The sequence below is a fragment of the Mesorhizobium sp. P2_E7 genome, from assembly GCF_056403855.1.
The window spans coordinates 54790-166824 of the sequence record NZ_JBFUER010000006.1 but is presented as its reverse complement, the minus strand read 5'-3'; the positions used below and the strand labels follow the sequence as shown (position 1 = coordinate 166824).

Here is a 112035-nt window from a genome sequence, read left to right as displayed (position 1 = left end):
CGCGAAGCGGTCGATATCGAGACCGGCGGCGACGCCGGCGCGGGCATATTCGATGCCGTCGGCGATGGTGTAGGCGAGCTCCAGGTCCGCCGTCGCGCCGGCCTCCTGCATGTGATAGCCGGAGATCGAAATCGAATTGAACTTCGGCATGTTCTTCGACGTGTAGGAGAAGATGTCCGACACGATCCGCATCGAGGGCTTCGGCGGATAGATGTAGGTGTTGCGGACCATGAACTCCTTCAGAATGTCGTTCTGGATGGTGCCGGCGAGATCCTTCTGCGCAACGCCCTGTTCTTCCGCCGCCACGATGTAGAGCGCCATGATCGGCAGCACGGCGCCGTTCATGGTCATCGACACCGTCATTTCGTCGAGCGGGATGCCGTCGAAGAGCTGCCGCATGTCGAGGATGGAATCGATGGCCACGCCCGCCATGCCGACATCGCCGGCAACGCGCGGATGGTCGCTGTCATAGCCGCGATGGGTGGGCAGATCGAACGCCACCGACAGGCCCTTCTGGCCGGCAGCGAGGTTGCGCCGGTAGAAAGCGTTGGACTCTTCCGCCGTCGAGAAGCCGGCATATTGCCGGATCGTCCAGGGCTGCTGGACATACATGGTCGGGTAGGGGCCGCGCACGAAGGGCGGCATGCCCGGATAGGTGTCGAGATCGGCAAGCCCCTTGAGGTCGCCCTGGCCGTAGAGATGCTTGACGGCAATGCCTTCCGGCGTCAGTCGCGAGCCCTTGACCTCGACGGGCGCGCGCCGCGGCACCGACCAGCCGATCTGGCTGAAGTCGGGGATCACGGTGCGGCTCCGATCGACTGGTCGATGCGGACCGGAAACAGCGCCTCGCAAACCGCCACGCCCTCGGTGAAAGGAGGCCGCCGCTCAGCCGCCAGCGTCTCGACCGGGGCCTCGCTTTTCAGCGGGTAAAGCGTGGTGCCGATGATTGCCCGTTCGCCCGACCGGTAGGCCGCGGCGCGGCGCTCGGACGCTGCCTTGACGCGGGACTGGATATGGCCTTGCTGCAGGCTCGCCAGAACGCCGCCTTCCGCTTCGATCCTCTGGAATTCTTCCCACGCCGCTTCGCATAGGCCGAGCGTCAGCGCCTCGACCGCACCCGAGCCATAGGTAGGGTCCGCGACATGGTCGATATGGCTCTCATTGGCCATGATCAGCTGCGCGTTGCGGGCGACACGGCGGGCAAAAGGCGCCGGCAGGCCGTGAGCGATCGTATGCGGCAGGATGGAGATCGAATCGGCGCCGCCGGCGGCTGCGGCAAAACCGGCGATCGCAGTGCGTAGAATATTGGTCTCGGGGTCTGCCGCCGTCATCATGCGGAACGAGGTCTCGGCATGGATGTTGGCGGTCGAGGCCGGGATCGAGCACGTCTCCTGGATTCGCGCCCACAGCCTGCGCAACGCCCTGAGCTTGGCCGTCGACAGGAACTGGTCCTGGTCGACGCTGAGCGCGAAGCCGATATGCGGCGCGGCATAGACGAGCGGCTGGCGCGCATCCTCGAACATCCTGAGATAGGAGACGGCGGACGCCAGCATGGTGCCGAGCTCCTGCGCCTCGGTGGCGCCGGCATTGTGGAACACCCGCCCGTCGGCCTCGAGCAGCACGCCCGGCACGCCCAGCGAGAAGAAATGCGCCAGAGATTGCGGCATCGATGCTTGTAGCGCCTCGATCGACATGCGCAGCCTGCCGGTTCCGGCAAAGATCGCCGCCGGATCGATGCCGAAGGAGAGGTTAAGCTTTGCCGGATCGGAGCGGCGCTTGCTCAGGAACGCAACCAGCCAGTCGGCGACGGCGCGGCTCCACGGATGCGCGTCGATGCGGATCTGCACGCGGTTGAGCGGCACGCCGTCGAGCACGCTCTCCAGCGCCTGCGCCGTCCTCGGCAGGCCATAGCCGAATGCATTCGGGGCGCCTTCGAAGACCAACGACAATCCCGTCGCGCCTTGCGCGACATCGTCGAGCGCCTGAGCCTTGGCACGGCCGATATCGGGATCGTCGATGCGCTGGCTGACGATCCAGAGCGATTTGGGGTTGGCGCGCACAAGCGGTTCCGCCCCGCCGGCGCGCTCATAGAGCGGTTCGATGCGAATGGCGTCGTCGGTGTGCGACACCAGCCTGTCCTCGAAGGATGCGCCGGCCAACGCCTTTTCCGCCAAGGCCAGCCATCGCTGGCGCTCGACGTTTGTGGGTTCGACTTCCTGCAAGGCTCCGGCGCCCATCCATTTTCCTCGTTCTTATGCGGCCGCACCAGCCTGGGCAGTCCAGTCTACGGTTCCCCGTCCGATATCGCAATGCAATGCGACTCCAGGGTCCGAACTCGATCTCCCTGATATAGGCCAGTCCGCGAGGACGAACCATGAACGATTGCCAAACAGCGGCAAAATCCGCAAGCTCCAAAAACCGATTTGGAGGATTGGTCCAGTTTAGACAATTGGCCCATCTGACGATTGGCATTGTCGCTGTGCAATGGCCTGACTATAGGTGCGGCAAGGCCATTGGCCTTAACACTTCAGTTTGCGGAGACATAGACATATGGCTGACGAGACCAGCATTTTCCTCGGCGCCAGCCGCAAGCCCGACGACAGCTACCAGCGCGCCGAGCAGCTTTTGCTGCAGTATGGCAATCGCCATGGCCTGATCACCGGCGCCACCGGTACCGGCAAGACGGTCAGCCTGCAGATCCTGGCCGAAGGCTTTTCCAATGCCGGCGTGCCGGTGTTCTGCGCCGACATCAAGGGCGACCTGTCCGGCATCGCCATGATGGGTAAGGCGCAGGATTTCCTGGTCAAGCGGGCCGAACAGGTCAAGCTCGACCCTTATGATTTCCAGGAATTCCCGGTCATCTTCTGGGATCTGTTCGGCGAGCAGGGCCATCCGATCCGCGCCACCGTCTCGGAAATGGGGCCGCTGCTTTTGTCACGGCTGATGAACCTCTCCGAAGCGCAGGAAGGCATCATGAACATCGCCTTCCGCATCGCCGACGAGGACGGCCTGCTGCTGCTCGACATGAAGGATCTGCAGGCGCTGCTGGCCAACATCGCCGAGCGCGCCGACGAGATCAGCGCGCGCTACGGCAATGTCACCAAGCCCTCCGTCGGCGCCATCCAGCGCACCCTGCTGGTGCTGGAACAGCAAGGTGCGGCGCATTTCTTCGGCGAGCCGGCTTTGCGCATCGCCGACATCATGCGCACCACCCGCGACGGCCGCGGCGCCATCAGCGTGCTCGCCGCCGACAGGCTGATGATGAACCCCAGGCTCTACGCCACTTTCCTGCTTTGGCTGATGTCGGAGCTGTTCGAGGAGTTGCCCGAGGTCGGCGACCCGGACAAGCCGAAGCTGGTCTTCTTCTTCGACGAGGCGCACCTGCTTTTCGACGAAGCGCCGAAGGTGCTGATCGACCGCGTCGAGCAGGTGGTTCGCTTGATCCGCTCCAAGGGGGTCGGCGTCTATTTCGTCACCCAGAACCCTTTGGATATCCCCGAGAAGGTTCTCGCCCAGCTCGGTAACCGCGTGCAGCACGCGCTGCGCGCCTACACGCCGCGTGAGCAGCAGGCGGTGAGGACGGCCGCCGAGACGTTCCGGCCAAATCCCGACTTCGACTGCGCCACCGCCATCACCCAACTCGCCACCGGCGAGGCGCTGGTCTCGACGCTGGAAGCCAAGGGCGTGCCGTCGATGGTGCAGCGGACATTGATCCGGCCGCCATCCTCCCGCCTTGGCCCGATCACGGCCGACGAGCGCCGCAAGCTGATCGACCAGAGTCCGGTCGCCGGACAGTACGACCAGACCATCGACCGCGAATCGGCCTTCGAGATGCTGCAGAAGAAGGCCAAGGGCGCGCAGGATGCCGAAGAACAGGCGCAACAGGCCGACAGCGGCCGCTCGCGCTGGACCATCCCCGGCTTCGGCAATGACGATTCACCGCCGCCGTCCCGGCGCGCGCCGGCGCCGCGCCCGTCCAACCGCCAGACCGTGGCCGAGGCGGCGATCAAGGCGGTGGTGCGCTCCGTCGGCTCGTCGGTCGGCCGTGCGATCGTGCGCGGGATACTGGGCAGCCTGTCCAGGGGACGGTAGCAAGCATCAGCCCGCCCGACCGATTTGAGGCGACGGTGGCCAACGCCAGCGGCCTCTCCCCGGCTGCATCGCGGAGAACCTAACCGAAGCGGTTGCTCGATTGGCCGCGCACCCCCGGACGGAGCGCAAAGAGGCCGCCCTCATGCGGGTGCGCGTCAAGGTGCTCGGCGGTCATGGTAAAGCGCGCCGAGGTGACGAACAGAGTGTCGAGATCGGCGCCGCCAAAGGCGCAGCTCGTCGGCCACGAGCAGGGCAGTTCGACGATCCGGTCCAGTCGGCCGTCCGGCGCGATGCGGGCGAGACAGCTGCCGCCCACGACCCGACAATTCCAGATGTAACCTTCGGCATCCATGCAGGAGCCGTCGGGCAGGCCCCGCTCAAAGCTGCCGAAAAAAGGCCGCCGGTCGGCAAGCCGTGAAGAGCCGCCGTCCCAGGCATAGCTGTAGATTGCGTTTTTCATCGTGTCGGCGGTCACGAAGCGACCGTCCGGCGTCCACACCATGGTGTTGGTGATGCCAAAACGGTCGTCGGACAGGCGCGTCACGCCGCCGTCGGGGGCGACCCGAAACAGCTGCCCGGCGTCCTGCGTGATGGCGATCGGCGCGTCTTCCGGTCCGATGTTGTTGGCCATCGTGCCGACCCAGAACGACCCATCTGGCGCGACGACGCCTTCATTCAGCCGTATGTCGGGCCTGTCCGGCTCGATCATCGCGATCGTTCGAAACGGCCCGCCGAAGTCCCACAAGGCAATCTCGTTCCTGAGGCCGACAATGGCGCCGCCGTCGGCGCGCAGGCCGATCGACGTGACAAGATCGGGCGTCTCCCAGGATTCGTGAGCCAAGGTCAGCGGATCCAGCCGGTGGATCCTGCGGCCGATAATGTCAATCCAGACCAGCCGGTCGCAGCGATCGTCCCAGATCAGGCTCTCCCCGACGACGTCACGCGCATCGAAGAGCAGGCCAGCGTTCGTCTCGTTCATGCGGTTCCCCAGGCTAGAAACACTCTTGACATATATCTCTTGGATAAATTATCAACAATTAGATAGCAACCTGTCATACAGGTTTTGAGGGAGCGACATGCAGGATCCGACGGAGACAGCGGCTGAGCCGAATCCCGGCCTTGTGAGCACGGCGATCCAGGCGATCACCCAGCACATCCGCTCGGAGGGCCTTGCGGCGGGCGACCCGCTGCCAAGCGAAGCGGCCATGACGCGCCAGCTCAATGTCTCGCGCACCGTCGTGCGCGAAGCGTTCCGGTCGCTTTCGGCAATGCGCCTGATCGACATGAGCGCCGGGCGCCGCGCCACCGTCGCCAAGCTCGACACCGGCGCCATGTCGATGGTGATCGAGCACGGCATCACCACGCAGCAGATCAGCGTCCATCAGGTCTATGACGTCAGGCGTACGATCGAGATGCGCACTGTGGCGCTCGCGGCGCTCCGCCGCACCGAGGCGGAAGCCGCCGCGATTGCGCAATCGGCCAGGCTGATGCGTGAGAATTTCCGGAACCCCGAGATCGTCATGGAGCACGACATCGCCTTTCACGAGGCGATCGCCGCAGCCTCGCACAACCCGGTCTTCTCGCTGATCGTCACCGCCTTCAGCGGGGTCACGCGCCGCACCTGGGTGATCGGCTGGCGGACACGCTCCTCCAGCGAAGACCAGCTCAAAATGATCAAGGGACACGAGGACATAGCCGAGGCGATCCTCAAGGGCGATCCGCGGCTCGCCGTCGAGCACATGGCGCAGCATTTCGACAAGAGCGTCAAGGCGCTGCTCGATGCGGGAATCGCCTGACATGAAGATCACCGCGATCGAGACCATTCGCATCGAGGAGCGGCCCAACCTTCTCTGGGTCGAGGTCCATACCGACGAGGGCATCACCGGGCTTGGCGAGACCTTCTTCCTGTCGCGCACCGTCGAGGCGTATCTGCACGAATATGTCGCGCCACGGGTGATCGGCCGCGATCCGCTCGAGATCGATCTGCTGTCGGCCGACCTGGTCGGCTATCTCGGCTTCCGCTCCAGCGGTGCCGAGGTGCGCGGCAATTCGGCCTTCGACATCGCGCTGTGGGACATCTTCGGCAAGGTCACTGGCCAGCCGATCGCGCAGCTTCTTGGCGGCTTCAGCCGTCGCTCCATCCGCACCTACAACACTTGCGCCGGCACCGAATACATCAAGGACGCCAAGGGCCAGACGACGGCCAATTACGGCATCGGCGCCGGGCGCGACTATGACGATCTGAACGGCTTCCTCACCCGCGCCGGCGAACTGGCCGAAGAACTGCTCGAGGACGGCATCACCGCCATGAAGATCTGGCCGTTCGATCACGCCGCCGAAAAGACGCGTGGCAACGACATCTCGGCGGCCGATCTGAAATCGGCGCTCGAGCCATTCGAGAAGATCCGCCGCGCCGTCGGCGACAAGATCGATATCATGGTCGAGTTCCATTCGATGTGGCAGTTGCTGCCGGCCATGAAGATTGCCGGCGCGCTGAAACCTTATGCCACCTATTGGCACGAGGACCCGATCCGCATGGACAGCCTCGGCGACCTGAAACGCTACGAGGCGGTCAGCTCCGCGCCGATCTCGGCCTCCGAGACACTGGGAAGCCGCTGGGCGTTTCGCGACCTGCTCGAAACCGGGGCTGCGGGCATCGTCATGCTCGACATCTCGTGGTGCGGCGGCCTGTCGGAGGCGCGCAAGATCGCCGCGATGGCGGAGGCATGGCGGCTGCCGGTCGCGCCGCATGACTGCACCGGTCCGGTCGTGCTCGCCGCCTCGACGCATCTGTCGCTCAATGCGCCCAACGCGCTGGTTCAGGAAAGCGTGCGCGCCTTCTACCGCACCTGGTACCGGGACCTGGTGACGGCGCTGCCTGAAGTGAAGAACGGCATGATCACCGTGCCGCCGGGACCGGGCCTGGGGCTGGCGCTCAACCCCGACCTTGGCAAGGCCTACACCGTCCAGCGCCGCGTCTCCGACAAGACCGACATCTAGAAAATCCAAAGGGAGGAATTGAAATGAGAAAACTGACTGCAACACTTCTGCTTGGCGTCGCTCTATTCGGCGTCCAGACCGCTGCGCGCGCCGACGGGCTGAACATCGTCTTCACGCACCATTCGTCGGCCTCGAACACCTTCTGGCAAGCGGTGAAGAAGGGCTTCGACGACGGCTGCGCCAAGGTCGAGGCAAGCTGCAACATGGTCTTCACCCAGACCGAGGGCTCGGTCGAGCAGCAGATCGCCAACATGCGCGCTGCCCTTGCCGCCAAGCCCGACGCGCTGCTGACCTCGATTGTCGACGACCACGCCTTCGATGACGTCATCAAGGAGGCGCGCGATGCCGGCGTGCTGGTGATTGCCGTCAATGTCGACGACACCGAAGGCGCCAAGGGCAATGCGCGCCAGGCCTTCGTCGGACAGGGCTTCAAGCCGGCGGGCTATTCGCTTGCCAAGGCGATTTCCGAGAGCTTCCCGAAGGACGGCCCGATCAAGGTGCTGGTCGGCATCTCGGCGCCGGGCCAGAACTGGTCCGAGAGCCGCGGCGCCGGCGTGATGCAGTTCCTTGAAGAATACAAGGCCGGGCATGCCGACCGCGACGTGTCGTGGGAGCGCATCGACAGCGGCACCGACCTTGCCATCACCTCAGACCGCGTCGGCGCTTATCTCAACGCCCATCCCGACACCACCGCCTATTTCGACACCGGGTTCTGGTGCGCCGGTGTCGCCCGCGTGCTGGCCGATCGCGGCGTAGCACCGGGCAAGGTCCTGCTTGGCGGCTTCGACCTGGTGCCCGAAGTGCTGCAGCAAATGCAGAAGGGCTACGTGCAGGCGCTGGTCGACCAGCAGCCCTACATGCAAGGCTTCATGCCGGTGATGGAGGCCTATCTCAACAAGAAGATCGGCCTGGCGCCTTCCGACATCGACACCGGCCAGGGCATCGTGCGGCCGAACCAGGCCGATGCGATCATGGCGCTCTCTGCCCAGGGGATGCGCTGACAGCGCAACGCCAATGAGTGGCTTTGCATCGGCGGCGCCGCGCGCCGCCGATGCATCAACAGAAGTTCGAATTCCTGGAGCCTGACGTGAAGCGTCTGTTCAAGACCTATCTCGAAAAGCCGGAGCTGGCCGGTCTGATCCTGCTCTTGCTGCTGATCGTCGTATTCCAGATCCGCTCGCATGGCGTGTTCCTCAATCAGGACAATCTGCGCGGCATTCTCGGCATCCTGCCGGAGGCCGGCCTCGTTGCCATCGGCGTCACCATCCTGATGATCAGCGGCGAGTTCGACCTCTCGGTCGGCTCGGTGTTCGCGCTGATGCCGATGACGATGGCGGTGCTGATGGTGCATGGCGCCGCGTTCCCGCTGGCGCTACTCGCCGGACTGATTGTGTCAGCGGCGATTGGCTTCATCAACGGCTACATCACCATCCGCTTCGCCATACCGAGCTTCATCACCACGCTTGGCATGCTGTTCATGGCGCGCTCGCTCACCGTCGTCGTCTCGGGCGGCTTCCCGCCGCTGCTCCCCGCCGACCTGCCGAACTGGCTGTTCACCTCCTTCGTTGGCCCCGGCAACATGTTCCGCATGTCCTTCCTGTGGTTCGCCGGCATTGCGGTGCTGACCTCGCTGATGCTTTCGCGCACCAATTTCGGCAATTGGATCAAGGCCACAGGCGGCTTCCCGCCGGCCGCCGCCGCGATGGGCATCCCGACCGCCAGGGTCAAGATCATCTGCTTCATGCTTTGTTCGATGCTCTCCGGTTTCGCCGGCATGCTGCAGGTGCTGCGGCTCGGCTCGCCCTTGCCTTCGATCGGCGAGGGCATGGAATTGCAGGCGGTGGCCTCCGCCGTCATCGGCGGCGCGTCGCTCGCCGGCGGTATCGGCACCGTCATGGGCGGCATCATCGGCACGACGCTTATCCGCGTCATCGACAACGGCCTCGTGCTCAGCCATGTCGACGCCAACTGGTTCAAATTCGCCATCGGCTTCCTGACCATATTCGCCGTCGTCGCCAATGCCTGGATGCGCAAGCGCGCCAAGGCCATCAAGATGGAGGACTGAAGCGATGGCCGACGCGATCATCTCCGTGCACAACCTCCACAAATGGTACTCCGGCGTTCATGCGCTGAAGGGGGTGACGCTCGACTTCACCCGCGGCGAGGCGCTTGGACTGGTCGGCGACAATGGCGCCGGCAAATCGACCCTCATCAACATCCTCTCCGGCGTCCACACGGCGGACCAGGGCGAGATCAAGGTTGAGGGCCAGACAGTCCGCATAGCCAAGCCGCGCGACGCGATGGATCTCGGCATCGAGACGATCTACCAGTACAATTCCATGGTGCCGACCATGTCGATCGCCAGGAACCTGTTCATCGGCCGCGAGCCGACCCGGTTTTCGGTCTTCGGCGTCGGCTTGCTCGACCAGAAGAAAATGGCCAGCGAAAGCATCCGTGCAATTGCCAATGTCGACCTGCACCTGCGCTCGCCGGATGCCCTTGTTGGCGAGCTTTCCGGCGGCCAGCGGCAGGGCGTCGCCATCGCCCGGGCCATGCACTTCAAGTCGAAGGTGATGATCCTCGACGAGCCGACCAACCATCTCTCCGTCAAGGAGACGAGGAAGGTGATCGGCTTCGTGCGCGGCCTGAAAGAGCAAGGCATCACCGGCGTCTTCATCAGCCACAACATGCACCACGTCTTCGAATGCTGCGACCGCGTGGTGGCGATGGCGCGCGGCGAAATCGTGCTGGACAAGCGGATCGCGGAGACCTCGATCGATGAAGTCCACAGCGTTCTCTAAGAGGTGGCGGCGATGAAGGTCCTTGCCGATCGTGTCGTGCTCCTGACCGGCGGCCTTGGCTCGCTTGGCCGGGCCCAGGCGGTGACGCTGGCGCGGGCCGGCGCGCGTGTTCTGCTGCTCGACCGGCCCGACATCGCGGACGCCCCGAAGATCGTCGAAGCGCTGGCCGCTGAGGCGGGCGGCGATGTCACCTTCGTCGGTTGCGACCTCAACCGGCTTGCGGAGGCGGAAGCCGCGGTGGTCGCGCTGGCGGCGAGGGAGGGCGGGATCGACGTCCTGATCAACAACGCTGCTTTGATCATCAACCGGCCGTTCGAAGAATTCTCGCTGACCGAGTATGAGGATCAGATCCGCGTCAATTCCTCGGCTGCCTTCGCGTTGGCACGGGCCTGCGCGCCGGGGATGAAGGCGAAGGCCTATGGCAAGATCGTCAATTTCTGCTCGATCACGCTCAATGGCCGCTGGGACGGTTACGTGCCCTATGTCGCGTCGAAGGGCGCGATGCTAGGCCTGACCAAATCGCTGGCGCGGGAGCTTGGACCGCACGGCGTCCGGGTCAACGCCGTATCCCCTGGCGCCGTTGTTTCGGAGGCCGAGGCGCGTGTGTTCGGCGACCGGCTGGCGCAATACAACGCCTGGATCCTGGAGAACCAGGGTCTCAAAATGCGCATCGAACCGCACCACGTCGCCGATCTCGTGCTGTTCCTGGCATCGCCCGCCTCGGACATGATCAGCGGCCAGAACATCGCCATCGACGGCGGCTGGTGAGGGATGGTCGGCCTGCTGGAGCTGCGCGACAGCCGCGCCCTCGTCGTCCTGGCGCCGCAGAAGGGTGCGGCGATCGCGCGCTTCGATGCACTGGTCGGCAATGTAGCGGTGCCGCTGCTGCGGCCCGGCGATGGCACCGGCGCCTCCGGCTGCCAGCTTCTGGTTCCCTGGTCGAACCGCATTTCAGGCGGCGGCTTCGCGTTCGACGGCCGCTTCCACTCCGTCGAGCCGAATGTGCCGGGAGAGGCCTTTCCGATCCATGGCGACGGCTTCCAGAGGGAGTGGCGGATTGCCGGCCACAGCGCCACCGAAGCGGAACTGGTCCTCGACGCCGGCGGGATCGGCCCCTACCGATACGCGGCACGGGTCGTCTATGCGCTGCATGACGGGGCCCTCGATGCCACGCTCACCGTGGAGAATCGTGCCGGCATTCGACTGCCTTACGGCCTCGGCTTTCATCCATGGTTCCGGCGCAGCGCCGCAACGATGCTTGAGGCGAAGGCGGCGCGGGTCTGGCTGGAGGACAAGCGTCATTTGCCGGTCGGCGTGGCGCCCCTGGCCGACTACCCCGCGTGGAATTTCTCGAGCGCCTCCCTGCTGCCGCGAAGCTGGGTGAACAATGCCTTCGACGGCTGGGACCGCCGCGCCAGGATAACCCGGCCCGAGGACAGGATCGCCATCTCGCTCACGGCCTCACCGGCGCTCGACGTCTTCATCCTCTACTCGCCGTCGCACGACGCCGATTTCTTCTGCTTCGAGCCGGTGTCGCATACCGTGGATGCGCATCACGGCGAAGGGCTGACGGCGCTTGAGCACGGCGCCACGTTGAGCGCAAACATGCGGCTTGATTGGAATTCCACCGCTTCGCGTTGACGCGAACAGTCCGCACAGCCGAATACCGACAGCAGGCTGGTGCCGGGCAGCTAGGCTTCACCGTCCAGGCGAAGCGGCGAGCGGCTGGTGAAGGGCTCCTGAGCCGCAGCAGGAGCCTTACGTACACACCCATTCGCGGATCTTGCATTTCTGTCCCGTCCGCTCGCAGGCCTGCAGCGTCAGGTCTTCGGCCTCGCGGCGTGTCTGCGCCGTCTCCGATCCCCAGCTGGTCAGCCGTCCCTCCGCCTTCTCGCCGACCGCAAGCGCGCCGCAATGATTGTAGGGAAAGCCGGTGTTGTCGTCGTCGTCCCAGTGACGATGATTGCGAAACACGCTGACCACGGTACAGCCGTCGCCGCCAGCGTTCTGGCAATGCTTGAGGGCGATGTCCATCGCCTCCTGACGCTTGTCGGCGCCCCAGAAAAAGCCGTGCTTGCCGTCAGGGCTCGAATAGGCGATCGCCGCCCATATGCCTTTCTCTTCCTGGGCCGGCGGTTCGGGCACGTCCGACGCCGGGGCGAGGTCCGCCGCGCCGAGCCGCCCGGCGCAAAGCAACAGCATGCCGATCGCCGCAATGGCGGAATTCACCCTCATTGTACGCCTCCTTGTTTTCCTGCTGCCGAGGCCACGGAAATGACGACGCAGCTGTTGCCGGTGGGCAAGAGCATCGCGTTGCCTCCGCCATTGGCCAGTTCGTAGACGCTGATTTGTCCAAGATTATTGGCAAGCTTGCTGCCCTTCGGAAGCAGTGCCGGAACGTCGGCGCAACTGGCCGCAAATGGCGCCACCCTGACCATCGTGCCTTCGCAAACAGATGCGGTGGGTGCTGCGAACACCAGGCCCGCGGCCGGGCCGCTGTAGCCCTGCGTGGCGTAATTCATGCCGACCAGGGCTTCCACCACGTGTTTGTCGGGGGCCTCGTTGTTCCAGATCGACTGGACGCTGTACGTCGTGCCGGTCGTCAGCATCTGCCCAAGGGCCGGGAAAATGTTGGAGCAAGACTGCAAGCCTGCCTGTTTGGCGTGTTGCAGAAATGGCGTGTCGGCCAAGGCCGGATCGGGCTCGTTGGTCTCCGCAACCGCCGGCAGCGGCAGGACAGCGCGGACCAGGTCGTATCGCATGGCGGCGAAGCCGGCAGCGCCGATGACGGCAATTCCAAACAGCGCAAGCATCGCCGTTTTGGTCCAGTTCCGTTTCGGTCTGTTCACATTGCTTGCGTCGACCCGAACGGCATCGACGTTCTGGTTGCGGGACATGATCCGGTCATGGATCGATTGCTGGTTCATTTGGGACGCCTCGGTCATTTTATCGCCTCAACCGCCTTGGAAAGGCCCTTGAGGGTCGCGGTCACGTTGATTGTCCTGCCATCCGTCGTCGGATAGGAGATGGTGGACGCCGCGTCCTTCGAAATCTGTTCGCGCATGATCGGTCCGACCGGCAGCATGCCGATGCAAACGGCCTGATTGCATCCCTCGAGTTGAATTTTTATAGGCTCCTTGCGCCCTTCGAAGCTCAGCAGGACAGGAGCGTCGCTCCTGGCAACCGGGGGAGTGCGCAGGATCATGTAGGGATTGCCTGCCTTGGTGGCCGCCAGCGACCAGCTGAACGCGACCTGTCCCGCCTGGTCCTCGATGATCTGAGTGACGTTGCAGACCCGTTGGCGGGCCTTCAGGTTCTCGTCGCAGATCAGCGTCCAGTTCTCGAACGGACGGGTGGTCCGCTGATACTCGCCAAGCTTGGCATCCGCTGGCACCGCGACGTCGGAAGGCTTTACCCTGTAGCCGGAAGAGATCGCCTCCTGTCCAGCCGCGAACGGACCGGACAGGAGCAGGCAAGTCATGGATAGTGCGACAGCAAGGACTGCCTGCCTGATCATATGGCCGGCCTCTAGTTCAAGGTAAGGCTGACACCCGCGCCGACACCCCAGTGCCCGCCAGCCGTCGTGCCGGACAGGTTGGCCCGAACCCGTCCCTCCTCGCTGGTGTAGCCCGCACCGAAGGCGACGGCGCCTTCGCCGCGCCAATAACCGCCGCCGGCCGCCACGCTCAGCTTGCCGGGACGGTCGTCATAGCGCAGCGAGGCGGCCGCCAGGCCAATCGCGGCGGCCTGGCGCGCTTCGCCGCGAACCTCGCCCATGTCCATGTTGAGCTGGCTGAGTTTGGAGTCCGCATACGCATTGGCCTGCTGCAGCGTCGTGGCCGCCACCTGGTTGGTGTAGGTCTTCGAATCCGCCAGCGTGGTCGACAGCCCGGTGTTGAACTGCTGCACATTGACCGCATCGGTGTTGGCAACGCCCGGTCCGACATTGTGGATGACCACCGGCGTGTTCGGGTCGCCGCCGGCAAGGGTAATCGAGTTGGATTTGCTGCCGTCGCCGTTCTTGTCGTACTGGACTGCGAACTCGTTGAGATCGCCGACGCTCCCCTGCATGGCTTCGACAGCCTGGTTGGTCGCGTAGAGCTGGCTGCCGTTGATGGCGTCGGTGGAGGTGCCGCTGATCCGGCCCGCAGCGACATTGGTGACCGTGCGCTCGTTGCCGACGGTGCCGACGCTCACCGTGCTCGTCGGGGCTGTCCCGGCGAACGTATAGTTGACGCCGTTGATCGTGGTGCCGGTGGTGGCGACCGCCGCCGCGGTCGTCGAGCCGGCGCCGAGCGCGACGCTGCCCGGCTCGTTGGCCTTTGCGCCGGCGCCGAGCGCCACTGCCTGGGCTCCATTGGTGGTCGAGTTGGTGCCGAGCGCGATGCTGTCGGCCTGGTTGACGGTCGAATTCTGGCCGATCGCGATACCCCCCGGCGCCGTCTGCTGCACGATGGCGCCGTTGCCGATGCCGATGCCGTTGTCGCCATTGACGGTCGTGCGCGGACCGACCGCAACCGAATCGACGCCGACCGCAAGCGAGTCAGGAGCCGTCGAATTGGCATGGAAGTACAGGCTTCCCGTCACCGCGAAGGAGCTCAGCGCACCCTTCAGCTGGCGAAGCGTGACCGCGTCCTGGTCCTGGGTGCCGTCGGCCACGTTGATGATCTGGCGATAGGAGGTGGAGGTGCCGACCGAGACTGCGCCGAGCAAGGTCGCGTCGGTGGTGTTGTAGGGAACCAGGCCGGTGCCGGCGAGGATCGATCCAGATGCCGGCGCCACCGCTCGGTCCGAGACCGATCCCGAGCCCAGCGCTACTCCGTCGGCGACTGTGGCCTGGGTGCCGCGGCCGAGCGCCAGCGAATTGGCGGCGGACGCGGTTGCCTGGTAACCGAGGGCCGACGAGCCGACCCCTTGCGCGAAGGCGTCGGTGACAGGCAGCGACGTGTCGTTGGTGCGCACATAGCGGATGCCGTCGCCATTGGCGTCGGTGTAGGCCGTCGAGGTGTCGCCGGCGATGTTGCTGATGGCATTGCCGAGATTGGTGATGTCGGTGGTGTTGGCCGCGATATCGGCGGTGTTGGCGGCAATATCGGTGGTGTTCTGTGTCACCTGCTGGTTGGTCGCGAACAACTGCGAGCCGTTGACCGCATCCGTCGAGGAGCCGGTCAACTGGCCGGCTGCGACGTTCTGGATCTGGCGTTCGGCGCCCACCGAGCCGACCGAGAACGCGCCGGCTGGCGTCGCGCCCGCGAAGGTGTAGTTCACGCCGCCGATCGTCGTGCCGCCAACCGCCGTCGTGGTGCCGGAAACGGAATTCAATCCGATCGCCACGTCGCCGGCATTGTTGGCCACGGCATTCGGGCCGACCGCAACGGAATCCGTCCCCAGAGCCTGCGAATCCGCGAGCGTCGAATTGGCGTGGAAATACTTGATGCCGCCGCCGGTGCTGATGCTGTTGATCGTGTTGCCGAGAGTGGTGATGTCGGCGGTGTTGGCGGCGATATCGGTGGTGTTCTGCGTCACCTGCTGGTTGGTCGCGAACAGCTGCGAGCCATTGACCGCATCGGTCGATGAGTTGCTGAGCCGGCCCGCCGCGACGTTCTGGATCTGGCGCTCCGCGCCGACCGAGCCGACCGAGAACGCACCCGCCGGCGTGGTTCCGGCGAAGGTGTAGTTCACGCCGCCAATCGTCGTGCCGCCGACTGCCGTCGTGGTGCCGGAAACGGAATTCAGGCCGATCGCCACGTCGCCGGCATTGTTGGCCACCGCATTCGGACCGACCGCGACGGAATCCGTCCCCAGAGCCTGGGAGTCGGCAAGCGTCGAATTGGCGTGGAAATACTTGATGCCTGCGCCGGTGTTGATGTTGGTGATCGTGTTGCCGAGATTGGTGATGTCGGCGGTGTTGGCGGCGATGGCAGTCGTGTTCTGCGTCACCTGCTGGTTGGTCGCGAACAGCTGCGAGCCGTTGATGGCGTCGGTCGAGGCGTTGCTGAGCCGGCCTGCCGCGACATTGGTGATGGTCCGCTCCGCGCCAAGCGCGCCGACGCTGACGGTGCTCGTCGGCGTCGTGCCCGCGAAACTGTAGGCCGTGCCGCCGATCGTCGCGCCGCTGGTGCCGACCGCCGTCGCGGTCACCGAGCCTGAGCCCAGCGCCACATCGCCGGAACTCGCCGCCGCCGTCGCGCCATTGCCCAGCGCGACATTGCCGGCAAGGCCGGAGGCACCGGCGGTCGAGCCGTTGCCCAGCGCCACCGAGCCTTGCCCGATGGCCTTGTTGTTGTTGCCGATGGCGACGGCGCCGGCAGCCTGGTTGGCGGCTGTGGCGGTCGCCGTGCCGTCGCTGTTGGCGATGTTGTTGGCGCCGCCGGTGAACGCGCCGGTGCCGCTGGCATAGCTGGGGTCGCCGATGGCGACCGCGCCGTCACCATAGGCTTCGTTGCCGAAGCCGATGGCGACGGCCTTGCCTCCATCGGCAGTCGCGCCCGTGCCGATCGCCACGGAATCGGCGGAGAGCGCGCCGGCGGCGGTGCCGACGGCGATCGCGTTGACGTCTTGTGCCACCGCGCCCGCTCCAACTGCTGTCGAGCTCGCCGCTGTGGCGACGGACGTCGTGCCGATGGCGATGGAATCGTCGCCGCTGGCAGTGGATGAACGGCCACCGGCGAACGCACGGGCACCAGTGGCCTTGGAGGTGGAACCAAGGGAAGTGGCGTAAGTTCCGCTAGCCGTGGCTCCCAATCCCAGCGCGCTGGCATTTGCGGCGGTCGCTGCTGCGTTGTTGCCGATTGCGGTGGTAGAGACGTCCGTGGCCTGGGCTCCCGAGCCCGCCGCGACCGAGCCGACCCCGCTCGACACAGCCGAATTGCCCAGGGCCAGCGCGAACTGGCCCGATGCCGTGGCGACATTGCCAAACGCAACCGAATTTATGGCCGACGCATTGGCCTGGGGACCAAAGGCGATGGCATTGGTCGCCGTGGCTTTGCTCAGCGTGCCGAACGCCGTGCTGGTGGCGCCGGTCGCCTGGCTTTGGCGCCCCATTGCCATGGAGTCGGTCTGAGACGCTGTCACATCAGTACCGATGCCGATGGCGCCCTGTGCAAGGGCGCCCGACCCCGCGACAGTCCGCGAGCCGAGATAGACGGAGTTTATCGACGTTGCGGTCGACTGGAAGCCTATCGCTACGGCATTCTGGGCGCCTGCATTCGCGTTGGTACCTTGGGCAATCGAATCAATCGCGGATGCTGTTGCCCCATGCCCGAGCGCCGTGGCGCGCAGCCCGGTCGCCCGGGTAACATAGCCGATCGCCGTCGACTCCAACCCGTCGGCACGCGCATTCAGACCAAAGGCGGCAGCGCCTGCGGCTGCGACCGAGTTGACGCCGATGGAGCTTGCTCCGTCCGCAGTGGCTTTGGCATTCCCGCCGATAGCGAGTGCGTTGACACCAGTCGCGCCCGCGAAGACGCCTATGCCTATGGAGTTGAGGCCATTGACGCTCATCGAATAGCCAATAGCGATCGAAGCATCGCCCGTTGCACTGTTGGAGGTGCCCAACGCCACGCTGTTATTACCATTCGACGTGGCACCGTTACCGATGGCGACGGCGTTGCCGCCGGTCGCGGAGCCTCCGCCAGCGACATACTGTGCCAGCGCCGGCGTGGCGATGCCACCCAATGCGATCGCACCCAGCGCCGCTGCCGCAATCCTGCCGCTGCCCAGCGCACCAAGCCCCAGGCCTTTGCGGCGCATCCCGAGCACGCGGCACGCGTTGCGTAGCACCGCCATCAGGCGGCGACGAACCGAGCGGCTGTCGGTCGCGCCCGCGATCCAGCTTCCGACAAAGCTTGAAGAAAGTTCGATCCTTTCCTGCCCCCTGACGTATCCGGTCATGCTACTTTTCCCTCGCAATTGCCGAGGCGCCCTGATGTGCCGCATCATTCGCCTCGACGGCCAAAAAATCCTTGAAATTACCCGTCGTCTCTCGCAGCGAGAGACCTATCTTCGCACCTTGTTTTTCAATCAGCTGGCAGGCGCTCGCGACCCATGGCTGTGTCGGCTCGGGAACCGTATGCAAGGCGGCTTCGGTCCGCTCCGGCGACAGGTTTATCGCCACCAGCGCGCGGCAGAGGTCGAAATGAAATCCCGGGTCGCCTTCGCCACAAGCCGGAGACGTCAGTCCAAGCACGAAACAGGCCAGGAGGTGGTCGAGTTCCGCAGCGCTGATCCGGCTGGCGTATTGGCGCTGCAGCGCGGCCCAGGCCGCTTCGGCCTTTGGTGCGAAGACTTCGATTTCCGCGAATTGAATGTCCATGGGACAATCCGACATGCTGCTTCATCTGGTTGCCCCCGCCCCAAATGACTTCCCATCGCGACCATGGGTACGTTCGCGGCGTATGTATTTTGGAAAAGTCCGGAACCTTTGTAGGAAAATCCGGTCTTTGAGCGCTGAGCGACAGGTGTGGCCGCTCTGCAACACAACTTTTGGCTGCCGGGATCTCGCGATCGATCGCTAGGGGGAACCGAGAGGCGCGCCCGCGACAAATGTCACCCCTGCAGCTTCACCTGTTTGGGGGTTCTGCCGCGATATTTCGACATGGTGACAGTAAGGTGGCTCTGGTCTGAAAAACCACTCAGGTGAGCGACTTCCGCAATCGACAGATCGCTCTCGACGAGGAGCTTTTCGGCGAAATCGAGACGCAGCCGCAGCAGGTATTTGTGCGGCGGCTCACCGAAGGTCTTGGTGAAGGCCAGGATGAAGTGGCTAGGTGAAAGGCCGGAAACCGCAGCCAGTTCGGCCACGGTGATCTTGCTGGAAAAATTCACGTCCAGGAATTCCTGCACCCTCCGGGCGCTGCGGTTCGACAGACCGCCCTTTGGGCCTTGTGGCAACTTTCCTGCTCCTGCGTAGTTCCGGAGTATGTGGACGCCGAACATGGTGACCAGCGAATCGACATAGAATTCGTTTGGAGTCTCCCGCTCCGTCAATTCCACCTTCAGCAATTGCGCCAGCTGGAGTGCCTGGAGGTCGACGGTCCCGAGAGGCGGCGGCTGGAGCTCGGTTCGGCCGGTGCCGAATTCGCGCACCGCCAGGTCAAGGAGGCTATCGGCGGTGAGCGCCACGATCATGCACTCCATGGCGGATGACCACGTCACGCTGGCTTCGATGTTCGCCGGGATGACCACGATCATGCCGGTGTCGCCGTCATGATCGTGGACTTCGTCGTTGCCGAGCGAGACCCTCATCCCGGGCGAGGGCGCCAGCATGACCGCACCGAAATGCTCCGCCGCCTTGAATGTGTGCGATCCCGGCGCGCGAACGGCATGAGCCGCGCCGCCCCGAAAGGTGACCATGCGCGCGCCCGCATCTTCCGAAATTCCATCGAAGATGCTCTGGTCCGCGCGTCGCCGGCCTGTCCCGGTGCGTTCCAGAACGTCGCCTCTGTGTTGCATTTCCGTCGTGCCTCAGCCCTGACCCGGTCGATTGAACCTGTGCTGCATCGAGGCGCCCAGAAATCACGTCGATTCCTGGACGTTCCTTCGAACCTTAGCGGCGTTGCTTTATATTGAAAAGAAGATTTTCGGGCTGAATAAAAACTTTAAAGGGTTTCGTCAATAAATCTACAGTTTTATTCTTTAGATTGCACTAATGTTACGATTTTCCGATCCTATCTTACCCTTGAGCTTATGCATCGCGCCAGCCGCGCAATCCAGCGTTGCGTGCCGAATATAGATCGCGCGGTTGTTGCTGGACCTGCCGGCCTATACCGCCATAGCCACGGACGATCCCGCAGCAATTATCGCCCGAACCGCTCCCTCGCATGGTGGCTCTTCGCAGGCTGGCGCTTTCGGGATTGTCTCCAGAGTGCCGAGCGGCCGATCGACGTCCCACGCGTTCCTGAGCTTTGCCCGTATTGTTCATTCAACCTGCCTCGGCCGCCTTGCCAGCCATCGTAGTCCCGTGCCTGCGATGAAACGCACGGAACCCAGACGCCAGCGCGAATCCCCTTTAGCCCAACGCTGCCCCCAGAGTCAGCGTAACGCCCATGCCTCGGAAAAAAACCATGTGTGTGTGAAGAAAAAAATAAACACGAGGAAAAATATGACCGACGGAGAGTCACCACAATCTTCGCTTTATTCATGATCGGCTAATATAACGACGCGTAGCGCAAAGATCGGCGGCCGTTCAGCGACGCGATACAGAATTATCGGGTCCATCCAGGATTGTTACAGATCGCCTCGGCGCTTCTCATACATATCCCAAGACAGCTCAACCATGGCCAGAAGAACATCCTCCTGGCTCCACCCGGCTGCAACCGCCGCGTCCACAATTGCGCGCACAAGCGGCAGCAATTGGCGCTCGCATTCGGCCAACAAATTGACGTCGCCGTTCCCCGCCGGCGGACTTTCGAAATCAATTCTCATCGTTGGCGCTCCCCGCCATTAATGATCTACTGAAACGTATGTCTCTGCAATTCTAATCCTGCCTAATATACATGCATCTTGGGATGAAACATAGCAGCGTCGGAATTGACGCCACGGCAAGTCATCGACTGCCAGACAGTCTGGCCGGGCAGCGGAATCCGCCGCTCCTCTTGCTCAATCGGACCAGAACACCGGTTGGTGATCAGTTCACCGGGCCGAGCAGGACCGAGTCCGGCACGCCGCCGTCGATCGGAATGGCCGTGCGGTTCGCGCTCGCCACCATCGGTTGGCCGATGTCGGACGTCACCATAACCGGGCTCTTCGACGGAACGCGGTCATAAAGGTCGATGATGTCCTGGTTGATCAGCCGAACGCAGCCCGACGAGACGGACTTGCCGATCGAGTTCCATTCCGGCGAGCCGTGCAGGCGGTAGAGCGTGTCGACATTGTCATGGAAAAGGTAGAGTGCGCGCGCGCCGAGTGGGTTCTTCAGGCCGCCGGGCATGCCGCCATTCTTGGCGCTGTACTGTTCCAGTTCAGGCTGGCGGGCGACCATCTCATCCGGTGGCGTCCATTTCGGCCATTTCTGCTTCCACTGGACGACGGCGTCTCCCGACCATTCGAAGCCGGCACGGCCGAGGCCGACGCCGTAACGGATAGCCTGGCCGCCCTCGCGCACCAGATAGAGGAAATGGTTGGTCGTATCGACGATGATGGTGCCCGGCCGCTGGCCGGTCGGATCAGGAACGATCTGGCGCAGGAACTGCGGGTCCATCTTCTTGATCGGGATGGCCGGGAGCTCGAAGCCGCTGTCCGACATCGGGCCGTACATCGTCGCGTAGTCGCCGAGCGGCGGGTCGACATAGGTCGGTGGCGGTTCGACCGGCGCCGGCGCCGGTTCGGTGGTGGCGCAGGCGGAGACCGCAATCGAGGCGGCGCCAAGGGCTGCGGCGTTCAGAAAGCCGCGACGGCTCAGGCGATAGGGGTCGATTTCGGTCTTCAACATGGTTGCCTTTTTTAAGTCTCAAGTCGCAAGAAAGCGTGAATGCCTTCAGGCGGCGCAGTGTCGTCCTCCCCCAATGCCTGGCGCGATAGGCGGTTCCGATTCTGGCCTGAGGGTGGACAAACAAAGGCGAAGCTGTGACCATCCTGCCACTGTTGCCTCAGGGCAACAGAACAGCTCCGCATCTTTGTTTCTACGCAATTCCCAAGGGAAGGCGCTTCGCGCTTTTCCCGGGAAAACCGCTTCACACTTTTCCTGGAATTGCCTTAGCCGCCTGTCAGCAATCCTTCCAGCGACGGCAGGATCAGCGCCGGCGGGAAGTCCCGGTATTCCTCGGGCTGGTTGGCGCGGTTGATCCATACGGTGCGAAAGCCGAATTTGGTGGCGCCGGCGATGTCCCAGCGGTTGGACGACTGGAACGAGACCGCCCCCGGATAGAGACGCCAGCCCGTCGCCACCATGTCGTAGGTCGACGGATCGGTCTTGAAGCGCTTGACGGCGTCGACCGAAAAGATGTCGTCCAGTACCTGGTCGAGCGCCGCCGACTTGACCGCTGCTTCAAGCATCTCGGGCGAACCGTTGGACAGGATTGCCAGTTTCGCGCCGGACGCTTTGAGCGCCTTGAGCACGGCCGGCACTTCCGGATAGCAGTCGAGCCGCCAATAGGCCTCGAGCAGCTTTGCCTTCAGCCCCTTGTCTGCCGAAGGGACCTTGCGCAAGGCAAAGTCGAGCGCCTGTTCGGTGAGCTGCCAGAAATCGGCATAGCCGCCCATCAGCGTGCGCACCCAGGAATATTCCAGCTGCTTGGCGCGCCAGATTTCCGACAGCAGCTGGCCGTCCGGCCCGATCTCGCCGTCGTGACGGCGCACGGCGGCGTGCACGTCGAACAACGTGCCATAGGCGTCGAAAACGTAAGCCGCGTAATGCATGGCGACAGTTTTGAGGGCAGGCGGGGCAAGGTGCAAGCGTCGATTGCATCGCTGGGGCTACTGGCCTCAACAAAATCCGCTCTATGCCGGTTGACGGCACCGGTCAAAGCATCTTCCAATGCTCAGCAACAGGCAGCTTTGAAGCGGAACCGAACAATGACACTGGCGACTGCGGCGCTCTCGACGACATGGACCTTCGTCGACGGCGACTGGTACGAGGGCAACGTCGCCATTCTTGGGCCGCGCAGCCATGCCATGTGGCTTGCCACCAGCGTCTTCGACGGCGCCCGCTGGTTCGAGGGCGTCGCCCCGGACCTGGAACTGCATGCCGCCAGGGTGAACGCCTCGGCGATCGCGCTTGGCCTCGCGCCGTCGATGAGCGCCGACGAGATCGTCGGCCTGACCTGGGACGGGCTGAAGAAGTTCGACGGCAAGACGGCGGTCTATATCCGGCCGATGTACTGGGCCGAGCATGGCGGCTATATGGGCGTGCCGGCCGACCCTGCATCGACCCGCTTCTGCCTTTGCCTCTATGAATCGCCGATGATCCCGCCTTCCGGCTTTTCGATCACCGTGTCGCCGTTCCGGCGGCCGACCATCGAGACCATGCCGACCAACGCCAAGGCCGGTTGCCTCTACCCCAACAATGGCCGCGCCATTCTCGAAGCAAAGGGGCGCGGCTTCGACAACGCGCTGGTGCTCGACATGCTGGGCAATGTCGCCGAAACCGGCACCTCCAACATCTTCCTGGTCAAGGACAGCCATGTGCTGACGCCGGCGCCGAACGGCACCTTCCTGTCCGGCATCACCCGCTCGCGCACCATGACGCTGCTTGGCGACTATGGCTTCAAGACCACGGAGAAGATGCTGTCGGTGCGCGACTTTCTCGAAGCCGACGAGATCTTTTCGACCGGAAACCATTCCAAGGTCGTGCCGATCACCCGCATCGAGGACCGCGATCTGCAGCCCGGGCCGGTGGCCAAGAAGGCGCGCGAACTCTATTGGGACTGGGCGCATTCGACGCCCGTGGGCTGAGCGGCCGGCGCTCCGTTTGTCAGGCATTCTTTTTTGACGCAGCATCCTGTCCGCAAAACCGTGTGACACTTTTCCGGAACCTGCTTAGAAAGGAACCGGCGCTTCATTCCGGAGTTGTTCCAGAACAATCCAGCCCTATCTTAATCCGGTATCCACACCGGGTTTTTCCATGAGGAGTATGACCGATGGCTTTTGAATTGCCCGCCTTGCCCTACGACTACGAGGCCCTGCAGCCCTACATGTCGAAAGAGACGCTGGAGTATCACCACGACAAGCACCACAAGGCCTATGTCGACAACGGCAACAAGCTGGCCGCTGAAGCCGGTCTTGGCGATCTGTCGGTCGAAGAGGTGGTCAAGCAGTCGTTCGGCAAGAATGCCGGCCTCTTCAACAACGCCGCCCAGCACTACAACCACATTCATTTCTGGAAGTGGATGAAGAAGGGCGGCGGCGGCAATAAGCTTCCCGGCGCCCTGCAGAAGGCGGTCGATGCCGACCTCGGCGGCTACGACAAGTTCAAGGCCGACTTCATCGCCGCCGGCACCACCCAGTTCGGTTCGGGCTGGGCCTGGGTCTCCGTCAAGGACGGCAAGCTGGCGATCTCCAAGACGCCGAATGGCGAGAACCCGCTGGTCCATGGCGCCTCGCCGATCCTCGGCGTCGATGTCTGGGAGCATTCCTATTACATCGACTACCGCAACGCGCGGCCGAAATATCTCGAGGCCTTTGTCGACAGCCTGATCAACTGGGACCATGTCCTCGAAATGTACGAAAAGGCGAAAGCCTGATCGATCCAGAAAGCCCCGGCATCCCCGGGGCTTTTCTTTTTTCAGATCGAAACGGAGGCACACGGCAAAGCGGCAGTTTCCGTGCGGCGAGCACGGAATAATCTCAGCCCGCCATCCGTTAACGTCAGGTCGCGACCCCTCATCATCCTGGAGCCAATTGAATGAGAAAGCTTGTCATCGCCATCTCTATGCTCAGCCTGGCCGCCTCGGCCGCTTTTGCCGACCCGATCCTCGACCGACAGGGACTGATGAAGGAGCGCGGAAAACTCGTCGGCGGCCTGTCGAAAATCGCCAAGGGGGAAGCAGACTTCGATGCCGCCGCCGTGTTGACGGCGCTGCAGGCGCTGCAGGTCAATGCCGAGAAGGTCGATGTCGATGCGCTGTTCCCGGCCGGCAGCGACAGCGGTGACACCACCGCTTCGCCGAAAATCTGGCAAGACATGGCGGGCTTCAAGACCACGAACGAGAAATATGTCGCCGACGTCAAGGCCGCTGTCGCCGCCGCACCTGCCGATGTCGATGCGCTCAAGGCGCAGATCGGCACCCTCGGCAACGATTGCGGCACCTGCCACCAGACCTATCGGGTGAAGAAGGGCTGATCCCGGGCAATGGCCCTGTTGAAAAAACTCGTCGGCGCCGCCCTTGTCCTGGGCGTCGCCGGCGCGGGCGCCGGCTGGTTGTTGTCGGCGCCAGTGAAACTCGACACTGATACCCTGGCGCAACTCGGCCCCGGCGACGCCGTCAGGGGCAAGCGCATTTTCAATGCCGGCGGCTGCACCTCCTGTCACGCCAAACCGGGGTCCAAGGGCGAAGCCCGTTTGCAACTCATCGGCGGCCTTCAGCTCAAGACGCCGTTCGGCACCTTCGTGCCGCCCAACATCTCGCAGGATCCCAAGGACGGCATCGGCGCCTGGACGGTCGAAGACCTCGCCAACGCCATGCTGAAAGGCGTGTCGCCGTCCGGCGAGCATTTTTATCCGGCCTTTCCCTATGCGTCCTACGCCCGCATGAAGCCGGCTGACATCGCCGACCTCTATGCCTTCCTGAAGACGCTGCCGGCGGTCGCCGGCAAGGCGCCGGACAACGCGCTCAGTTTCCCCTTCAACATCCGCCGCGGCCTCGGCCTGTGGAAGCAGCTCTACCTCAGCAAGGAGCCGGTGACCGCCTTGGCCGACGGCACGCCAGATCCGGTGCTGGCCGGCCGCTATCTGGTAGAAGGACCGGGCCATTGCGGCGAATGCCACACGCCACGCGACTTCACAGGCGGCACCAGGAAAGGCCAGTGGCTCGCGGGTGCGGCGGCCGCCGAAGGCAGCGGCATCGTACCGAACATCACATCGGGCGAGGGCGGCATCGGCGATTGGTCGCAAGCCGACATCGCCAACTATCTCGAAACCGGTTTTACACCCGATTTCGATTCCGTCGGCGGCGCCATGGTCGACGTTCAGCGCAACATGGCGCAATTAACACCGGAAGATCGTGCAGCCATCGCCGCCTATCTCAAGGCGGTGCCGCCGCATCCCAACGGCTATCCGGTGCGCGCCAAGCCGGCTAAGTGATCTCGGCTACAGGTGGCGATCGCCGAGGAAATCGAAGCCTGTTTCGAAGAAATGACTGTAGTTGCAAGTCAGTTCCTCGCCGGGAGCGATGTCGCGCAAGGCATAGGTCTCTTCAGGGGAGGAGACATCGCAATTCGGTTCGTCGTCATGGTTCATGTATCGGGCGTCGTCGGCTTCGAAGACGATATAGGCCGGATCTCGCCGGTCGGGATAGGAATAGCGGTCGAGATAGCTCTTCACCGGCCCGCTCTCGCCCTCATAGGTCTCGACGTCGATGATCCGGTCGAATCTTGGGTCGAGCTTCCAGACCAGCGTGCCCTTGGCAATGTGTTCCTTGGCAAACACACCGATGCCCTGGATCGGCGATTTCTCGAGATAGGTGTCGACGAGCAGCATAGTGGACCCTTTTGCGTATGTCGTGATCTGGAAGGCGCCGCGCATTGGGTAACGCGCAGCCATTGCAATTGCGAGTGAAAATGAGCAGCGCGGAATTCAAAAAGTGATGATCGGCACGCCTGGATGGGCGCCTTCGCTCCGACGTCAGCGCTGCTGCAAGGCCAGGCGAACGCCCAACGCGCAGTAGATACCGCCGACCACCTTGCCTTGCCATTTCACCACCGATGGATTGCGGCGCAGGAACGTGCCGAGCCGGCCCGCGCTTACGGCAAAGACGACTGTGCTGAAAAGGCCGAGCAGAACAAAGATCATGCCCAGCGTCATCAGCTGGAGCATCACCGATCCGTTTTCAGGCCGCACGAATTGGGGCAGGAAGGCGAGGAAGAAAAGCGCGGTCTTTGGATTGAGCACCTCGGTCAGGACAGCCTGTCGAAACGCCTTGCCGGCGGAGATCGCAAGCGCTCCGGCACCAGGGCTGGCCGGTGTTCTCTCGATGATCGCGCGAATGCCGAGGTAAACCAGATACGCCGCGCCAATGTATTTTACGATGCTGAACAGCGTTGCCGACGTGGCGATGATCGCCGAAATGCCGACCATCGCCATGACGGTATGGAACACATCGCCAGCTGCGACGCCGGCGCCCGTCGCGATGCCAACCCGGGTTCCGGAACTCGTCGCTCGCGCCACGGTCAAAAGTGTGGCCGGGCCTGGAATAAACACAAAGCCAAGCACAACCGCCACGTATGCCATCAAGGTGGATAGATCGATCATGACGCCTCCTTTGCAATCTCGGCCTTTCCGGTCACCTTGAGCGCAAAGGAATAGGTGTAGGCAATCTCCTCCAGCCTCGAAAAGCGGCCGGACGCGCCGGCATGGCCGGAATCCATGTTGATCTTGAACAGCACCGGATTGTCGCCGCTCTTGCGCTCGCGCAGCCGCGCCACCCATTTGGCCGGTTCCCAATAGGTGACGCGCGGATCGGTCAGGCCGGCCAGCGCCAGGATCGGCGGGTAGTCGTGATCAGCGACATTGTCATAGGGCGAGTAGGCGGCGATCGTCCGATAGTCCTCCGCTGATGCGATCGGATTGCCCCATTCCGGCCATTCCGGCGGTGTCAGCGGCAAGCTTGCATCGAGCATGGTGGTCATCACGTCGACAAAGGGGACCTCGGCAACGATGGCGCCGAAATTTTGCGGCGCCATGTTGGCGATCGCCCCCATAAGCATGCCGCCGGCCGAGCCGCCTTGCGCGACGATGCGGTCGTGTTGTGTGTAACGCTCGGCGACGAGATGCTGCGCGACGGCGATGAAATCGGTGAACGTGTTCATCTTGTGCGCCCGCTTGCCGTCGTCATACCAGCCATAGCCCTTGTCCTTGCCGCCGCGGACATGGGCGATGGCAAAGACAAAGCCGCGATCCACCAGTGAGAACCAGTTGGTATTGAAGGCTGCCGGGATGGCGATACCGTAGGAGCCGTAGCCGTAGAGCAGGCACGGTGCGGAGCCGTCGAGCGGCGTGTCGCGGCGATGCAGGAGCGACACCGGCACAAGTTCGCCATCGGCGGCGGGCGCCATCAGCCGGCGCGTGACATAGTGCTCCGGATCATGGCCGGACGGCACTTCCTGGGTCTTCAGGAGCACGCGCTCGCGGCTGCGCATATTGTAGTCGAAGACCTGCGCCGGGGTCGTCATCGACGAATAGGTGAAGCGCATGACCTCGGTGTCGTATTCATAGGATCCCGAAAGGCCGAGCGAGAAGGCCTCTTCGTCGAACGAGATCAGGTGCTCCTCGCCGCTGTGGCGGTCGCGCACGACGATGCGCGGCAGGCCTTCCTTGCGCTCAAGCCTGACCATGTGGTCCTTGAAGCCGACCACGGAAAGGATCAGCCGGCCCGGCTCGTGCGCAACCAGCTCTTCCCAGTTGGCGCGAACCGGGTCATCAGCCGGCGCCGTCATGATCTTGAAGTCCTTAGCGCCGTCGGCATTGGTGAGGATGAAGAAGACGTCGCCGCCTTCTTCCAGATCATATTGCAGGCCGATCTCGCGCGCCGCCACCAGCTTTGGCTCGGCGAACGGCTCATCGGCGCGCATCAGCCGGTATTCCGAGGTTTCGTGATCGTTGATGCCGATCATGATCCATTCGTTGGAGCGCGTGCCGCCGACATCCATGAAGAAACCGGGATCGGTCTCCTCATAGATCAGCCGGTCATTTTCAGGGCTGTCGCCGAGCGCGTGGAACAGCACCTTGGACGGGCGGTGATTGTCGTCGAGCCTGGTGTAGAAGAAGCCGTCATCGGCGGCATTCCAGGTGCCGCCACCGCTGGTGGCGTCTACCTGGTCGGGCAATTCCTTGCCGCTGGTGAGGTCGCGCACGCGCAGCGTGAAGAATTCGGAGCCCTTGTCGTCGAACGCCCACAAGAGCTTGCGGTGATCGGCCGAATGGTCGACGCCGCCGAGGCGGAAATAGGCCTTGCCCTCGGCTTCCGCGTCGCCGTCGAGCAGGATCTGCTCATCGCCGCCATCACGCGGCATGCGGAAATAGCGTGGCTGTTCGCCGCCAAGCTTGAACGATGAGCCATAGGCATAGGGGCCATCCTTCATCGGCACCGTCGAATCGTCCTCCTTGATGCGCCCCTTCATCTCGCCGAACAGCTGCTTCTGAAGCTCCAGCGTGTCAGCCATCAGCACTGTCTGATAGGCGTTCTCGGCTTCGAGATGGGCGCGGATGCGGCCATCGAGCAGGGAAGGGTCCCTGAACATCGCCTGCCAGTTATCCGCCCTCAGCCAGGCATAGTCGTCGATGCGGGTAATGCCGTGATGCGTGTCGAAGACCGGGTGTTTCTCAGGGTTCGGCGGGCTGGCGGTCGGAAAAGCTGGGGTCTTGGTCATTGCGTCTCGCTGAAGAAGTTACTTGAATGGCAAATGAACACGCCGATCAGCGCGGGTTCAAGGGCAGGCAGGCATTGGTGCGGCGGGCTCGGGACAATGAGCCGAAAGGAGAGGATGATGAATTTCTATACCAGCACCGCCGCGGCTCTCGCCGTCGCTTCGACCGTTCTGGCCGTTACCGGCCAGTCTCATGCAACCGCGTTCGCCGCTTGGCAAGTGGCTGGCGTGCCGTTCGGCGACACGCTCAACGTTCGCAAATATCCGTCCAACGCATCCCAGAAGCAGGCCGCTTATCCCAACGGGACGATCCTGCAGATGACCGGCAAGTGCACGGGAGGGCTCAACCTTCTGGAAATCGCCGGTCGGCCGCACTGGAAGCAGAAACAGGCAATTCGCTACCAATGGTGTCAAGTTTGGCACGACCCGGCGCAAAATGGCGGTTTTGTGGCTGGCTGGGTCTACGGAAAATATCTCGTTCCCTATTGAATCCGGTCTAAAGCAGGTCTTCCTTCGGCGGCGTCGTAAACACCTTGCAACTTCTGATTTTGTACGAATCCAGCAATTCAGCTATTCGAGCCTACAAAGCATAGGCCAAGCATCGCAATCCACTTTATGAGTCCTTGCTGATTTAGTGATGCATGACCCTACGTCATGCCAGTCCTGGTCCGACCAGAAAATATCGCGAAGTTACAGAGTGCACGAAAGATTGAAGCTGAAGAGCGACTATTCGATGAATATCGTTGAATATAGCGCAAGATGCGAATTGACTTACTTGGTCCGTAGGCTCATTAAGATGCCCGGACGCGAATCCATGAAGCTCTTCCCGCATGAAATTCGCGCCATGCCCGATCTCTCAAAAAGGGCGCAAACAGAAACATCTTTCGTTGGGGCCTGAACACCATGGATATCGTCGAAACACCTTCCCGAAATAGCGATGCGCTGATCGAGCTGACCGCCGATGTGGTCGCCGCTTACGTCAGCAACAATCCCGTGCCAGTTGGCGAACTGCCAAATCTTATCGCCGACGTCCATGCTGCTCTCGGGCGTGTGGGCGGAGCAAGCGAACAGCCTCCTGCCGACAAGCAGAAGCCTGCTGTAAACCCGAAGCGTTCTGTCCATGACGACTACATCGTCTGCCTTGAAGACGGCAAGAAGTTCAAGTCGCTGAAGCGCCACTTGATGACCCACTACGGTCTGACGCCCGATGAATACCGCGAGAAGTGGAATCTCGACGCCAGCTATCCGATGGTTGCCCCCAACTATGCCGCTGCCCGTTCGCAGCTGGCCAAGAAGATGGGCCTCGGCCGCAAGCGCAAGGGGCGGTAACACCGGCTACAGTTCGACAAGATCAACGGCGCCTTCGAGGCGCCGTTTTTTGTTTCCGGAATTAAGCGGTCTGCTTGAGTGCCATCTCGGCATCGCGCTTGATGCGCTTGACCATCGAGCGCAGACCATTGGCGCGCTGCGGCGACAGATGTTCGTCGAGGCCGAGCGACTTCAGCGTTGCCTCGGCGTCGGTTTCCAGGATCTGGCTGGCGGACCGTCCCGAAAACAACGCGAGCATGATGGCGACCAGGCCGCGCACGATATGGGCGTCCGAATCGCCGGTGAAGGTGATGGCGGGATCGGCGCCCGGCGCTCGGCTCGTGGTTAGCCAGACCTGGCTGACGCAGCCGGGCACCTTGTTCACGGCATTGCGTTCGGCGTCGGGAAATGGCGGCAGCGCTTCGCCGAGCTCGATCACATAGCGATAGCGGTCTTCCCACTCGTCGAGCAGGGAAAAGTCGTCGCGGATCGTCTGGATCGTCGTGGCCATTGCTTGGGATATAGTCATCCGCGGCTGCGGCGTCACGGAAAAAGAAGAAAAACACCGCAGGCGCCGAGAGGTCCGACCGGCCTGCGGTGTCGCTGTAGAGACAGCGGAAACGGTGTTAGTTCTTCGCCACCAGCTTGGCAGGGATGTTGACTGTCGCCGGCAGCACAACGTCCTCGGCGACGCTGCCGGTGGCCAATGAGGTGTCGGGCGACGTCGCGGGTTCGGTGCCCTTGTCGTCCAGCATGGCGGCGGCGATCTTGGCGGTTTCCCTGGCCCGGGCGGTGATCGTATGCATCGCCGACTTGCCGGTCTCGCAGACATCTGGCTTGCGCTCGCAAATGCCGGCGATGTCGCCGACCGCCTCGCGCGCTGCAAACAGTGCCTGGATCGGCCCAACGCTCTCGTGGCCGTTCTCGTCGGTGCCGACGCCCAGCGGCAGCGCTAGCAGCACCAGCGAAAACCAGAACGCCATTCTTATAAGAAAGCCCATCGAATTGCCCTCTCGTCCATGACCGGATCATGCCTCCATGCGCCATGACCTCTTTTATCTCAGCGACAATGACACATGAGGCGCAAAGGACGGCTTGCTCGCCCAGTGAAAATTTTCCTCAAATTTTAGGCAAATTCGAAACGAAGCATTTTGCAATCCATTGGCTTCAAATGCCGGCGATTCCCTTAATCATGCACTAACCATCTAAGCGATTGTTATGCATGGATATATCCGGGAGTGCTGGCATGCCGGCTCAGGATTTTGCCGCCGCGGGCACGCCTTTTGCCCATAACGCTCCGTTTACTATGGCCGCAAATGACGGTGCATTCCGGCGCCGGCGCCGCAATTTTTGCCGCAGGGCGGGCGTTGTTCCGGTCAGCCTTATTCATTCCTTAAACGCTGGATGCGAGTTTCAAACAAACAAAAACGACCTGCAAAGCAGGGGCTGTCACGACCGGGTGCGAGTGCGTTGAGTTGAGTTTGATAAAGGCCAGATATCTTGAACTGCCTGGCGCGCTGGCGGCTAGTTGCGAGCGCATGGTCCATCCGGCCATCGTCGGCCGCGAAGATCGCCTACGCCAGCGCCGCTTTATCGGCACCATGCTCGCTGCTCCATTCTTTGCCGCAGGGGCCGCGGTAACGCTGGTCACCTCGGGCATGGGCGCCGCAGTCACCGTCGCAACAATCTTCGCCGCCTTCGGTCTTTGCTGGTTCGCCGCCCTGCTGGTGGCGGCGTCGGGCAAGGTGGCGCTGGCCGCCCAGGTCGCGCTTGCCGCCGGCAGTCTTGCCCTTGCCGGCGTCATCGCGGCAGCGGGCGGCCTGGCGTCGCCGGTTGCGCTCCTGGCTCTGGCGCTTCCATTCGAAGCCTGGTGGATCGGCGGTTCAAGGCGCGCGGCTTTTTGGGGTGGCATCGCCGCCCTTGCCACAGTGCTGCTGCAGCCCTTCGTCGGCTCTGTCGTCCCGCTCGGCGCGGTGCAAGTCGCGGCGTGGCACTGGCTGCTGCCGCTGGCCTGGGGGCTGACGCTGACTCCTCGTCTTGCCGCCCTTGGCGATGCCGCTCGCGCGCAGCCCGCGCTCCTTCCAGGCGACCGCCTCGAAGACATGATCGACGCCGTTGTCCTGCATATCGCCCGGCATGGCGAAGTCCTGGATGCATCGGCCAAGGCGCGCACCATCCTCAAACTGCCGCCGGAACTGCTTTTCGGCGCCGGGCTGTTCGATCGCATCCATCTGTCCGATCGCGTTGCCTATCTGAGCGCGCTCGCCGACCTGCGCGATGGCGCCTTGTCGCGGCGGCTCGATCTTCGGGTAAGGCTGCCCCAGGACGGCAATGCTCCGATGGCCGACAATTACCGGCCATTCCAGCTCGAACTGGTTCGGGCCGAAGAGCAGCAGGAGACCTTCACCCTGCTGCTGCGCGAGAACGACGAAATCGCTGAACTGCGCGACGAGCTTGCCGCCGCCAATGAGGCGGCAGCGTCGGCCGAGGTGGCGAAAGGCCGCTTCCTGGCCGTGGTCAGCCACGAGCTTCGCACGCCGCTCAACGCCATCATCGGTTTTTCCGACATGCTGCTGCATGAGATGTTCGGCGGCTTCAAGGACCCGCGCCAGAAGGAATATGTCGGCCTGGTCAGGGATTCGGGCCAGCATCTGCTTGCCGTCGTCACCTCGATCCTGGACGTGTCGAGGATCGAGGCGGGCGCCTACGCGACCGAGCCCGAGCCGTTCCGCTTCATCGAAGCGGTCGAGATGTGCCAGTCGATGATGCAGCTGCAGGCCAATGCCAAGAACATCGACCTCCAGGCGCAGATTGCGCCTGACGCCGGCGAGATCAATGCCGACCGCCGCGCCGTGCAGCAGATCCTGATCAACCTCGTCTCCAATGCGATCAAGTTCACGCCGGACGGCGGCGATGTCGTCGTCGGCGCCAAGCGGATCGGCTCGCGGCTGCATTTCTGGGTCAGGGACACCGGCATCGGCATTGCCGAGGAGGACTTCGCCAATCTCGGCAAGCCGTTCATGCAGATCCAGAACGACTATACGCGCCGCTTCGAGGGCACCGGGCTCGGCCTGTCGCTGGTCAAGGGCCTGGTGGCCCTGCACGACGGCACGATGTCGATCGAGAGCATGCCGGGCGAGGGGACCACGGTCACGATCAGCCTGCCGGTGAACGGGCCGAAGGCGCGCGCGACGGACAGGAACGGCGTGCTGCCGATGCCCGTGACCAGGACGAAGGGCGACGCGAAAGGGGACAGGAATGGCTCGCTCCGCAAAACAGCCTAAGGCGGTCAAGCGCCGCAGCGGCGCTTTCGAGGCCGGCGTGATTGCGCTCGGCGGCGCGATCTCGCGCAATCCGGTCCTGGTCGGCGGCTCGACCGCCTTTCTGGTGACGCTGTTCTACGTTTCCGCCAACGCGCTTTGGTATCAGCCGTTTCCGCATGCCGGCGCCTTCTTCGCCACCCGCAGCATCGAGGGTTTTCCGCACCCCGGCACAGACGAACCTGAAACCACCATCAACATCCTGCGGCCTGCGCCCGTTAAGAGCGACCCGACGGTCGAGCAGGTGCAAGGCATCCTGAAGGACCTCGATTTCTACACAGGTACCGTCGACGGCATTTCGGGGCCGAACACCCACAAGGCAATCCAGGCCTACCAGCAGAAGGTCGGTTTGCCGGCATCCGGCGAAATCGACGCCGTCCTGCTCGACCAGCTCGGCGCCAAGCAGACGACGGCGGGGATCCCGCATCCGGCACCACGGCCCGTGGATATGGCCGCTGCTCCCGCTGCCGCGCCCGTGGCCACCCCCGCGCCCATTCCAGTCTCAGCACCGGCATCCGCCCAGGCGCCCGATCCCCGCATCGTCAAGATCCAGGCCGGGTTGAAGGCATTCGGCAATGACGACATGCAGCTCGACGGCGTCGTCGGCGCCCGCACCAAGGCCGCGATCAAGGAATTCCAGTCGCTGTTCGGTCTGCCTGAGACCGGCGAGCCCGACGAGGTCGTCTACGTCAAGATGCGCGAGATCGGCCTGACCAACTGACGAGGCGACCGCTCGCGGATCGGCGAAAATCCGGTTAAGACGCTGCGCATGTCGTCCGGAACCTTGCCATGCGCGTAACCACCGATCTTTGGGTGTCGGCCCTGCTGCGCCGTGTGTTCAGCGCTGGCGGCTTTGCGGCCATTGTCAAGCGTGGTGCGACCGAGGCCGGCACGGTCTTCGTGCTGTCGCGTGGCCGGCTCGGGGAAGTTTCCTTGTTCGGCCCGGCGCCGCAGACCAGCTACGATTCGGCCAAACCGGATGACCGGTTTTTTACGCTGCTCGGCGCAGGCGACGATGCCGCCGTGCAGGATGCCAGGCTGGAGCGCGAGAAAAAATTCGATCCCGATATCTGGGTGGTCGAGATCGAGGCCGGCTCGGTCCCCGTCGAGGAGCTTCTCTCCGTCAAGACGCCTTGAGGCTGGCCCCTAAACTGGCCTTGTCGCTGTCCGGCGCCTGGTCGGCGTTCGCGGCGGCGGGTGCATTGCCGCGCACCGATCGCGACAATGCTTCGGCCTTCCAACCGCGGAGCTTTTCGAGAGCGGCCTCGTGGTGCAGCAGCCGGTAGCGGTCGAGGAAGATGCGGATCGCCTGCGGGTGAGGGAATTCCTTGGGGTAGACGGCGACCGTGATCAGGAATGCCCTGTCCTCGCTGAGGTCGAGCGCCCGCAAGGCGGCTAGCAGCGAGACGTAGCTCGACTGCTCGGTCAGCGCCCGTGCCGTCGAAAAGTCGATGTCGAGCGCATCGGCGAGCGCGGTCTGGAAGAAGGCGGCGTTGCCGGTCAGCGCCGTCTCGCGCAGCTTGCCGTAGGTTGCTGAGCCGACGAAGGGATTGGCAGATGTCGCTTCGCCCTCGGCGAGCATCATCGAGCGTAGCCGGCGCCTGGCGCTTTCGGCAGCACTGCCCGGCAGTTTTGGCGGGCTGGGAGCGGCGGGAGCGGATTCGGCGCTGTCGCCCGCCACTTGGGCGACCGGCTCGGGCTGTCGCACCCGAACCAGCGTCGGCTTTTCCAGCGCCTTGATCAGTTGCGCGATGGTCGGGTTCAAATCCCTCCGGCGGGCAATGGCGCGCGCATGCGGCAGCCCATGGCGCCCGATCAGCGCAATCAGGTCGATATCGCTCAAGGCGCGGGAACGGACAATCAAGGGCGCGCAGACATCGACCGGCTCCTCGCAAAGCCGCCGCACCAGGGCAGTCGGCGCATATTCGCATTCGGAAAGGGCGGCGGCGACATAGCGGCGCGATTCGATCGACACGCTGTCAAACAGCGGCAGCGTCAGATCCTCGAGCTGAGCGATCTCGCGACGCGACGGGCGGGTCAGCGAGCAGAACGCCGAAACCGCGGCGCGAAACAGCCTTTCGGCTTTTCCCGACTCCGTTCGTATAGCGATTTGCCTGAAATCCGAAGCTGACACGGAAGATACGCCCGATACTCGACACGACCCGCCATGCTCAACCGCAACAGTGTCGGTTTCGCGTGAGGCCTGGAACAAACATCAAATTAGCGGCGATCCGTTAGCGCTCCGTTAACCCTCTGCCTGCCTTAATCACATTTGGAGGCGTTGCGTTGTGCTCCGGGGCAACCGAGAGGAATACGCGAACCATGGGCATGGTACTGTCTTTTGTGCCGCGACGGGCACCAGTCAATCGAGCAGTTCAGGACACCGGTACGCCGGCGGCGGTGATCATTTTCCCCGGCGTCCGCTACGAGCATCCGCCGGTGGCGGGCGGGGCGCGGCCAGCCGGTTCGGACAAGCCAGGCACACCAAACATGCCTGTTCCGCACCACTGAGCCGCCTCCTGATCAGGGGCTGAAATCAGTAGTCCTGCAGCTCGCAGGAACTCTGGTCCAGGAACTGCGACACAACCGGCTTCCAGCTGTCGTCAGGCACGAAGGCGCGGATGACGAAGATGCCTTCCTCGATCGGCGCTTCGACGAATATCGCCCCTTGCAGATCCTCCGGCAACTCCCGGCGCACGTCGATCATCTGCGCCGGCGTCAGCACCACGGTGTCGAGCTTGTTGCCGGTTGCTGTGTGGTCGTTGAAGGAATAGAAATTGTGGCCGTTGCGGTCGTAGACCGAGACCGACCAGAACGGCACGCTGCCCGGCGCCTTGATCCGCACAATGCCTTCGGCAAGGTCGAAACGGCAGGCGGCGGCGTAAAACAACGGATCGACCGACTTCACCACCGGTGCGCCGCCGGCCTCGGCGTCGAGCCTGGTCATCTTGTAGAGGTCGGACGCCATCGCCAGCCGTGACCAGGCGTCGCGCTCGGTAAACTCCGGCACCAGCAAAAGCACCACGATGTGGACGATGCCGGCGCCGAGCAGGCCGAGCAGGATGGCGTGCAGCAGCCTACGCATTGCAGCCAGCCTTGACGATGCGCGGCAGCGCCACGTCGGAAAGGCCTGTGCTTGAGGCGATCGGCGTGTCGTAGAAGGTGAGCACGAAATACATCCGGCCAAAGCCTTCGGTCAGAAGCCAGTTGCCGGGCGCCGGGCGGTTGCCGACAGAAATGATCACCGAATTGTCGGGCTGGCGCAGCACCTGGTAGGATTGCAGCGCCGCCAGGCGCGGCTTGCCGGTGTCGACCACGCCGAGCGACTGATCGGCGGCATAAAGCGTCCAGAACCGGGCGGTGGGGAAACTGCCTTCGATCCTGTAGTCGCATTGCCGCTGAAGCTCATCGCCGGCCGCGTCGCGTTCGGCGATGAAGGACAAGCCTTCCGCCTTGCCGAGCGCCAGCACGCCCTCGCGCGCCACGCGCGCCTTCGAATAGGGGTCGGCATTTTGCGTGCCGATCTCGGGGAAGGCGGTCCATTGGCCGATGCTGATCGCGCCGACGCCGCTCTGCGCCTGCAGCGCATACCAGACGCTGCCGCCGCCGCCGCCGATGGCAATGGCAAGCGAAAGCAGCGTGAAGAAGGCGGTCTTGAGCATGAAGAACCGGGACGAGAGAACTGTCGTTCGGGGATATAGCGGGGCAGGCCGTAGAGCAAGCGGGGCTGTGGAATGGCGGATCAGAGCGCCGAGAGGGTCTCCGGCGCCGATGGTGCGCTGAGCACCGGTGCTGTCTGGAACACCTTGGTCATCTCGCGCAGCGTCTGCGTCGTGCGGCTGGACAGCACCGGCGGGCGCTCGGCAGCGGCATCGGCGGCCGCCTGGTCGGCATTCTTCTTCTCTGCCTCTTCAGCCTTGGCGGCGATCTCTTCGTCGACGAAGGGCTTGTCGAGACCGGGTATCGGCTTCAGGTCGATGTTCTGGTGCGCGTAGACCATCAGCCGCTGCCACACCATTGCCGGCAGCGTACCGCCGGTCATGTTGCGGGTTGGGGTGAAGTCGTCATTGCCGAGCCACACGGCGGCCGTGTAGTTGCCGGTGAAGCCAACGAACCAGGCGTCGCGGTAGGACTGCGTCGTGCCCGTCTTGCCGGCAACGACGATGTTGGGCAGCTGCGCGCGCCGCGCCGTGCCGATGGCCGGCACCGCCGCCAGCATGGTGTTCATGTATTTCAGCGCCTGTTCGGACAAGACGCGATGCGGCGCCGCCGCATCCTTGGCCCAGTCGTAGACCACCTCGCCGGTGCGGGTGACGAGCTGGGTGATGCCGTGGCGGGACCCGGCGAAGCCGTCCTGCGCGAACACGCTGTAGCCCGTCGCCTGGTCCATCACCGTCATGCCCGACGTGCCGAGCACCATGGTCTTGTGCGATTCCAGCGGCGATTCCACACCGAATGATTCCGCCATCGCCTTGATCGGGCCGATGCCGAGATAATCCTTGGCCAGCCGCACCGGCACGGTGTTGATCGATTTGGCGATCGCCGTGATCAGCGTCACATTGCCGGCCGAGCCGCCATTGTAATTGTGCGGCGACCAGCCGCCCCAGCTGATCGGCCCGCCCGAGACGACGGAGTCGGGTGTGAAGCCATGCTCCATCGCAGTGGCGTAGACGTAAGGTTTGAAGGACGAACCGGTCTGACGCAGCGCCTTGGTGGCGCGGTTGAACTGGCTGGCGCCATAGTCGCGGCCGCCGACGATGGCGCGCACCGCGCCATTGGTCTCGATCACCACCACAGCGCCTTCGGTGACGTTGTATTCCTTGCCGAACTGGCGGAGGTGGAATTCGACGGACTCTTCCGCCGCCTTCTGGATGTTGGCGTCGAAGGTGGTGTGGGCGACCAGCGAATGCTGGCCGGGCTTGGCGATCTTCTTGACCTCGTCGAAGGCCCAGTCGAGGAAATAGTCCGGGCTCTTCTGCTCGCCGCGGTCGACGATCTCGGCTGGATGCAGCCTTGCCTGCAACACCTGGCCTTCGGTCATGAAACCGGAATCGACGAGGTTCGACAGCACCACATTGGCGCGGGCACGGGCAGCCGGCAGATTGATGTGCGGGGCGTATTTGGTCGGCGCCTTGAACAGGCCGGCCAGCATCGCCGCCTCGGCGAGGTTCAGATCCTTGACGCTCTTGCCAAAATAGAAATCCGCCGCCGCCTCGATGCCGAACGTGCCGCCGCCCATATAGGCGCGGTCGAGATAGAGCTGCAGGATCTCCTTCTTCGACAGATTGGCCTCCAACCACAGCGACAGGAAGGCTTCCTTGATCTTGCGCTGCAAGGTCCGCTCATTCGACAGGAACAGGTTCTTGGCCAGCTGTTGGGTGATGCTGGAGCCGCCCTGGACGACGGAATTGGCCCGCACATTCTCGAAGATGGCGCGCGACAGGCCGAGCACGTCGATGCCGTAATGCTCGAAGAAACGCCGGTCCTCGGTCGCCAGCACCGCCTTGATGACATGGTCCGGCATCTCGTCGACCGGAACGGAATCGCGCTGGATGATGCCGCGCTGGCCGATCTCGTTGCCGTAGCGGTCGAGGAAGGTGACGGCGAAATCGCCCTGGCTGCGCCAGTCGCCCGTGGTGATCTGGAAGGCCGGAATGGCCAGCGCCAGAAGCACGACGAAGCCGCCGGCGCCCATGGTGAAACCTTCGCTCAGCACTTCGATGATGCCGCGCCGCCAGCCGGTGACGCGAAAGCGTCGCGAAAAAATGGTTGCCGATTCCCAGAACTGGCCGGCCTTGAAGCCGATCTCGTAGAGCGAGGAATCGATCCACGCATCCACCGCCAGCAGTGCGGCGGCGATCGGACCTCTCCTTCTTGGACGTCGTTCTAAAGGACTGGCCATTCCCGAAACTCACCCCACCACGACCTGAAGACCGCAAGCGGGCAATTTCAGGGCGGGCACACCCGGCGAAGACTATTCATCCATTTCACCCGGCTCACAAGGGCAGCCGGGCCACACCGCACGGATTGTTGAGCATGGGCATGCTGGCCGATATCAGCGCGCGGCGATGAAGTGCATGAAATGAGCGACATCCGCGTCGCTCGGCTCCTGTCCGGTGAAGGCGCGCAGATAGGCGGCGAGATGGCTGACGCGCGCCTCGACCGGCTCCTTGAGGTCGAGCACGTAGTATCCGATCTGCATGTAGTAGAGCACACGCGCCCGGATGAAGGCGTCTTCTTCGTCATAGCCGTGGCCGCGATACATCTCGCGGATGGCGCCAAGACGGTCGTTGTCGGCCTGGTCGATGGCGGCGCGAACATCGTCTGAGCGCCGTGCCCATTCGCGGACGGCAAAATCGAGCCTGGGATCGAACAGGCGCTCGTCGGCCCAGCATTCGAACACGTTCATAACGCCCATAATGATGGTTGCGGCCGGCCGCCCGGCGCGCTCGACGATCGCCTTGGTGTTGGTGTCATGCCAATGGGCGAGCAACTGGTCGAGCAGGTCCTGGCGGCTCTGGAAATACCAGTAGAAGCTCGAGCGCGAGACGCCGAGCTTCTGGCCGAGCGTCAGCACCCGCACGCTTTCGATGCCATCCGCGATGAGGGTCTGCAGCGCCAGATCGATCCAGTCCTGGCGCGTCACCTTGATGTTGCCGGGTGCCGGCTCGGCCTGCGGAGCAATCATGATCATGGACCCACAAGTGCCATGGCGCTGAATTCTGCGCAAGCTCTGGACATAAGTGTCTAGACACATGTGTCCAGTATATGTATCGTGTGGGCATCCAACGAGAGGGAGAGGCTCGTGAAGTCACATTATCGGGCGGTCGTCATTGGAGGAGGCGTGGTCGGCGCCTCGGTGCTATATCATCTGGCGCGCTTCGGCTGGAGCGAGGTGGCGCTGATCGAACGTGCCGAGCTGACCGCCGGTTCGACCTGGCACGCCGCCGCAGGCTTCCATGCGCTCAACGCCGATCCAAATGTCGCAGCACTTCAGGACTACACGATAAAACTCTATCGCGAGATCGAGGCCGAGTCCGGCCAGAATGCCGGCCTGCATATGACCGGCGGCGTCAACATGGCGAGCGATCCTCAGCGCTGGGAGTGGCTGAAATCGGCCTGGGCTGTGTTTCAGTCGGTCGGCATCGAGACCGCGCGGCTGGTGACGCCGGAAGAGATCAAGGCGATGTGCCCGATCGTCGATGTCAACGGCGTGTTGGGCGGCCTCTATGATTCCAACGAAGGCCATCTCGATCCCTATGGCACCACGCATGCCTATGCAGGGGCCGCGAAAAAACGTGGCGCCGATGTCATCCTGCGCAACCGGGTGCTCGATCTGAAGGCGCGCGCCGATGGCGGCTGGGATGTGCTGACCGAACAGGGCCCGATCATTGCCGAGCATGTCGTCAATGCTGCAGGTCTGTGGGCCAAGCAGGTCGGCCGCATGGCCGGCGTCGAGCTGCCGGTGACGCCGATGGAGCATCACTACTTCGTCACCGAGGACATTCCGGAGGTGGCCGCGCTCGACAAGGAGCTCGGCCTCGCAGTCGATCTCGACGGCTTCTCTTATCTGCGCCAGGAGCGCAAAGGCGTCCTGCTCGGCGTCTACGAGCAGAACCCGAAGCACTGGAACATGGACGGCGCGCCGTGGGATTACGGCATCGAACTGATCCCGGAAGACATCGACCGCATCAGCCCCGAACTCACCAAAGCCTATGAGCGCTTTCCGTGCCTCGCGCACGCCGGCATTCGCAAATGGGTCAACGGCGCCTTCACCTTCACGCCCGACGGCAACCCGCTCGTCGGCCCGGTGCGCGGCCTCAAGAACTACTGGGTCGCGTGCGGCGTCATGGCCGGCTTCAGCCAGGGCGGCGGCGTCGGCAAGTCGCTGGCCGAGTGGATGATCCATGGCGAGCCGCAAGCCGACATCTTCGGCATGGACATCGCCCGTTACGGCGCCTTTGCCGCCAACCGCGACTATCTCAAGCAGACAACGCGCCAGTTCTATGCCCGCCGCTTCGTCATGACCTTCCCCAATGAGCGCCTGCCCGCCGGCCGGCCGTTGAAGCGCCCGGGCGCTTATGACGGCATGAGCGCTGCCGGCTGCGAATGGACGGCTTCCTGGGGGCTCGAAATCCCCGCCTATTTCGCGCCGATCGGCTTTCGCGAGGAGACGACGCTGAAGCGCTCTAACGCTTTCGACATCGTCGGCGACGAGGCGTTGCAGGTGCGCCGCGCCGCGGGCCTCGTCGATACCTCGGCCTTCTCGCGCTATGCCGTATCGGGGCCGGGTGCGGAAGCCTGGCTCGACCGGCTGCTGGCGTCGAAACTGCCGAAGCCGGGGCAGGCGAGGCTGGCGCCGATGCTTGGTCCGGACGGCAGGCTGAAGGGCGATCTCACCGTGCTCAATTGGGGCGGTGGCGAATACTGGCTCATGGGCTCCTACTATCTCCGGGAATTCCACATGCGCTGGTTCGAGGCGTATGCGGCGCAAGGCGTCTCCGTCGCCGACATCTCCGACACCGTCAGCGGCTTCCTCGTCACCGGCCCGAACGCGCGGGACATCGTGGCGCGAACCACGCACCAGGATGTCTCGGCAGGCGCCTTGCCCTTCATGGCCTGCGGCCGGTTCGACATCGGCATGGTGAGCGCTCGCGTGGCGCGGCTGTCGATCGCCGGCGAGCTCGGCTTCGAGATCAATTGCCCGGCCGTCATGCATGCCGCCTTGCGCGAAACCCTGCTCGCCGCCGGCGCAGATCTCGGCCTGGCGGAAGTCGGTTTCTATGCGCTCAATGCGCTCAGGCTGGAAAAGAGTTTTGGCATCTGGTCGCGCGAATTTACGCAGGCCTACACACCGGCGCAAACCGGCCTCGATCGTTTCATCGCCTTCTCCAAGGGAGATTTCATCGGCCGCGAGGCTGCGTTGAAGGAACGCGATACCGGTGTCCGGCGACGGATCGTGACGCTGGAGGTCGATGCCGTCGATGCCGACGCCAGCGGCTTCGAGCCGGTCTGGCATAAGGGCCGGCGCGCCGGTTTCGTCACCTCCGGCGGCTATGGCTACACCATTGGCAAAAGCGTCGCGCTGGCGTTGATGAACGACGGTTTCGCCGGCGATGGGACCGAGCTTTCGGTGCACATTGTCGGCGTCGAGCGTCCGGCGCGTGTCATCGCGGCTTCACCCTACGACCCCGACGGCAAGGCAATGCGGCAATGAGGAGAGGTGGCCATGGTCGATGATGTCATAAGGGAGACCAGGCGCGAGCGCCGGCGCGGGCACACCGGCGAGGCCGGCAGCGGGTCGAGCCGCCACCCGAATTATCGTTCGCTCAAAAACCCGTTCCTGCCGCAGCCGGTGTTTTCGGACGATCGCGTCGCCGCCATCCACGACACGGCGCTGCGGGTGCTGGAAGAGCTCGGCATCAAGGTGCTGCTACCCGAGGCGCGCGCGATTTACGCGAAAGCCGGTGCGCTGGTCGATGAGGACAGCCAGATGGTGCGCATCGGCCGAGACATCGTCACGGCCGCACTGGCCTCGGCGCCAAAGTCGATCCCGGCGCTGGCCGGCGACCGCAGCCGAGACCTCACGCTCGAACTCGGCTCGATGACATTCCTGGCCGGCGCTGGCGCGCCCAACGTCACCGATCTCGAACGCGGCCGCCGGCCGGGAACGCTCAGCGCCTTCGAGGAATTGACCAAGCTCATCCAGCATTTCGACGTACTGCACATGCTTTGCCCCTGCATCGAGCCGCAGGATGTCGACAACCGTTTACGCCACTATGCCGTCAATCGCGCGCAGTTGACGCTGTCCGACAAGTTCCCCTTTGTCTTCGCTCGTGGAACGCCGCAGGTCGAGGATGGGTTTGAGATGATCCGGCTGGCGCGCGGGCTGTCAGAGGATGAATTCCGCGCTGGCGCCCATTGCTACACCATCATCAACACCAATTCACCGCGCCAGCTCGACATTCCGATGGCGCAAGGCATCATCGACTTCGCCCGCGCCGGGCAGGTCCTGGTCGTCACGCCGTTTTGCCTGGCCGGGGCCATGGCGCCGATCACGGTTGCCGGCGCGCTGACGCTGCAGCATGCCGAGGCGCTGGCCGGTCTGGCACTGGCGCAGGTCGTACGCCCGGGCGCACCCGTGCTTTACGGTTCCTTCTCCTCCAATGTTGACATGAAGTCGGGCGCTCCGGCATTCGGCACGCCCGAACACGTCAAGGCGACACTTGGGGCCGGCCAATTGGCGCGCTTCATCGGCCTTCCCTGGCGCTCGGGTGCCGGCAGTGCCGCCAACATTTCCGACGCGCAGGCAGCTCATGAGTCGCAGTTCGCCCTTTGGGGTTCGGTGCTTGCCGGCGCCACCGTCTGCATCCACGCCGCGGGCTGGCTGGAGGGTGGCCTGAGTGTCTCTTTCGAGAAGCTGATCACCGACATCGAGGCAGTGCAGTCGATTGCCGAGCTTTGCGCGGCAACTCCCGGTGACGACGACGCGATCGGTTTCGAGGCCATCGCCGAAGTCCAGCCGGGTGGGCATTTCTTCTCGGCCGGCCACACCATGGCGCGCTACCGCACCGCCTTCTACGAGCCGCTGGTCGCCGACTGGTCGAATTTCGGCAACTGGACGCAGTCCGGTTCGAAGTCGGCCACCGAACGCGCCACCGGCATCTGGAAGCGGGTGCTTGCCGACTTCCAGCCACCGGCTTCGGCGGCTGCTACATCAGGTATTCTCGATGAATTCATAGCGCGGCGCACCGAACAGGGCGGGGCAGCACCGGTCTCGTGAAACGAACGCAACCGGCAATGATAATCTACTGGGCCGCCGGGATATTGACCGGGCGGTCCTGTTTTTCACGCTATATGCACGCGGCCCGGATCACGGGCCGGCGTATCGCTCTCAGCGATCAGCGGAGCCCGCCGCTCACGCGCCGGGCCCCTCCTTTGTCGTCACCGATCACGCATGCGCGTGCGGGTGATGAACGTCCCAGACTGCCCAGGCCGATGCGAGAACCACCAGCACGCCAAGAACCATATGGGTTCCCATTGCGTTTGCGTTCGCCACAAAACCAAGCAGCCAGGGCGAGACGATCAGCCAGAGCCCGAGAACAAGATTCACCCACTCTTCCCACTCGGCGAATACGGAAAGCGTCGCGAAAGCCAGCGCACCGAGCACAACGCCAACAATCCAGGCGTTGTAAGCGGCAGTGGTTTCAGCGGCGAAGCCGACTATCCAGGGTGAGACGAACAGGCAAACGGCAAGGATCAGATTGATCAGATCCTGGCCACGTTTTCCTTCCATGAGTTTATTGGCCATGACAACCTCCATAGAGAAGCTTGACCAAAGCACTATGTGTCGCGTGCACCGCACGCTTAGTGATTGATATAATTACGCTTCAAATGGCCTTCAAGGAGCTGCCCAAGGCGGCCGATGGCTGCGAATTCATGGCGTAGCGCACCGAACAGGGTTGGGGCAGCCCGGTCTCGTGACGAAACGCGGCGCGCGCCTCACATCGGCCGCTTGTCGCCGGTCTTCGGCGGTTCGCGGCGGATAGTGCCGGCGTCGGTCAGCTTATGCTTGTCGGCGGCAATCCGGCGGATGCGATCGAAGCGGCTTTCCTCTGCCGGCTTCGCCGGCACGCCATTCGGCTTTGGTGCGAACGTGATCATCTGTCGGTCTCCCTGTCGTTGCTGACTGCTGACTGACGGAAATCCTTGGGCACGCCGGGAAAATCTCCCCGGCGGCCGTTGTTCTGTCTATTGCCCGGCTCCCCGGGCGGGCATTTCAGGCGGGTGGTCAGTAACCGCCCATGCCGCCGCCGTTGCCCGCAGGTGCTGCATCCTTGGCCGGGATGTCAGTGATCATCGCTTCGGCGGTGATCAGAAGCGCTGCGATCGAGCCGGCATCCTGCAGTGCGGTGCGCACCACTTTCGCCGGATCGACGATGCCCGCCTTGATCATGTCGACATAGACCTCGTTCTGGGCGTCAAAGCCCTGATTGTGGTCCTTGCTGTCGGAGAGCTTGCCGACGACGATCGAGCCTTCGACGCCGGAATTCTCGGCGATCTGGCGGATCGGCGCTTCGAGCGCGCGAAGCACAATCGAAATGCCCGCCGTCACATCGTCATTGGCGCCGGTGAGGCCGGTAAGCGCCGATCTGGCACGCAGCAGGGCCACGCCGCCGCCGGGCACGATGCCTTCTTCGACCGCCGCGCGCGTTGCGTTCAGCGCGTCGTCGATGCGGTCCTTCTTTTCCTTCACTTCCGACTCGGTGACGCCGCCGACGCGGATGACGGCAACGCCGCCGGCAAGCTTGGCCAGCCGCTCCTGCAGCTTCTCCTTGTCATAGTCGGACGTCGTCTCCTCGATCTGGCCCTTTATCTGGGCGATGCGCGCCTGGATGGTGGCCTTGGTGCCGGCGCCGTCGATGATGGTCGTGGTGTCCTTCTCGATCAGCACGCGCTTGGCGCGGCCGAGCATCTCGATGGTGACGTTTTCGAGCTTGATGCCGAGATCCTCGGAAATCATCTGGCCCGATGTCAGCACGGCGATGTCTTCCAGCATCGCCTTGCGGCGGTCGCCGAAGCCGGGCGCCTTGACGGCCGCGACCTTGAGGCCGCCGCGCAATTTGTTGACGACCAGCGTCGCCAAAGCTTCGCCTTCGACGTCCTCCGAAATGATCAGCAGCGGCCTGCCGCTCTGCACCACCGCTTCGAGGATCGGCAGCATTGCCTGCAGATTGCCGAGCTTCTTCTCGTGGATGAGGACGTAGGGCTCTTCCAGCTCGACACGCATCTTGTCGGCATTGGTGACGAAATAGGGTGAGAGATAGCCACGGTCGAACTGCATGCCTTCGACGACGTCGAGCTCGGTGTCGGCGGTCTTGGCCTCCTCGACGGTGATGACGCCGTCATTGCCGACCTTGTCCATCGCCTTGGCGATCATGGCGCCGACGGTGGCGTCGCCATTGGCGGCGATGGTGCCGACCTGCGCGATCTCGGCCGAGGACTTGACCTTCTTGGCTTTCGCCTTGATGTCCTTGACCACGGCGGCGACAGCCTGGTCGATGCCGCGCTTGAGATCCATCGGGTTCATGCCGGCGGCAACCAGCTTGGCGCCTTCGCGCAGGATCGAGGCGGCCAGCACCGTGGCGGTGGTGGTGCCGTCACCGGCGAGGTCATTGGTCTTCGAAGCCACTTCGCGCACCATCTGCGCGCCCATGTTCTCGAACTTGTCGGCAAGCTCGATTTCCTTGGCGACGGTGACGCCGTCCTTGGTGATGCGCGGCGCGCCATAGGCCTTGTCGATGATGACGTTGCGGCCCTTGGGGCCGAGCGTGACCTTCACCGCATTGTTGAGGATCTCGACGCCGCGCAGCATGCGGTCGCGCGCGTCGGTGGAGAATTTGATTTCCTTGGCAGACATTTTTTCATCCAGTTCGTATTTGGAGTGGACCTTTCGCCGCGCGGACCGCGCAGCGCGCCAATCAGGCAGCCTTCTTGGCTTCGACGCTCTTCTCGATCACGCCCATGATGTCGGCTTCCTTCATGATCAGAAGGTCCTCGCCGTCGATCTTGACCTCTGTGCCGGACCATTTGCCGAACAGGATCAGGTCGCCTGCCTTGACGTCGAGCGGAACAAGCGCGCCGTTTTCGTCACGAGCGCCGGGGCCGACGGCGATGACTTCGCCTTCCTGCGGCTTTTCCTTGGCATTGTCGGGAATGATGATGCCGCCCTTGGATTTGGTATCGCCTTCGGCGCGCCGGATGACGACGCGGTCGTGGAGTGGCCGAAACTTCATGAGAACTTCTTTCTGGGGCCTGCACAGGCGGCCACACCGCTCTTATAGGCGCGTTGGCACTCGATAGATAGGAGTGCCAAAAATTATTCGCGGGCAATCCAAAATATTAAAAAGTATTATGTGGCCTGCGGATTTCCAGATATCGCGCTCCGTCTAAATAATTCAAAAAATTGAATTTCCGCGCCAAAGCGACTATTTATCTGGAAAGTTTCGTTTCAACGGTTTCAGGCACCAGGGAGATTTAAGCGATGGCCGACGGCAATCAGAGTATCATGGAAAAAGCTGAGGCCCGCTTCATGGACAAGCAGAAGAAGACGGCCGAGCGCAACAAGGCGACCTCCGATTACGTATCCGAGGCCAGAGCCAGGGAGATCAAGACCGCAAGGCTCAGGGGATTGCGCCTGGCCAAGGAAGAGGCCGACCGCATTGAGGAAGCCCTGAACCCGACACCGAAGAAGAAGCGGGCGACAGTCAAGAAGGCTGCCGCCGCACCGAAGGGAGCCAAGTCATGAGCCTGACATTCCCCAATCCAAGCCGCAGCTATGACGAGGCCGGCAAGCGCATCCGCTTTGTCGGCCATGACGGCATGTTCCAGATTTCCTTCTCTGTCGCCGCCGATGCCATCTCGAAGGCGCCGTCGGGGACGGCGACCGCGGAAGCCACCTATCTGGCGGCTTTCGATACGGCGTCAAGGTCCATCCATGACATTGCCAGCAAGGCTTATGCCCGCACCCGCAAGAGCATCTATGTGCTCACCGCCGCGGACTTCAGCTAGCTCCCGGCGGCGATCAACCTGGATCAGGATTTGCGGTCGGCTTTTGCTCGCCGCTTGGCGTCCCGGCTGTTCAGGCGGTCGGCCATCGCTTCCGCATCGCGCACAGTCATGCCGACCATGACCTGATGCTTGAGCTCGACAGGCTGGCCGGTGAAGATGTCGAAGATGGTCCAGCTGTCAGGCTCGTCCATGCGCAAGGCGTAGCGGTTTGCCATCTCGGCGTCAGGCCTTTGACATAAAAAATGCCGCCGCCAGGATCAGGATTGTCCAGGCCAGCACCGACAGCTTCAAGACCAGGCCGCCATGCACGGAAAGAACCTCCCGCATCCGCAAAGCCATGGCATTCATGCCCTTCGACGGGGTGGGCGCTGCCGCAATCGCGACCGGGGGCTTGACGCCAAGCTTTCCAAAAGCCGGCAGCAGCGATGGCGTTCGCATGAAATGACCTCGAATTGTCGGAGAAAACAGGCCTCCTCATAACACCCTTCTTGAAACTCCCTGCATGCCAAATAGAAACCGGTCCGTGAACCGGCCATGCCGCCCGATTCGCAACCGCGTCGGGCCGGTTGTCATCTGGCGAAACCGACGCAACGCAGTTAGGTTGCGCGCGAAACTGCCGGCGAGCATGAGGTTTGTTCCAGAGCATGATGCCGAAAAGTGTGAAGCGGTTTTCGGATGACATCATGCTCTTAGGCGTGACAGGCGAACGGAGACGACGATGACGGCGCCCGGCGATTTGCTGCAAGCCCTGTTCATGAGATTGAAAAGCGACGCCTCGCTGACGGCGCTGCTCGGCGGCGCCGGGTTGCGCGAGCAGGCGGCCGACAGTGCCGCCTTTCCCTATGTCACCTATGGCCGGACCAGCGCGTTCGATCTCGACACCGGCGCCGACAATGATGACGATCAGCTGATCACGCTGCATGTCTGGTCGAAGGCGCAAGGCGAGGCCGAGACGCGTCTGATCATGGACAGCATCCGGGCGCGCCTCGACGGCGCTGCATTCGCCACCGGCTCGCGCGACCAGACCCGCCTGTCGCTGGAATTCGCCGAGGCGCGCTACGACGAGGACCTGGCGCTCCATCACGGGGTGCTGCGGATACGCGCCATCACGCAAAGCGCGACCTAAATCTGCGCCTGGATTTCGGCCTTGTCGATGACCGACCACACCTCGCGAATGCGAGCGTCTGCGAATTCGTAGAAAACATTCTCGGCGAACGTCACGCGCTTGCCGTTCACCGGCAGGCCGAACAGCATTCCCTTGGGATGACAGTCGAAATGCAGGCGCGCCGCCACGCGCGGCGGCTGGCAGACCAGCAGTTCGATGTTGAAACTGAGATCGGGAATGGCCGCGAAATCGCCTTCGAGCATGCGGCGATAGCCTGACAGGCCGAGCATTTCGCCATTGTGCTGAACTTCATTGCCAACAAACTTTCCGAGATTGGCCCAGTCCTGGGCATTCAGGCAGGCGATGTAGCCCCGGTAGAGGTCGGCAAGGTCATTATCCGTCATGGCGCACTCCGATGGTTTGGCGTTTCCTACGCCAATTAGGGCGTCGCTGAGAATGGTCGCGCCTTGAGCTGTTCCCAATCCACCTGCGACTTGAGAACCAGCTGGCAAAAAACATAACCGCGCTGCCGGTTTTCCGGCTATGAATCGCACGCCCGGTCTGAGGGGATCTGGGCGGCATGATTGCATTCATTCGTTTCGCGCGCAGGGGGATTGCGGGGATGGATTTTCAACCGTTCACCGTTCATTTCACGTTCAGCACAGTTGCGTTACAACGCTGACCATGAAAACGCTTCGCTCTCATTTCAGAACCGCGACACTGGCGCTTGGCATCGCCGGGGTGTTGGCGTCGCAGGCGACGCCGGCGGCCGCGGCCGATTGCTACGCGATCGGTCAGCAGGTTGCCGAGCAGAATGGCGGCACACTGGCCAAGGCTTCGCAGTCGACGCGGGGCGGCCAGGAGGTCTGCGTCATCGTCGTTCTGGTGCCTGGCAAGGACGGCCAGCGTCCGCGCCGCTCCGAGATCGTCGTCCCGGCGAACTAACCCCCTTGTTTCCCAGGCCGTCGGAATCGGCCTATATCTGAGACATCAACAGGCCTGACCGATCATGCGCGTACTCGTCGTCGAAGATGACAAGGATCTCAACCGACAACTGGCCGACGCGCTGGTCGATGCCGGCTATGTCGTCGACCGCGCCTATGACGGCGAGGACGGCCATTTCCTCGGCGACACCGAACCCTACGACGCCGTCGTGCTCGACATCGGCCTGCCGCAGATGGACGGCATCAGCGTCGTCGAGCGCTGGCGCCGCAACGGCCGCAAGATGCCGGTGCTGATCCTGACCGCGCGCGACCGCTGGAGCGACAAGGTGTCGGGCATCGATGCCGGCGCCGACGACTACGTCACCAAGCCGTTCCACATCGAGGAGGTGCTGGCCAGGGTGAGGGCGTTGATCCGGCGCGCCGCCGGCCATGCCTCGTCCGAGCTCACCTGCGGGCCGCTGCGTCTCGACACCAAGGCCTCCAAGGCCGATGTCGACGGCCAGCCGCTGAAACTGACCTCGCATGAGTTCCGCCTGCTTGCCTATCTGATGCACCATATGGGCGAGGTGGTGTCGCGCACCGAACTGGTCGAGCATCTCTACGACCAGGATTTCGACCGCGATTCCAACACCATCGAGGTGTTTGTCGGCCGGCTGCGCAAGAAGATGGGCATCGACATGATCGAAACCGTGCGCGGTATGGGCTATCGCATGCGTGAGCCGGAGGCGTAAGGCGGAACCGCTCCCCATACCAGCAAGGAAGCCCTTTTCGGCACGGCTCTGGCCGCGTTCGCTGGCCTTCCGCGTCATCGGCTTTTCGACGATCTGGGCGATCCTCACCCTGATCGTCATCTTCACCCTGATCACCACGCTCTACCGCCAGGCCAGCGAGCGTGGCTTCGACAGCCTTTTGTCGGCGCATCTGTTCAACCTGATCGGCTCCGTCGGCGTTTCCGAATCCGGCCAGCTCACCGGCGCTCCCGACCTCGGCGACCTGCGCTTCTCGGAGCCGAATTCGGGCTGGTACTGGTCTGTGGAGCCGGCTTCCGAAGGCGTGCATGGCAACCTTCATTCATCCTCGATGACCACGACGATCCCGTCGCCGACCGTCGCCGAGGTGCCGTTCAATTCCAGTTTCCAGCGCAGCTATTCCACCGACGGCATCGGTGACGAGGAACTGCAAGTGTTCGAAAGCGAATTCGTTCTCGACGCCAAAAACCGCGCCGCGCGCTTCCGCGTCATGGGCAACAAGACCGAGCTCGAGCAGGAGATCGCCACCTTCCAGCGTCGCCTCTTGACCTATCTCAGCCTGTTCGGCGTCGGCATGATCGCCATCAACGCCATCGCCATCCTGCTCGGCCTGCAGCCCTTGCGCCGGGTCCGCAACGCGCTTGCCATGGTCCGCGAGGGCACGGCGCAACGGCTCGACGGCCAGTTCCCCGCCGAGATCGAACCGCTTGCCAACGAGACCAACGCTCTGATCGAAAACAACAAGCGCATCGTCGAACGCTCACGCACGCAAGTCGGCAACCTTGCCCATTCGCTGAAGACGCCGCTCGCCGTGCTGATCAACGAGGGGCGGGCGCTGGGCGGCGCCAAGGGCCAGCTCATTGCCGACCAGGCCGCCTCGATGCAGAAGCAGGTCGATCACTATCTGCAGCGGGCGAGGGTCGCGGCGCAGCGCGACAGCGTCGTCTACCGCACGCCGGTGACGCCGTTGGTCCAGCGCATGGTGCGCGTGCTGCAGAAGCTCAAGCCTGATGTCAGCCTGTCGCTTGCCTTGCCGGCGGCCGACATCGTCTTTGCCGGCGAGCGCGAAGATCTTGAGGAACTGCTTGGCAATCTCCTCGACAATGCGATGAAATGGGCAAAGAGCACTGTCGCCGTGTCCGTCACGCCGGCCGGCGCCGCCGGCTTGTTCGAGATCGCAATTGAGGATGACGGTCCAGGCATTCCCGAGGACAAGGCGCGCGATGCGCTGAAACGCGGCCGGCGCCTCGACGAGACCAAGCCGGGCACCGGGCTCGGACTTGCCATTGTTGCCGACCTCGTCAACGAATATGGCGGCGCGCTTGCGCTGGACCGCTCCGCCATGGGCGGGTTGAAGGCGGTGGTGCGCCTGCGCAGCCTTCCATGATGCTCTTCCCGGGAGCCAATCGACATGGCCGAATGCCTGTGTTATGGCGGCCCATCGATTGCACAAAAGCCGTTAAAAACGGCCAAATTTCCGACAAATATCAATAGTATGGCCTCCAGATATCCCCGATGACGCGGCCCCCCAGCGCATCCCGTTCAAGAAAACTGGTTGTAGGCATGAAGATTCGCGTTGCGCTCGTTTCCGCACTGCTCGCTCTCTCCGGCTGCGGAACCCTGAGCAAGGGCGGCGGCCCGGATATCTCCATCACCAACCCCCCTGCGTCGCCTCCTTCAGGGGCTAAAGTCGCGACGACGATCATCTCGGCCATGGCCGGCGGGCTCGTCGGCGGATCGATCGGCAGCGGCCTGAGCGAGACCGAGAAGCGCAAGGCGCTCGAGGCGGAATACAAGGCGCTCGAATACACGGCGAGCGGCCAGAAGGTGACGTGGAAGAGCGACAGTTCGGCCCATTCTGGCGAAGTCGTCGCGGCCCAACCCTATCGCGTCGGCTCACAGGACTGCCGCCAGTACACCCATACAGTGTTCACCGGCACGGCCGGCCAGACCGCGCGTGGCACCGCCTGCCGCAACGCCGACGGCAGCTGGACGCCGCTGACCTGATGGTCCACCGGATCGGGTCCGGTTGACGTCGGTCAACGACCACGCCGTCAAAGCGTCGCAGGATGCCCATGTTGGCAGAGCAGGGCTCTGCCGGTATTGGATGAAAAGATGCTGTTCTGGGTCATAGCCGCAATCCTAACGCTCGGCGCCAGCTTGGCGGTGCTGCTGCCGCTGGCCGGTGGCTCGAAAGGCGCGTCGACTGCCGGCGACCACGACCTCGAAGTCTATCGCGACCAATTGGCCGAGCTCGAGCGTGACGCTACGCGCGGCCTGATCCAGCCGGCGGAAGCCGAGGAGGCGCGCGCCGAAATCGCCCGCCGCATCCTTCGCCTGGGAAATGTCGGTCAAGTCGATCAGCCTGGCGCGCGGCAGGCGTCGCGGGCGGCCAGGCTGGTGGCGACGTCAGCGGTGCTGGTGGTCCCGCTGCTCAGCTGGGGCCTGTACAGCCAGCTCGGTTCGCCCGATTTGCCGTCACAGCCGCTTGCCGAGCGGCTGGCCAAGAACCCGGCCGACTCCTCTGTCGATGAGCTGGTGGCGCGCGCCGAGGCCCATCTTGCCGCCAATCCGTCCGACGGCAGGGGATGGGACGTGCTGGCCCCGATCTATCTGCGCCTGCAGCGCTTTTCCGATGCCGTGACCGCCTATCGCAACGCCATCCGCCTCGATGGCGACACCGCTGCCCGCGAGGCCGGTCTCGGCGAAGCGATCGCCAATGCCGCCGGCGGCATCGTTTCGGCTGACGCCCAATCAGCTTTCGAGCAGGCATTGAAGCTCGACCCGGCAAACCCGAAGGCGTCCTTCTATCTGGCCATGGCGCTGGCGCAGGAAGGCCGCCTGACAGAGGCGACCGCCGCCTGGCAGAAAATGCTCGGGCTCCTGCCGCCGGATTCGCCCTGGCGAGGCGCTGTCCAACAGGCGTTGGCCGAGGCTGCCAACCGCAGCGTCGCGTCAGGAGAGCCCGCGAAAGGCCCCGATGCCGCAGCCGTCGATGCTGCCACGTCGATGGCGCCGCAGGACAGGAAGGCCATGATCGACACGATGGTCGCCGGTCTCGACGAAAAACTGCGACAAAATCCGCGTGACACGGAAGGATGGATGCGGCTCATTCGTTCCTATGTGGTGCTGGGCAAGGCCGACCAGGCGCGCGACGCGCTGCATCGCGGTATTGCCGTGTTTGGCGCCGACAGTGAGGAAGCGAAGAAATTCACCGCCTTTGCCGCCTCGCTCGGCCTGACGGCGACGGAGTAGGGCATGACGCGCAAGCAGAAGCGATTGTCGGTGATTGTCGGAGGACTGGCCTTTCTCGGCGCCGCCACCGGGCTGACCTTCTACGCGCTCGGCCAAAAGGCCTCGTATTTCTATATGCCTGCCGATCTGACCACAGCCAGCCTGCAGCCGGGCCAGCGCATCAGGCTGGGCGGCCTCGTCGAAAAGGGCACGGTCGTTCGCGGGCAGGGCGCAACCGTTGCGTTTTCGGTGACCGACACGCACAAATCGGTCAAGGTCACCTATACCGGCATCCTGCCCGACCTGTTCCGCGAGGAGCAGGGCGTCATCACCGAAGGCAGCTTCGGCGCGGACGGCGTCTTCCTCGCCGACAGCGTGCTGGCCAAGCACGACGAACGCTACATGCCCAAGGAAGTGGCCGACGGCCTGAAAGCCAAGGGTGTGTGGCAGGAAAGCAAGAGTGAGTGATGGTTGAGACCGGACATTTCGCGCTTGTCCTCGCTTTCGCGCTGTCGCTGGTGCAGACGCTGGTGCCGCTCATCGGCGCCCGCACCGGTAACCAGCGGCTGATGGCTGTCGGCGGCCCGGTCACGGTCACCGGTTTCGCGCTCACGGCTTTATCGTTCGCCGCATTGGCCGGAGCCTATGCCGCCTCCGATTTCTCGGTGGCCAGTGTGTGGGAAAACTCGCATTCGCTGCAGCCGCTGATCTACAAGATCACCGGAACCTGGGGCAATCACGAAGGCTCGATGCTGCTCTGGGTCCTGATCCTGACCTTCTTCGGCGCGCTGGTCGCCGTCTTCGGCTCCAATCTGCCGGCAACGCTGCGGGCCAATGTGCTGGCCGTGCAAGGGGCGATCGGCGCCACCTTCTTCCTGTTCATCCTGGCGACGTCCAATCCGTTCATCCGGCTCAATCCGGCACCGATCGAGGGCCGCGACCTCAACCCGGTCCTGCAGGACCTCGGCCTCGCCATCCACCCGCCGCTGCTCTATCTCGGCTATGTCGGCTTCTCCATCTGCTTCTCTTTCTCCGTCGCGGCCCTCATCGAAGGCCGCATCGATGCGTCCTGGGCGCGCTGGGTGCGGCCATGGACGCTGGTCGCCTGGATGTTTTTGACCGGCGGCATCGCCATGGGCTCCTACTGGGCCTACTACGAGCTCGGCTGGGGCGGCTTCTGGTTCTGGGACCCGGTCGAGAACGCCTCCTTCATGCCGTGGCTGGCCGGCACGGCCTTGCTGCACTCGGCGATCGTCATGGAAAAGCGCTCGGCGCTCAAGATCTGGACGCTGCTGCTCGCCATCCTGACCTTCTCGCTATCGCTGCTCGGCACCTTCCTGGTGCGCTCCGGCGTGCTGACCTCGGTGCATGCCTTCGCCACCGACCCGACTCGCGGCATCTTCATCCTATGCATCTTGACGCTGTTCATCGGCGGTTCGCTGGCGCTGTTTGCGCTGCGCGCCTCCAGGCTGACGGCCGGTGGCCTGTTCCACCCGATCTCGCGCGAAGGCGCGCTGGTGCTCAACAATCTGTTCCTGACCACCGCCACCGCCACCGTGCTGGTCGGCACGCTCTATCCGCTGGCGGTCGAGGCGCTTTCTGCCGGTAAGATCTCGGTCGGCGCACCGTTCTTCAACCTGACATTCGGCCCGCTGATGGTGCCGCTGCTGGTCGTGGTTCCGTTCGGGCCGCTGCTCGCCTGGAAGCGCGGTGACCTCTATGCCGTCGCCCAGCGCCTGATGGCGGCCTTCGCCGCAGCCTTGGTGGCGATGCTGGTCACCGGCCTGTTCATCGACGGCGCGTCGGTGTTCGCCGCTCTTGGCGTCGGCCTTGCCTGCTGGCTGGTCTGCGGCGCGCTCACCGACCTTGCAATCAAGTCCGGCTTTGGCTCGGTGGCACCGGCCATCATGCTGCGCCGTTTCGCCGGCCTGCCGCGTTCGGTGTTCGGCACCGCCCTTGCCCATCTCGGACTCGGGCTGACGACGCTCGGCATTGTCGGCACGCTGTGCTTCGGCACCGAGAAAATCCTGTCGATGCATCCCGGCGAAAGCGTCGAACTGTCCGGCCACACGCTGCGTTTCGAGGGCCTTTTCCCGGCGCAAGGCCCGAACTACAACGAGCAGCGCGGCCGCTTTTCCCTGATCGGCGCCGATGGCGGCGTTTCGGCGGAAATCACCTCGGCCAAGCGATTCTTTCCGGTGCGGCAGACGACGACGACCGAATCCGGCATCGAGACGCTTGGATTCAGCCAGCTCTATCTGTCGTTGGGCGACGAAGGCACCGATGGTTCGGTCGTGGTGCGCCTGTGGTGGAAGCCACTGGTGACGCTGATCTGGGGCGGTGCTCTGGTGATGATGGCGGGGGCGGCGATGTCTCTGCTCGACCGTCGCCTGCGCGTCGGTGCGCCCTCGCGCCGCCGCAAGCAGGCAGCTGCCATGCCATCGGCAGGCGTGCCGTGAGCACCAGATTCTCGCTGGCCTCGCTCATTCTGCTGCTGGCGCTGCTGTTTGCCGGCGCAGCGCAAGCGGTGAAACCGGACGAGGTTCTCGCCGATCCCGCGCTGGAGGCGAGGGCGCGGCTCCTGTCGGAAGGCCTGCGCTGCATGGTCTGCCAAAACCAGTCGATCGACGAATCCGATGCAGACCTTGCCCGCGACCTGCGCATCCTGGTGCGCCAGCGCCTGGTCGCCGGCGATACCGACCAGCAGGTGATGGACTACATCGTGTCGCGTTACGGCGAGTTCGTGCTGTTGAAGCCGCGCTTCAGCCCGCGCAACGCCTTGCTGTGGGGCACGCCGGTGTTGCTGCTTCTGGTCGGCGGCATTTTCATCGTGGCGACCACGCGCTCCCGCCGCTCGCTGGCAACCAAGGCGCTAAGCGCCGAGGAACAGGCGGCGCTGGACACCATCCTGCGGCGCGACTGAACAGCGCCAACATTACAAAACTTTCATGCTTCGGAAATGGCGCCGTAATGTGCGCCTCTCTATTCCTCTTGTCCGAGGATGCTCTGCCTGAGCCGCATCCAGTGAAAAAAGAGGATACAGATCCATGTCTATTGCCCCCAATTCATATTCCCGCACCCGCAAGCGCCTGTTGGCCGCCGCCGGTTCGCTGGCCATTGCCGGCGCCATCGGCTTCGGTGCCGTTGCCACCGGCACGGCCCCCGTTCTGGCTGATGCCGTGCGGGTCGAAGCACCGCAGGTGCCGGGCTTTGCCGATGTCGTCGAGCGCGTTTCGCCCGCCGTGGTCAGCGTCAAGGTCAAGGCCAAGATCGAACCTGCCGCCGATGACGGTTCCGACCAGTCCGACGATCCGGACGGCTTCAACAACATGCCGGACAACCCGCAGCTGCGCCAGTTCTTCAAGCAATTCCGCGGCTTTGGCGATCAGAACGGCCAGGGCGGCGGCAACCGTCGCTTCAGCCATCGCGACCACAACAACGACCAGCCGCGCCCGGTGGCGCAGGGCTCCGGCTTCTTCATCTCCGACGACGGCTATCTCGTCACCAACAATCATGTCGTCGAGGAAGGCTCGGCCTTCACCGTGGTGATGAATGACGGCAAGGAACTCGACGCCAAGCTGATCGGCACCGATCCGCGCACCGATCTGGCCGTGCTCAAGGTCGATGGCGTCGGCAAGTTTACCTATGTCGACTTCGCCGATGATTCCAAGGTTCGCGTCGGTGATTGGGTGGTTGCCGTCGGCAATCCGTTCGGCCTCGGCGGCACTGTCACCGCCGGCATCGTCTCGGCCCGTGGCCGCGACATCGGCGCCGGTCCCTATGACGACTTCATCCAGATCGACGCTTCGGTCAACCGCGGCAATTCGGGCGGCCCGACCTTCAACCTCAACGGCCAGGTCGTCGGCATCAACACGGCGATCTTCTCGCCCTCGGGTGGCAGCGTCGGTATCGCCTTCGACATTCCGGCCTCGACCGCCAAGCAGGTCGTGCAGGACCTGATGAAGAGCGGCTCGGTGCAGCGTGGTTGGCTCGGCGTCGAAATCCAGCCGGTCACCTCGGATATCGCGGAATCGCTGGGCTTGAAGTCGCAGAACGGTGCCCTGGTTTCCAGCGCCCAGGACGGCGGTCCCGGCAAGAAGGCCGGCATCACCGCCGGCGACGTGATCACCCAGGTCGAAGGCAAGGACGTTGCCTCTCCGAAGGAACTGGCCCGTCTGATCGGCGCCTATTCGCCCGGCAAGTCGGTTGACGTCACGGTGTGGCGCGACGGCAAGAGCCAGACGATCAAGGTCGATCTCGGCACCCTGCCTTCGAGCGATAAGCAGGCCTCTGCCGACCCGCAGCAGCCCGCAGCCCCGGCAAAGCCGGCCGCGCTGGCCGATCTCGGGCTCACTGTCACCAAGTCGGAAAACGGCAAGGGCCTGGTGGTCACCGATGTCGACCCCGACAGCGATGCCGCCGACCGTGGCATCCAGCCCGGCGATGTCATCACCTCGGTCAATTCGACGGAGGTGAACGGCACCGAGGATGTCGCCAAGGCGATGGCCGATGCGGTCAAGTCCGGCCGCAAGGCGGTGCTGATGCAGATCACCCGCGACGACTCGAACCGCTTCGTCGCGCTGCCGGTCGCCAAGGGCTGACATCGAACACTTTTCCAGTGCGGCGGTTTCAACACCCCCGAGCCGCCGCACGGAAAAGCAAGGGGCCGAACGCGTTAGTCAGTCATCGTGTTCTGCCCCCGGCGGCAGCGGGCCCCCATCGCCCGCTGCCGCTCTAACAGCAAAGCATGTCGCCCAAAAGTGCACGGCAGTTTTGGGACAAACGACATGCTTGAACGAAAGCTTTCACGCTCATGGCGGCCCCTCAATCTTCCGGCGAAATCGCGTATAACGGCTCTATGAAGATTCTCGTCATAGAAGACGATCGCGAGGCGGCCGACTATATGCAGAAGGCCTTTGCCGAGGCCGGGCACACCGCCCATGTCGCCGGCGACGGCGAAACCGGCTTCGCGCTTGCCGATGCCGGCGACTATGACGTGATGGTCGTCGACCGCATGATGCCGCGCCGCGATGGGCTTTCCGTGATCGCCGGCCTGCGCTCGCGCGGCAACACCACGCCGGTGCTGATCCTGTCGGCGCTGGGCGAGGTCGACGACCGCGTCACCGGCTTGCGCGCCGGCGGCGACGACTATCTGACCAAACCCTACGCCTTTTCCGAATTGCTCGCCCGCGTCGAGGTGCTGAACCGCCGCGCCAGCGCCAGGGAAGCCGAAACCGTCTACCGGGTCGGCGATCTTGAGCTCGACCGTCTCTCTCATTCCGTCAAGCGCGCCGCGCGCGAGATCACGCTGCAGCCGCGCGAATTCCGCCTGCTCGAATATCTGATGCGCCACGCCGGCCAGGTGGTGACGCGCACCATGCTGCTCGAAAATGTCTGGGACTACCATTTCGACCCGCAGACCAACGTCATCGACGTGCATGTCTCGCGGCTGCGCGGTAAGATCGAGAAGGGTTTCGACAAGCCGATCCTGCACACCGTGCGCGGCGCCGGCTATATGCTGAAGAGCGGCTAGAACGCCAATGGCCCTTTCCCTGCCGGCCATCATGAGGACGACGGCGGCGCGGCTTTCGGCGCTTTATTTCCTGCTTTTCGCGCTGTGCGCCGTGCTGCTGGTCTTCTACATGACGTCGCTGTCGGCGCGCATGCTGACCGGCCAGACCCAGCAGACGATCAATGACGAGGTGCTCGGCCTGGCGCGAGCCTATCAGCGCGGCGGTCTGCCGGTGCTGGTGCGCGTGGTCGAGCAGCGTTCGCGCCAGCCCGGCGCCAACCTCTATCTGATCGCGGACGCCAACGGCCAGATCCTCACTGGCAATGTGCAGAGCCTGGAGCCGGGTGTGCTCGAGACCGATGGCTGGACGACCGAGCCGTTCTCCTACCGCCGCTTCGGCGAAGGCGAGCTTGAGCGGCAGCGCAATCAGGCTGCCGACCCCAACGGGACGCAGCCCGGCGAGCCCGAAGTTCAGGTGGAAGGCGAGAAGGGTCACAACGCCATCGCGCTGGTGCTCAGGTTGCCCAACCAGATGATCATGCTTGTCGGCCGCGACCTCGGCGAACCCGAGCGCTTCCGCGCCGTCATCCGTCGCGCCTTGATGCTGGCGCTGGGCATGATGGGGCTGGGCGGGCTGCTGATCTGGTTCTTTGTCGGCCGCGCGGCGCTGAAGCGCATCGACAGCGTCTCGGAAGCGAGCCGCCGCATCATGGGCGGCGATCTCACGGGACGCCTGCCGGTGACCGGCGCCGGCGACGAGTTCGACCGCCTGTCGGAAAACCTGAACACCATGCTGGCCAGGATCGCGACGCTGAACGAAGGCCTGAAGCAGGTCTCCGACAACATCGCCCACGATTTGAAGACGCCGCTGACCCGACTGCGCAATCGCGCTGAGGCCACGCTTTCGGGCAAGCACAAGACCACCGACTACCGGCAGGCGCTGGAAGGCACCATCGCCGAGTCCGACCAGTTGATAAAAACCTTCAACGCCATCCTGATGATCTCAAGGCTGGAGGCGGGCTATTCCTCGGAAAGCACCGGCAAAGTCGATCTCGCCGCCGCCGTGCACGATGTCGTCGAGCTTTACGAGCCTGTGGCGGAGGAAGCGGGCGTGGCGCTCGAAACCGCCGTGGAAGGGGACTTCACAGTTAATGGCAACCGCGAGCTGATTGGCCAGGCGCTGTCGAACATCGTCGACAACGCCATCAAATATTCAACCGACGCAGCTGAAAAGCCGGCCGTGCGCGTGACGCTGCAGCGCGTCGGTCATGACATCCGGCTTTCCGTTGCCGACAACGGCCATGGCATTCCCGATGATGCCGACCGTGCCAGGGCGACCGAGCGCTTCGTGCGACTGGAAAAGAGCCGCTCGCAGCCGGGTTCGGGCCTCGGCCTGAGCCTCGCCAAGGCGATCATGACGTTCCACAATGGCCGGCTTGAACTTCTGCCTGCCAATCCCGGATTGTCCGTTATCATGAGTTTCCCCGTGCGGGAGGATCACTGATGGCGGTGAGGATGGCCGAGACGCGGATCGAGACGGAATGGCAGCTGCAGCTGGCGGCGCAACTTGCGCCGCTGGACGAGAGCCGCGCCCGGCGTGAACTGTCGGAGATCGCTGGCGACGCCGAGGACGAGAACCTGCCGCGGCTGGCGAAATTCCTAGCGGGCAAGGGCGCCGCCCAGGATTTTCTCGCTGCCGTCTTCGACCTCTCGCCCTTCCTGCGCGATGTCGCGCGCCGCCGGCCGCAAATTCTCGATGCGCTGTTCGATGCCAGTGTCGAGGCCAGGCTGACCAGCATTAGCGACGCCATCGGCAAGGCCGCCTTTGCCGAGACCGTCTCGGAATCGAGCCTGATGATGGAGCTCAGGCAGTGGAAGGGGGAAGCTCACTTCCTGATCGCGCTCGCCGATCTCGCCGGCGAGGCCGAGACATCGCTGACGGTCAGGCGTCTCAGCGATCTCGCCGACGCCTGCAGCCGTGCTGCCGTCGACTTCCTGCTGCGCGAGGCGCACAGCCAGGGCAAGCTCAAACTGCCGGATCCCGAAAAGCCGTCTCAGCAGTCCGGCTGGATTCTGCTCGGCATGGGCAAGCTCGGCGCCCATGAACTGAATTTTTCCTCCGACATCGATCTCGTCGTCTTCTTTGATCCCGAGGCGCCGGCGATCGTCGATCCGCTCGATGCCACCGACCTGTTTGCGCGCCTCACCCGCAGGCTGGTCCGCATCCTGCAGGACCGCACCGAGCACGGCTATGTCTTCCGCACCGACCTCAGGCTGCGGCCTGACCCCGGCTCGACGCCGCTGGCGATCCCGGTCGAGGCGGCGCTCCGCTACTATGAGGCGCGCGGCCAGAACTGGGAGCGTGCCGCCATGATCAAGGCGCGCCCGGTGGCCGGCGATCTCGCAGCCGGCGAGGCGTTTCTGCGGGAGTTGCAGCCCTATGTCTGGCGTAAATACATGGACTATGCGGCGATCGCCGACGTCCATTCGATCAAGCGCCAGATCCATGCCCACAAGGGCCATGGCGAAATCGCGGTGAAGGGCCACAACGTCAAGCTCGGTCGCGGTGGCATTCGCGAGATCGAGTTCTTCGTCCAGACCCAGCAACTGATCGCCGGCGGACGCTTTCCCGAGTTGCGTGGCCGCGAGACCGTGCCGATGCTGGGTGCTCTGGCGGCGCGCAACTGGATCACCGCCGACGCTCGCGACACGCTCACCCGCCAATACTGGTTTCTGCGCCGCGTCGAACATGCCATTCAGATGGTCGCCGACGAGCAGACGCATATCCTGCCCGACGATGATGAGGGGCTGGAGCGCATCGCCCAAATGCTGGGCTTTGCCGATGCCGCCAAATTTTCCGAAACTTTTCGCGCTGCTTTGCATGAAGTCGAGCGCCATTACGCGGCGCTGTTTGAAACCGCGCCGGAACTGTCGGCCGGCGTCGGCAATCTGGTCTTTACCGGCGATGTCGACGATCCCGACACGCTGCGCACCTTGCACGGCCTCGGCTTCAAGCGGCCGAGCGACATCTGCCGCGTCATCCGCGGCTGGCATTTCGGCCGCTACCGCGTCACCCAGTCGGCCGAGGCGCGCGAGCGTCTGACCGAACTGACACCGGCGCTGCTCAAAGCCTTCGGCCAGACGCGCCGGGCCGACGAGGCGTTGGTGCGCTTCGACGAATTCCTCGCCGGTCTGCCGGCCGGCATCCAGCTGTTTTCGCTGCTGCAGTCGAACCCCGCTCTGCTGAAACTGATGGCGACCATCATGGGCGCCGCACCCCGGCTGGCGGCGATCATCACCAAGCGTCCGCATGTCTTCGACGGCCTGCTCGATCCGGCGCTGCTGAACGAATTGCCCAATCGCGCCTATCTGTCCGCAAGGCTGGCGGCTTTCATCGAAGGTGACAGGGCCTATGAGGACGTGCTCGACCGTCTGCGCATCTTTGCCTCCGAGCAGAAGTTCCTGATCGGCGTGCGCCTGCTCGCCGGCTCAATCAGCCCCAGCCGTGCCGGCCGTGCCTTTTCCGACCTCGCCGACCTCACCATCGACGCCGCACTGCAAGCGGTGACGGCCGAATTCGCACTGCGCCACGGCCGCATCGCCGGCGGCACGGTTTCGCTGCTCGGCATGGGCAAGCTCGGCAGCCGTGAGCTTACCGCCGGCTCGGACGTCGACCTCATCCTGCTTTACGATCACGACGCCGATGCCGAGGAATCCGACGGCCACAAGCCGCTGGCGCCGTCGCACTACTACACCAGGATGACGCAGCGGTTGATCGCGGCTGTCTCAGCGCCGACCGCCGAGGGCGTTCTCTACGAGCTCGACCTGCGCTTGCGGCCATCCGGCAACAAGGGGCCGGTCGCCACCCATGTCGACGCCTTCAAGAAGTACCAGCGTCAGGAAGCCTGGACCTGGGAGCACATGGCGTTGGCCCGCGCCCGTGCCATCGGCGGTGACGCCGCACTGTGCTTCGAGGTTGAAGTCGAGGTGGCCAAACTTTTGGCCCTGCCGCGCGACGCTGCCAAGGTGCGGGCCGAGGCAACCGAGATGCGCGCGCTGATCGAGAAGGAAAAATCACCGCGCGATCTCTGGGACATCAAGCTGATCCCTGGCGGCCTCATCGACCTCGAATTCATTGCGCAAGTGGCCGTCATCACCGGCCAGGTTGAAGCCGGCAACAGGGTGACAGCGACCGGCGAAATCCTGTCGCATCTGACGCCGGATTTCGCCGACGCAGATGTCAGGCAAGAGCTTTGCGAAGCCTATCAACTCTATCTGGCGCTGACCCAGATGACGCGGCTTTGCCTTACCGGCGCATTCGAACGCGACGACGTTCCGCCGGGATTGTCAGATCTGCTTCTGGCGGTGACTGACCTGCCGGATTTCGGTGTGCTGGAAGCACATCTCAAGGAGACGTCGCAAAAGGTCAGAAAGGACTTCGACCTTTTGCTTCGTACGAAAGGGTCGTGAGGGCGTGAAGCGCTGACGGCTGTTTCGGATCGCATCGGGGGTGACGATGCAACAGGAGATATCAATGAGAAAGACAACCGGACTTGCCCTTGCCTTCGTCGCGCTCGCCGGCGCCGTCGGCACCACCGCCTATGCCGAAAACAATCATAGCGCCAGAATGCGCGAGGACACGATGATGCGCCTCGACAAGGCGATGAAGGATTCCAACGGCACCATCAGCTTCGATCAGTTTTCCGACGTCATGAACGCACGGCTCAAGAAGCTGGTCGCCGACAATGGCGGCAAGCTCACCGTCGCCCAGCTCGCCGACGCGCTGGAGAAGGCGCGTTTCGAAGAAATGGCCAAGCGAATCGTCGCCCGCTACGACACCAAGGGTGACGGCACGCTGACCACCGACGACATCACCGGGCGCGAGAAGAAAGTGTTCGCCATGCTCGACCGCAACAATGACGGCAAGATCGAGCGCAACGAACTGCCGAAGAGCGGCCGCATGGGCCGCCACCGCCAATGGGACGGCGGCGACGACAGCATGCAGTGAGGTTGAGTGATCTGGGTCCGGCGGCAAGGCCGCCGGATTCTGCACGGTTTGGCCACGATGAAAAACTAGGCCGCAGCCTTCACCGCCGGCGCCGCCTTCTTCACCGGAATGCGCACCGATACGATGGTGCCGACGCCTTCGGTCGAGCGGATTTTCAGCGCGCCGCCCTGCAACTCGGCCAGTGAGCGCGAGATAGCGAGGCCAAGGCCGGAGCCGGCGTGGTTCTTGGAAAACTGGTTCTGCACCTGTTCGAACGGCCGCCCGAGCTTGCTCAGCGCTTCCTTCGGAATGCCGCAACCATTGTCCTCGATGGTCAGCACCAGCGCGCCTGAAGTATTGCGGGCACGCACCGAGATGTGGCCGCCCTGGCCGGTGAATTTTACCGCATTCGACAGAAGGTTGATGGCGATCTGCTTGATCGCCCGGCGATCGGCGAACAGGGTCATCGTATCGGCGATGCGGGTTTCGACCGTGATCGATTTCTCCGCCGCCTGCAGCGAGATGACGCGGACCGTCTCGCGGATCAGCGGACAGAGATCGATCTCCTCGCGGTCCATCGAGAACTGGCCGGCTTCGATCTTCGACATGTCGAGTATGTCGTTGATGACGCCCAGCAGATATTTGCCGCTGCCGTTGATGTCGTTGGCATATTCCTCGTAGCGCGGCGAACCGAGCGGCCCGAACAGGCCCTGTTCCATCAATTCGGAGAAGCCGATGATGGCGTTGAGCGGCGTGCGCAGCTCATGCGACATGTTGGCTAGGAATTCGGACTTGGCCCGGTTGGCGGCCTCGGCGCGCTCGGTTTCCTTCATGTATTTGCGGTTGAGTTCGACCAGTTCCTTGGCGCGTTCCTCCTCGGCCCGGCGGGCGAGGCTGAGGTCGTGGATGGTCGCCATCAGCCGGCGCTCGCTGTCGACCAGCTTCTCCTGGTGCAGTTTGATCTGGGTGATGTCGGAGCCGACCGAGACGGTGCCGCCATCCCTGGTCCTCAATTCGTTGACCTGAAGCCAGCGGCCGTCGGAGAGCTGCCGCTCGAAGGTCGCGCCGCCTTGCGGCCCGTTGGTGTTGGCCAGCCGGCGTTCCGAGGCGAAGGCCAGCATGCGCTCCTCAAGCACGGCGCGTGCCGCACCCGGCATGACGTCGCGGTCCGACAGGCCGTTGTCCTTCTGGTATTTGGAATTGCACATGATCAGGTGCTGGGCGGCATCCCACAGCACGAAGGATTCGTTGATGTTTTCGATCGCGGTTCTGAGCCGCAGGTCGGCCGCCTCGGAGCGCAACGCCAGATGCCGCTGTTCGGTAACGTCGACTGCAATGCCGATCAGCTGGATCTCGGGCGCTTCCGGGTCGATCACCTGCGCCCTGGCGCGCATCCACACCCACTGGCCGTCGGCGTGGCGCATGCGGAACACCTGGTCGATATGGTCGATCTCGCGCTCGACGATTTTGTTGGCCAGCTCGAACAGGTCGCCGTCCTCGGGGTGGATGATGTCATCGACCTCACCGAACGACAGCATCGAGTTGCAGGGCTCGTAACCCAGCATGTCGTACATCGAGCGCGACCAGTACATCTTGCCGCGCACCATGTCCCAGTCCCACAGGCCGCAGCGGCCGCGCACCAGCGCCATGTCGATGCGTTGATGGGCTTCGAGATAGATGCGGTCGGCCGTCTGGGCGCGCGATGCCTGGCCGAAATAGGCGTAGAGGATGATGATCAGCACGCCGGCCGTCAGCACGAACAGTGTGACGTTGAGCGACACGGTTTTGCGCCAGCTGTCGAACACGGCTTCCTGCGGCACGAGCACCGCGGCGGCGTTCTTGCGGTCCCGGGTCAGGCTGACGGCAGCATACCAGTCCTGCCCGCCGATGCTGACATCCATGACCCCGGCGCGGTCGCCGAACATGAACAGCGGCTGGCCGCCCAGCACCAGGCTGTCGAGCGACCGCCCCTGCCAGCCGGTCGACAGCGGCGACACGGCAATGATCTTGAAGGCGCTGTCGGTGATGACAAGCACATGGCTTCTGCCCATGGCGCCCTGGCGGCTGGTGCTTTCCAGCAGGTCGATGGCGCCGTTGGATGCCGCGTTCGGGTCGGCCGATATTGCATTTGCCATCTGGCCGGCGGCCAGACCCAGCACCGCCTTGACGTCGCGCTCGACCTCGTCGCGCTCGTTCATCAGCGACAGGACGCGCAATGCAGCAATGACGATCAGGAAGATGATGATGAGCGCCGGTATCGAGCGACGCAGAAGGGGTTCGGCAGCCAGGAGCCGCCGGTAGGCTGGTTCAGCGATGAGCCGCGTGTTGCCGGCGAGGCCGTCGCCTCGCGCCTTGCGCCGCTCAAAAGCCGTCCCTTCGGGCGCGCCCCACGCGTCCGCCTTGGCCATAAATGGCACTCCCCGAATTTCCGTACGCTTGACGATCCGGCAACACCGCACGTCCGAATCGTCTGTAAAGAATCAAAGGTGATTCGCCTTGTCCAGTGGCGCGGGCGAAAAACATTAAAAATTGATTGAAATAACGCATTGTTGGTCTTCCCTTCTCCCCTTGTGGGAGAAGGGAAGGCGCTCACGCCAGTGTCCGCTCCACAATATCCCGCAAATCCGCCGAGAGGTTCTCGGCACCGGCGATCGCCAGCAGTGCTTCCCGTGCCTTGGCCTGTCTGCCCGGTTCCAACGAACGCCAGGAACGCAGCGCCGTCGCCAATCTGGCGGCCACCTGCGGGTTGCGCTTTTCGACCTCGAGCACGGTTTCGGCAAAAAACCGGTAGCCTTCGCCGTCGGCGCGGTGGAAGCCGGTCTGGTTGGCGCTGGAGAATGTGCCGACCAGTGAGCGCACCCGGTTCGGATTGGCCATCGAGAAGGCCGCGTGGCCGGTCAGCGCGCGCACCCGCTCGACGGTCCGCGGTCCCGGCACGGCGGCCTGGATCTGGAACCATTTGTCCATGACCAGCGGATCGGCCCCATAGCGCGCCTCGAAGCCAGCCATCGCCTTGACCGCCTCGGGCGACCCGTCATGGCGATGCGCAAGAACGGTGAGTGCGGCCGCGCGGTCGGTCATGTTGGTCGCGGCTTCGAAATGCCGGGCAGCCAGCTCGACGCCTGCCGGCAACAGCGAGAGATAGTCGAGCAGGATGTTGCGCAGCGCCCGTCGTCCCGCACTTGCCGCATCGGGACTGAACGGACCATCGTCGGCGACGCCGCCGTAGAGATTGGCGAAGGCGTCCTGATTGGCGCGGGCGATTGCCAGCGCCAGCGCCTCGCGGGCGGCAAAGATGGCGTCGGGATCGATGGTCCTGCCGATGTCGCGGGCAATGTCGGCCTCACCGGGAAGCGACAGCGCCAGGGCGCGGTAGGCGGGCTCAAGCGTCTCATCGCCGGCGATCTTGCCGGCAAGTCCGGTCAGCCTGGCGCTGAAGGCTGGCTTCGCGCCGCCCAGGATCTGGCGGAAAGCCGCTATCAGCGCATCGGTGAGCAGTGTGTTGAACGCCTGCCAGCGCGCGAAAGCATCGCTGTCGTGGCCGGCGAGGAAGAACTGGTCGTCGGTCTTCTGCTCGACCGAAAGCGTGATCGGCGCCGAAAAGCCGCGGTTGAGCGACACTGCCGGCCGCTCGTCAACGCCGGAAAAGCGCACCATGTGGCGGCGTTTGCGGATATGGATGACGCCGTCCTCAACGGCGGCACCCTCGACCCCGCCATAGGCGACCGGCTCGCCGCCGGCGCCGACCAGGCCGAAGGCGAGAGGGATGTGCATAAGCCGCTTGCGGCTTTCCGACGGTGTCGGCGGCACCGACTGCTCGATCTCGAGCGTGAACTCGCGCGTGGCCGGATTGTGCGTCGAACTGACGGTCAGGTTCGGTGTACCCGCCTGGTGATACCAGAGCGCGAATTGCGACAGGTCGCGCCCTGAAGCGTCCTCGAACACCTTGAGGAAGTCCTCGATCGTCGCGGCCTCGCCGTCATGGCGCGTGAAATACAGGTCCATGCCGGCGCGGAAGGTCTCGGCCCCGAGGATGGTGCGGATCATGCGCACCACTTCCGAGCCCTTTTCGTAGACCGTCGCCGTGTAGAAATTGTTGATCTCGCGGTAGCGCCGCGGCCGCACCGGATGCGCCAGCGGTCCCTGGTCCTCGGGGAACTGGTGGGCGCGCAGCGTGCGCACCTCGGCGATGCGCTTGACCGCGCGCGAGCGCTGGTCGGCAGAGAATTCGTGGTCGCGAAAGACCGTCAGCCCTTCCTTCAGGCAGAGCTGGAACCAGTCGCGACAGGTGATCCTGTTGCCGGTCCAGTTGTGGAAATATTCATGCGCGATGATCGCCTCGATATTGGCGAAATCGGCATCGGTCGCGGTCTCCCGATCGGCCAGCACATATTTGTCGTTGAAGATGTTGAGGCCCTTGTTTTCCATCGCCCCCATGTTGAAGTCGGAGACGGCGACGATGTTGAAGACGTCGAGATCGTATTCGCGGCCGAACGCCTGCTCGTCCCATTGCATCGAGCGCTTCAGCGCATCCATGGCGTAGCCGGCGAGCCCCTCCTTGCCCGGCTCGACATAGATGCCGAGCTCGACCTCGCGGCCGGATAGGGTGACGAAGCTGTCGGCGACCCGGCCGAGATTGCCGGCCACAAGCGCAAACAGATAGGACGGCTTAGGGAAGGGGTCGTGCCATCTGGCATAGTGCCAGCCATCGGTGAGGGCCCCGCTTTCGACCGGGTTGCCGTTGGACAGCAGCAGCGGTGCCTCGTCCAGCCTTGCCTCGATCCGCACGGTGTAGACCGACAATATGTCGGGGCGATCGAGGAAATAGGTGATGCGGCGAAAGCCCTCGGCTTCGCATTGCGTGCAATAGACATTGCTGGAGCGGTAGAGGCCCATCAGCGCCTCATTGCTGGTCGGCGCGATCTCGGTCTCGAGCAGCAGCTCGAAGCGCGCCGGCGGCTTCAAAATGGTCAGCTGGTCCGGTGTGGCGAGATAATCGGCCGGCGCGAGCTCGCGGCCCTCGATGGCGATGCGCTTCAGCACCAGCCCGTCGCCGTCGAGCATCAGCGGCACTGATGCGGCAGCGCCATCGCGGCGTTCGATCGTCAGCACGGCGGTGACGCGCGTTGCATCCGGCGAAAGGCGGAAGGTGAGGTTGGTTTGCGGAATGGAAAAGTCGCTGGGGCGATAGTCTTCGAGCTTGAAGACCTGGCCGGTATCGGTTCGCATTCCCTGGGGTTCCCTATCGTTATCGGGGCCGGCAGAGGTGTCCGCTGGCCCATAAAATCTAAAGTTGCGCGCTCTTTACACGAAACGGCCACTCGACAAAACTGCGCCAATGCCTATTCAGGGCGTTCTCCTTCCATCGCGAGGCCCTTGATGACCATCGTCACACCGAAGTTCGGAATGGGCAGCTTTGTGCTGCGTCGGCTGACGCGCGCCTCGGCAACGATCCGGGAAGCGGCGGGAACGTGACTTCAGGGCCGAGAGACGAGGCGGCGGGGAAACTGTCCGATCACCCTGGTCGTGTCCTGACCGGCATAATGCTCAAGATCATGTCGGTTGCGGTCTTCGTCGGCATGCAGACCTGCATCAAGGCAGCCGGTACTTTGCCTGCCGGCCAGATTGTCTTTTTCCGCTCCTTCTTCGCCATCTTCCCGATCATCGTCTTCCTGGCCTTCAGGGGAAAACTGGGTACGGCGTTTGCCACCAAACGTCCGCTGAACCACATCGCGCGCGGTGTCGTCGGCGTTTGCGCCATGGGGCTCGGTTTCTTCGCGCTGACAAGGTTGCCGCTGCCCGAGGCGATCACGCTGAACTACGCCCAGCCGCTGCTGGTGGTGGTGTTCTCCTCGCTGTTCCTCGGCGAGGCCATTCGCATCTATCGCTGGAGCGCGGTCGCGGTCGGCCTTGTCGGCGTCCTGATCATCTCCTGGCCGGAACTGACGCTTCTCACCTCGGGCGCCGCACTCGGCGACCAGGAGGTGCTGGGCGTCATAGCGGCGCTGGTCTCAGCGGCAATCTCCGCCAATGCCATCCTGCTGGTGCGCAATCTGGTCCAGACCGAGCGGACCGCGACCATCGTGTTGTGGTTTTCGGCGACGGCAAGCGTCATGGCGCTGTTTACGCTGCCCTTCGGCTGGCAGGCGCTGACGCCGCTGCAGGCCGGTCTGCTGGTTGCTGCCGGGTTTTGCGGCGGCCTGGCCCAGATCCTGATGACGGCGGCCTATCGCCACGCCGAGGCTTCGGTGGTGGCGCCGTTCGAATACACCTCGATGATCCTCGGCGTCGTCGTCGGCTATTTCGCCTTCGGCGATGTCGCCACCATCAACACGCTGGTCGGCGGCGTGATCGTCGTCGCCGCCGGCATTTTCATCATCTGGCGCGAGCGCCAGCTCGGCCTGGAGCGCACCCGCACAAGGAAAGCGGCGCCGCCGCAGGGGTGAGGAGAGGTCCGCGCAGGGCAGGGGCTGGCTCAGTTCGCTTCCGCCCGCTCCTTCGCAAGCCGCACCAGCACCGCACGCGTCTGCTCGTCGGCCGGGAAGAAAGACTCGATCGCCAGTTCCGACAACGTCACGTCGAGCGGGGTGCCGAAGACGGTGATGGTGCTGATGAAGGACAGCACCTGGTCGCCATGCGCCAGCCGCAGCGGATGGACGATGCCGTTGGGCTCGACCGGCACAGGCCGCGCGCCCTTGAGGCCGGATGGATAGGTTCGCAATTCACGCTCCAGCTCGACCAGCACGGGATCGCCGGCGGCATCGTTCTGGTGCTTCAGCCGCTCCAGCAGATGCGCCCGCCACTCCGCGAGATTGACGATGCGCGGCGCGATGCCGTTCGGGTGCAGGCTGAGCCGCAGCACGTTGACCGGCGGCTGAAGCAGCGACGCCTCGGCAACATCGGCCAGGAACGGGCCGATTGCGGCATTGGCGGAAACCAGGTTCCAGTGGTGGTCAACGGCCAGCGACGGAAACGGTTCATGCCCCTTGAGCACGGTCTCGACCGCGGCAAGCGCCGGTGCCAGCGTCGTGTCGGTGAGCGGCCGTTCGCTGAAGCTCGGCGCGAAGCCGGCGGCAAGCAGCAGCTGGTTGCGCTGCCGGAGCGGGATCTCAAGCTGCTCGGCCAGATGCAGCACCATGTCGCGCGAGGGTGCGGCGCGGCCGCTCTCGACGAAGGAGAGATGCCGCTGTGAAATCTCGGCCTCCATGGCGAGATCGAGCTGGCTCATGCGCCGCCGCGTACGCCATTCGCGGATCAGGCTGCCGGCGGAGGTCTGGGGTGTTGTCATGACTGGGATGAGTAGGCCGGGGAGGGGCGTATTTCAATTACGTCGGAGGTTAATGGCGCGGTTCTCCCTTCTCCCCTTGTGGGAGAAGGTGGATCGGCGCTTTAGCGCCGAGACGGATGAGGGGTGTTCCAGCAGAATGAGACGTTGGCGTTCCCTGGAACACCCCTCATCCGTCGCCTTCGGCGACACCTTCTCCCACAAGGGGAGAAGGGGAAGTCGCGCTTCACGCCAATCCCCTCAGCTTCACCTTCACCTCGAGAAAATCCCGCCATGCCAGCTTCTTGTGCGCCGGGGTTCTCAAGAGATAGGCCGGATGCAGTGTCGGCATGGCCGGAATGGCAATGCCGGAAGCGGTCGTGTGCACCCGCCAGTTGCCGCGCAGCCGCAATATGCCTTCGCTCGTGTTGAGCAAGGTCTTGGCCGATGGGCCGCCAAGGTTGACCAGCACCTTGGGATTGACCAGTTCTATCTGCCGCTCGATGAAGGGGCGGCAGATTTCGGTCTCGTGCGGCGTCGGTGTGCGGTTGCCCGGCGGCCGCCAGGGAATGACGTTGGCGATATAGGCGGAGGTGCGGTCAAGCCCGATCGCCGCCAGCATGCGGTCGAGCAGGCGGCCCGAGCGGCCGACGAAGGGAAGGCCCTCAATGTCCTCGTCGCGGCCGGGCGCCTCGCCGACCAGCATCAGCGAAGCCTGCGGATTGCCGTCGGCAAAGACCATGTTCTTGGCAGTGAATTTGAGATTGCAGCCGTCGAAGGAGGCCATGTGCTGGCGCAGTTCCTCGAGCGTCGAGGCGCTTGCCGCCATTTGCCTGGCAAGTGCTGCCTGTGCCTCGTCGGGCACGGTCGCGGTGGCCGGCACGGAGCGCGCCGGCGCGTCCGGCACCCGGCTCGCATCCAGCCCGGGGTTTGCTACGATTTGTTCCTGTGCCTTTTCGCGAGGTGGCGCTGGCGGCGCCGGTGCCCGCTCGGCAAGCCTTGGTGCGGCCTCGGCAAACCGGTTCACCGGCGCGTCGTCCAACGCCTCGTCAACGCCTGCGCTGGCGTAGAATGCCAGGAGGTCGGCAAGGTCGGATCGGTTGTTGGGGGAGGCGGCAGTCATGGCCGGCACATTCGTCCGCCCGTCGTCAATTTGCAAGCAAAGCAATCTGCCCGCACCAAGGTGTGTTGAGATTCAGGTCAGGCCGAGTCGAAAATGGTGGATATCGAGAACCGGAGCGGAGCGTACTTAAAGTAAGCACCGGAAGCGCAGATATCCGCCATTTGCAGGCCGGCCTCACCTGAATATCAACGCGCCTTAGCCCGTCGGTATGCGCGGATCCTGCACCAGATAGAACGTCCAGCGCGGCGTATAGTCAGTGATCAGAAACTCGAAGCTTCCCGTCTTCAGCGGGTCGATCTTGCCGTTTTTGAACAGCAGCCGGTCATAGGGTTCGAAATCGCGGTCGAAATCGGCATAGGCGCTCGACACGATGTTGTCGGGCGTCTTGTTGCGCTGGTCGAAGGACAGGCCGTCGCCGAACACACTCGGCTGGTTGAGGATCTCCTGCAGCTCGAACTGGAATTCGACCCAGGCCTGACCGCTGTTGTTGAGCACCTCGATGCGCATGTACAGAATGCCGTTGGCGAATTCGCCATCGGTGCTGAACGGCTGGATCGGCTTGGTGGTGCGGATGGTCAGCGTCACCGGCGTCGACGAATTCAGCTCCTCGGTGATAACCAGCGGGTTTTCCTTGGTGCCGAGGCCCGAGGCGCCGGTGATGTGGAAGCCGCCAAGCTCGTCGGAAAAGGAATAGGCCCCGGTCGCCCACACCTTCACCGGCTCGGCATGAGCAACAACCGGCGTGAGCATCGAAAGGGCGAGAAGGAGCGCTCGGCAGGTCCGGCCGGGCGGAAGGGGAAAGCGCGTCAATGAAAAGCCGGACGGCGTGCGCATGGGAAGAAGTATGGCCGATAAGCGAGCCGTCGAACAATTAAAATATGGGAACCGTAAGTCCAGCCGGTGCAAAACGCTTGCAGCAGCCTCGTTAACCGCGACTTTTTGGCGAAAACGGCATTGTCACGTCAGCGCCGGTTTCCTGTCGCGGATTGATGCGCTATGCAGCGCAGGAGCCAGCAAAATGCCCGGAAACGGTTAGCCAGTGCGGAGGGGTTGATGAGCGAGATCGAACGCGAGAGCATGGAATTCGACGTGGTCATCGTCGGGGCCGGCCCGGCGGGCCTTGCCGCAGCGATCCGGCTCAAGCAGGTCAATCCCGAGCTTTCCGTCGTTGTGCTGGAAAAGGGCGGCGAGGTCGGCGCCCACATATTGTCCGGCGCCGTCGTCGATCCCATCGGGATCGATCGCCTGTTGCCGGGCTGGCGCGAGGAGGAGGGCCATCCCTTCAAGACGCCGGTTACGGACGATCATTTCCTGGTGCTCGGCCCTGCCGGCTCGTTCCGCCTGCCCAACATCATGATGCCGCCGCTGATGAACAATCACGGCAACTACATCGTCTCGCTCGGCAATGTCTGCCGCTGGCTGGCTGGCAAGGCCGAGGCGCTGGGCGTCGAGATCTATCCGGGTTTTGCCGCCGCCAGCCTTGTTTACAACGATGCCGGCGCTGTCACCGGCGTCATCACCGGCGACATGGGCGTCGAAAAAGACGGCACGCATGGCCCGGGCTTTGCGCCGGGCATGGCGCTGATGGGCAAATATGTGCTGATCGGCGAAGGCGCGCGCGGTTCGCTGTCCAAACAGCTGATCGCCAAATACAAGTTGTCCGACGGCCGCGAGCCCGGCAAATACGGCATCGGCCTGAAGGAACTGTGGCAGGTCAAGCCGGAGAACCACCGGCCCGGCCTGGTGCAGCATTCGTTCGGCTGGCCGCTCGATCTGAAGACCGGCGGCGGTTCCTTCCTCTACCATCTGGAAGACAACCAGGTTGCGGTCGGTTTCGTCCTGCATCTCAACTACAAGAATCCCTGGCTGTCGCCGTTCGAGGAGTTCCAGCGCTTCAAGACCCATCCGGCGATAGCGGGCACCTTCGCCGGTGCAAAGCGCATCGGCTATGGCGCACGCGCCATCACCGAAGGCGGCTGGCAGTCGGTGCCGAAACTGTCTTTCCCCGGTGGCGTGCTGATGGGCTGTGCTGCCGGCTTCGTCAACGTGCCGCGCATCAAGGGTTCGCACAATGCGGTGCTGTCCGGCATGCTGGCGGCCGACCATGTCGCGCAAGCCATCGGCGCCGGCCGCGCCAATGACGAGTTGACCTCCTACGAGGACGCCTGGCGGGCGACCGACATCGGCAAGGATCTGAAGAAGGTGCGCAACGTCAAGCCGCTCTGGTCGCGCTTCGGCACCATCATCGGCGTCGGCCTTGGTGGCCTCGACATGTGGCTGAACACGCTGTTCGGCTTCTCGCCCTTCGGCACGCTGAAGCACGGCAAGGCGGACTACGCGACGCTGGAGCCTGCCGCCAAGCACGAGAAGATTGCCTATCCGAAGCCGGATGGCGTTCTCACCTTCGATCGCCTGTCCTCGGTGTTCCTGTCCAACACCAATCACGAGGAAAACGAGCCGGTGCACCTGCTGGTCGGCGACATGGCACTGCAGCAGCGTTCCGAGCACGACGTCTTTGCCGGGCCGTCGACGCGCTACTGCCCGGCCGGCGTCTACGAATGGGTCGACAAGGACGGCAACGCCGCCGCCGATCCGGCCGCCGAGGATGTGCGCTTCGTCATCAACGCGCAGAACTGCGTGCACTGCAAGACCTGCGACATCAAGGATCCGAACCAGAACATCAACTGGGTGCCGCCACAAGGCGGCGAAGGCCCGGTCTACCAGGGCATGTAAGCCGCCGGCCGGGCCGTCTCGACCGCCGCCAACAAAGAATGCCGGCGAAGGCCCGGTCTACCAGGGCATGTAAGGCGCCGGCGCCATGATTGTTGAAACCGTCGCCTGCTTGTGGTCTCATTGCCGCGTCCATGGGGGTAGTGGCATGCGCGTGTTGGTCTTGTTTTGCGTCGCCGTCATAGGCGTGGCCTGCGGCACCGTCGGGACGGCGTCGGCGGGGGTGAAGACCGTCGTCAAGACGCGAACCTACGACATCAGCGGCGTCACAGGTGCTGGTCTGGTCATAGCCATGAACCGCAGGGGACCCAAGCACGGTTTCATGACCCACGCCATCGCGCAGACGAGTTACACCGCGGACTGGAGCCTGGACCTCGGCCAGGTCAACGGCGTCTGCCGCCTGCGCCAGGCCAATGGAACGCTCAACATCACCTACACCTATCCGCGCGTGGCTTCGGCCGTCACGCCGGCGCTGCGCAAACGCTGGAACCGGTTTTTCACCGGCGTTCTCGCTCATGAAGGAACCCATGGCCGTATTGCCGGGCAGATGATGCAGGCCGCGGAGCGGTCGGTTCGCGGCCTGAAATTGGCCAACGATCCGCAATGCAACAAGACGCGCGCCGAAGCCCGGCGGCGCCTGGAAGCCACCGCCAAGCTCTATGAGGCGAAACAGATCGCCTTCGACGCGCGCGAGCACAGTGAAGGCGGCCATGTCGAGCGCATCATCGAGGCTCTGGTCGGGCTCTGAAATCTTAAGTCCGCAACATGTTGGTCTAGCCGCGCATCCCGGGCTGGATCAGCGATACGGTCGCGGTGGCGTCCTCATCGACCGGCTTGTTGCCGTCCTGCTTCAGCGAAAATTCCACCATCACCGGCAGATGGTCAGAGCCTGTGTCTTCCAGCCGGGTCGACGACAGGATCGTCACCGCACCCTTCGAGAACACCTGGTCGATCGGCAGGCCGGCATAGCGCCGCAGGAAGTCGGGCAGCGTCCGGTGAATCCAGCTGGGCCCGGCCGATGGCATGACGGTCAGCCCGCCGAGCGCGGCGACGCGCCGCACCGCAGCGCTCCACGGCACGGCGTTGCAGTCGCCGGCCATGATCGCCGTCTCGCCGAGCGAGGTCAGCGTCTTGGTCAACTCGCCGATCTGCCAGTATTGCTCCTTCGGCCACGGCCAACTCAGATGGATCGCCGCGACATCGACGCCGATGCCGCCGAAGTCGACCGTGGCGGTGGCCATCGCGCCGCGCGGTTCGCAGTATGGTTCGGTACCGACGGCAAACGGCCGCCTGGACAACAGTGCCACGCCGAACACGCCATTGGGATAGGCGCACAGAATGCGGTACGGATAGGCGCTTTCGAGAAGGCCGAGCTTTTCCGACCACATCTGCGACACCTCATCGAGGGTGATCACATCGGGTTTGGTGCGGCCGATCAGCGACAGTACCTTTTCCGGCGTCGGATTGTTGAAGCGCAGGTTCATCTGCAGCAGCCGATAGACCGGTTCGTTGCCGGGCGCGTCATAGGCGGCCTGCACCGGCCACAGGCGCGGCAAGGTGCTCAACGTCGAGGCGAAGGCGGCCACGGCCAGGAGCAGGCCCACACCTGCCTGCAGGCGAAACGAGGTGGCAAGCAGCGGCAGCGCAATCAGCGCCATCAGCACGGCCAGATGGATGCGGAAATGGGCGAAGGAATCGAAGGCCGGATGCAATGTGCCAAAGAACCCGGCCACGAGCGCGGCCGAGAGGCCGAGCATTGCCAGGAACGCCATCGAAGCCACCATGTTTCGCACGCGTGCCATCAGACCGGGTTTTGCATTGCCGAGGTGTCAGGCCTGTTATCGGCGCAAATGCGGCCCAATCAAGATGACGAAACGCCTCGCGGCCAACATTTGCGGGAAGCCGGTCTACTGGAAGGCCGTCTCCGAAAAGCTTCTCAGCTTGCGCGAATGCAGCCGTTCCATCGGCATTTCCGCCAGCTTCTCCATCGCCTTGATGCCGATGGTCAGATGCTGAGCCACCTGTCGCTTGTAGAACTCGGTCGCCATGCCGGGCAGCTTCAACTCTCCATGCAGCGGTTTGTCGGAGACGCAGAGCAGCGTGCCGTAGGGAACGCGGAAGCGGAAGCCGTTGGCGGCGATGGTGGCCGATTCCATGTCGAGCGCGATGGCGCGTGACTGCGACAGCCGTTGCACCGGCCCGCGCTGGTCGCGCAGTTCCCAGTTGCGGTTGTCGATGGTGGCGACTGTGCCGGTGCGCATGATGCGCTTGAGATCGTAGCCGGAGAGCCCGGTGACTTCGGCGACCGCCTCCTGCAGCGCCACCTGGACCTCGGCCAGCGGCGGGATCGGCACCCACACCGGCAGGTCGTCGTCCAGCACATGGTCTTCCCTGACATAGGCATGCGCCAGCACATAGTCGCCCAGCGCCTGGGTGTTGCGCAAGCCGGCGCAATGGCCAAGCATCAGCCAGGCATGTGGCCTGAGCACCGCGATATGGTCGGTAATCGTCTTGGCGTTGGAGGGACCGACACCGATATTGACCATGGTGATGCCGCCATGGTTCGGCTTCTTCAGGTGATAGGCGGGCATCTGCGGCAGCCGCGGCGCCGCCACGCCTTCGCTGGGCGCGTTGTGCCCGGCCTTGGTGATGACATTGCCGGGCTCGACGAATTCGGTATAGCCGTGGCCGCCTTCCGCCATCTGGGCCCGAGCACGGGCGACGAATTCATCGATGTAGAACTGGTAGTTGGTGAACAGCACGAAATTCTGGAAATGCTGCGGGCTGGTCGCCGTGTAGTGCGTCATGCGATGCAGCGAATAGTCGATGCGCTGCGCCGTGAACGGAGCCAGCGGCCGCGGCTCGCCGAATGCCACTTCGAATGTGCCGTTGGCGATCTGGTCGTCGGTGCCATCGAGATCCGGCACGTCGAACAGGTCGCGGATCGGCCGCTTGATGCGCTCGGCGGCGGTGCCATCGACATGCGTGCCCTCAAGGAAGGCGAAATGCAGCGGGATCGGCGTGGTCGATTCCGAAACCGTCACCGGCACGCCGTGATTGCGCATGATCAGCCGAAGCTGCTCGACGAGGTAGCTTTCAAACAGCACCGGCTGGGTGATGGTGGTCGAGAAATGCCCCGGCGTCGGCATGTGGCCGTAGGCCTGGCGCGAATCGATCTGGGTGAATGAATTGGTGGTGACGCCGATCTCCGGGTAGAAGGCGCGGTAGCGTTTGCTTTCGTCGCCGCCGGCGGCAAGTGCCGCAAAGGAGTCACGCAGGAATTTGGTGTTGCGGTCGTAGAGCACCTGCAAGGCGGCCACGGCCTTTTTGGCGTCATCGAAGCTCTTCTTGCCGAAAGGCTCCGGCATGACGACCGATTCGATAGCTTGTGGGTAGATTCGCTTTTCCATGGCTTAATATAGAGACTCAGGAGAGCGCTTGGGAGGGGTAGGTGGCCGCCAAAGCTGGCCAGTCGTCGATTTATTCGTCTACGCACCAAGGTGCGTTGAGATTCAGGTCAGGCCGAGTCGAGGGTGGTGGCTTTCGAGAACCGGAGCGGAGCGTACTCAAGTACGTGAGCACCGGAAGCGCGGAAGGCCGCCATCAGCAGGCCGGCCTCACCTGAATATCAGCGTACCTTACCCACGCTGCAGGCTGACCAGAAGAACAAAGCCAACGCCGTGCTTCTTCGCCGCCGGCGCGTCGGTCGTGGTGTCGGCGGCGGGCCGCATCATCGGCATCGCCAGAACTGGTGCCGACAGCACGATCAGGACGAGCGCCGCTCGCGGCAGAAGCCGAAGGGTGTTGAGGGCGTTGAGGGCTGTGCGGTTCATGGTTTTGGCTTTTCTGTTTGGATCTACGTCTTTGTCGTCTCAGGGGCGAAAATGGTTCATGCAATCGAACCGGCAGCTGCTGGAACTGGCTGCATCCCAGGAGCGCGCCGGACGGCCGGCTTCGGCCACGAGAATGGCGAAGAACATGCCGAACAGGCTCATCAACAGGCAGACGATGGTGAAGCGGCGAGCGAGCATTTGCGTGGTGTCTCCTTGAACACGCCATCAAAATGCCCTGATGCGACTGAACCGGCTCTGATGCCGGCGTTCATCTGCGGTTCAAAGTGATTGACGATGTTTTAGGGAGAGCATCGGCCCGGTTGCGAGACCGCGAGCAGCGACCATGCGGCTAGGTCGTGGACCGTTCTGGAAAAGAAAACGGGGCCTGTTGGGGGCCCCGTTGTCGTCATGTCAAAACAGCAAGCTCAGAGCTTGTGCCAGGTCTGGCTCTTGCAGATCAACCCGCCGAGCACGCAGCCACTCATCTTCAGCGAGGTGCCCGACAGCGTCGCCTTGCCGGAATACGTCTTGTCGTTTGCCGGATCTGTGATGTTGCCGGCATATTTGTTGTCGCCGGCCGGCTTGAGCGAGCCGATGGTCTTGCCGGCATATTTGCCGGTCTTCAGCGTGATGGAGAATGAGCCGCTGCCGCCAATGAGTGCGGTGTCGCCGGCTTGCGTCTTCCAATTGCCTTCGATCGGATCGGCCCAGGCCGCGCCCGCCATCATCACTGTAGCCGCCAGGGCCAAGCTCACTTTCCGAAACATATCTGTCCTCCCTGTGGTTTTAGGTGGGGCGCCCGCCTCTCTGCCCCTTACGCAAACGTAAGCTAATCCAGCTCCCGGCAAAACAAAAGCGGGTGCCGTGGGGGAAGGGTTTGCAATTTTCATAAGGGTCGAGAAAGCGCTCAGCGACCAGGAAATGAAACGATCGAGGCGTTGGCTTTGGTTTCCGTGGTTAGCAGAGTGTTGATTGGTGCCCCATAAATTTTCGTCAAATCCGGCGCGAAACGGCGCGGTTGCTGACTTTGTATCCTTAACGAATTTCCGCGTTTACCTCTTGTTTTAGCTTTGTTTTCTCCAAATTAAGCACGCCATTTAACGACGAATTCAAGGCTCGGCTTCATTCTCGAAAGCATCGAAAGAGCGGCTCCCCAGGGGACACCGGGGGACAGAAAAGGCCCGCTCTCGGGAGCCAGACAGGGGACTAAAATGGCACGTTTTGAAATGCTTGAAGCCGGCTTCGGCGCCATGGGGGCAACTGCCCAGGCCGACATTCTTTTCGAACTGGGCATGATGTATGCGACCGGCCGCGATTGCGAGACCGATGTCGTTGCCGCCCACAAATGGTTCAACATCGCCGCCATCAAGGGCTCGATCCGCGCCGCCGAACTGCGCTCGGAACTGTCGGCCGCAATGTCCAAGGTCGAGATCGCCAGGGCGCTGCGCGAAGCCCGCGAATGGATGACCATGCACTGAGATCGGCGATCTCGAGCAGATATACGAAAGACAGGGAAGCTCCGGGATCAAGACCGCATAGACGGCCGGAACCGGTAGACAACAAGACCGCGACAAGACGGTCGACGACGAAAGACAAGAACGCGGCAGGCCGACACGGTCCCAGCCGTGCACAATGGGGACGGTGAGCAGGTTTTCGTGGCGCGGGGGCGCATGGGGACTGCTCTAAGAGCAAAAAGCCACGACCGGCCGGAACAAGGCTGGCGTGGCTTTTTGCGTTGATGAGGCCCAATCGAGTGGCGCCGATGCGCCTAGACAGGCCCAGTGAAGGATGAAATTGTCCCGCCTTCTGAAAGAAGCGCGGCCAGAGCGGCTGCGCGAGTGTGGGAGGAGTTCTATCACCATGAAAAAAATGGGTATTTTGAGCGCGGCCGTATTTGGCCTGATGATGAGCGCGCCGGTTGCCTTTGCCGATGATGTCACCATTTCGGTGGTCGGCCCGATGACCGGACAGCTCGCCACGATCGGCGATCAGTTCAAGCAGGGCGCAACGGCAGCAGCCGACGCGATCAACGCCGCCGGCGGTGTCAACGGCTCGATGATCAAGCTCGACATCGAAGACGACCAGTGCGATCCCAAGCAGGCGGTTTCGGTGGCCAACCGGATCGTTGCCAACGGCGTCAAGTTTATTGACGGCCATGCCTGCTCGGGCTCCGCCATTCCGGCCTCCGCCGTCTATGCCGAAGCCGGCGCGCTGATGATGAGCCCGTCCGCCTCCAACCCCGAGCTGACCGACGCCGCCGCCAAGGCCGGTTGGCCGACAATCATGCGCCTTTACACGCGCGACGATGCGCAGGGCGCCTTCATGGGCCCATGGATCGCCAAGAAATATGCCGGCAAGAATGTCGTCATCCTGCATGACAAGAGCGCCTACGGCCAGGGCGTTGCCGATGCCGTTAAGGCGACGATGAATGCCGGCGGCCTCAAGGAAGTCGACTATGAAGGCATCAATGCCGGTGAGAAGGACTATTCGGCGCTCGTCACCAAGCTGAAGGACCTCAAGGCCGACGTCGTCTATTTCGGCGGCTATCACCCGGAAGCCGGGCTGATCCTGCGCCAGTCGGCCGAGCAGAGCGTCAAGTTCCAGCTGATCATGCCGGACTCGATCGCCACGCCGGAATTCTGGCAGGTCGCTGGCCCGGCCGGCGAAGGCACGATGTTCGTCTTCCCGTCGGACCCGCAGGCTAAGCCGGAAGCCAAGGACGCCATCGCCAAGATCAAGGCGGGCGGCTTCGTGCCGGAAGGCTTCACGCTTTTCTCCTACGCCGTCGTTCAGGCCTTTGCAGAAGGCGTCAAGCGCGCCGGAACCGACGATCCGGTCAAGGTCGCCGAAGCGCTGAAGAACGGCACGCCGTTCAGCACCGTGGTCGGCGAGGTTACCTTCGACGAGAAGGGCGACCTGAAGAACGCCAGCTACGACATCAACCAGTGGCATGACGGCAAATACGCGCCGATCGCGCAGTAATCGTCCGCATACTCATGAAATGGCCGGGCTTGTCCCGGCCATTTTTTGTTCGAGCCTCCAGCCGGCTATGCAGCCTCTTCAACGAAACGCACCAGCACGGTTCCGTCGGTGACCTGCGCGCCTTCCGCTGCAATCTCGGCGATGACGCCGTCATGGCTGGCCGAGATCGTGTGCTCCATCTTCATCGCTTCCAGGATCAGCAGAGGCTGGCCCTTGGTCACGGCTTCGCCCTTGGCCGCGCGCACCAGCTTGACCAGGCCGGGCATCGGCGCGCGCAGGCTGCCGGAAGCGGCGGCGGCTTCATCGGTTCGCGCCAGCGGATCCGGGACGAGGAAACTGTAGCCGACCGCGCCTTCAAACACGGTGACGTGGCCTGGCCAGCGCGCAAGGCGAGGGGCAGCGCGAAGATCGTGCGAGTTGACGCTGTCATAGGGCGCATCCAGCGCCACCTCGAAGCGCCCGTCCGGCCGCACTGAAACACGCGCCAGAATATCGTCCTCGCCATGGCGTAGCCGTGTGCGCCGCGCAACAGTGTGGAAATGTGCATAGCCGGCAAGCGACGACCACGGATCGTCCGTCTGCCGCAACGCACCGGCGCCGGCCGCGGCAAGGGCGGCCGCGGCAACGATCTCGCCGCTCGGCGGGGCGACCGTGGTCAACGCTTCCTGATGCCTGCCGATCAGGCCGGTATCGACGTCGCCGGCGGAAAAATCGGTGTCCGCGGCAAGCGCCGCTAGAAAGGCTGTGTTGACGGTCGAGCCGGCAATCTCGGTCTGCGACAACGCTGTGCCGAGCGCGTCGAGCGCCGCTTGCCTGTCCCTGGCGTGGACGACCAGCTTGGCGATCATCGGATCGTAGAAGGGTGAGATCGCATCGCCGGCCCGCACGCCGGTCTCGATGCGCATCGTAGCGCCTTCGGGCGCTTTGTCGGGAAACGCCAGATGATGCAGAGTGCCGGTCGCCGGCAAAAAGCCTTTTGCCGCGTCCTCGGCATAGATGCGCGCCTCGAAGGCGTGACCGGAGAGTTGGATTTCGCTCTGCGTCTTCGGCAGCTTTTCGCCGGATGCCACGCGCAACTGCCACTCGACCAGATCGGTGCCGGTGACCATTTCGGTGACAGGATGCTCGACCTGCAGGCGGGTGTTCATTTCCATGAACCAGAAGCGGTCGGCCTTCAGCCCTTGCGAGGCGTCGACGATGAATTCGATGGTGCCGGCGCCCGAATAGCTGATCGCCTTGGCGGCCTTCACCGCCGCTTCCGTCGTCGCCTTGCGCAACGCCGGGGTCATGCCGGGCGCCGGCGCTTCCTCGATCACCTTCTGGTGGCGGCGCTGCGCCGAGCAGTCGCGCTCATAGAGATGCACGGCATTGCCAAAATTGTCGCCGAACACCTGGACCTCGATGTGGCGCGGCTTGTCGACATATTTTTCGACCAGCACGCGGTCGTCGCCGAAAGCGGCCTTGGCCTCGCGCCGTGCGCCCGACAGCGCCTCGGAGAAATCGTCGGGATGGTCGACGCGGCGCATGCCCTTGCCGCCGCCGCCGGCGCGCGCCTTGATCAGCACGGGATAGCCGATCTCGCGCGCCTTGGACGCCAGCAGCACAATCTCTTGCGCCTCGCCATGATAACCCGGCACCACCGGCACGCCGGCCTTTTCCATCAAGCGCTTGGCCGCATCCTTCAACCCCATGGCGCGGATCGAGGCTGCCGATGGGCCGATAAAGATAAGCCCTGCCGCCACCACCTGGTCGACGAAATCAGGGTTTTCCGAGAGGAAGCCGTAACCGGGATGGATCGCTTCGGCACCTGTCGCCAGTGCGGCCGCGACAATCTTGTCGCCGCGCAGATAGCTTTCGCCGACGGGCGAAGCGCCGATATGCACCCCCTCGTCGGCCATTTCGACATGCAGGGCCTTGGCATCGGCGTCGGAATAGACGGCGACGGTGCGCACACCGAGCCTGCGTGCGGTGCGCATCACCCGGCAGGCGATCTCGCCGCGATTGGCGATCAGGATCTTGGCGAACATGGAGCCTCCGGGACCAGAGATTGAGCACTGTCCAGCCGGCCTATCCGTGCAAGCTTTCTCATTGCCGCACCCTGCGATGCAGCCCGGCCGTTGTCAAAGCGTCGGGAAGGAAGGCCTGCTCTACTTGGAAGCGGCGACTTCGCAGCCCGCCCCCGTAATGACCTTGTAATGGCTGCGGGCGGCCTCGCAGGATTTCATCGCCCGTTCTTCGGCAGCTTTCTGTGACGGTGCATTCAAGCCCGAGCCGCAGATGATGTACAACGAACGGATGCGGGCATAGGGGGTTGTCGCATAGGCCGAATGGCCGCCAGCCGCCACGTAGGCGTTGTAAGCCCTCGTGCACTGGTCTTTCGGGTTTTTCGGCAAATATGGATAGAAGTAGGTATCGCCCTTGCTTCCCGCCAGCGACGCCGCCGTTGCGATGCCGGTTGTCACGACTATGAGCAAGCCGGCAAGGATCGGTGCGGCAGCCCGTTTGATGTTCGCGGATTTCATTTGTTTCCACCCGTTTGGAAAGAACCGAGGCCGACCGGCGCCCATCTATTTGGACGCGGCGATGCTGCACGCCCCGCTGGTCTGGAATTTCCACTTCTTGAGACCGGCCTGGCATGATCTCAATGCAGCGTCCTCCGCCGTCTTTTGGGTCTTGGCGTTCACATGGTTGCCGCAGATGAAGAATTCCGTCATCCGGGCGATCGGAGTGGAAGCATAGGCGGAATGGCCGCCGGCGGCGACGTAGTCCTTGTAGGCCTTCAAGCAGCCCCCGGTCGTGCCGACCGGAAAGTAAACCGGATAGCGCACGTCGCCCTTGCTTCCCGCCAGCGAACCGGCGGCCTCGGCGCCGGGTGCAACCAATTTTAGAAATCCCGCAAGTATCGACGCGGTCGACTCGCGCCAATATTTTAAAGTCATTTCCACCCAACCCCAACTGCCCAGTGCCGAGCAAGCAATAGCGAATATTTCTTGCGGCCGCCAGTCCGTTGACGACAATTCGCGTTGGCCTGCTTTGGGGAAATTTTTGTGCCATAAGTTCAGCTTTCCTCAACGTCAGCAACAGCTCGTCGGTATAGTTCTGCGGTCTGTTCATCGAAGCAGCAGAAAGTAACGGTTTCAGGCAACGCATTCAGTGCGAGGAAACCGCCGACGATGCCGACGGCGATCCCGCTAGCCTCGTCCTTCGGATAGCCGTAGATGCCGGTCGAGATCGCCGGAAAGGCTACCGTCCGGCAGTCATGGGCGCGTGCGATTTCGAGCGACCGGCGATAGCAGGAGGCGAGCAGTCCGGCCTCACCTTTGCTGCCACCTTGCCAGACCGGTCCGACCGTGTGGATGATGTAGCGTGCGGGTAGCCTGTAGCCCTTGGTGAGCTTTGCGTCGCCGACCTTGCAACCATGCAGCATCCGGCATTCGAATTCGAGTTCCGGGCCGGCGGCGCGGTGAATGGCACCGTCGACGCCGCCACCGCCCAGCAGCGAGGAATTGGCGGCATTGACGATGGCGTCGACATCCAGCTTCGTGATGTCGCCGGTGTGAATGCGGATCCGTTCGCTGAGCGCGCTCATCCTACATCCTGAACACGCCGAACTTCGTTTCCTCGATGTCGGCGTTGAGCGCAGCCGACAGGCTGAGCGCCAGCACCTCGCGCGTTTTCGCCGGATCGATGATGCCGTCGTCCCACAACCGCGCTGAAGAGTAGAGCGGATGGCCCTCGTGCTCGTATTTCATCAGGATCGGCTTCTTGAATTTTGCTTCCTCTTCCGCGCTCCATTCACCGCCCTTGCGCTCGATGCCTTCGCGCTTGACCACGGCCAGCACGGTCGCCGCCTGTTCGCCGCCCATCACCGAAATGCGGGCGTTCGGCCACATCCACAGGAAGCGTGGCGAATAGGCGCGTCCGCACATGCCGTAATTGCCGGCGCCGAACGAGCCGCCGATGATCATCGTCACCTTCGGCACGCGAGCGGTGGCCACCGCCATCACCAGCTTGGCGCCGTCTTTGGCGATGCCGCCGGCTTCGTATTTCCGCCCGACCATGAAGCCGGTGATGTTCTGCAGGAAGATCAGCGGGATCTTGCGCTGGCAGCACAGCTCGATGAAATGCGCGCCCTTCAGCGCGCTCTCCGAAAACAGCACGCCATTGTTGGCGATGATGCCGACCGGCATGCCTTGGAGATGGGCAAAGCCGGTGACCAGCGTGGTGCCGTAATTCTGCTTGAACTCGTCGAACTCGGAGCCGTCGACGACGCGTGAGATCACCTCGCGCACATCATAGGGCTGGCGCAGATCGGTCGGCACGATGCCGTAGAGTTCACGCGGATCGTGAAGCGGCGGCGTGGGTTCCTGTAAGGTCAGGCTTACGGCCTTGCGCCGGTTGAGGTTTTTGACGATGCGCCGGCAGATGGCCAGCGCATGTTCGTCGTCCAGCGCATAGTGGTCGGCGACGCCCGACAGCCTGGTGTGCACATCGGCGCCGCCCAGATCCTCGGCGCTGACGTCTTCGCCTGTGGCGGCTTTCACCAGCGGCGGGCCGCCGAGAAAAATGGTCGCCTGGTTGCGCACCATGATCGTCTCGTCCGACATTGCCGGCACGTAGGCTCCGCCTGCCGTGCATGAGCCCATGACGCAGGCGATCTGCGGGATGCCGGCCGCCGACATGTTGGCCTGGTTGTAGAAGATGCGGCCGAAATGCTCGCGGTCGGGAAACACCTCGTCCTGGTTGGGCAGATTGGCGCCACCGCTATCGACCAGATAGACGCAAGGCAGATTGTTCTGCAGTGCGATTTCCTGCGCCCGCAAATGCTTCTTCACCGTCAGCGGATAATAGGTCCCACCCTTCACCGTGGCGTCGTTGACGACAACCATCACCTCGGTGCCTTCGACACGGCCGACGCCCGCGATCATGCCGGCTGAGGAAATCTCCTCGCCATACATCGACCATGCTGCGAACTGGCCGATCTCGAGGAAGGGCGAGCCGGTGTCGAGCAATTGCGCCAGCCGCTCGCGCGGCAACAGTTTCCCGCGCGAAACATGGCGCTCGCGCGCCTCGTCGGAGCCGCCGCGCTCGACGCTGGCGGCCTTGTCGGCGATGTCGGCGACCAGTGCGCGCATGCGTTCGGCATTGGCGCGGAAGGTTTCGGAGGAGGGCGAGATCTGAGAGGCTAGAGTGGCCATTGACGAACCTTTTGTGATATCATATTTTAGTATCACTATGGGCTCTCGCCCTAACCCGAGAGGAGCCGACTACCACGGTATTCAATTTGGGGAGGGCGGAAAGTCATGAAAGCTGCGCACCGGCAGACACTAGACAAGATATTTGCGAATCCGGTCAGCGCTTCGATCAAATGGCGCGATGTCGAGGCATTGCTGGTGGCGCTTGGAGCCGAAGTTTCGGAAGGCAGCGGCTCACGAGTGAGGTTCACCATCGCCGACCAGACACTGTTCCTGCACCGCCCCCATCCATCGCCCGACACCAAGCGGTGGGCAATCAGGGACATCCGGGAATTTTTGACCAATGTTGGAATAGGGCCATGAAACTTTACAAGGGTTATGCCGGATCGATCGAGTTCGACGATGAGGACATGGTGTTCCATGGTCGCGTCCTTGGCATTCGCGACATCGTCACTTTTGAAGCCGAGACTGCAGAGCAATTGGTGAAGGCTTTTCAAGGCAGCGTCGACGACTATCTTGCTTTTTGCAAGGAGCGTGGCGCTGATCCTCAGAAGCCGTACTCGGGCAAGCTCGCTTTGCGCACGACACCAGAGATTCATGCGCTCCTGGGCAAGGCCGCCGCCAGCGACGGCAAATCGATCAATCAGTGGGTGTCGGACACGCTTGCCGAAGTCGCCCGCAAGCGGGTCGACGAAGGTTCGACAAAAGTCCGAACCCGCACGCACTAAACCCCCTCCGCCATGATCTCGCGTCCGATCAGCCAGCGGCGAATTTCGCTGGTGCCGGCGCCGATCTCGTAGAGCTTGGCGTCGCGCAACAGCCGGCCGGTCGGATAGTCATTGATATAGCCGTTGCCGCCGAGCAGCTGGATGGCGTCGAGCGCCATCAGCGTCGCCTTCTCCGCCGCAAACAGCACGCAGCCGGCGGCGTCCTTGCGCGTCGTCTGACCGCGATCGCAGGCAGCCGCCACTGCATAGACATAGGCGCGCGCGGCGTTCATCGTCGAATACATGTCGGCCAGCTTACCTTGCACCAGCTGGAACTCGCCGATCGGCTGCCCGAACTGCTTGCGCTCATGCACATAGGGGATCGCGACATCCAGGCACGCCGCCATCAGTCCGATCGGTCCGCCGGCAAGCACGGTACGCTCATAGTCGAGACCCGACATCAGCACTTCGACGCCACGCCCTTCCTCATGCAGCAAATTGTCGTAGGGAACCTCGACATTGTCGAACACCAGTTCGCCGGTGTTGGAGCCGCGCATGCCGAGCTTGTCCAGCTTTTGCGCCGTCGAAAAGCCGGCCATCGCCTTTTCGACGATGAAGGCGGTGATGCCGCGCGATTTCCGTTCCGGATCGGTCTTGGCGTAGACGACCAGCGTTTCGGCGTCGGGACCGTTGGTGATCCACATTTTCGAGCCGTTGAGCACATAGCGGTCGTTGCGCTTTTCGGCGCGCAGCTTGAGCGAGACGACGTCGGAGCCGGCGCCGGATTCCGACATGGCGAGCGCGCCGACCTTTTCACCCGAGCACAACGCTGGCAGATATTTCTCCTTCTGTGCTGGTGTCGCCCAACGGTTGATCTGGTTGACGCAGAGGTTCGAATGGGCGCCGTAGGAGAGGCCGACCGAGGCCGAAGCACGGGAAATCTCTTCCACCGCGATCACATGGGCGAGGTAGCCCATGCCGCTGCCGCCGAAATCGGGATCAGCGGTGATGCCGAGAAGGCCGAGCGCGCCGAGTTCTTTCCACAGATGCATGGGGAATTGATTGCTGCGGTCGATCTCGGCGGCGATCGGCGCAATTTTCTCCTGAGCGAAGCGGCGCACCAGATCGCGCAGCGCCTCGATGTCTTCGTCATGCCCGAAGCTAAGCGTGTTCGTGTACATGCCGTTCCTCCCCGAAATGGATCTTCGCGCCAACCAGGCGCATTGTCATCGAAAGATATGTCGCCGTGACTTCAGCCATCGACAGCCGCTCGCCCGGCCGGAACCAGACGATAACGCCGGTCATCATCTGGATCAGCGCCATGGCGGTGAGCCCGGTGTCATCGATGCTGAAGGCGCCCGTTTCCGCCCCCTCGCGCAGGATGGCGCGCAACTCCTTCTCATAAGCGGTGCGCATCCTCAGGATCTGCGTCAGGCGGTCATGCGAAAGGCTGCGCAACTCCATGTTCGAGACATGGGTGGAGTGGCGGCGCTCGATGTGGAAGGCGATATGGTTTTCGACATAGGCGGCAAGCCGCGTCGTCGGATCGGCGGCATCGGGGCGTGCGGCGTCCCAAGCCTTGATCAGTCCTTCCATGTGCTCGCGCATCAGCGTGAACAAAAGGTCTTCCTTGGTCGGAAAATAGCGGTAGAGCGCGGCAGCCTGGACGCCGACCTCGGCGGCGAGCTGGCGCATCGACATCGCCTCGTAGCCGAAGCGCGCGATCAGGCTGACCGCCGCCTCGCGGACAGCGGCTTCGGTCTTTTCACCATCGGATCCGGCGGTGCGCGCCATGGCCGCCTCCCTATGTCGTGCAATAATAAAACGAACGTTCAATTAATTCAAGAGGGCAATCAAAATCGTGCCGTCTAGACGATGATCCGAAAGTCGATGGGCGCGTCACGGAGTTCGAATTCCTCGGTCTCGACCTTCGAAACGGAAGCTCCCATAGGTCCTTGCCGCAGCCGTTCGACCATTGTCGAAACCCCAGCATCGGCACCGGCAATCCAGGCCGTCACCGTGCCGTCCCGTTCGTTGCGCACCCAACCCGTAAGGCCGAGCCCGATCGCTTCGTGTCGCGCCCACACCCGGTAGCCGACGCCTTGTACCTTGCCGTAGACGCGCGCCTGCACCGCCTTTTGCCGGTCATCCATCGTTATCTCCCATGCACAGAGTCTGGCGCAGGATTGGACGAAAGCAACAGGCTTGAGTGGTTGGATTGCAACTAGATGGGACAGGATCAGGATCGCGCCTTTGAGGTGAATGACGTCGTCCAGCAAATGGTTGACTAAATCAACTAATGCGATGAAGGTCGGACACTGCGGAAATGTTTCGGAGAAAGGTGCCTCACATGCCAGTCGATCGAAATGCGTTGATTGCCGAGATACGCGGCTTCAACAGGTTCTACACCTGCCTGGTCGGGCTGCTCGACGAGACGCTGACGCAGAGCGCCTACACGCTCACCGAAGCCAGGGTGCTGTTCGAACTCGGCCACCGGCCAGCTGACGTTTCTGCTGGCCCCGGCGGCGAATCGGGATTTTTGGCGAGGGCGTTCCATCTCGATCTTGCGCCTGTTGCATCGGCCCTTGCCGGCGAACTCCAGCTCCCGCCGGCCCATCTCATGCGGATCCTGAGGAAATTCATGGCCGCTGGCCTGACCGAGCTGCGTGCCGACCCGGACGATCGGCGTCGACGGATTCTGTCGCTGACGGCCCGGGGCAGTGCCGCACTGGCCACACTTCAAGCGGCGGCGAATCGTGACCTCGCCTGTCTGACTGCCGGTCTCGCCGATGATGAAGCGGCCGAGCTTTCAGATGCGCTGAAGCGCGTCACGCGGCTGCTCGGTGGTGGCGCGAAGGATTCGCAGGCTCTGCTGACGGTCGGCTGATGCCGATCCGCTTGCTGATCGAGGCCGCCGCTGGGTAGGCTTGCCGCAGGCAGTCCGGTCTAGTTCCCGCGAGCCGCCGCCAGCGCGCCGAGCAGTTCCTCGGCAAAAATGTCGAGCTCATGATCGAGGCCGACGCTGACCCGGATGCAGCGGTCGAGCCCTGGCGCCATTGGCTTGCGGATGAAGACGTCGCGCGACAAAAGGTTTTGCAGCACCTTCAGCGCGAAGGCGCCGTCCTGGCCGCAGTCTATGGTGACGAAATTGGTCGCCGACGGCAGCGGCTTCAGTCCGTTCGCCTCGGCAATCCCCGCTATACGTGTGCGTCCGGCAGCGACCCGCGCCACCACGCTGTGCAGCCAGTCCTGGTCGGCAAGCGCTTCGACGCCGGCGATCTGCGCCATGCGGCTCACGCCGTAATGGTTGCGGATCTTCTCGAAATCGCGGATCACCTCAGCCTCCGCCACCGCGTAACCGCAGCGAATGCCGGCCAGCCCGTAGGCCTTGGAGAAGGTGCGCATGCGGATGACATTGGGCCGCGCGACATCGATCGGCGGCAGTGTCGAGGCCGGCCCCAACTCGCCATAGGCCTCGTCGAGAACCAGCATCGTGGTTTCCGGCAACGCTTCGATGAAGCGGGAGATATCGCCCGCGTCCCACCAGCTGCCCATCGGATTGTCGGGGTTGGAGAGATAGACCAGTGGTGCTTTTTCCCTGGCGACAGCTGTGAGCAGGCCGTCCAGGCTTTCCTTGTCGTTTTCGTAAGGCACGGTGACCAGCCGGCCGCCGACACCGGCGATGTGGAAGTTGAAGGTCGGATAGGCGCCGAGCGAGGTTACCACGGCATCGCCGGGCGCCGCATACATGCGCGCAACCAGACTGAGCAGCCCGTCTATGCCTTCGCCCACCACCACGTTTTCGGCACCGACGCCGAGATGGCGGGCCGCCGCCTGCTTCAGATCGTAATTGTCGGGGTCGCAATACATCCACTGGTCACGCGCAACGCTCTCCATGCGGGCGATGACGCGCGGCGACGGCCCGAAACTGCTCTCATTGGCGCCGATGCGAGCGCGAAACGGGCGGCCGCGGTCACGCTCCTGCGCTTCAGGCCCGACAAACGGCACCGTAGAGGGAAGCGCGCCGACAAGCGGCGTGAGGGCAGGGCGCTGGCGCATGGCAAAAGGCTCACTCGAAAAGGGCCTTCTTGCTAGCGTGGAGGCATGTTGGGCGCAAGATGACAATGCCGCACTGGATTTCGCCGATCCGTTTTGCTAGCGAAATGGAATGAGCAACCGATTGCCACCCGCTTGGGCCAAGCACCTTAAAACCCAAGCATCGCCGAAGGGCGCGCCGCCGAAGGTTGGGCAGCCGAAACCTCAGCCCACAAAGGCGGCTCCGTCTCGCGACGATATGATGTTGAGGCAGGCGCTCGAGTTCCAGCAAGAGAAACGATTGCCTGAGGCGGAAGAGCTCTGTCATCGCGTTCTGGCGAGAACGCCCGAACATCCGCTGGCCCTCTATATACTAGGGACGATGGGGATCGGGTACGACGAGGAAAAGGTCCTGCGGTATTTTGGTCGGGCGATCGCGCAGGAGCCTCGAAATCCCTACTACCACCTAAGCCTCGGTCAAGCCTATTTGAGGCTCAGCGAGTTTACACCGGCGATTGAACACATTCAGTACGCACTGGCATTGAAGCCGGATCTGGTGGAAGCGCTTTGCGCCTTGGGCGATGCATACAATTCGTTTGACAAGGGCGAAATGGCGCTGCCGCTTTTTGAGAAGGCGCTCAGGATCGACCCGGATCATCCCGAGGCCCGATTGGGGCTGCCTCGTGCGCTGGCAAGCCTCGGCCGTATGGACGAAGCCGCCGTTCGTCTCAAAGAGGCAATAGATCGGCGTATCGCGGTACCTGCTGCCTACAATGCACTTGTACGCACGCGCAAGTTCACTGAAGAGCCACCAGAACTCGCGGCGATCCTGACGGAGCTTCAGGACGCCGACCACGGATCCGAGGGAGCGGCGGCGCTTCATCATGCGGCGGGAAAGCTGCTAAACGACCTCCGTCGCTACAAGGAGGCGATGGATCACTTCAAAAAAGGAAATCAAGCCGGCGGCCAGAGCTTCGATGTGCAATCCTACCGTCGTTGGGTGGATGCCCTGATCGAAACCTTTACACCGGATCTGGTGGCTTCTAGGACTGCTTCTGGCAATGCCTCGGAGGTGCCCGTGTTCGTAGTCGGGATGCCTCGCTCGGGCACAACACTGACTGAGCAGATCTGCGCCAGCCATCCCAATGTTCATGGCGCCGGCGAGTTAGCAAAGCTTGGGCGCACATCGAATGGGCTCGGTCTTAGGCATGGTTCCGACATAAGCCCGGGTGAGGCGATCGCATCGATGACTCCACAGCTGTCCAGGGCGCTGGCTGCGGAGCATCTTGCCTACCTGCGCGAGCGGGCCCCGGATGCGCGTCGAATTGTCGACAAGATGCCTCACAATTTCGAGCTGGTCGGCCTGATTGGCATCCTTTTCCCCAACGCGCGCATCATTCATTGTCGCCGCGACGCCATTGACAACTGCATCTCCTGTTTTGTCCTGCAACTCAGCGAAGGGCATAGCTATAGCGCCGATCTGGAGACACTGGGGCTTTACTACCGGGAGTATGATCGTCTGATGCGGCATTGGGACAAGATTTTCCCGGGCCGTATCTTCGAAAACCGGTACGAGACGTTGATTGAAAATCAAGAGAAGCAGTCGCGCCGTCTCATAGATTATCTCGGACTACCTTGGGACGATAGCTGCTTGCGCTTTTTTGACCGGGGCGGCTCCGTAAAGACCTATAGCAATTGGCAGGTGCGCCAGCCGATCTATACGTCGTCCGTCAAGCGGTGGACGAATTACGAAAGCGAGATCCAGCCACTGATCGAGGCATTGGGCGATCTTGCCAAGGTTTGACTGCTATCGTCTGGATTAGGATCGGCGATTCACATCGATCGCTCGGGCCGTGGCCACGGAATGGTTGGCGCGCTGCGCGCGAGCCTTACCATGTTGCCGATTGGAACCAAGGCACATGACGGCCGGTGCATATCAGCAGAAACCCGGCGGTTGCCCGCCGGGTTTCTGTCTTCAATCAGGCGTGACCTGTTAGAACGAGCGCTGGAAGCGGAGGAGACCGCCGACGCTGTTCTTGCCGTCTGCATTGGTGAAGTTGACGGTCGAGGAATGGTCCGCGTTCCATTGGTCAAACTTGCCGAAATGATCGTAGTCGACTTCGGCCGTTACCGTGAAGCCGGGAACAACGTCGTAAGCGACGTTCGCCGCCACGCCATAGTTCTTGTCCTCATCGCCCGACACCTGGAGGTTGAACGAGGTCTTCTCGTTGAACTTGTAGGTGCCGCCGGCCCAGAACGCCCAGTTGCCGCCCCAGATCTTGTAGAAGCCGCGGTCGTGGGCGTCGATGAAGTTGCTCGGGTCATTGAGATTGTCGTCGCTGCCATAGCCGGCCATACCGAACAGTGACAGTTCGTTGGTCACGTTCCAGTCCACACGGACCTTGCCGGCGACTTCTTCATAGTTGCTGTCATAGGCAACAACGCCGGTGATGGCGCCCCAGCCCTGCATGTACTTCACGCCGCCGACGACATGCGGAACGTAGCTGTCGATGGTTCCCACGACGCCCGAGCCTTCTTCGAGCGAAACGACGGCCGAGAAGCCGTTGCCCGCGTCGAAATAGTACTGGACGACGTTGGTGTCGAAGTCGCCGTAAGGAACGATCGTATCCTGGATGACGTTGCCGGCGTAGCCGATGAACGTATCGAAGGCCGATTCGTCCTTGCCGACACGCAGGCCGCCGAGCTGGATCCAGGCGAAGTTCAGCGAGACATTCTTGTTGCCGGCCGGGTTGCCGATCGGGTCGCCGGAGGTGCTGAAGCCGCCGTAGTTGTTCCGGTTGCCGAAGTTGAAGCGGGTCTCGGTGTAGGTCTTCAAGGTGCCGAGTTCGGTTTCCTGGCCGGTCCAGGTCTTCAGCGTGAAGCGGGCGTTCTTGTAGAAGGTATCCTGCTCGTCGCCGTCCTTATGGTCGAAGGACTTCGCGCCGTCGAACGAACCGACGTCGCCGACGCCGATGTCGTAGCGGACATAGCCGCCGATGCGCAGGCAGGTTTCGGTGCCGGGGATGTAGAAGTAGCCCGAGCCGTAAACGTCGCAAATCTTGACGTATTCAGCCGGTTCCGGCTCGACGACGACGACGGCGTCGGCGGCGCGCGCACCGGAAACTGCGATCAAGGCCGCAGCGGAGCCGAGAAGAAGGCTCTTGATGTTCATTTTCTGACCTCCAGTCAGAATCGGAAGCGGAGGTCAGTGAAAAGCAGGTCGTTGCCCTTCTTTTCTGTTTTATTTCAAGCAGATGAGCCTCTTTGGCGGTCAGTTGGAGCTGTTCGCAAAAAACCGCTTGCTCGCAAAAGCCTTGCCTGACCCGGTCTTGAAATATCGCTCGAGCTGCCGTGCGTTGGCCTCGGTTTCAACTCCGATATAGGCCTTCAAGGCCACAGGCAGGTGAGCCTTTGTCGACGCCACATGGCCTGATCGGTGAGATTCGAATCGGCGTCGAAGGTCATTTGTCGATCCGACATAGACATCGCCGTTATGGAGCTGCAGGAAGTAGACGTACCACATGGTCCCCCTACGCTACTTCGTAGCTTCGGGCGACACTCCTACGCCCAAAATGCGGTTCCGGGTGGCCTGCCACCCGAAGCCCGCAGGGCGTAGGGTGGCGGAGAGGATGGGATTCGAACCCACGAGAAGCTTTTGACCTCTACTCCCTTAGCAGGGGAGCGCCTTCGACCACTCGGCCACCTCTCCGTTGCGCCGGTGGATAAAGAAAAGCGCCGGCACAATCAACAAGCCGGCGCCATTATCCGTGAAAAATCCGGATTCGGCTGCTGCAGCCCCTTCGCATGCGGCGATTCTGCGGCAGCTCCTTGGCCAGCGAGTCGGCGACGGAACCGCATTTTCGGCCGGCGATTGCCGGATTCGGCCGTATTTCGAGGCCCTGGCCAAGGCTTCCGCGCTCTTCGATAGTTAATGAGAGCTTTCTGACTGAGGCCAAATCGTGTCATTTGTGCAACAACGCCAGGGGATAGCGCCCGGATAGGCCTTTTGCCGGTACGATCGTGGTTGAACGCCGCCGCCTCATGGGTAATGTCGAATTCGAAGGAGCGGCGCGGTGCGCATCTTTTTCGGTAGTGGGGATGGGGCAGGGAACGCTGTCCTTCAGCAAAGAATACCCAGACCCGTTTTTTAACTTTTGACTGGAGGTCAGAAAATGAACATCAAGAGCCTTCTTCTCGGCTCCGCTGCGGCCTTGATCGCAGTTTCCGGTGCGCGCGCCGCCGACGCCGTCGTCGTCGCCGAGCCGGAACCGGCTGAATACGTCAAGATTTGCGACGTTTACGGCTCGGGCTACTTCTACATCCCCGGCACCGAAACCTGCCTGCGCATCGGCGGCTATGTCCGCTACGACATCAGCGGCGGCGATGTCGGCTCGTTCGATGGTGCCAAGACCCTCGACGTGAAGGATGGCGACGAGAATGATACCTGGCGCAAGAAGGCCCGCTTCACGCTGAAGACCTGGACCGGCCAGGAAACTGAACTCGGCACCTTGAAGACCTATACCGAGACTCGCTGGAATTTCGGCAACCGCAACGACTATGCCGCCAATTCCACCACCGATGACAATTTTGCTGGCAACTCGGGCGTCTCGCTGAACTTCGCCTGGATTCAGCTCGGTGGCCTGCGTGTCGGTAAGGACGAATCGGCCTTCAACACGTTCATCGGTTACGCCGGCAACGTCATCCAGGATACGCTGGTTCCCTATGGCGATTTCGACACCAACGTCATCCAGTACTACTTCGACGCTGGCAACGGCTTCTCCGCCGTTCTCTCGCTCGAAGAAGGCTCGGGCGGCGGCACTGATGGTTCCTACGGCAAGGGTACGATCGACAGCTACGTTCCGCATGTCGTCGGCGGCGTGAAGTACACGCAGGGCTGGGGCGCCATCACCGGCGTCATCGCTTATGACAGCAGCTACGAAGAAGTCGCCGGCAAGGTTCGTTTGGACATCACCCCGATGCAGAACCTGTCGCTCTTCATCATGGGCGGCTACGGCACCGACGACAACTACACGGATACGAGCTATGCCTTGGCAGCCGGCGGCCGCGGCTTCTACAAGCAGTGGGACGGCAATTGGGCAGTCTGGGCTGGTGGCACCTACACCATCAACGAGAAAACCTCGTTCAACGCCCAGGTCTCGTATGACGAAGGTGAGAACCTCGGCGTCGCCGCGAACATCGCCTACGACATCGTCCCCGGCCTGACGATCACGGCCGAAGTCGACTACATCAATGCAGGCAAAATTGATGAAGTCGATACGCGTGGCACGAACCACAACTGGACCAATATTGGTGCCGGCGACGACGACGCCATCGGCGGCATGCTCCGCTTCCAGCGCTCGTTCTAAGGGCTGGCTTTATACAGGTGAATACCAGCCCGGGCGCTTCAACGCCCGGGCTGTTTTGTTTCGTGACTGGGTCAAGACAAGCAGAAGGAAAAGGGGGAATCGGCAGCTGAACAGTCCGTAAGGGTGAGTTCGTGGGATCCGCTGATGGGCGGATGAATTCACAACTGCGTGATTAAATCTCTTGAAAGGACGCTTCCAAGCGGGTAGGTCTGACTCTATCCACTCGGGGGTGTGGCATTTGATGACCATCGAAGCGATACAAGAGGGTGATCCCTCCGAACATTTCTCAATGTTCTCTTCTCAAACCTCGAAGATAAAATACAGCTACAACAAGATCAGAGAAGTAAAGTCGCACAGGGTCGGAGAGCTTTTTTCAGCATACCGGGACATACTCTGGGATGATGGGCGGCATAAATACAATGTCAGTTCCTTCATCGGCGAAATAGACGAGATTCTCCTCGGAGAACGGTTCAGCGCCTTCGACCAGAGCACCCTCGACAACCTTATTGGCACCTTGCGCCAGCGCGGCAACAGCAACGCAACCATCAATCGAAAGATGGCTGCCCTCAGCAAACTGCTGCGCAAGGCTTACAAGATGGGGGATATCCACAGCCTGCCCGAGTTCCGCCGCCAGAAGGAGCGGGCGGGACGCATTCGTTTCCTCGAAAGGGACGAAGAGGCAAGGTTGTTCGCCGCCATCAAGAGCCGCAGCGAGGACGCCTATCGTCTCTCCGTCTTCCTCGTCGACACCGGCTGCCGCCTCGGCGAAGCGCTCGGACTGATCTGGAACGATATCCAGGAACACCGCGTCTCGTTCTGGATCACCAAATCCGGCCGCAGCCGCACCATTCCGATGACCGAACGGGTCAAAGAGGTGATCAAACTGCCGCCTTCAGAGGGCCGCAGGCCCAAGGGTCCGTTCACCAAACTCAGCCAGGCGCAGTTTCGCGCCATCTGGAACGATGCGAAAGCCGAGGTCGGTCTCGGCGCCGACGACCAGGTGGTTCCGCACATCTTGCGCCACACCTGCGCTTCGCGTCTGGTCCAGGGCGGCATCGACATCCGGCGCGTGCAGATGTGGCTCGGCCACCAGACGCTTTCGATGACCATGCGCTACGCGCATCTGGCCACCAACGATCTCGACGGCTGTGTCGTCGTGCTGGAAACGCCGCGCGGCGAGGGGCCGTCGGGCGAAAGCTCGGCCTTCGCATCGCCGTTGACCACGGTTTCAGCGGCAGCGCCGACAAAAAAGAGCGAAGCGGCTGCGGCGAAGCCGGCCAAGGCGCCCAGGAAAAGCTCGAAAGCCAAATAGTTCTGTCGAGCGTTCATATACTGGAACGGAAACCCCAGGATCATATTTGATCTTGGGGCTTACTTTATCTAAGCTGCATTCTGTGCCTTCAGCAGGAAAGCTGCAATGGCGCCGGGCAGATAGCCTGTGTCCAGGAAGGGGGCGTGGCCCTGGCCCTCGACCGTGATCGCTTCCATGCCGGGATGGCGCTTGCCCATCTCTTCCAATGTCTCCACCGACAGAAGTTTCGAGTTGGCACCGCGTATGGCAAGCAGTGGTATGGCCACCAGCGCCTCGAACTGCGGCCACAGATCCGGAAGCGGCTTGCTGAGGTCCAGGCCCGCCACCGTCTCGACCAGCCGTGGGTCGAAATCCGGCAGCAGCCCCTGATCGGTCTCACGGTAGAGGGCCGACACCATCCGATCCCAATCCGGCAAGGTGAGGGCGGGAAAATCCGCGCCATGCGCGACGCGTTGCGCCTCAATAGCCTCGGTCCGGCTCTTCGGTTTCGGCGCCGGGTCGAGATAGGTTTGGATGTGAGCCAGACCCGCAGCCTCGATCACGGGGCCGATGTCGTTCAGCACAATGGCTTTCAGCGCCGCCGGCCGCAGCGCACCGAGCACATGAATGATCAACCCGCCGCGCGACGTGCCGATGAAGGCCGCTTCCTCAACGTTCAGAGCGGCCAGCCCTGCGAGGATGTCACCGGCCTCGATGCCGACATTGTAGTGGCTGATATCAGGGTCGTAGGCCGACAGGCCGCGGCCGCGATAGTCGAAGGCGATGACCTTGCGCGGATTATCAGCCCGCTTCGACAGGTAAAGCGCGAGCTCATGAAAATCGCGCGCGTTGCGGGTCAGTCCGGGCAGACAGACCACCGGCCACGCTGGCGAATTCGTCTCGCCATAGACGCGGGCGTGAAGCCTGAGCCCATCTGGCGCTGTGTAGAAAAAGTCGGAAAAGCCGTCCGTGCTCGACATCTGAAGGGGTTCCCTGGTCGGATCGTCGCCGACTGCTACAGGTGAGGGGTGGAGCGGTCAAATAAGGTCTTCCCTTCCCCCCTTGTGGGGGAAGGTGGATCGGCGCGCAGCGCCGAGACGGATGAGGGGTGTTCCAGCGGAGTGAGACGTTGGTGTTCCCTGGAACACCCCTCATCCGACCTCGCTTCGCGAGGCCACCTTCTCCCACAAGGGGAGAAGGGAGGGAGCCCTCAACTCCGCCCGTTCACCAGATCGCCGACAATGTCATACTTCCCCGAAATGCGCATCTTGTAGACTTCGTAATTCTCCATCACGCGCTGCACGTAGCTTCTGGTTTCCGTGTAGGGAATCCGCTCGATCCAGTCGACGACGGCGTCGATGTCCTTGCCGCGCGGGTCGCCATATTTGGCCACCCATTGGGCGGCGCGGTTGGGGCCGGCATTGTAGCCGGCGAAGGTCAGCACATAGGAGCCATCGAAGCGGTCGAGCTGCTCGCCGAGGAACGCCGCGCCCAGCGTTGCGTTGTAGCCGGCATCGCTGGTCAGCCGATCCTGCGAAAAGATCAATCCCGCCTTTTTCGCCAATTGCTTTGCGGTGCCCGGCATCAGCTGCAGCAGGCCGCGCGCGCCGGCGCTGGAGACGGCGCCGACATTGAACTCGCTTTCCTGGCGCGCAATGGCATAGGCCAGTGCCTTGCCCGAGCCGGAAATGTCGGCGGTGTCGGGAATGACGCCGAGTGGATGCGACAGCGCGCCGACATCGATGCCGCGCGCCCCGGCGATCTTGCCGACCTTCAGCGCCATGAAATGATTGCCCTGCTTTTCCGCCAGCACGGCCAGCAGCGCCAGTTCGCCGGGGCTGGTCAACTGTCCGGCGAGGTCGCGGTAGAGCGTCTCGGCATAGCGGTCATAGCCCGCCTCCTGCAGCCGCTTGATGGCGCTGACAGCCTCGCGGCCGTCAAAGCTTTGGCGGTCTGCGGCGCTTGGCTCGGGATAGACGATGTTCAGCGTGCGCAAACCAACCCGTTCCGCCGCCAGCTGCCCGTAGAAAGTGGTGCCATAGGTGGCCGCTTTGGTGAAATAGCTCTTCGCATCGCCGGGACCGCCGACTTCTGCCGCGCGGCCAAGCCAGTAATAGGCGCGCGACAGCGACATCGGCCCCTGCGCAAGATCGGCGATGCGGGCAAAATGTCCGGACGCGGTGCCGGGATCGTTGAGGCCTCGCAGCGCATACCAGCCGGCGTGGAATTCGGCCTCGGCGGCACTGGCGGAGCTTTCGGCGGCATGCGCGGCAACGATCTTGTAGGCGGTCTTCCAATCGCCCTGGTCGACCAGTGCGCGCGACAGCACGCGGCGCTCGACCCACCAGGCATCGGGATCGACCAGCGCGTCGCGATCGGTTGGCGCTTTCATCACCACTGCGGCGGCGTCAGCAAACTTCCGCTGCTTGCGCAGATATTCGGCTTGCGCGAAGAAATAGCCGGCCGAACGCTGCTCGACGGGCACCGCCTTCAACAGCTTGGCCGTGATCTTGTCGCCACGCGAGGCGGCGGCCCAAGCATCGGCCAGCGGTTGCGCGCCGGCAAGGGCTGCGACCCGCAGCGCCGAATTCTCCCGGTCGGCATAAAACATGCGTTCCATGCGGAAACGATGGTCGGCAGCCGGGATGATGGCGCCAAACTCGCTGATGACGGCCGCCTCGTCCCTGGCTTCCAGCTTTTCGGTGCGCCAGAACGGCGACAAAACCGAGAGCGCCGCCTTGGTGTTGCCAAGCGCCACATAGGAGCGAGCAAGGATCACCACACCTTCGAAGGTCAATGGCTGGCTTCCGTCAAAGGCTTTCACCACGGTCTGCGGCGACGGGCTTTCCCGGTAGAGCGCGCGCTCGCTGTTCTTGCGCAAGGCGATGGTGCCCGGCCAGGTCGGCAGCATCTTTGCGGTATCGGCAATCTCGCTGCTCGGCACCCGGTCGCCGCCATAGAGCGCGATCGCCCAAGCAAGGATATGGCGGTCCAGCGAGTTGGCCGGCAATGTTTCGCGCACGGCGCGTGCCGCGGCAATATCGCCGGTCGCCAATGCGTCGAGACCGCCTTTCAACACGATGATACTGGCGGAAGGCGCATCAGTCTGCGTTCCGTCCTGCAGGCCCTTATCCTGTAGACTGGGCATCGGGATCGATGAGGTCGTCAGCTCATCGACGCTCTCGTTCGCCGCCGTCCCCGCTATCAGCAGGGCAACGGCGCCAAGCAATGCGAAGCGGAGGGGCCGACTGGCCGGCATGGTCCTGATCTTTCCCTGTTGCGGCACTTTAGATGGCAAGCCCAGGTGCCTGAGAGCCTAGACTTAGGTCGTGAAGAGCCCGTAAACAAAGGGTTATCGAGGCTGTTCGAATTGCGCTCGCTGGCACCATCGCCATGCTTGCCGCTGAACAGTGTCGAGACTATGGTGCGCGGCTTCGCTTTCGGCTAGAAGGCGCCGACGCTAAAACACGTCAAGAAACCCTAGAAGTCCCAAGGAGTTGGACGACATGCTGAGAGGCTCGCTTACTGCGCTCGTGACACCGTTCGAAAAGAGCGGGCGTTTCGACGAGAAAGCCTTTCGCGCTTTCGTCGAATGGCAGCTCGCAGAGGGCACTACGGGCCTCGTCCCGGTCGGCACCACTGGTGAGTCGCCGACGCTGTCGCATGACGAGCATCGCCATGTCGTCAAGGTCTGCATCGAGGTCGCCAAGGGCCGCGCTCCCGTCGTCGCCGGCGCCGGCTCCAACAACACCGCGGAAGCGGTCGGCCTGGTGCAATATGCCGAACAGGCGGGCGCCGACGCGGCATTGGTCGTCACGCCCTATTACAACAAGCCGACGCAGCGCGGCCTCTATGAGCATTTCGCGGCTGTCGCCAGGGCGACCAGCCTGCCGATCATCATCTACAACATCCCGCCGCGCTCGGTGATCGACATGATGCCCGACACGATGGGCCGGCTGGCGCACGACTTCAAGAACATCATCGGCGTCAAGGATGCTACCGGCAAGGTCGAGCGTGTGTCCGAACAGCGCGCCACCTGCGGCAAGGATTTCATCCAGCTTTCGGGCGAGGATGCCTCCGCGCTCGGCTTCAATGCCCATGGCGGCGTCGGCTGCATCTCGGTGACGTCGAATGTCGCGCCGCGGCTCTGCGCCGAATTCCAGGAAGCGACACTGTCCGGCGACAGCGCCAAGGCGCTGGAATTGCAGGACCGCCTCTTGCCGCTGCACAAGGCGATCTTCCTCGAGCCCGGCCTGTGCGGCGTCAAATACGCGCTGTCGAAGATTGGCAAGGTCGAGAATGTGGTGCGCTCGCCGCTGGTGACGATCGAGGCATCGACCGCCGAGAAGATCGATGCGGCGATGAAGCACGCCGGCTTGATAAATTGAGGATGAGGCGCCACCTCTCCACATCATGAATCAAGTCAGAAAAGCTGATCCCAACAACAAGACCGTTGCGGAAAACCGCAAGGCGCGGTTTTCCTATGAGGTGCTCGACACGGTCGAGGCCGGCCTTGTGCTGACCGGAACCGAGGTCAAGTCGCTGCGCCAGGGCCAGGCCAACATCCAGGACAGCTATGCCTCGGTCGAGGGTGGCGAGATCTGGCTGATCAATTCCTACCTGCCGGAATATCTGCAGGCCAACCGCTTCAACCACGAGCCTAGGCGGCGGCGCAAGCTGCTGCTCAACAAGCGCGAGATGGCAAAGCTGTCGCAGAGCATCGAGCGCGAAGGCATGACGCTGGTGCCGCTGAAGATTTATTTCAACGATCAGGGTCGCGCCAAGCTTCTGCTCGCTGTCGGCCGCGGCAAGAAACTGCACGACAAGCGCGAGACCGAAAAGCAGCGCGACTGGTCGCGCGAGAAGGGCCGATTGCTCAAGGAACGGGGCTAAGAACTTCGGTCAGCCCCAGAAAAGCCGGACATCGGCTTTCAAGTCTCGAACAGCCACAGCAGCTATAGACGACGGGGAGAGGCTTGAAGAACCGGATCATCCTCTGGGGTGCGGCCAGTCTGGTCGTTGTGGGCCTCATCGCGGCAGGCGGCTTCTTCTATTTCCAGACCTTCTCGCCGGATCGCGACAGCTATCCGGTCAGGGGCATCGACGTTTCCCATCATCAGGGTGAGATCGACTGGCGGCGCGTCGCCGCCGACGATGTTGCCTTCGCCGTCATCAAGGCGACCGAGGGCGGCGACCATGTCGACGATGCCTTTGCCAAGAATCTGCGCGAGGCGCGCGCGGCCGGTCTTGCGGTCGGCGCCTATCATTTCTTCACTTTCTGCAGGCCGGGCGCCGACCAGGCGAAGAACTTTATCTCGGTCGTGCCGCACGACCAGCCGCTGCTGCCGCCGGTCGTCGACATCGAATTCGGCGGCAATTGCCCGCTACGCCCGTCGCCGCAGCAACTGAGAGCCGAACTTCAGGCGTTCCTCGGGCCGGTTGAAGCCGCGTTCGGCAAGCCGGCGATCATCTACCTGACTGACGAGGCCGAGGAGGCCTATCTCGGACAGATAGCTGTGCGTCGGCGCTGGCTGCGCTCGCTGGCGATCAAACCGAGCGAGGACGGCTGGATCTACTGGCAGTACCACAATATGGGCCGGGTCGCCGGCATCGAGGGCGATGTCGACCTCAATGTGCTGCAGGGCGGGCAGCAAACGCTGGCCGAGTTGTTTGCGCCATCCGCACAACCGTCGCCATCGCCCTGAATCAGGCAGTCTTGGCCACAGGTCTGGCGATGGCCGAAAAGGCCATCCCCGCAGCCATGATCAGGATGGCGGCGAACTGGGTGCCGGTCGGCGTTTCGCCGAGCACCGTCATGGCGATCAAGACCGTTGCGATCGGCACGCATGGCATGAACAGCGATGCCGTTTGCGACCCCAGCTGTCTGACGACATAGGTGTAGAGGAACATGGCGGCCGCACCTGCCAAAAACCCTTGAATGACGATCTGGCTGGCGATCTCGCCCACTGATGCGGCGCGCAGGCCGCTTGGAGCAAACAAATAAAGCAGCGGCAGCGGCACGCATGACAGCAGCACGACCGTCGCGGTCGCCGCAACCGGATCGACGCGCCAGCGCCGCACCAGAACGGCATAGGCGGCAAACATCGCGCCCGATGCGATGAACAGAAGATCGCCGAAGAGGACATCCTTCATGCCGCTGTCGCTACGCGCCGGCGCAATGAATAGGATCAACCCGGCAATGATGGCGGCGACGCCGATGGTCCGCCGGCGTGAGGCCTTGTCCGTGGTGGCGATGTGCGACAGCACGAATGAGAAAAACACAATCGAGGCGGGGCAGAGTGCCGCGCCATGCGCGGCCGGTGCATAGGTCAGGCCCCAATTGATGATGATCGGGTAGGGCAGTCCGGCGAGCGCCGCCAGCGCCAACGCACGCCTCCGGCCCAATGTCTTGATAGTCGCCAGGCCGCTTCTCCAGACGACCGGGAGCATGACCATGCCGGCGCCGACAAAGCGCAAGGTCGCGAGATCGGTTGCCGTCAGATGCTCCCGCAGGCTGAAGCGGGCAGCGACGAACTGCACGGCGTAAATGCCGATCATCGCCAGGCCGGCAAGAATTGCCGGCTTCGTGTTTCGGTCCTCTGCCACGCGCAGTCTCATCCCGCTCGATCCTGCCGGCGGAAGCTTCTTCCTCCAGCGGCTATCGTTGAAAGCGCAGCCTATTGTTGAAAATGGTGCGACAAAATATGCTGTTTTTGCGATTGGGAAGTGAAAGTCACACATAAGGGGTGCCACAAGCGTGAATCATGAATCCGATCAACTCGACGCCATTGACCGCAGCCTGCTGCGGCTGCTGCAGGAGGACGGGCGCCGCACCACGCTCGATCTCGCTGCCCGCGTCGGCCTGTCGCCGACTGGCGCCAGCCAGCGGGTGAAGCGCCTGTTTCGTGACGGGTTCATCACCGCGGTCCGGGCCGTGCTCAATCCGCAAAAAATCGGCCGCGGCACGCTCGTCTTCATCGAAGTCAGACTCGACCAGGCGGCGCCACATGTGTTCGACCGTTTCGCTGAAGCGGTGGCGAAAGCCCCCGAAGTGCTGGAATGCCATATGGTCGTCGGCGGCTTCGACTATCTGGTCAAGGCGCGTATTTCGGAAATGGCCGCCTATCAGGATTTTCTCAAACGCGTGATCCTGCCGCTGCCGGGCGTCAGGGAAACACACACCTATGCGTCGATATCGGACGTAAAGCCGGACGCGCTGCTGCCGGTGTGAGACGGGCCGCCTGAAGTCAGGCCGCCTGGGAAACGGCCGGCGCTAGCGTCACATTCGCATCGCCCCAGACTTTCAGGGCGGTGATCACCGGCTCCAGGCTTCGGCCGCGCGGTGTCAGGCTGTACTCGACCTTCGGCGGCACCTGCGCATAGACCTTGCGGGCGATGAGCCCGTCCATCTCGAGTTCACGCAACTGGTTGGTCAACATGCGCTGGGTGCAGTTGGGAATGCGCCGGCGTATCTCGTTGAAGCGCATTGTGCCTTCCAACAGATGGTAGAGCACGACGCCTTTCCATTTGCCGTCGATATAGCGCAGCGTTCCTTCCACGGCACAGCCGGGGCTGCAATCGAATCGCTCATGGCGGATGCGCGGCATGACGGTATCCTTTTCGACACTATGTGCTTTATATGTGCATTCTTGCGCGTTGCCAACATAAGCCGCATCTCTGCCCCGAACAACACCCAACAGAAATCGTGGAGATCAGATGCGCGCCGTCGGCTATCAAATCCCAGCCCCCATCACCGATGAGGCCTCCCTCGTCGACATCGACCTGCCAAAGCCGGAGCCGAAAGCCCGCCAGTTGCTGGTCGAGGTGAAGGCGATCTCGGTCAACCCGGTCGACACCAAGATCCGCAAAGGCGTCAAGCCCGAAGCCGGAAGCTGGCGCGTGCTCGGTTGGGACGCCGCCGGCCGGGTTGTCGCCACAGGTTCGGATGCCAGCCTGTTCAAGCCCGGCGACGACGTCTTCTATTCCGGTGCACTGCCGCTGCAAGGCACCAACGCCGAGTTCCACCTCGTCGACGAGCGCCTTGTCGGCCGCAAGCCGAGTTCGCTCGACTACGCGTCAGCGGCGGCGCTGCCGCTGACGGCGATCACCGCCTTCGAGGCCCTGTTTGACCGCCTCGATGTGAAGAAGCCTGTCGTCGGCGCCGCAAATACCATCCTGATCATCGGCGGCGCCGGCGGTGTCGGTTCGATTGCGGTCCAGCTTGCCCGCCAGCTGACCGGTCTGACGGTGATCGCCACCGCATCCCGGCCGGAAACAAGCGACTGGGTGCTTGGCCTTGGCGCCCACCATGTCATCGACCATTCCAAGCCGCTCGCCGCTCAGGTTGCAGCCCTCGGCATCGGTGCCCCGGCCTTCGTGTTCTCGACCACCAACACCGACAAGCACTTGGCCGAGATCGTCGAACTGATCGCGCCACAGGGCCGTTTCGGCCTGATCGACGACCCCCAGACGCTCGACATCAATCCGTTCAAGCGCAAGAGCGTTTCGGTCCATTGGGAGCTGATGTTCACCCGTTCGCTCTATGAAACGCCTGACATGGACGCGCAGGGCGAGCATCTCAACGAACTGGCACGCCTTGTCGATGCCGGCACAATCCGCACCACTTTGGGCGAGACGTTGGGCACTATCAATGCCGCCAATCTGAAGCGTGCCCACGCGCTGATCGAGACCGGCAAGGTCAAGGGCAAGATCGTGCTGGCGGGGTTTTGAAGGGCAACTATGTCCGCAGGAATTCCGCGATGTCGCTGAAGACCCTGACGAACATGGCTTCGGTCAAGACACCGGTGTTGGTGTTGTAGCGCGAGCAGTGGTAGCTGGAAAACAGCGTCACGGTGCCGGCCTCGAGCCGGCCACCATGCTTGAACGGATAGGCGGCGACGCGCTGGCCGAGCGCCCGGACTGTCGACTGATGCGCTATCGAACCCAGCGCCAGCACGGCGCGCAGCCTGGGAAAGCGCGCGATCGTCGGCACCAAAAAACCGCGGCAAGTGGCGATCTCGGCGCCGACCGGCTTGTTCTCCGGCGGCACGCAACGCACGGCATTGGTGATCGCGGTGCCCACAAGCTGCAGCCCGTCATCCGGCCGCGCCTTGAACTCGCCGCGGGCAAAGCCGTGGGCGATCAGCGTGGAATAGAGCAGGTCGCCGGCATAGTCGCCGGTGAAAGGCCGCCCGGTGCGGTTGGCGCCGCGGAGGCCAGGCGCCAGCCCGACGATCAGCAACTCGACGGCCTCGTCACCCTCCGGCGGCAGGAAGGTCGGCACCGGCGCGTTGAACCAGGACGGCTCGCGCTGTCGCCAGTCTGCGATGAAATCATGCAGGCGCGGGCAGAGCGGACAGTCGCGGTCGGGTTCGGAAGCGGCGTTCAAGGCGGCCGCTTCTCAATAATCTTCCTCTTCGACGTCCGCCGGCTCGGGCCGGCGCACCGGCCGCTCGGAAGGATCGCGGCCGACCTCGTTCTTCAGCGAGGTCAGGTCGATGAAGTGGTCGGCCTGGCGGCGCAGATCATCCGAGATCATCGGCGGCTGCGAGGCCATGGTGGAGACGATCGAGACCTTGCGGCCGCGCCGCTGCAGCGCCTCGACCAGGGTGCGGAAATCGCCATCGCCGGAGAAGATGACATAGTGGTCGACGACATCGGCAAGTTCGAGCGCATCGACGGTCAATTCGATGTCCATGTTCCCCTTGATCTTGCGGCGGCCGGTCGAGTCGGTGAATTCCTTGGCCGGCTTGGTCACCACCTTGAAGCCATTATAGTCGAGCCAGTCGATCAAGGGACGTATCGAGGAGTATTCCTGATCCTCGACCAATGCGGTGTAGTAGTAAGCGCGCAGCAGATAGCCGCGCTTTTGAAAGCTGGACAGCAGTTTGCGGTAGTCTATGTCGAAGCCAAGTGCGCGCGAGGTGGCGTAAAGATTGGCGCCGTCGATGAAAAGAGCGATTTTTTCACGGGGGTCGAACATGGCAATATTCCTTTTTCGAAATAGGTGGCGGACTAATCGAAATGGGTCTGATATATCGGTCGGCTCGTAAATAAACCGGCTGACCTTTCGTCAACCGAGATAGCGCCAGTTTTGCGGCAATCCAAGGGTGCCAGGGCTGACTGCAAGCAATTGTGATCGGGGGCCGTATCGTCGCGGGCGGACAGGCTTCACCGGTGGGCATTTGACCGGCGTTGGTACGGCGCCGAGGCAGCAGCGCCATAATGCTTGTATTTTGGCGGCGTTCGGGTTATGGACCGCGCCTGTTTTCCATCAAATCCAGGCATGAAAGGGGCAATCAATGGCCCGCGTAACCGTTGAAGACTGCATCGACAAGGTCGACAACCGCTTCGAGCTCGTGCTGCTCGCCGGCCATCGTGCCCGCCAGATCAGCCAGGGCGCGCCGATCACCGTGCCGCGCGACAACGACAAGAACCCGGTCGTGGCGCTGCGCGAGATCGCCGATGAGACGCTGTCGCCCGACGACCTCAAGGAAGATCTGATCCACTCGCTGCAGAAGCATGTCGAGGTTGACGAGCCGGAAGCCGACGGCGAGGCGATCGCCGACCAGACCGGCAACGCGGTCACGGCAACCGATGCCGACGACGCCGAAGACAACGTCACCTTCGATCGCATGACCGAGGAAGACCTGCTGGCCGGCATCGAGGGTCTGGTACCCCCGGAAAAGAGCGACGACTACTAAGCGGACGCTCTGGATCTGCCGGGAATATGGTTCCGGCACTTCCGTCCCGTCAGTTTCGTGGCTATCTATGAGATGCGCCGTACGCTAGTGCGGCGCATCAATCATTTCAGCACCGAGAGAACCCGCCCATGATGCGTCAGTATGAGCTTGTCGAGCGCGTCGCGCGCTACAAGCCTGACGTCAACGAGGCGTTGCTCAACAAGGCCTATGTCTACGCCATGCAGAAGCATGGCCACCAGAAGCGCGCCTCCGGCGATCCCTATTTCTCGCATCCGCTCGAAGTCGCCGCCATCCTCACCGAAATGCACATGGACGAGGCAACGATCGCGGTCGCCCTGCTGCACGACACGATCGAGGACACCACCGCGACGCGGGCCGAGATCGACGATCTGTTCGGCCCGGAAATGGGCAAGCTGGTCGAGGGCCTGACCAAGCTGAAGAAGCTTGATCTCGTCTCCAAGAAGGCCGAGCAGGCGGAGAACCTGCGCAAGCTGCTGCTGGCCATCTCGGAGGATGTCCGCGTCCTCCTGGTCAAGCTCGCCGACCGTCTGCACAACATGCGCACCCTCGACCACATGCCCGAGGCCAAGCGCCTGCGCATCGCCGAGGAGACGATGGACATCTACGCGCCGCTGGCCGGCCGCATGGGCATGCAGGGCATGCGCGAGGAGCTGGAAGAGATCGCCTTCCGCTTCATCAATCCGGAAGCCTACCGCGCCGTCACCGCGCGGCTTGCCGAGATCTTCGAGCGCAACAAGGGCGTGCTGACCGACATTGAGAAGGCGCTGTCGGCGCTGTTTGAGAAGCATGCCATCAACGCCGGCGTGAAGAGCCGGCAGAAGAAGCCGTGGTCGGTGTTCCGCAAGATGGAGGCCAAGGCGCTGTCCTTCGAGCAGCTCTCCGATATCTTCGGCTTCCGCGTCGTCGTCGACAGCGTCGAAGATTGCTATCGCGCGCTCGGCGCCATCCACACGACATGGTCGATGGTGCCCGGCCGCTTCAAGGACTACATCTCGACGCCGAAGCAGAACGACTACCGCTCGATCCACACCACCATCGTCGGCCCGTCGCGCCAGCGCGTCGAACTGCAGATCCGCACCCGCGAGATGAACAAAATCGCCGAATATGGCGTTGCCGCGCATTCGATCTACAAGGACACCGGCGGCAAGACGAATGGCGCCGGCCATGCGATCTCGAAAGAAACCAATGCCTATGCCTGGCTGCGGCGAACCATCGAGCAGCTGGCCGAAGGCGACAACCCGGAAGACTTCCTCGAAAACACCAAGCTCGAGCTGTTCCAGGACCAGGTGTTCTGCTTCACGCCGAAAGGCATGCTGATCGCGCTTCCGCGCGGCGCCACCCCCATCGACTTCGCCTATGCCGTGCACACCGATGTCGGCGATACCTGCGTCGGGGCCAAGGTCAATGGCCGCATCATGCCGCTGATGACGGAGCTCAAGAACGGCGACGAAGTCGAGATCATCCGCTCGAAGGCGCAGGTGCCGCCGGCGGCGTGGGAGTCGGTCGTCGTCACCGGCAAGGCGCGCTCGGCCATCCGCCGCGCCACCAAGAACGCCATCCGCAAGCAATATTCGGGTCTCGGCGCCCGCATCCTCGAGCGTGCCTTCGAGCGCGCCGGCAAGACCTTCACCAAGGAAAACCTGAAGCCGGTGCTGCACCGGCTGGCGCGCAAGGACATCGAGGATGTGCTGGCCTCGGTTGGGCGCGGCGAACTGGCCTCCACCGACGTGATGAAGGCGGTCTTCCCCGACTACAAGGACGAGCGCGTCACCGTCAGCGCCCCCAAGCAGCGCGAGGAGGGCTGGTCGAAGATCCGCAACGCTGCCGGCATGCTGTTCCAGATGCCCGGCACGCGCGCCGCGCGCAAGGACAAGGACCAGCCGCGCGATGGCGCTGTGCCGATCCGCGGCGTGCGCGGCGACCTGCCGGTGCGCTTCGCGCCGGAAGGGGCGGTGCCCGGCGACCGCATCGTCGGCATCGTCCAGCCGGGCACCGGCATCACCATCTATCCCATCCAGTCGCCGGCGCTGCAGGCCTTCGACGACCAGCCGGAGCGCTGGATCGATGTGCGCTGGGACATTGACGAGCAGACCAAGGAGCGTTTCCCGGCGCGTGTTTCAGTCACCGCCATCAACGCGCCGG

At 63.2% G+C, this 112035-nt stretch carries 109 protein-coding genes and 1 tRNA gene (2 of these 110 cut by a window edge); 53 read left to right on the top strand and 57 right to left on the bottom strand.

Annotated elements, in window-relative coordinates; genetic code table 11:
* Together scpA and AC1DYC_RS26445 are read right to left on the bottom strand one after the other, a co-directional pair.
* Window positions 1-801 carry the 5' portion of a methylmalonyl-CoA mutase gene (gene scpA, locus AC1DYC_RS26450; protein WP_477410674.1) on the bottom strand. The gene continues 1320 nt to the left of window position 1, outside the view, so 801 of the gene's 2121 nt are visible here — the first part of the coding sequence; it begins with the start codon at window positions 799-801; its stop codon lies beyond the left edge, outside the window.
* Entirely contained in the window at window positions 798-2237 is a 1440-nt protein-coding gene (locus AC1DYC_RS26445) for a methylmalonyl-CoA mutase subunit beta (protein ID WP_477410673.1), read from the bottom strand. Before AC1DYC_RS26445 ends, scpA begins: the two co-directional genes overlap by 4 nt.
* A gap of 313 nt (window positions 2238-2550) precedes the next feature.
* Between AC1DYC_RS26445 and AC1DYC_RS26440 the strand changes: the two genes are divergently transcribed.
* Window positions 2551-4092 carry a helicase HerA-like C-terminal domain-containing protein gene (locus AC1DYC_RS26440; RefSeq protein WP_477410672.1) on the top strand — a complete coding sequence of 514 codons (1542 nt, stop codon included), beginning with the start codon at window positions 2551-2553 and terminating at the stop codon, window positions 4090-4092.
* Between the two features lie 79 nt (window positions 4093-4171).
* Here AC1DYC_RS26440 and AC1DYC_RS26435 read toward each other — a convergent pair whose 3' ends face one another.
* Window positions 4172-5071: an SMP-30/gluconolactonase/LRE family protein gene (locus tag AC1DYC_RS26435; protein ID WP_477410671.1), complete on the bottom strand. Its 900-nt coding sequence runs from the start codon at window positions 5069-5071 to the stop codon at window positions 4172-4174.
* Between the two features lie 97 nt (window positions 5072-5168).
* Between AC1DYC_RS26435 and AC1DYC_RS26430 the strand changes: the two genes are divergently transcribed.
* The 7 genes from AC1DYC_RS26430 (at window position 5169) to AC1DYC_RS26400 (ending at window position 11534) form a co-directional block, all read left to right on the top strand.
* Window positions 5169-5888, top strand: a complete 720-nt coding sequence (locus AC1DYC_RS26430; protein WP_477410670.1) for a FadR/GntR family transcriptional regulator — start codon at window positions 5169-5171, stop codon at window positions 5886-5888.
* Between the two features lies 1 nt (window position 5889).
* The gene (locus tag AC1DYC_RS26425) at window positions 5890-7092 is read left to right on the top strand and encodes a mandelate racemase/muconate lactonizing enzyme family protein (RefSeq protein WP_477410669.1); all 1203 of its coding nucleotides are present in this window, start codon (window positions 5890-5892) and stop codon (window positions 7090-7092) included.
* Window positions 7093-7115: 23 nt separating this feature from the next.
* A complete protein-coding gene (locus tag AC1DYC_RS26420) occupies window positions 7116-8093 on the top strand; it encodes a substrate-binding domain-containing protein (protein ID WP_477410668.1) in 978 nt (325 codons plus the stop codon).
* An 86-nt stretch (window positions 8094-8179) separates the two neighbouring features.
* Window positions 8180-9157, top strand: coding sequence for an ABC transporter permease (locus tag AC1DYC_RS26415; protein WP_477410667.1), 978 nt, complete (start codon window positions 8180-8182; stop codon window positions 9155-9157).
* A gap of 4 nt (window positions 9158-9161) precedes the next feature.
* Window positions 9162-9893 (top strand): ATP-binding cassette domain-containing protein, encoded by a 732-nt coding sequence (locus AC1DYC_RS26410; protein WP_477410666.1) that lies wholly within the window; start codon window positions 9162-9164, stop codon window positions 9891-9893.
* Window positions 9894-9905: 12 nt separating this feature from the next.
* Entirely contained in the window at window positions 9906-10661 is a 756-nt protein-coding gene (locus AC1DYC_RS26405; RefSeq protein ID WP_477410665.1) for an SDR family oxidoreductase, read from the top strand.
* A 3-nt stretch (window positions 10662-10664) separates the two neighbouring features.
* Window positions 10665-11534: an aldose 1-epimerase gene (locus AC1DYC_RS26400; RefSeq protein ID WP_477410664.1), complete on the top strand. Its 870-nt coding sequence runs from the start codon at window positions 10665-10667 to the stop codon at window positions 11532-11534.
* Between the two features lie 117 nt (window positions 11535-11651).
* On the opposite strand, the gene AC1DYC_RS26395 is transcribed toward AC1DYC_RS26400, so the two are convergent.
* The 9 genes from AC1DYC_RS26395 to AC1DYC_RS26355 all read right to left on the bottom strand — a co-directional run bounded on the left by AC1DYC_RS26395 (window position 11652) and on the right by AC1DYC_RS26355 (window position 22250).
* Window positions 11652-12128, bottom strand: coding sequence for a DUF4189 domain-containing protein (locus AC1DYC_RS26395; protein WP_477410663.1), 477 nt, complete (start codon window positions 12126-12128; stop codon window positions 11652-11654).
* Window positions 12125-12820, bottom strand: coding sequence for a hypothetical protein (locus AC1DYC_RS26390; RefSeq protein WP_477410707.1), 696 nt, complete (start codon window positions 12818-12820; stop codon window positions 12125-12127). The genes AC1DYC_RS26395 and AC1DYC_RS26390 overlap by 4 nt, the downstream gene beginning before the upstream one ends.
* A 14-nt stretch (window positions 12821-12834) precedes the next feature.
* On the bottom strand, window positions 12835-13410 hold the full coding sequence (locus AC1DYC_RS26385; protein ID WP_477410662.1) for an invasion associated locus B family protein: 576 nt from the start codon (window positions 13408-13410) through the stop codon (window positions 12835-12837).
* 11 nt (window positions 13411-13421) lie between these two features.
* The gene (locus AC1DYC_RS26380; protein ID WP_477410661.1) at window positions 13422-17786 is read right to left on the bottom strand and encodes a YadA-like family protein; all 4365 of its coding nucleotides are present in this window, start codon (window positions 17784-17786) and stop codon (window positions 13422-13424) included.
* Between the two features lies 1 nt (window position 17787).
* On the bottom strand, window positions 17788-18207 hold the full coding sequence (locus AC1DYC_RS26375) for a hypothetical protein (protein WP_477410660.1): 420 nt from the start codon (window positions 18205-18207) through the stop codon (window positions 17788-17790).
* A gap of 233 nt (window positions 18208-18440) precedes the next feature.
* Complete coding sequence (locus AC1DYC_RS26370) at window positions 18441-19346, bottom strand: helix-turn-helix transcriptional regulator (protein ID WP_477302495.1); 906 nt, start codon at window positions 19344-19346, stop codon at window positions 18441-18443.
* Window positions 19347-20120: 774 nt separating this feature from the next.
* Window positions 20121-20318, bottom strand: coding sequence for a hypothetical protein (locus tag AC1DYC_RS26365; RefSeq protein WP_477302493.1), 198 nt, complete (start codon window positions 20316-20318; stop codon window positions 20121-20123).
* 202 nt (window positions 20319-20520) lie between these two features.
* A complete protein-coding gene (locus tag AC1DYC_RS26360) occupies window positions 20521-21324 on the bottom strand; it encodes a L,D-transpeptidase (RefSeq protein WP_477410659.1) in 804 nt (267 codons plus the stop codon).
* A 263-nt stretch (window positions 21325-21587) separates the two neighbouring features.
* The gene (locus tag AC1DYC_RS26355) at window positions 21588-22250 is read right to left on the bottom strand and encodes a haloacid dehalogenase type II (protein WP_142866649.1); all 663 of its coding nucleotides are present in this window, start codon (window positions 22248-22250) and stop codon (window positions 21588-21590) included.
* Window positions 22251-22406: 156 nt separating this feature from the next.
* On the opposite strand from AC1DYC_RS26355, the gene AC1DYC_RS26350 reads away from it, so the two are divergent.
* The 4 genes from AC1DYC_RS26350 to AC1DYC_RS26335 all read left to right on the top strand — a co-directional run bounded on the left by AC1DYC_RS26350 (window position 22407) and on the right by AC1DYC_RS26335 (window position 25632).
* Window positions 22407-23285, top strand: coding sequence for a branched-chain amino acid aminotransferase (locus AC1DYC_RS26350; protein ID WP_477410658.1), 879 nt, complete (start codon window positions 22407-22409; stop codon window positions 23283-23285).
* Between the two features lie 185 nt (window positions 23286-23470).
* Complete coding sequence (locus AC1DYC_RS26345) at window positions 23471-24073, top strand: superoxide dismutase (RefSeq protein ID WP_142866647.1); 603 nt, start codon at window positions 23471-23473, stop codon at window positions 24071-24073.
* A 161-nt stretch (window positions 24074-24234) separates the two neighbouring features.
* The gene (locus AC1DYC_RS26340) at window positions 24235-24672 is read left to right on the top strand and encodes a cytochrome c (RefSeq protein ID WP_112564124.1); all 438 of its coding nucleotides are present in this window, start codon (window positions 24235-24237) and stop codon (window positions 24670-24672) included.
* 9 nt (window positions 24673-24681) lie between these two features.
* The gene (locus tag AC1DYC_RS26335; protein ID WP_477410657.1) at window positions 24682-25632 is read left to right on the top strand and encodes a cytochrome c; all 951 of its coding nucleotides are present in this window, start codon (window positions 24682-24684) and stop codon (window positions 25630-25632) included.
* Between the two features lie 6 nt (window positions 25633-25638).
* Here the strand turns inward: AC1DYC_RS26335 and AC1DYC_RS26330 are convergent, their stop codons facing one another.
* The 3 genes from AC1DYC_RS26330 to AC1DYC_RS26320 all read right to left on the bottom strand — a co-directional run bounded on the left by AC1DYC_RS26330 (window position 25639) and on the right by AC1DYC_RS26320 (window position 28916).
* Window positions 25639-26028: an SET domain-containing protein gene (locus AC1DYC_RS26330; RefSeq protein WP_477302481.1), complete on the bottom strand. Its 390-nt coding sequence runs from the start codon at window positions 26026-26028 to the stop codon at window positions 25639-25641.
* A gap of 144 nt (window positions 26029-26172) precedes the next feature.
* Entirely contained in the window at window positions 26173-26799 is a 627-nt protein-coding gene (locus tag AC1DYC_RS26325) for a LysE family translocator (RefSeq protein WP_477401917.1), read from the bottom strand.
* Entirely contained in the window at window positions 26796-28916 is a 2121-nt protein-coding gene (locus AC1DYC_RS26320) for a S9 family peptidase (protein WP_477410656.1), read from the bottom strand. The genes AC1DYC_RS26325 and AC1DYC_RS26320 overlap by 4 nt, the downstream gene beginning before the upstream one ends.
* A gap of 114 nt (window positions 28917-29030) precedes the next feature.
* On the opposite strand from AC1DYC_RS26320, the gene AC1DYC_RS26315 reads away from it, so the two are divergent.
* Together AC1DYC_RS26315 and AC1DYC_RS26310 are read left to right on the top strand one after the other, a co-directional pair.
* Entirely contained in the window at window positions 29031-29402 is a 372-nt protein-coding gene (locus AC1DYC_RS26315) for an SH3 domain-containing protein (protein ID WP_477302934.1), read from the top strand.
* Window positions 29403-29816: 414 nt separating this feature from the next.
* A complete protein-coding gene (locus AC1DYC_RS26310) occupies window positions 29817-30242 on the top strand; it encodes a Ros/MucR family transcriptional regulator (protein WP_023673680.1) in 426 nt (141 codons plus the stop codon).
* A 61-nt stretch (window positions 30243-30303) separates the two neighbouring features.
* Here AC1DYC_RS26310 and AC1DYC_RS26305 read toward each other — a convergent pair whose 3' ends face one another.
* Both AC1DYC_RS26305 and AC1DYC_RS26300 read right to left on the bottom strand, forming a co-directional pair.
* Window positions 30304-30732 carry a SufE family protein gene (locus AC1DYC_RS26305; RefSeq protein WP_477302932.1) on the bottom strand — a complete coding sequence of 143 codons (429 nt, stop codon included), beginning with the start codon at window positions 30730-30732 and terminating at the stop codon, window positions 30304-30306.
* A 115-nt stretch (window positions 30733-30847) separates the two neighbouring features.
* Window positions 30848-31222, bottom strand: a complete 375-nt coding sequence (locus AC1DYC_RS26300) for a DUF5330 domain-containing protein (RefSeq protein ID WP_477410655.1) — start codon at window positions 31220-31222, stop codon at window positions 30848-30850.
* 537 nt (window positions 31223-31759) lie between these two features.
* On the opposite strand from AC1DYC_RS26300, the gene AC1DYC_RS26295 reads away from it, so the two are divergent.
* The 3 genes from AC1DYC_RS26295 to AC1DYC_RS26285 all read left to right on the top strand — a co-directional run bounded on the left by AC1DYC_RS26295 (window position 31760) and on the right by AC1DYC_RS26285 (window position 34678).
* Entirely contained in the window at window positions 31760-33505 is a 1746-nt protein-coding gene (locus AC1DYC_RS26295) for a PAS domain-containing sensor histidine kinase (protein WP_477410706.1), read from the top strand.
* Complete coding sequence (locus AC1DYC_RS26290; protein WP_477410654.1) at window positions 33480-34262, top strand: peptidoglycan-binding domain-containing protein; 783 nt, start codon at window positions 33480-33482, stop codon at window positions 34260-34262. The genes AC1DYC_RS26295 and AC1DYC_RS26290 overlap by 26 nt, the downstream gene beginning before the upstream one ends.
* 68 nt (window positions 34263-34330) lie before the next feature.
* Entirely contained in the window at window positions 34331-34678 is a 348-nt protein-coding gene (locus AC1DYC_RS26285; protein ID WP_477410653.1) for a DUF1491 family protein, read from the top strand.
* Here the strand turns inward: AC1DYC_RS26285 and AC1DYC_RS26280 are convergent.
* The 5 genes from AC1DYC_RS26280 to AC1DYC_RS26260 form a co-directional block, all read right to left on the bottom strand.
* Window positions 34665-35675: a hypothetical protein gene (locus AC1DYC_RS26280; RefSeq protein WP_477410652.1), complete on the bottom strand. Its 1011-nt coding sequence runs from the start codon at window positions 35673-35675 to the stop codon at window positions 34665-34667. The two genes, AC1DYC_RS26285 and AC1DYC_RS26280, sit on opposite strands and share 14 nt — an antisense overlap.
* 402 nt (window positions 35676-36077) lie before the next feature.
* Window positions 36078-36626, bottom strand: a complete 549-nt coding sequence (locus tag AC1DYC_RS26275; protein WP_477410651.1) for a DUF1254 domain-containing protein — start codon at window positions 36624-36626, stop codon at window positions 36078-36080.
* The gene (locus AC1DYC_RS26270; protein WP_477410650.1) at window positions 36619-37203 is read right to left on the bottom strand and encodes a DUF1214 domain-containing protein; all 585 of its coding nucleotides are present in this window, start codon (window positions 37201-37203) and stop codon (window positions 36619-36621) included. Before AC1DYC_RS26270 ends, AC1DYC_RS26275 begins: the two co-directional genes overlap by 8 nt.
* An 80-nt stretch (window positions 37204-37283) precedes the next feature.
* Window positions 37284-39443, bottom strand: a complete 2160-nt coding sequence (locus AC1DYC_RS26265) for a transglycosylase domain-containing protein (protein ID WP_477410649.1) — start codon at window positions 39441-39443, stop codon at window positions 37284-37286.
* Between the two features lie 153 nt (window positions 39444-39596).
* Window positions 39597-40235, bottom strand: a complete 639-nt coding sequence (locus AC1DYC_RS26260; RefSeq protein WP_477302461.1) for a TetR/AcrR family transcriptional regulator — start codon at window positions 40233-40235, stop codon at window positions 39597-39599.
* A 111-nt stretch (window positions 40236-40346) separates the two neighbouring features.
* Between AC1DYC_RS26260 and AC1DYC_RS26255 the strand changes: the two genes are divergently transcribed.
* Window positions 40347-42758 (top strand): GcvT family protein, encoded by a 2412-nt coding sequence (locus AC1DYC_RS26255; RefSeq protein ID WP_477410648.1) that lies wholly within the window; start codon window positions 40347-40349, stop codon window positions 42756-42758.
* Between the two features lie 12 nt (window positions 42759-42770).
* A complete protein-coding gene (locus AC1DYC_RS26250; RefSeq protein WP_477410647.1) occupies window positions 42771-44324 on the top strand; it encodes a trimethylamine methyltransferase family protein in 1554 nt (517 codons plus the stop codon).
* A gap of 168 nt (window positions 44325-44492) precedes the next feature.
* On the opposite strand, the gene AC1DYC_RS26245 is transcribed toward AC1DYC_RS26250, so the two are convergent.
* From AC1DYC_RS26245 to AC1DYC_RS26230, 4 genes are all read right to left on the bottom strand, one after another.
* Window positions 44493-44852 carry an SPW repeat protein gene (locus tag AC1DYC_RS26245; protein WP_477302455.1) on the bottom strand — a complete coding sequence of 120 codons (360 nt, stop codon included), beginning with the start codon at window positions 44850-44852 and terminating at the stop codon, window positions 44493-44495.
* Window positions 44853-45043: 191 nt separating this feature from the next.
* The gene (locus AC1DYC_RS26240; RefSeq protein ID WP_477302453.1) at window positions 45044-45205 is read right to left on the bottom strand and encodes a hypothetical protein; all 162 of its coding nucleotides are present in this window, start codon (window positions 45203-45205) and stop codon (window positions 45044-45046) included.
* Between the two features lie 127 nt (window positions 45206-45332).
* Window positions 45333-46961: a chaperonin GroEL gene (groL, locus tag AC1DYC_RS26235; protein ID WP_477410646.1), complete on the bottom strand. Its 1629-nt coding sequence runs from the start codon at window positions 46959-46961 to the stop codon at window positions 45333-45335.
* A gap of 61 nt (window positions 46962-47022) precedes the next feature.
* Window positions 47023-47337 (bottom strand): co-chaperone GroES, encoded by a 315-nt coding sequence (locus AC1DYC_RS26230; RefSeq protein ID WP_019859661.1) that lies wholly within the window; start codon window positions 47335-47337, stop codon window positions 47023-47025.
* Window positions 47338-47585: 248 nt separating this feature from the next.
* Here AC1DYC_RS26230 and AC1DYC_RS26225 point away from each other — a divergent pair, with 248 nt between their 5' ends.
* Together AC1DYC_RS26225 and AC1DYC_RS26220 are read left to right on the top strand one after the other, a co-directional pair.
* Window positions 47586-47849 (top strand): hypothetical protein, encoded by a 264-nt coding sequence (locus tag AC1DYC_RS26225; protein WP_477302449.1) that lies wholly within the window; start codon window positions 47586-47588, stop codon window positions 47847-47849.
* Window positions 47846-48112: a DUF1488 family protein gene (locus AC1DYC_RS26220; RefSeq protein WP_352584873.1), complete on the top strand. Its 267-nt coding sequence runs from the start codon at window positions 47846-47848 to the stop codon at window positions 48110-48112. Before AC1DYC_RS26225 ends, AC1DYC_RS26220 begins: the two co-directional genes overlap by 4 nt.
* A 23-nt stretch (window positions 48113-48135) precedes the next feature.
* On the opposite strand, the gene AC1DYC_RS26215 is transcribed toward AC1DYC_RS26220, so the two are convergent.
* Both AC1DYC_RS26215 and AC1DYC_RS26210 read right to left on the bottom strand, forming a co-directional pair.
* Window positions 48136-48327 (bottom strand): hypothetical protein, encoded by a 192-nt coding sequence (locus AC1DYC_RS26215; RefSeq protein WP_477302447.1) that lies wholly within the window; start codon window positions 48325-48327, stop codon window positions 48136-48138.
* 7 nt (window positions 48328-48334) lie between these two features.
* The gene (locus AC1DYC_RS26210; protein ID WP_477302445.1) at window positions 48335-48550 is read right to left on the bottom strand and encodes a hypothetical protein; all 216 of its coding nucleotides are present in this window, start codon (window positions 48548-48550) and stop codon (window positions 48335-48337) included.
* 280 nt (window positions 48551-48830) lie between these two features.
* On the opposite strand from AC1DYC_RS26210, the gene AC1DYC_RS26205 reads away from it, so the two are divergent.
* Window positions 48831-49238, top strand: a complete 408-nt coding sequence (locus AC1DYC_RS26205) for a DUF3168 domain-containing protein (RefSeq protein WP_477302443.1) — start codon at window positions 48831-48833, stop codon at window positions 49236-49238.
* Here AC1DYC_RS26205 and AC1DYC_RS26200 read toward each other — a convergent pair.
* Window positions 49235-49621 carry an ester cyclase gene (locus AC1DYC_RS26200; protein ID WP_477410645.1) on the bottom strand — a complete coding sequence of 129 codons (387 nt, stop codon included), beginning with the start codon at window positions 49619-49621 and terminating at the stop codon, window positions 49235-49237. The two genes, AC1DYC_RS26205 and AC1DYC_RS26200, sit on opposite strands and share 4 nt — an antisense overlap.
* 280 nt (window positions 49622-49901) lie before the next feature.
* On the opposite strand from AC1DYC_RS26200, the gene AC1DYC_RS26195 reads away from it, so the two are divergent.
* From AC1DYC_RS26195 to AC1DYC_RS26135, 13 genes are all read left to right on the top strand, one after another.
* Complete coding sequence (locus AC1DYC_RS26195; protein ID WP_352584879.1) at window positions 49902-50162, top strand: hypothetical protein; 261 nt, start codon at window positions 49902-49904, stop codon at window positions 50160-50162.
* Window positions 50163-50226: 64 nt separating this feature from the next.
* Window positions 50227-50892: a response regulator transcription factor gene (locus tag AC1DYC_RS26190; RefSeq protein ID WP_477410644.1), complete on the top strand. Its 666-nt coding sequence runs from the start codon at window positions 50227-50229 to the stop codon at window positions 50890-50892.
* Complete coding sequence (locus AC1DYC_RS26185) at window positions 50876-52297, top strand: ATP-binding protein (RefSeq protein WP_477410643.1); 1422 nt, start codon at window positions 50876-50878, stop codon at window positions 52295-52297. Before AC1DYC_RS26190 ends, AC1DYC_RS26185 begins: the two co-directional genes overlap by 17 nt.
* 176 nt (window positions 52298-52473) lie before the next feature.
* Complete coding sequence (locus AC1DYC_RS26180; RefSeq protein ID WP_477285787.1) at window positions 52474-52917, top strand: hypothetical protein; 444 nt, start codon at window positions 52474-52476, stop codon at window positions 52915-52917.
* A gap of 108 nt (window positions 52918-53025) precedes the next feature.
* On the top strand, window positions 53026-54165 hold the full coding sequence (ccmI, locus tag AC1DYC_RS26175; protein WP_477410642.1) for a c-type cytochrome biogenesis protein CcmI: 1140 nt from the start codon (window positions 53026-53028) through the stop codon (window positions 54163-54165).
* Between the two features lie 3 nt (window positions 54166-54168).
* The gene (ccmE, locus tag AC1DYC_RS26170) at window positions 54169-54612 is read left to right on the top strand and encodes a cytochrome c maturation protein CcmE (RefSeq protein WP_477410641.1); all 444 of its coding nucleotides are present in this window, start codon (window positions 54169-54171) and stop codon (window positions 54610-54612) included.
* Window positions 54612-56603 carry a heme lyase CcmF/NrfE family subunit gene (locus AC1DYC_RS26165; RefSeq protein WP_477410640.1) on the top strand — a complete coding sequence of 664 codons (1992 nt, stop codon included), beginning with the start codon at window positions 54612-54614 and terminating at the stop codon, window positions 56601-56603. Before ccmE ends, AC1DYC_RS26165 begins: the two co-directional genes overlap by 1 nt.
* Window positions 56600-57067, top strand: a complete 468-nt coding sequence (locus tag AC1DYC_RS26160; protein ID WP_477302430.1) for a cytochrome c-type biogenesis protein — start codon at window positions 56600-56602, stop codon at window positions 57065-57067. The genes AC1DYC_RS26165 and AC1DYC_RS26160 overlap by 4 nt, the downstream gene beginning before the upstream one ends.
* A gap of 124 nt (window positions 57068-57191) precedes the next feature.
* Window positions 57192-58745: a Do family serine endopeptidase gene (locus AC1DYC_RS26155; protein ID WP_477410639.1), complete on the top strand. Its 1554-nt coding sequence runs from the start codon at window positions 57192-57194 to the stop codon at window positions 58743-58745.
* A 257-nt stretch (window positions 58746-59002) separates the two neighbouring features.
* On the top strand, window positions 59003-59677 hold the full coding sequence (locus AC1DYC_RS26150) for a response regulator transcription factor (RefSeq protein ID WP_023670185.1): 675 nt from the start codon (window positions 59003-59005) through the stop codon (window positions 59675-59677).
* 7 nt (window positions 59678-59684) lie between these two features.
* Window positions 59685-61160, top strand: coding sequence for a sensor histidine kinase (locus AC1DYC_RS26145; RefSeq protein WP_477410638.1), 1476 nt, complete (start codon window positions 59685-59687; stop codon window positions 61158-61160).
* The gene (locus tag AC1DYC_RS26140) at window positions 61160-64126 is read left to right on the top strand and encodes a bifunctional [glutamine synthetase] adenylyltransferase/[glutamine synthetase]-adenylyl-L-tyrosine phosphorylase (RefSeq protein WP_477410637.1); all 2967 of its coding nucleotides are present in this window, start codon (window positions 61160-61162) and stop codon (window positions 64124-64126) included. The genes AC1DYC_RS26145 and AC1DYC_RS26140 overlap by 1 nt, the downstream gene beginning before the upstream one ends.
* Before the next feature lie 64 nt (window positions 64127-64190).
* Window positions 64191-64664, top strand: a complete 474-nt coding sequence (locus tag AC1DYC_RS26135; protein ID WP_477410636.1) for an EF-hand domain-containing protein — start codon at window positions 64191-64193, stop codon at window positions 64662-64664.
* A gap of 65 nt (window positions 64665-64729) precedes the next feature.
* On the opposite strand, the gene AC1DYC_RS26130 is transcribed toward AC1DYC_RS26135, so the two are convergent.
* Window positions 64730-67051: a PAS domain-containing sensor histidine kinase gene (locus AC1DYC_RS26130; RefSeq protein WP_477410635.1), complete on the bottom strand. Its 2322-nt coding sequence runs from the start codon at window positions 67049-67051 to the stop codon at window positions 64730-64732.
* Window positions 67052-67232: 181 nt separating this feature from the next.
* Window positions 67233-69872: an aminopeptidase N gene (gene pepN / locus AC1DYC_RS26125; RefSeq protein WP_477410634.1), complete on the bottom strand. Its 2640-nt coding sequence runs from the start codon at window positions 69870-69872 to the stop codon at window positions 67233-67235.
* Window positions 69873-70186: 314 nt separating this feature from the next.
* Here pepN and AC1DYC_RS26120 point away from each other — a divergent pair, with 314 nt between their 5' ends.
* Window positions 70187-71089 carry a DMT family transporter gene (locus AC1DYC_RS26120; protein WP_477309735.1) on the top strand — a complete coding sequence of 301 codons (903 nt, stop codon included), beginning with the start codon at window positions 70187-70189 and terminating at the stop codon, window positions 71087-71089.
* Between the two features lie 29 nt (window positions 71090-71118).
* Here AC1DYC_RS26120 and AC1DYC_RS26115 read toward each other — a convergent pair whose 3' ends face one another.
* The 3 genes from AC1DYC_RS26115 to AC1DYC_RS26105 all read right to left on the bottom strand — a co-directional run bounded on the left by AC1DYC_RS26115 (window position 71119) and on the right by AC1DYC_RS26105 (window position 73780).
* Window positions 71119-71931: a helix-turn-helix domain-containing protein gene (locus AC1DYC_RS26115; protein WP_477410633.1), complete on the bottom strand. Its 813-nt coding sequence runs from the start codon at window positions 71929-71931 to the stop codon at window positions 71119-71121.
* Between the two features lie 223 nt (window positions 71932-72154).
* Complete coding sequence (locus tag AC1DYC_RS26110; RefSeq protein ID WP_477410632.1) at window positions 72155-73030, bottom strand: uracil-DNA glycosylase; 876 nt, start codon at window positions 73028-73030, stop codon at window positions 72155-72157.
* A 195-nt stretch (window positions 73031-73225) separates the two neighbouring features.
* Window positions 73226-73780, bottom strand: a complete 555-nt coding sequence (locus AC1DYC_RS26105) for a hypothetical protein (RefSeq protein WP_477309732.1) — start codon at window positions 73778-73780, stop codon at window positions 73226-73228.
* 303 nt (window positions 73781-74083) lie between these two features.
* On the opposite strand from AC1DYC_RS26105, the gene AC1DYC_RS26100 reads away from it, so the two are divergent.
* Window positions 74084-75763 (top strand): electron transfer flavoprotein-ubiquinone oxidoreductase, encoded by a 1680-nt coding sequence (locus AC1DYC_RS26100; protein ID WP_477309731.1) that lies wholly within the window; start codon window positions 74084-74086, stop codon window positions 75761-75763.
* Between the two features lie 145 nt (window positions 75764-75908).
* Window positions 75909-76508, top strand: coding sequence for a DUF922 domain-containing protein (locus tag AC1DYC_RS26095; RefSeq protein ID WP_477410631.1), 600 nt, complete (start codon window positions 75909-75911; stop codon window positions 76506-76508).
* Between the two features lie 25 nt (window positions 76509-76533).
* On the opposite strand, the gene AC1DYC_RS26090 is transcribed toward AC1DYC_RS26095, so the two are convergent.
* The 5 genes from AC1DYC_RS26090 to AC1DYC_RS26070 form a co-directional block, all read right to left on the bottom strand.
* A complete protein-coding gene (locus AC1DYC_RS26090; RefSeq protein ID WP_477410630.1) occupies window positions 76534-77562 on the bottom strand; it encodes an endonuclease/exonuclease/phosphatase family protein in 1029 nt (342 codons plus the stop codon).
* 105 nt (window positions 77563-77667) lie between these two features.
* On the bottom strand, window positions 77668-79128 hold the full coding sequence (locus AC1DYC_RS26085) for an AMP nucleosidase (protein WP_477410629.1): 1461 nt from the start codon (window positions 79126-79128) through the stop codon (window positions 77668-77670).
* A 270-nt stretch (window positions 79129-79398) separates the two neighbouring features.
* Complete coding sequence (locus AC1DYC_RS26080; protein ID WP_477410628.1) at window positions 79399-79593, bottom strand: hypothetical protein; 195 nt, start codon at window positions 79591-79593, stop codon at window positions 79399-79401.
* A 39-nt stretch (window positions 79594-79632) separates the two neighbouring features.
* Complete coding sequence (locus AC1DYC_RS26075) at window positions 79633-79791, bottom strand: hypothetical protein (protein WP_477410627.1); 159 nt, start codon at window positions 79789-79791, stop codon at window positions 79633-79635.
* A 227-nt stretch (window positions 79792-80018) separates the two neighbouring features.
* Window positions 80019-80360: a DUF2147 domain-containing protein gene (locus AC1DYC_RS26070; RefSeq protein ID WP_203278043.1), complete on the bottom strand. Its 342-nt coding sequence runs from the start codon at window positions 80358-80360 to the stop codon at window positions 80019-80021.
* A 444-nt stretch (window positions 80361-80804) separates the two neighbouring features.
* Here AC1DYC_RS26070 and AC1DYC_RS26065 point away from each other — a divergent pair, with 444 nt between their 5' ends.
* Both AC1DYC_RS26065 and AC1DYC_RS26060 read left to right on the top strand, forming a co-directional pair.
* Window positions 80805-81071 (top strand): SEL1-like repeat protein, encoded by a 267-nt coding sequence (locus AC1DYC_RS26065; RefSeq protein ID WP_025583692.1) that lies wholly within the window; start codon window positions 80805-80807, stop codon window positions 81069-81071.
* Between the two features lie 382 nt (window positions 81072-81453).
* A complete protein-coding gene (locus AC1DYC_RS26060; protein WP_477410626.1) occupies window positions 81454-82575 on the top strand; it encodes a branched-chain amino acid ABC transporter substrate-binding protein in 1122 nt (373 codons plus the stop codon).
* A gap of 65 nt (window positions 82576-82640) precedes the next feature.
* On the opposite strand, the gene AC1DYC_RS26055 is transcribed toward AC1DYC_RS26060, so the two are convergent.
* From AC1DYC_RS26055 to AC1DYC_RS26035, 5 genes are all read right to left on the bottom strand, one after another.
* The gene (locus AC1DYC_RS26055) at window positions 82641-84602 is read right to left on the bottom strand and encodes an acetyl/propionyl/methylcrotonyl-CoA carboxylase subunit alpha (RefSeq protein ID WP_477410625.1); all 1962 of its coding nucleotides are present in this window, start codon (window positions 84600-84602) and stop codon (window positions 82641-82643) included.
* A 120-nt stretch (window positions 84603-84722) separates the two neighbouring features.
* Entirely contained in the window at window positions 84723-85097 is a 375-nt protein-coding gene (locus tag AC1DYC_RS26050; protein ID WP_477410624.1) for a hypothetical protein, read from the bottom strand.
* A 45-nt stretch (window positions 85098-85142) separates the two neighbouring features.
* Window positions 85143-85592: a hypothetical protein gene (locus tag AC1DYC_RS26045; protein WP_477410623.1), complete on the bottom strand. Its 450-nt coding sequence runs from the start codon at window positions 85590-85592 to the stop codon at window positions 85143-85145.
* A gap of 41 nt (window positions 85593-85633) precedes the next feature.
* Window positions 85634-86164 carry an O-acetyl-ADP-ribose deacetylase gene (locus tag AC1DYC_RS26040; RefSeq protein ID WP_477410622.1) on the bottom strand — a complete coding sequence of 177 codons (531 nt, stop codon included), beginning with the start codon at window positions 86162-86164 and terminating at the stop codon, window positions 85634-85636.
* A 1-nt stretch (window position 86165) separates the two neighbouring features.
* Complete coding sequence (locus AC1DYC_RS26035; RefSeq protein ID WP_477410621.1) at window positions 86166-87773, bottom strand: carboxyl transferase domain-containing protein; 1608 nt, start codon at window positions 87771-87773, stop codon at window positions 86166-86168.
* Between the two features lie 105 nt (window positions 87774-87878).
* Here AC1DYC_RS26035 and AC1DYC_RS26030 point away from each other — a divergent pair, with 105 nt between their 5' ends.
* Both AC1DYC_RS26030 and AC1DYC_RS26025 read left to right on the top strand, forming a co-directional pair.
* Window positions 87879-88133 (top strand): type II toxin-antitoxin system HicA family toxin, encoded by a 255-nt coding sequence (locus tag AC1DYC_RS26030; protein WP_192256661.1) that lies wholly within the window; start codon window positions 87879-87881, stop codon window positions 88131-88133.
* Window positions 88130-88498: a type II toxin-antitoxin system HicB family antitoxin gene (locus AC1DYC_RS26025; protein WP_477410620.1), complete on the top strand. Its 369-nt coding sequence runs from the start codon at window positions 88130-88132 to the stop codon at window positions 88496-88498. The genes AC1DYC_RS26030 and AC1DYC_RS26025 overlap by 4 nt, the downstream gene beginning before the upstream one ends.
* On the opposite strand, the gene AC1DYC_RS26020 is transcribed toward AC1DYC_RS26025, so the two are convergent.
* From AC1DYC_RS26020 to AC1DYC_RS26010, 3 genes are all read right to left on the bottom strand, one after another.
* Window positions 88495-89658 carry an isovaleryl-CoA dehydrogenase gene (locus tag AC1DYC_RS26020; RefSeq protein WP_477410619.1) on the bottom strand — a complete coding sequence of 388 codons (1164 nt, stop codon included), beginning with the start codon at window positions 89656-89658 and terminating at the stop codon, window positions 88495-88497. The two genes, AC1DYC_RS26025 and AC1DYC_RS26020, sit on opposite strands and share 4 nt — an antisense overlap.
* A complete protein-coding gene (locus AC1DYC_RS26015) occupies window positions 89639-90271 on the bottom strand; it encodes a TetR/AcrR family transcriptional regulator (RefSeq protein ID WP_477410618.1) in 633 nt (210 codons plus the stop codon). The genes AC1DYC_RS26020 and AC1DYC_RS26015 overlap by 20 nt, the downstream gene beginning before the upstream one ends.
* A 74-nt stretch (window positions 90272-90345) precedes the next feature.
* Window positions 90346-90630 carry an acylphosphatase gene (locus tag AC1DYC_RS26010; RefSeq protein ID WP_477410617.1) on the bottom strand — a complete coding sequence of 95 codons (285 nt, stop codon included), beginning with the start codon at window positions 90628-90630 and terminating at the stop codon, window positions 90346-90348.
* A gap of 197 nt (window positions 90631-90827) precedes the next feature.
* Here AC1DYC_RS26010 and AC1DYC_RS26005 point away from each other — a divergent pair, with 197 nt between their 5' ends.
* Window positions 90828-91364 carry a MarR family winged helix-turn-helix transcriptional regulator gene (locus AC1DYC_RS26005; RefSeq protein WP_477410616.1) on the top strand — a complete coding sequence of 179 codons (537 nt, stop codon included), beginning with the start codon at window positions 90828-90830 and terminating at the stop codon, window positions 91362-91364.
* Window positions 91365-91423: 59 nt separating this feature from the next.
* On the opposite strand, the gene AC1DYC_RS26000 is transcribed toward AC1DYC_RS26005, so the two are convergent.
* Complete coding sequence (locus tag AC1DYC_RS26000; protein ID WP_477410615.1) at window positions 91424-92536, bottom strand: pyridoxal phosphate-dependent aminotransferase; 1113 nt, start codon at window positions 92534-92536, stop codon at window positions 91424-91426.
* A gap of 109 nt (window positions 92537-92645) precedes the next feature.
* On the opposite strand from AC1DYC_RS26000, the gene AC1DYC_RS25995 reads away from it, so the two are divergent.
* The gene (locus AC1DYC_RS25995; protein ID WP_477410614.1) at window positions 92646-94316 is read left to right on the top strand and encodes a tetratricopeptide repeat-containing sulfotransferase family protein; all 1671 of its coding nucleotides are present in this window, start codon (window positions 92646-92648) and stop codon (window positions 94314-94316) included.
* 189 nt (window positions 94317-94505) lie between these two features.
* Here the strand turns inward: AC1DYC_RS25995 and AC1DYC_RS25990 are convergent, their stop codons facing one another.
* The 3 genes from AC1DYC_RS25990 to AC1DYC_RS25980 form a co-directional block, all read right to left on the bottom strand.
* Window positions 94506-95684 carry a porin gene (locus AC1DYC_RS25990; protein ID WP_477410613.1) on the bottom strand — a complete coding sequence of 393 codons (1179 nt, stop codon included), beginning with the start codon at window positions 95682-95684 and terminating at the stop codon, window positions 94506-94508.
* 99 nt (window positions 95685-95783) lie between these two features.
* Window positions 95784-96035, bottom strand: coding sequence for a GIY-YIG nuclease family protein (locus AC1DYC_RS25985; protein ID WP_477410612.1), 252 nt, complete (start codon window positions 96033-96035; stop codon window positions 95784-95786).
* A 95-nt stretch (window positions 96036-96130) separates the two neighbouring features.
* Window positions 96131-96221 (bottom strand) — tRNA-Ser (locus AC1DYC_RS25980).
* 463 nt (window positions 96222-96684) lie between these two features.
* Between AC1DYC_RS25980 and AC1DYC_RS25975 the strand changes: the two genes are divergently transcribed.
* Both AC1DYC_RS25975 and AC1DYC_RS25970 read left to right on the top strand, forming a co-directional pair.
* Entirely contained in the window at window positions 96685-97878 is a 1194-nt protein-coding gene (locus tag AC1DYC_RS25975) for a porin (RefSeq protein WP_477410611.1), read from the top strand.
* A gap of 289 nt (window positions 97879-98167) precedes the next feature.
* Window positions 98168-99190: a tyrosine-type recombinase/integrase gene (locus tag AC1DYC_RS25970; RefSeq protein WP_477410610.1), complete on the top strand. Its 1023-nt coding sequence runs from the start codon at window positions 98168-98170 to the stop codon at window positions 99188-99190.
* Between the two features lie 68 nt (window positions 99191-99258).
* On the opposite strand, the gene AC1DYC_RS25965 is transcribed toward AC1DYC_RS25970, so the two are convergent.
* Window positions 99259-100149 (bottom strand): alpha/beta fold hydrolase, encoded by an 891-nt coding sequence (locus tag AC1DYC_RS25965; RefSeq protein WP_477410609.1) that lies wholly within the window; start codon window positions 100147-100149, stop codon window positions 99259-99261.
* 230 nt (window positions 100150-100379) lie between these two features.
* On the bottom strand, window positions 100380-102428 hold the full coding sequence (locus AC1DYC_RS25960; RefSeq protein WP_477410608.1) for a lytic transglycosylase domain-containing protein: 2049 nt from the start codon (window positions 102426-102428) through the stop codon (window positions 100380-100382).
* A gap of 247 nt (window positions 102429-102675) precedes the next feature.
* On the opposite strand from AC1DYC_RS25960, the gene dapA reads away from it, so the two are divergent.
* The 3 genes from dapA (at window position 102676) to AC1DYC_RS25945 (ending at window position 104874) form a co-directional block, all read left to right on the top strand.
* Window positions 102676-103557, top strand: a complete 882-nt coding sequence (gene dapA / locus AC1DYC_RS25955; protein WP_477410607.1) for a 4-hydroxy-tetrahydrodipicolinate synthase — start codon at window positions 102676-102678, stop codon at window positions 103555-103557.
* A 25-nt stretch (window positions 103558-103582) separates the two neighbouring features.
* On the top strand, window positions 103583-104062 hold the full coding sequence (gene smpB / locus AC1DYC_RS25950) for an SsrA-binding protein SmpB (RefSeq protein WP_025583626.1): 480 nt from the start codon (window positions 103583-103585) through the stop codon (window positions 104060-104062).
* A gap of 83 nt (window positions 104063-104145) precedes the next feature.
* On the top strand, window positions 104146-104874 hold the full coding sequence (locus tag AC1DYC_RS25945) for a glycoside hydrolase family 25 protein (protein WP_477410606.1): 729 nt from the start codon (window positions 104146-104148) through the stop codon (window positions 104872-104874).
* Between the two features lies 1 nt (window position 104875).
* Here the strand turns inward: AC1DYC_RS25945 and AC1DYC_RS25940 are convergent, their stop codons facing one another.
* The gene (locus AC1DYC_RS25940) at window positions 104876-105775 is read right to left on the bottom strand and encodes a DMT family transporter (protein ID WP_477410605.1); all 900 of its coding nucleotides are present in this window, start codon (window positions 105773-105775) and stop codon (window positions 104876-104878) included.
* Between the two features lie 151 nt (window positions 105776-105926).
* Between AC1DYC_RS25940 and AC1DYC_RS25935 the strand changes: the two genes are divergently transcribed.
* Entirely contained in the window at window positions 105927-106400 is a 474-nt protein-coding gene (locus AC1DYC_RS25935; protein ID WP_142867694.1) for an Lrp/AsnC family transcriptional regulator, read from the top strand.
* 16 nt (window positions 106401-106416) lie between these two features.
* Here AC1DYC_RS25935 and AC1DYC_RS25930 read toward each other — a convergent pair whose 3' ends face one another.
* Complete coding sequence (locus AC1DYC_RS25930; RefSeq protein ID WP_477410604.1) at window positions 106417-106776, bottom strand: winged helix-turn-helix transcriptional regulator; 360 nt, start codon at window positions 106774-106776, stop codon at window positions 106417-106419.
* A 109-nt stretch (window positions 106777-106885) separates the two neighbouring features.
* Here AC1DYC_RS25930 and AC1DYC_RS25925 point away from each other — a divergent pair, with 109 nt between their 5' ends.
* Window positions 106886-107899 carry a zinc-binding alcohol dehydrogenase family protein gene (locus AC1DYC_RS25925; protein WP_477410603.1) on the top strand — a complete coding sequence of 338 codons (1014 nt, stop codon included), beginning with the start codon at window positions 106886-106888 and terminating at the stop codon, window positions 107897-107899.
* A gap of 7 nt (window positions 107900-107906) precedes the next feature.
* Here AC1DYC_RS25925 and AC1DYC_RS25920 read toward each other — a convergent pair whose 3' ends face one another.
* The gene (locus tag AC1DYC_RS25920; RefSeq protein WP_477410602.1) at window positions 107907-108557 is read right to left on the bottom strand and encodes a uracil-DNA glycosylase; all 651 of its coding nucleotides are present in this window, start codon (window positions 108555-108557) and stop codon (window positions 107907-107909) included.
* A 12-nt stretch (window positions 108558-108569) separates the two neighbouring features.
* Window positions 108570-109151: a LabA-like NYN domain-containing protein gene (locus tag AC1DYC_RS25915; RefSeq protein WP_477410601.1), complete on the bottom strand. Its 582-nt coding sequence runs from the start codon at window positions 109149-109151 to the stop codon at window positions 108570-108572.
* A 319-nt stretch (window positions 109152-109470) separates the two neighbouring features.
* Between AC1DYC_RS25915 and rpoZ the strand changes: the two genes are divergently transcribed.
* Window positions 109471-109872, top strand: coding sequence for a DNA-directed RNA polymerase subunit omega (gene rpoZ, locus AC1DYC_RS25910; protein WP_477410600.1), 402 nt, complete (start codon window positions 109471-109473; stop codon window positions 109870-109872).
* Window positions 109873-110000: 128 nt separating this feature from the next.
* On the top strand, window positions 110001-112035 hold the 5' portion of the coding sequence (locus AC1DYC_RS25905; protein ID WP_477402274.1) for a RelA/SpoT family protein. 197 nt of this gene lie beyond the right edge of the window; only the first 2035 of its 2232 coding nucleotides appear in the window; its start codon is at window positions 110001-110003; the stop codon falls past the right edge of the window.

Coding starts and splice junctions, on each gene's coding strand:
- AC1DYC_RS25985 (WP_477410612.1), bottom strand. CDS start 96,035: ATGTGGTACGTCTACTTCCTGCAGCTCCATAACGGCGATGTCTATGTC.
- AC1DYC_RS26115 (WP_477410633.1), bottom strand. CDS start 71,931: ATGACAACACCCCAGACCTCCGCCGGCAGCCTGATCCGCGAATGGCGT.
- AC1DYC_RS26425 (WP_477410669.1), top strand. CDS start 5,890: ATGAAGATCACCGCGATCGAGACCATTCGCATCGAGGAGCGGCCCAAC.
- AC1DYC_RS26075 (WP_477410627.1), bottom strand. CDS start 79,791: ATGCTCGCTCGCCGCTTCACCATCGTCTGCCTGTTGATGAGCCTGTTC.
- AC1DYC_RS25960 (WP_477410608.1), bottom strand. CDS start 102,428: ATGCCGGCCAGTCGGCCCCTCCGCTTCGCATTGCTTGGCGCCGTTGCC.
- AC1DYC_RS25975 (WP_477410611.1), top strand. CDS start 96,685: ATGAACATCAAGAGCCTTCTTCTCGGCTCCGCTGCGGCCTTGATCGCA.
- AC1DYC_RS26090 (WP_477410630.1), bottom strand. CDS start 77,562: ATGGCACGCGTGCGAAACATGGTGGCTTCGATGGCGTTCCTGGCAATG.
- AC1DYC_RS26375 (WP_477410660.1), bottom strand. CDS start 18,207: ATGGACATTCAATTCGCGGAAATCGAAGTCTTCGCACCAAAGGCCGAA.
- AC1DYC_RS26290 (WP_477410654.1), top strand. CDS start 33,480: ATGGCTCGCTCCGCAAAACAGCCTAAGGCGGTCAAGCGCCGCAGCGGC.
- AC1DYC_RS26070 (WP_203278043.1), bottom strand. CDS start 80,360: ATGTTTCGGAAAGTGAGCTTGGCCCTGGCGGCTACAGTGATGATGGCG.
- AC1DYC_RS26420 (WP_477410668.1), top strand. CDS start 7,116: ATGAGAAAACTGACTGCAACACTTCTGCTTGGCGTCGCTCTATTCGGC.
- AC1DYC_RS26305 (WP_477302932.1), bottom strand. CDS start 30,732: ATGGCCACGACGATCCAGACGATCCGCGACGACTTTTCCCTGCTCGAC.
- AC1DYC_RS26325 (WP_477401917.1), bottom strand. CDS start 26,799: ATGATCGATCTATCCACCTTGATGGCATACGTGGCGGTTGTGCTTGGC.
- AC1DYC_RS26195 (WP_352584879.1), top strand. CDS start 49,902: ATGAAAACGCTTCGCTCTCATTTCAGAACCGCGACACTGGCGCTTGGC.
- AC1DYC_RS26365 (WP_477302493.1), bottom strand. CDS start 20,318: ATGAGAATTGATTTCGAAAGTCCGCCGGCGGGGAACGGCGACGTCAAT.
- AC1DYC_RS26145 (WP_477410638.1), top strand. CDS start 59,685: ATGGCCCTTTCCCTGCCGGCCATCATGAGGACGACGGCGGCGCGGCTT.
- AC1DYC_RS26010 (WP_477410617.1), bottom strand. CDS start 90,630: ATGGATGACCGGCAAAAGGCGGTGCAGGCGCGCGTCTACGGCAAGGTA.
- AC1DYC_RS26065 (WP_025583692.1), top strand. CDS start 80,805: ATGGCACGTTTTGAAATGCTTGAAGCCGGCTTCGGCGCCATGGGGGCA.
- AC1DYC_RS26240 (WP_477302453.1), bottom strand. CDS start 45,205: ATGATCACGTTCGCACCAAAGCCGAATGGCGTGCCGGCGAAGCCGGCA.
- AC1DYC_RS26380 (WP_477410661.1), bottom strand. CDS start 17,786: ATGACCGGATACGTCAGGGGGCAGGAAAGGATCGAACTTTCTTCAAGC.
- rpoZ (WP_477410600.1), top strand. CDS start 109,471: ATGGCCCGCGTAACCGTTGAAGACTGCATCGACAAGGTCGACAACCGC.
- AC1DYC_RS26340 (WP_112564124.1), top strand. CDS start 24,235: ATGAGAAAGCTTGTCATCGCCATCTCTATGCTCAGCCTGGCCGCCTCG.
- AC1DYC_RS26155 (WP_477410639.1), top strand. CDS start 57,192: ATGTCTATTGCCCCCAATTCATATTCCCGCACCCGCAAGCGCCTGTTG.
- AC1DYC_RS26105 (WP_477309732.1), bottom strand. CDS start 73,780: ATGCTCACGCCGGTTGTTGCTCATGCCGAGCCGGTGAAGGTGTGGGCG.
- AC1DYC_RS26205 (WP_477302443.1), top strand. CDS start 48,831: ATGACGGCGCCCGGCGATTTGCTGCAAGCCCTGTTCATGAGATTGAAA.
- AC1DYC_RS26080 (WP_477410628.1), bottom strand. CDS start 79,593: ATGAACCGCACAGCCCTCAACGCCCTCAACACCCTTCGGCTTCTGCCG.
- AC1DYC_RS26435 (WP_477410671.1), bottom strand. CDS start 5,071: ATGAACGAGACGAACGCTGGCCTGCTCTTCGATGCGCGTGACGTCGTC.
- AC1DYC_RS26370 (WP_477302495.1), bottom strand. CDS start 19,346: ATGCAACACAGAGGCGACGTTCTGGAACGCACCGGGACAGGCCGGCGA.
- AC1DYC_RS26320 (WP_477410656.1), bottom strand. CDS start 28,916: ATGACCAAGACCCCAGCTTTTCCGACCGCCAGCCCGCCGAACCCTGAG.
- AC1DYC_RS26150 (WP_023670185.1), top strand. CDS start 59,003: ATGAAGATTCTCGTCATAGAAGACGATCGCGAGGCGGCCGACTATATG.
- AC1DYC_RS26025 (WP_477410620.1), top strand. CDS start 88,130: ATGAAACTTTACAAGGGTTATGCCGGATCGATCGAGTTCGACGATGAG.
- AC1DYC_RS26180 (WP_477285787.1), top strand. CDS start 52,474: ATGAAGATTCGCGTTGCGCTCGTTTCCGCACTGCTCGCTCTCTCCGGC.
- AC1DYC_RS26050 (WP_477410624.1), bottom strand. CDS start 85,097: ATGAAATCCGCGAACATCAAACGGGCTGCCGCACCGATCCTTGCCGGC.
- AC1DYC_RS26445 (WP_477410673.1), bottom strand. CDS start 2,237: ATGGGCGCCGGAGCCTTGCAGGAAGTCGAACCCACAAACGTCGAGCGC.
- AC1DYC_RS26315 (WP_477302934.1), top strand. CDS start 29,031: ATGATGAATTTCTATACCAGCACCGCCGCGGCTCTCGCCGTCGCTTCG.
- AC1DYC_RS26245 (WP_477302455.1), bottom strand. CDS start 44,852: ATGGCCAATAAACTCATGGAAGGAAAACGTGGCCAGGATCTGATCAAT.
- AC1DYC_RS26440 (WP_477410672.1), top strand. CDS start 2,551: ATGGCTGACGAGACCAGCATTTTCCTCGGCGCCAGCCGCAAGCCCGAC.
- AC1DYC_RS26285 (WP_477410653.1), top strand. CDS start 34,331: ATGCGCGTAACCACCGATCTTTGGGTGTCGGCCCTGCTGCGCCGTGTG.
- AC1DYC_RS25925 (WP_477410603.1), top strand. CDS start 106,886: ATGCGCGCCGTCGGCTATCAAATCCCAGCCCCCATCACCGATGAGGCC.
- AC1DYC_RS26190 (WP_477410644.1), top strand. CDS start 50,227: ATGCGCGTACTCGTCGTCGAAGATGACAAGGATCTCAACCGACAACTG.
- AC1DYC_RS26230 (WP_019859661.1), bottom strand. CDS start 47,337: ATGAAGTTTCGGCCACTCCACGACCGCGTCGTCATCCGGCGCGCCGAA.
- AC1DYC_RS25915 (WP_477410601.1), bottom strand. CDS start 109,151: ATGTTCGACCCCCGTGAAAAAATCGCTCTTTTCATCGACGGCGCCAAT.
- AC1DYC_RS26030 (WP_192256661.1), top strand. CDS start 87,879: ATGAAAGCTGCGCACCGGCAGACACTAGACAAGATATTTGCGAATCCG.
- AC1DYC_RS25990 (WP_477410613.1), bottom strand. CDS start 95,684: ATGAACATCAAGAGCCTTCTTCTCGGCTCCGCTGCGGCCTTGATCGCA.
- AC1DYC_RS26260 (WP_477302461.1), bottom strand. CDS start 40,235: ATGATCATGATTGCTCCGCAGGCCGAGCCGGCACCCGGCAACATCAAG.
- AC1DYC_RS26120 (WP_477309735.1), top strand. CDS start 70,187: ATGCTCAAGATCATGTCGGTTGCGGTCTTCGTCGGCATGCAGACCTGC.
- AC1DYC_RS26345 (WP_142866647.1), top strand. CDS start 23,471: ATGGCTTTTGAATTGCCCGCCTTGCCCTACGACTACGAGGCCCTGCAG.
- AC1DYC_RS25930 (WP_477410604.1), bottom strand. CDS start 106,776: ATGCCGCGCATCCGCCATGAGCGATTCGATTGCAGCCCCGGCTGTGCC.
- AC1DYC_RS26020 (WP_477410619.1), bottom strand. CDS start 89,658: ATGTACACGAACACGCTTAGCTTCGGGCATGACGAAGACATCGAGGCG.
- AC1DYC_RS26035 (WP_477410621.1), bottom strand. CDS start 87,773: ATGGCCACTCTAGCCTCTCAGATCTCGCCCTCCTCCGAAACCTTCCGC.
- groL (WP_477410646.1), bottom strand. CDS start 46,961: ATGTCTGCCAAGGAAATCAAATTCTCCACCGACGCGCGCGACCGCATG.
- AC1DYC_RS26265 (WP_477410649.1), bottom strand. CDS start 39,443: ATGGCCAGTCCTTTAGAACGACGTCCAAGAAGGAGAGGTCCGATCGCC.
- AC1DYC_RS26350 (WP_477410658.1), top strand. CDS start 22,407: ATGACACTGGCGACTGCGGCGCTCTCGACGACATGGACCTTCGTCGAC.
- AC1DYC_RS26135 (WP_477410636.1), top strand. CDS start 64,191: ATGAGAAAGACAACCGGACTTGCCCTTGCCTTCGTCGCGCTCGCCGGC.
- AC1DYC_RS25965 (WP_477410609.1), bottom strand. CDS start 100,149: ATGTCGAGCACGGACGGCTTTTCCGACTTTTTCTACACAGCGCCAGAT.
- AC1DYC_RS26110 (WP_477410632.1), bottom strand. CDS start 73,030: ATGACTGCCGCCTCCCCCAACAACCGATCCGACCTTGCCGACCTCCTG.
- AC1DYC_RS26390 (WP_477410707.1), bottom strand. CDS start 12,820: ATGAACCAGCAATCGATCCATGACCGGATCATGTCCCGCAACCAGAAC.
- AC1DYC_RS26100 (WP_477309731.1), top strand. CDS start 74,084: ATGAGCGAGATCGAACGCGAGAGCATGGAATTCGACGTGGTCATCGTC.
- ccmE (WP_477410641.1), top strand. CDS start 54,169: ATGACGCGCAAGCAGAAGCGATTGTCGGTGATTGTCGGAGGACTGGCC.
- AC1DYC_RS26410 (WP_477410666.1), top strand. CDS start 9,162: ATGGCCGACGCGATCATCTCCGTGCACAACCTCCACAAATGGTACTCC.
- ccmI (WP_477410642.1), top strand. CDS start 53,026: ATGCTGTTCTGGGTCATAGCCGCAATCCTAACGCTCGGCGCCAGCTTG.
- AC1DYC_RS26250 (WP_477410647.1), top strand. CDS start 42,771: ATGGTCGATGATGTCATAAGGGAGACCAGGCGCGAGCGCCGGCGCGGG.
- AC1DYC_RS26295 (WP_477410706.1), top strand. CDS start 31,760: ATGGTCCATCCGGCCATCGTCGGCCGCGAAGATCGCCTACGCCAGCGC.
- smpB (WP_025583626.1), top strand. CDS start 103,583: ATGAATCAAGTCAGAAAAGCTGATCCCAACAACAAGACCGTTGCGGAA.
- dapA (WP_477410607.1), top strand. CDS start 102,676: ATGCTGAGAGGCTCGCTTACTGCGCTCGTGACACCGTTCGAAAAGAGC.
- AC1DYC_RS25995 (WP_477410614.1), top strand. CDS start 92,646: ATGAGCAACCGATTGCCACCCGCTTGGGCCAAGCACCTTAAAACCCAA.
- AC1DYC_RS26300 (WP_477410655.1), bottom strand. CDS start 31,222: ATGGGCTTTCTTATAAGAATGGCGTTCTGGTTTTCGCTGGTGCTGCTA.
- AC1DYC_RS26270 (WP_477410650.1), bottom strand. CDS start 37,203: ATGCTCAAGACCGCCTTCTTCACGCTGCTTTCGCTTGCCATTGCCATC.
- AC1DYC_RS26430 (WP_477410670.1), top strand. CDS start 5,169: ATGCAGGATCCGACGGAGACAGCGGCTGAGCCGAATCCCGGCCTTGTG.
- AC1DYC_RS26310 (WP_023673680.1), top strand. CDS start 29,817: ATGGATATCGTCGAAACACCTTCCCGAAATAGCGATGCGCTGATCGAG.
- AC1DYC_RS26360 (WP_477410659.1), bottom strand. CDS start 21,324: ATGTTGAAGACCGAAATCGACCCCTATCGCCTGAGCCGTCGCGGCTTT.
- AC1DYC_RS26095 (WP_477410631.1), top strand. CDS start 75,909: ATGCGCGTGTTGGTCTTGTTTTGCGTCGCCGTCATAGGCGTGGCCTGC.
- AC1DYC_RS26085 (WP_477410629.1), bottom strand. CDS start 79,128: ATGCCGGAGCCTTTCGGCAAGAAGAGCTTCGATGACGCCAAAAAGGCC.
- AC1DYC_RS26060 (WP_477410626.1), top strand. CDS start 81,454: ATGAAAAAAATGGGTATTTTGAGCGCGGCCGTATTTGGCCTGATGATG.
- AC1DYC_RS26140 (WP_477410637.1), top strand. CDS start 61,160: ATGGCGGTGAGGATGGCCGAGACGCGGATCGAGACGGAATGGCAGCTG.
- AC1DYC_RS26385 (WP_477410662.1), bottom strand. CDS start 13,410: ATGATCAGGCAGGCAGTCCTTGCTGTCGCACTATCCATGACTTGCCTG.
- AC1DYC_RS26005 (WP_477410616.1), top strand. CDS start 90,828: ATGCCAGTCGATCGAAATGCGTTGATTGCCGAGATACGCGGCTTCAAC.
- AC1DYC_RS26130 (WP_477410635.1), bottom strand. CDS start 67,051: ATGGCCAAGGCGGACGCGTGGGGCGCGCCCGAAGGGACGGCTTTTGAG.
- AC1DYC_RS26405 (WP_477410665.1), top strand. CDS start 9,906: ATGAAGGTCCTTGCCGATCGTGTCGTGCTCCTGACCGGCGGCCTTGGC.
- AC1DYC_RS26400 (WP_477410664.1), top strand. CDS start 10,665: ATGGTCGGCCTGCTGGAGCTGCGCGACAGCCGCGCCCTCGTCGTCCTG.
- AC1DYC_RS26165 (WP_477410640.1), top strand. CDS start 54,612: ATGGTTGAGACCGGACATTTCGCGCTTGTCCTCGCTTTCGCGCTGTCG.
- AC1DYC_RS26055 (WP_477410625.1), bottom strand. CDS start 84,602: ATGTTCGCCAAGATCCTGATCGCCAATCGCGGCGAGATCGCCTGCCGG.
- AC1DYC_RS26355 (WP_142866649.1), bottom strand. CDS start 22,250: ATGCATTACGCGGCTTACGTTTTCGACGCCTATGGCACGTTGTTCGAC.
- AC1DYC_RS26335 (WP_477410657.1), top strand. CDS start 24,682: ATGGCCCTGTTGAAAAAACTCGTCGGCGCCGCCCTTGTCCTGGGCGTC.
- AC1DYC_RS26225 (WP_477302449.1), top strand. CDS start 47,586: ATGGCCGACGGCAATCAGAGTATCATGGAAAAAGCTGAGGCCCGCTTC.
- AC1DYC_RS26210 (WP_477302445.1), bottom strand. CDS start 48,550: ATGCGAACGCCATCGCTGCTGCCGGCTTTTGGAAAGCTTGGCGTCAAG.
- AC1DYC_RS26275 (WP_477410651.1), bottom strand. CDS start 36,626: ATGCGTAGGCTGCTGCACGCCATCCTGCTCGGCCTGCTCGGCGCCGGC.
- AC1DYC_RS26220 (WP_352584873.1), top strand. CDS start 47,846: ATGAGCCTGACATTCCCCAATCCAAGCCGCAGCTATGACGAGGCCGGC.
- AC1DYC_RS26015 (WP_477410618.1), bottom strand. CDS start 90,271: ATGGCGCGCACCGCCGGATCCGATGGTGAAAAGACCGAAGCCGCTGTC.
- AC1DYC_RS26215 (WP_477302447.1), bottom strand. CDS start 48,327: ATGGCAAACCGCTACGCCTTGCGCATGGACGAGCCTGACAGCTGGACC.
- pepN (WP_477410634.1), bottom strand. CDS start 69,872: ATGCGAACCGATACCGGCCAGGTCTTCAAGCTCGAAGACTATCGCCCC.
- AC1DYC_RS26330 (WP_477302481.1), bottom strand. CDS start 26,028: ATGCTGCTCGTCGACACCTATCTCGAGAAATCGCCGATCCAGGGCATC.
- AC1DYC_RS26000 (WP_477410615.1), bottom strand. CDS start 92,536: ATGCGCCAGCGCCCTGCCCTCACGCCGCTTGTCGGCGCGCTTCCCTCT.
- AC1DYC_RS26395 (WP_477410663.1), bottom strand. CDS start 12,128: ATGAGGGTGAATTCCGCCATTGCGGCGATCGGCATGCTGTTGCTTTGC.
- AC1DYC_RS25970 (WP_477410610.1), top strand. CDS start 98,168: ATGTTCTCTTCTCAAACCTCGAAGATAAAATACAGCTACAACAAGATC.
- AC1DYC_RS26040 (WP_477410622.1), bottom strand. CDS start 86,164: ATGAGCGCGCTCAGCGAACGGATCCGCATTCACACCGGCGACATCACG.
- AC1DYC_RS26200 (WP_477410645.1), bottom strand. CDS start 49,621: ATGACGGATAATGACCTTGCCGACCTCTACCGGGGCTACATCGCCTGC.